Annotated in this window: 95 protein-coding genes and 7 pseudogenes (2 of these 102 only partly in view); 28 read left to right on the forward strand and 74 right to left on the reverse strand. The window is 66.7% G+C overall.

Annotated elements, in window-relative coordinates; all coding sequences use genetic code 11:
- From PL79_RS27755 to rfbB, 15 genes are all read right to left on the reverse strand, one after another.
- On the reverse strand, nucleotides 1-345 hold the start of the coding sequence (locus PL79_RS27755) for a UDP-glucose 4-epimerase family protein (RefSeq protein WP_044846312.1). Its footprint begins 621 nt before the window's first position; 345 of the gene's 966 nt are visible here — the first part of the coding sequence; the start codon lies at nucleotides 343-345; its stop codon lies off the left edge, out of view.
- Entirely contained in the window at nucleotides 342-1,187 is an 846-nt protein-coding gene (locus tag PL79_RS27760; RefSeq protein WP_044846280.1) for a glycosyltransferase family 2 protein, read from the reverse strand. The genes PL79_RS27755 and PL79_RS27760 overlap by 4 nt, the downstream gene beginning before the upstream one ends.
- 978 nt (nucleotides 1,188-2,165) lie before the next feature.
- A complete protein-coding gene (locus PL79_RS27765) occupies nucleotides 2,166-3,131 on the reverse strand; it encodes a methyltransferase domain-containing protein (protein WP_082088591.1) in 966 nt (321 codons plus the stop codon).
- Between the two features lie 39 nt (nucleotides 3,132-3,170).
- Nucleotides 3,171-4,262, reverse strand: a complete 1,092-nt coding sequence (locus tag PL79_RS27770) for a hypothetical protein (protein WP_135801157.1) — start codon at nucleotides 4,260-4,262, stop codon at nucleotides 3,171-3,173.
- Nucleotides 4,263-4,279: 17 nt separating this feature from the next.
- Entirely contained in the window at nucleotides 4,280-7,885 is a 3,606-nt protein-coding gene (locus PL79_RS27775) for a rhamnosyltransferase WsaF family glycosyltransferase (RefSeq protein ID WP_082088592.1), read from the reverse strand.
- A gap of 314 nt (nucleotides 7,886-8,199) precedes the next feature.
- Nucleotides 8,200-8,463 carry a hypothetical protein gene (locus PL79_RS27780; RefSeq protein WP_135801158.1) on the reverse strand — a complete coding sequence of 88 codons (264 nt, stop codon included), beginning with the start codon at nucleotides 8,461-8,463 and terminating at the stop codon, nucleotides 8,200-8,202.
- 439 nt (nucleotides 8,464-8,902) lie between these two features.
- Nucleotides 8,903-10,669, reverse strand: coding sequence for a glycosyltransferase family 2 protein (locus tag PL79_RS27785; RefSeq protein ID WP_193759884.1), 1,767 nt, complete (start codon nucleotides 10,667-10,669; stop codon nucleotides 8,903-8,905).
- Nucleotides 10,670-10,772: 103 nt separating this feature from the next.
- Nucleotides 10,773-14,288, reverse strand: coding sequence for a glycosyltransferase (locus tag PL79_RS27790; RefSeq protein WP_193759885.1), 3,516 nt, complete (start codon nucleotides 14,286-14,288; stop codon nucleotides 10,773-10,775).
- Nucleotides 14,289-14,346: 58 nt separating this feature from the next.
- Complete coding sequence (locus PL79_RS27795; RefSeq protein ID WP_044846282.1) at nucleotides 14,347-15,099, reverse strand: ABC transporter ATP-binding protein; 753 nt, start codon at nucleotides 15,097-15,099, stop codon at nucleotides 14,347-14,349.
- Nucleotides 15,100-15,108: 9 nt separating this feature from the next.
- Nucleotides 15,109-15,891 carry an ABC transporter permease gene (locus PL79_RS27800; protein WP_044846283.1) on the reverse strand — a complete coding sequence of 261 codons (783 nt, stop codon included), beginning with the start codon at nucleotides 15,889-15,891 and terminating at the stop codon, nucleotides 15,109-15,111.
- A gap of 60 nt (nucleotides 15,892-15,951) precedes the next feature.
- On the reverse strand, nucleotides 15,952-16,851 hold the full coding sequence (locus tag PL79_RS27805; RefSeq protein ID WP_044846284.1) for a glycosyltransferase family 2 protein: 900 nt from the start codon (nucleotides 16,849-16,851) through the stop codon (nucleotides 15,952-15,954).
- Entirely contained in the window at nucleotides 16,852-17,751 is a 900-nt protein-coding gene (gene rfbD / locus PL79_RS27810) for a dTDP-4-dehydrorhamnose reductase (protein ID WP_044846285.1), read from the reverse strand.
- A complete protein-coding gene (gene rfbC / locus PL79_RS27815) occupies nucleotides 17,744-18,295 on the reverse strand; it encodes a dTDP-4-dehydrorhamnose 3,5-epimerase (RefSeq protein WP_044846286.1) in 552 nt (183 codons plus the stop codon). The genes rfbD and rfbC overlap by 8 nt, the downstream gene beginning before the upstream one ends.
- Entirely contained in the window at nucleotides 18,280-19,173 is an 894-nt protein-coding gene (rfbA, locus tag PL79_RS27820; protein WP_044846287.1) for a glucose-1-phosphate thymidylyltransferase RfbA, read from the reverse strand. Before rfbA ends, rfbC begins: the two co-directional genes overlap by 16 nt.
- 11 nt (nucleotides 19,174-19,184) lie before the next feature.
- Nucleotides 19,185-20,246: a dTDP-glucose 4,6-dehydratase gene (gene rfbB, locus PL79_RS27825; RefSeq protein WP_044846288.1), complete on the reverse strand. Its 1,062-nt coding sequence runs from the start codon at nucleotides 20,244-20,246 to the stop codon at nucleotides 19,185-19,187.
- Between the two features lie 334 nt (nucleotides 20,247-20,580).
- On the opposite strand from rfbB, the gene PL79_RS27830 reads away from it, so the two are divergent.
- Nucleotides 20,581-21,420 (forward strand): symmetrical bis(5'-nucleosyl)-tetraphosphatase, encoded by an 840-nt coding sequence (locus PL79_RS27830; RefSeq protein ID WP_044846289.1) that lies wholly within the window; start codon nucleotides 20,581-20,583, stop codon nucleotides 21,418-21,420.
- Nucleotides 21,421-21,453: 33 nt separating this feature from the next.
- Here the strand turns inward: PL79_RS27830 and PL79_RS27835 are convergent, their stop codons facing one another.
- The 8 genes and pseudogenes from PL79_RS27835 to PL79_RS27870 form a co-directional block, all read right to left on the reverse strand.
- Nucleotides 21,454-22,311: a lysophospholipid acyltransferase family protein gene (locus tag PL79_RS27835; RefSeq protein WP_044846290.1), complete on the reverse strand. Its 858-nt coding sequence runs from the start codon at nucleotides 22,309-22,311 to the stop codon at nucleotides 21,454-21,456.
- Between the two features lie 19 nt (nucleotides 22,312-22,330).
- Nucleotides 22,331-23,617: a dihydroorotase gene (locus tag PL79_RS27840; protein WP_044846291.1), complete on the reverse strand. Its 1,287-nt coding sequence runs from the start codon at nucleotides 23,615-23,617 to the stop codon at nucleotides 22,331-22,333.
- A gap of 52 nt (nucleotides 23,618-23,669) precedes the next feature.
- The gene (locus PL79_RS27845) at nucleotides 23,670-24,701 is read right to left on the reverse strand and encodes an aspartate carbamoyltransferase catalytic subunit (protein WP_044846292.1); all 1,032 of its coding nucleotides are present in this window, start codon (nucleotides 24,699-24,701) and stop codon (nucleotides 23,670-23,672) included.
- A gap of 74 nt (nucleotides 24,702-24,775) precedes the next feature.
- On the reverse strand, nucleotides 24,776-25,291 hold the full coding sequence (gene pyrR / locus PL79_RS27850) for a bifunctional pyr operon transcriptional regulator/uracil phosphoribosyltransferase PyrR (RefSeq protein WP_044846293.1): 516 nt from the start codon (nucleotides 25,289-25,291) through the stop codon (nucleotides 24,776-24,778).
- Nucleotides 25,278-25,727 carry a Holliday junction resolvase RuvX gene (gene ruvX / locus PL79_RS27855; RefSeq protein ID WP_044846294.1) on the reverse strand — a complete coding sequence of 150 codons (450 nt, stop codon included), beginning with the start codon at nucleotides 25,725-25,727 and terminating at the stop codon, nucleotides 25,278-25,280. The genes pyrR and ruvX overlap by 14 nt, the downstream gene beginning before the upstream one ends.
- Complete coding sequence (locus PL79_RS27860; RefSeq protein WP_044846295.1) at nucleotides 25,724-26,302, reverse strand: YqgE/AlgH family protein; 579 nt, start codon at nucleotides 26,300-26,302, stop codon at nucleotides 25,724-25,726. The genes ruvX and PL79_RS27860 overlap by 4 nt, the downstream gene beginning before the upstream one ends.
- 182 nt (nucleotides 26,303-26,484) lie before the next feature.
- A pseudogene (locus PL79_RS27865) lies at nucleotides 26,485-27,773 on the reverse strand (hypothetical protein).
- Nucleotides 27,774-27,876: 103 nt separating this feature from the next.
- A complete protein-coding gene (locus tag PL79_RS27870) occupies nucleotides 27,877-28,047 on the reverse strand; it encodes a rubredoxin (RefSeq protein WP_004186709.1) in 171 nt (56 codons plus the stop codon).
- A 254-nt stretch (nucleotides 28,048-28,301) separates the two neighbouring features.
- Between PL79_RS27870 and PL79_RS27875 the strand changes: the two genes are divergently transcribed.
- Nucleotides 28,302-29,168, forward strand: coding sequence for a hydroxymethylpyrimidine/phosphomethylpyrimidine kinase (locus PL79_RS27875; protein WP_044846297.1), 867 nt, complete (start codon nucleotides 28,302-28,304; stop codon nucleotides 29,166-29,168).
- A 170-nt stretch (nucleotides 29,169-29,338) separates the two neighbouring features.
- Here PL79_RS27875 and groL read toward each other — a convergent pair whose 3' ends face one another.
- The 11 genes from groL to PL79_RS27935 all read right to left on the reverse strand — a co-directional run bounded on the left by groL (nucleotide 29,339) and on the right by PL79_RS27935 (nucleotide 40,237).
- Nucleotides 29,339-30,979, reverse strand: a complete 1,641-nt coding sequence (groL, locus tag PL79_RS27880) for a chaperonin GroEL (protein ID WP_044846298.1) — start codon at nucleotides 30,977-30,979, stop codon at nucleotides 29,339-29,341.
- Between the two features lie 46 nt (nucleotides 30,980-31,025).
- The gene (gene groES / locus PL79_RS27885) at nucleotides 31,026-31,319 is read right to left on the reverse strand and encodes a co-chaperone GroES (protein WP_014897904.1); all 294 of its coding nucleotides are present in this window, start codon (nucleotides 31,317-31,319) and stop codon (nucleotides 31,026-31,028) included.
- A 372-nt stretch (nucleotides 31,320-31,691) separates the two neighbouring features.
- Complete coding sequence (locus PL79_RS27890; protein ID WP_044846299.1) at nucleotides 31,692-32,201, reverse strand: SRPBCC family protein; 510 nt, start codon at nucleotides 32,199-32,201, stop codon at nucleotides 31,692-31,694.
- 33 nt (nucleotides 32,202-32,234) lie between these two features.
- Nucleotides 32,235-32,867: a membrane protein gene (locus PL79_RS27895; RefSeq protein WP_044846300.1), complete on the reverse strand. Its 633-nt coding sequence runs from the start codon at nucleotides 32,865-32,867 to the stop codon at nucleotides 32,235-32,237.
- Nucleotides 32,864-33,277 carry a quinol oxidase gene (locus PL79_RS27900; RefSeq protein WP_044846315.1) on the reverse strand — a complete coding sequence of 138 codons (414 nt, stop codon included), beginning with the start codon at nucleotides 33,275-33,277 and terminating at the stop codon, nucleotides 32,864-32,866. Before PL79_RS27900 ends, PL79_RS27895 begins: the two co-directional genes overlap by 4 nt.
- A 28-nt stretch (nucleotides 33,278-33,305) precedes the next feature.
- Nucleotides 33,306-34,091, reverse strand: coding sequence for an anti-sigma factor family protein (locus tag PL79_RS27905; RefSeq protein WP_409333444.1), 786 nt, complete (start codon nucleotides 34,089-34,091; stop codon nucleotides 33,306-33,308).
- Complete coding sequence (locus PL79_RS27910) at nucleotides 34,091-34,606, reverse strand: sigma-70 family RNA polymerase sigma factor (RefSeq protein ID WP_044846302.1); 516 nt, start codon at nucleotides 34,604-34,606, stop codon at nucleotides 34,091-34,093. Before PL79_RS27910 ends, PL79_RS27905 begins: the two co-directional genes overlap by 1 nt.
- 46 nt (nucleotides 34,607-34,652) lie before the next feature.
- Nucleotides 34,653-35,012 (reverse strand): COG4315 family predicted lipoprotein, encoded by a 360-nt coding sequence (locus tag PL79_RS27915; RefSeq protein WP_044846303.1) that lies wholly within the window; start codon nucleotides 35,010-35,012, stop codon nucleotides 34,653-34,655.
- A gap of 277 nt (nucleotides 35,013-35,289) precedes the next feature.
- Entirely contained in the window at nucleotides 35,290-37,668 is a 2,379-nt protein-coding gene (locus PL79_RS27920; RefSeq protein ID WP_135801160.1) for a beta strand repeat-containing protein, read from the reverse strand.
- 477 nt (nucleotides 37,669-38,145) lie between these two features.
- Nucleotides 38,146-39,390: an NAD(P)/FAD-dependent oxidoreductase gene (locus PL79_RS27930; protein ID WP_044844135.1), complete on the reverse strand. Its 1,245-nt coding sequence runs from the start codon at nucleotides 39,388-39,390 to the stop codon at nucleotides 38,146-38,148.
- A 67-nt stretch (nucleotides 39,391-39,457) separates the two neighbouring features.
- Nucleotides 39,458-40,237, reverse strand: a complete 780-nt coding sequence (locus tag PL79_RS27935; protein WP_044844134.1) for an ABC transporter substrate-binding protein — start codon at nucleotides 40,235-40,237, stop codon at nucleotides 39,458-39,460.
- Between the two features lie 379 nt (nucleotides 40,238-40,616).
- Here PL79_RS27935 and PL79_RS27940 point away from each other — a divergent pair, with 379 nt between their 5' ends.
- The 5 genes from PL79_RS27940 to PL79_RS27960 all read left to right on the forward strand — a co-directional run bounded on the left by PL79_RS27940 (nucleotide 40,617) and on the right by PL79_RS27960 (nucleotide 46,060).
- Nucleotides 40,617-41,579, forward strand: a complete 963-nt coding sequence (locus PL79_RS27940; protein WP_044844133.1) for an ornithine cyclodeaminase family protein — start codon at nucleotides 40,617-40,619, stop codon at nucleotides 41,577-41,579.
- Nucleotides 41,576-42,370, forward strand: coding sequence for a helix-turn-helix transcriptional regulator (locus tag PL79_RS27945; protein WP_044844132.1), 795 nt, complete (start codon nucleotides 41,576-41,578; stop codon nucleotides 42,368-42,370). The genes PL79_RS27940 and PL79_RS27945 overlap by 4 nt, the downstream gene beginning before the upstream one ends.
- A gap of 316 nt (nucleotides 42,371-42,686) precedes the next feature.
- Nucleotides 42,687-43,421, forward strand: a complete 735-nt coding sequence (locus tag PL79_RS27950; protein WP_044844131.1) for a DsbA family oxidoreductase — start codon at nucleotides 42,687-42,689, stop codon at nucleotides 43,419-43,421.
- A gap of 127 nt (nucleotides 43,422-43,548) precedes the next feature.
- The gene (locus tag PL79_RS27955) at nucleotides 43,549-44,988 is read left to right on the forward strand and encodes a DHA2 family efflux MFS transporter permease subunit (RefSeq protein ID WP_044844130.1); all 1,440 of its coding nucleotides are present in this window, start codon (nucleotides 43,549-43,551) and stop codon (nucleotides 44,986-44,988) included.
- A gap of 283 nt (nucleotides 44,989-45,271) precedes the next feature.
- A complete protein-coding gene (locus tag PL79_RS27960) occupies nucleotides 45,272-46,060 on the forward strand; it encodes a sulfite exporter TauE/SafE family protein (protein ID WP_044844146.1) in 789 nt (262 codons plus the stop codon).
- A gap of 377 nt (nucleotides 46,061-46,437) precedes the next feature.
- Here the strand turns inward: PL79_RS27960 and PL79_RS27965 are convergent, their stop codons facing one another.
- The 3 genes from PL79_RS27965 to PL79_RS27980 all read right to left on the reverse strand — a co-directional run bounded on the left by PL79_RS27965 (nucleotide 46,438) and on the right by PL79_RS27980 (nucleotide 51,581).
- Entirely contained in the window at nucleotides 46,438-48,273 is a 1,836-nt protein-coding gene (locus PL79_RS27965) for a S10 family peptidase (RefSeq protein WP_044844129.1), read from the reverse strand.
- Between the two features lie 611 nt (nucleotides 48,274-48,884).
- A complete protein-coding gene (locus PL79_RS27975; protein WP_044844128.1) occupies nucleotides 48,885-50,975 on the reverse strand; it encodes a D-(-)-3-hydroxybutyrate oligomer hydrolase in 2,091 nt (696 codons plus the stop codon).
- A 240-nt stretch (nucleotides 50,976-51,215) separates the two neighbouring features.
- Complete coding sequence (locus PL79_RS27980; protein WP_044844127.1) at nucleotides 51,216-51,581, reverse strand: BON domain-containing protein; 366 nt, start codon at nucleotides 51,579-51,581, stop codon at nucleotides 51,216-51,218.
- 452 nt (nucleotides 51,582-52,033) lie between these two features.
- On the opposite strand from PL79_RS27980, the gene PL79_RS27985 reads away from it, so the two are divergent.
- The 3 genes from PL79_RS27985 (at nucleotide 52,034) to PL79_RS27995 (ending at nucleotide 55,248) form a co-directional block, all read left to right on the forward strand.
- On the forward strand, nucleotides 52,034-53,485 hold the full coding sequence (locus tag PL79_RS27985) for a TAXI family TRAP transporter solute-binding subunit (RefSeq protein ID WP_044844126.1): 1,452 nt from the start codon (nucleotides 52,034-52,036) through the stop codon (nucleotides 53,483-53,485).
- Between the two features lie 107 nt (nucleotides 53,486-53,592).
- On the forward strand, nucleotides 53,593-54,231 hold the full coding sequence (locus tag PL79_RS27990) for a 2-hydroxychromene-2-carboxylate isomerase (protein ID WP_044844125.1): 639 nt from the start codon (nucleotides 53,593-53,595) through the stop codon (nucleotides 54,229-54,231).
- Nucleotides 54,232-54,300: 69 nt separating this feature from the next.
- Nucleotides 54,301-55,248, forward strand: a complete 948-nt coding sequence (locus PL79_RS27995) for a LysR family transcriptional regulator (RefSeq protein WP_044844124.1) — start codon at nucleotides 54,301-54,303, stop codon at nucleotides 55,246-55,248.
- Between the two features lie 54 nt (nucleotides 55,249-55,302).
- Here PL79_RS27995 and PL79_RS28000 read toward each other — a convergent pair whose 3' ends face one another.
- From PL79_RS28000 to xdhA, 4 genes are all read right to left on the reverse strand, one after another.
- Nucleotides 55,303-55,704, reverse strand: coding sequence for a polyketide cyclase (locus tag PL79_RS28000; RefSeq protein ID WP_044844123.1), 402 nt, complete (start codon nucleotides 55,702-55,704; stop codon nucleotides 55,303-55,305).
- A gap of 97 nt (nucleotides 55,705-55,801) precedes the next feature.
- Nucleotides 55,802-56,419 (reverse strand): xanthine dehydrogenase accessory protein XdhC, encoded by a 618-nt coding sequence (xdhC, locus tag PL79_RS28005; RefSeq protein ID WP_044844122.1) that lies wholly within the window; start codon nucleotides 56,417-56,419, stop codon nucleotides 55,802-55,804.
- A gap of 1 nt (nucleotide 56,420) precedes the next feature.
- Nucleotides 56,421-58,784: a xanthine dehydrogenase molybdopterin binding subunit gene (gene xdhB, locus PL79_RS28010; protein WP_044844121.1), complete on the reverse strand. Its 2,364-nt coding sequence runs from the start codon at nucleotides 58,782-58,784 to the stop codon at nucleotides 56,421-56,423.
- Nucleotides 58,785-58,802: 18 nt separating this feature from the next.
- Nucleotides 58,803-60,347 carry a xanthine dehydrogenase small subunit gene (gene xdhA, locus PL79_RS28015; RefSeq protein ID WP_044844120.1) on the reverse strand — a complete coding sequence of 515 codons (1,545 nt, stop codon included), beginning with the start codon at nucleotides 60,345-60,347 and terminating at the stop codon, nucleotides 58,803-58,805.
- Between the two features lie 348 nt (nucleotides 60,348-60,695).
- Between xdhA and PL79_RS28020 the strand changes: the two genes are divergently transcribed.
- On the forward strand, nucleotides 60,696-61,910 hold the full coding sequence (locus PL79_RS28020) for an MFS transporter (protein WP_044844119.1): 1,215 nt from the start codon (nucleotides 60,696-60,698) through the stop codon (nucleotides 61,908-61,910).
- A gap of 27 nt (nucleotides 61,911-61,937) precedes the next feature.
- Here the strand turns inward: PL79_RS28020 and PL79_RS28025 are convergent, their stop codons facing one another.
- From PL79_RS28025 to PL79_RS28035, 3 genes are all read right to left on the reverse strand, one after another.
- Nucleotides 61,938-62,477 carry an RES family NAD+ phosphorylase gene (locus tag PL79_RS28025; RefSeq protein WP_235879346.1) on the reverse strand — a complete coding sequence of 180 codons (540 nt, stop codon included), beginning with the start codon at nucleotides 62,475-62,477 and terminating at the stop codon, nucleotides 61,938-61,940.
- 63 nt (nucleotides 62,478-62,540) lie between these two features.
- Entirely contained in the window at nucleotides 62,541-63,206 is a 666-nt protein-coding gene (locus PL79_RS28030) for a hypothetical protein (protein ID WP_044844145.1), read from the reverse strand.
- A 107-nt stretch (nucleotides 63,207-63,313) separates the two neighbouring features.
- Entirely contained in the window at nucleotides 63,314-64,204 is an 891-nt protein-coding gene (locus tag PL79_RS28035; protein WP_044844117.1) for a DMT family transporter, read from the reverse strand.
- A 133-nt stretch (nucleotides 64,205-64,337) separates the two neighbouring features.
- Between PL79_RS28035 and PL79_RS28040 the strand changes: the two genes are divergently transcribed.
- Nucleotides 64,338-65,273, forward strand: a complete 936-nt coding sequence (locus PL79_RS28040) for an AraC family transcriptional regulator (protein WP_044844116.1) — start codon at nucleotides 64,338-64,340, stop codon at nucleotides 65,271-65,273.
- Nucleotides 65,274-65,341: 68 nt separating this feature from the next.
- On the opposite strand, the gene PL79_RS28045 is transcribed toward PL79_RS28040, so the two are convergent.
- Nucleotides 65,342-66,553, reverse strand: a complete 1,212-nt coding sequence (locus tag PL79_RS28045; RefSeq protein ID WP_044844115.1) for a pyridoxal-phosphate-dependent aminotransferase family protein — start codon at nucleotides 66,551-66,553, stop codon at nucleotides 65,342-65,344.
- Between the two features lie 234 nt (nucleotides 66,554-66,787).
- Here PL79_RS28045 and PL79_RS28050 point away from each other — a divergent pair, with 234 nt between their 5' ends.
- From PL79_RS28050 to PL79_RS28075, 6 genes are all read left to right on the forward strand, one after another.
- On the forward strand, nucleotides 66,788-67,027 hold the full coding sequence (locus tag PL79_RS28050; RefSeq protein ID WP_135801161.1) for a hypothetical protein: 240 nt from the start codon (nucleotides 66,788-66,790) through the stop codon (nucleotides 67,025-67,027).
- 279 nt (nucleotides 67,028-67,306) lie between these two features.
- A complete protein-coding gene (locus PL79_RS28055; protein WP_044844114.1) occupies nucleotides 67,307-68,293 on the forward strand; it encodes a LysR family transcriptional regulator in 987 nt (328 codons plus the stop codon).
- A gap of 30 nt (nucleotides 68,294-68,323) precedes the next feature.
- Nucleotides 68,324-69,322 (forward strand): 2-hydroxyacid dehydrogenase, encoded by a 999-nt coding sequence (locus tag PL79_RS28060; RefSeq protein WP_044844113.1) that lies wholly within the window; start codon nucleotides 68,324-68,326, stop codon nucleotides 69,320-69,322.
- Nucleotides 69,323-69,486: 164 nt separating this feature from the next.
- Nucleotides 69,487-70,248, forward strand: a complete 762-nt coding sequence (gene bluB / locus PL79_RS28065; RefSeq protein WP_044844112.1) for a 5,6-dimethylbenzimidazole synthase — start codon at nucleotides 69,487-69,489, stop codon at nucleotides 70,246-70,248.
- A 346-nt stretch (nucleotides 70,249-70,594) separates the two neighbouring features.
- Nucleotides 70,595-71,764 carry an MFS transporter gene (locus tag PL79_RS28070; RefSeq protein WP_044844111.1) on the forward strand — a complete coding sequence of 390 codons (1,170 nt, stop codon included), beginning with the start codon at nucleotides 70,595-70,597 and terminating at the stop codon, nucleotides 71,762-71,764.
- 138 nt (nucleotides 71,765-71,902) lie between these two features.
- On the forward strand, nucleotides 71,903-73,063 hold the full coding sequence (locus PL79_RS28075; RefSeq protein ID WP_044844110.1) for an MFS transporter: 1,161 nt from the start codon (nucleotides 71,903-71,905) through the stop codon (nucleotides 73,061-73,063).
- Between the two features lie 257 nt (nucleotides 73,064-73,320).
- Here the strand turns inward: PL79_RS28075 and fahA are convergent, their stop codons facing one another.
- From fahA to PL79_RS28100, 5 genes and pseudogenes are all read right to left on the reverse strand, one after another.
- Complete coding sequence (fahA, locus tag PL79_RS28080) at nucleotides 73,321-74,625, reverse strand: fumarylacetoacetase (RefSeq protein ID WP_044844109.1); 1,305 nt, start codon at nucleotides 74,623-74,625, stop codon at nucleotides 73,321-73,323.
- A complete protein-coding gene (gene hmgA / locus PL79_RS28085) occupies nucleotides 74,622-75,956 on the reverse strand; it encodes a homogentisate 1,2-dioxygenase (RefSeq protein WP_044844108.1) in 1,335 nt (444 codons plus the stop codon). Before hmgA ends, fahA begins: the two co-directional genes overlap by 4 nt.
- Nucleotides 75,957-75,976: 20 nt before the next feature.
- Nucleotides 75,977-77,342 (reverse strand): annotated as a pseudogene (locus PL79_RS28090) (MFS transporter).
- The gene (locus PL79_RS28095) at nucleotides 77,339-77,569 is read right to left on the reverse strand and encodes a DUF2783 domain-containing protein (protein WP_044844106.1); all 231 of its coding nucleotides are present in this window, start codon (nucleotides 77,567-77,569) and stop codon (nucleotides 77,339-77,341) included. Before PL79_RS28095 ends, PL79_RS28090 begins: the two are co-directional and overlap by 4 nt.
- Nucleotides 77,570-77,598: 29 nt before the next feature.
- Nucleotides 77,599-79,287 (reverse strand): FAD-dependent oxidoreductase, encoded by a 1,689-nt coding sequence (locus tag PL79_RS28100; RefSeq protein ID WP_044844105.1) that lies wholly within the window; start codon nucleotides 79,285-79,287, stop codon nucleotides 77,599-77,601.
- 380 nt (nucleotides 79,288-79,667) lie between these two features.
- Between PL79_RS28100 and PL79_RS28110 the strand changes: the two genes are divergently transcribed.
- Nucleotides 79,668-80,471: an EAL domain-containing protein gene (locus tag PL79_RS28110; RefSeq protein ID WP_044844104.1), complete on the forward strand. Its 804-nt coding sequence runs from the start codon at nucleotides 79,668-79,670 to the stop codon at nucleotides 80,469-80,471.
- A 161-nt stretch (nucleotides 80,472-80,632) separates the two neighbouring features.
- Here the strand turns inward: PL79_RS28110 and PL79_RS28115 are convergent, their stop codons facing one another.
- Nucleotides 80,633-81,424 (reverse strand): IclR family transcriptional regulator, encoded by a 792-nt coding sequence (locus PL79_RS28115; RefSeq protein ID WP_044844103.1) that lies wholly within the window; start codon nucleotides 81,422-81,424, stop codon nucleotides 80,633-80,635.
- A gap of 123 nt (nucleotides 81,425-81,547) precedes the next feature.
- Here PL79_RS28115 and PL79_RS28120 point away from each other — a divergent pair, with 123 nt between their 5' ends.
- Nucleotides 81,548-82,735, forward strand: coding sequence for an acyl-CoA dehydrogenase (locus PL79_RS28120; RefSeq protein ID WP_044844102.1), 1,188 nt, complete (start codon nucleotides 81,548-81,550; stop codon nucleotides 82,733-82,735).
- A 138-nt stretch (nucleotides 82,736-82,873) separates the two neighbouring features.
- Here the strand turns inward: PL79_RS28120 and PL79_RS28125 are convergent, their stop codons facing one another.
- Entirely contained in the window at nucleotides 82,874-83,512 is a 639-nt protein-coding gene (locus PL79_RS28125) for a peroxiredoxin (RefSeq protein WP_034182833.1), read from the reverse strand.
- A 318-nt stretch (nucleotides 83,513-83,830) separates the two neighbouring features.
- Here PL79_RS28125 and PL79_RS28130 point away from each other — a divergent pair, with 318 nt between their 5' ends.
- The 3 genes from PL79_RS28130 (at nucleotide 83,831) to PL79_RS28140 (ending at nucleotide 85,134) form a co-directional block, all read left to right on the forward strand.
- Entirely contained in the window at nucleotides 83,831-84,133 is a 303-nt protein-coding gene (locus tag PL79_RS28130) for a DUF883 family protein (protein WP_044844101.1), read from the forward strand.
- Nucleotides 84,134-84,257: 124 nt separating this feature from the next.
- A complete protein-coding gene (locus PL79_RS28135; protein WP_044844100.1) occupies nucleotides 84,258-84,647 on the forward strand; it encodes a phage holin family protein in 390 nt (129 codons plus the stop codon).
- Nucleotides 84,648-84,690: 43 nt separating this feature from the next.
- Nucleotides 84,691-85,134, forward strand: coding sequence for a DUF3318 domain-containing protein (locus PL79_RS28140; RefSeq protein ID WP_044844099.1), 444 nt, complete (start codon nucleotides 84,691-84,693; stop codon nucleotides 85,132-85,134).
- A 78-nt stretch (nucleotides 85,135-85,212) separates the two neighbouring features.
- On the opposite strand, the gene PL79_RS28145 is transcribed toward PL79_RS28140, so the two are convergent.
- The 10 genes and pseudogenes from PL79_RS28145 to gltP all read right to left on the reverse strand — a co-directional run bounded on the left by PL79_RS28145 (nucleotide 85,213) and on the right by gltP (nucleotide 91,956).
- Complete coding sequence (locus tag PL79_RS28145; protein ID WP_044844098.1) at nucleotides 85,213-85,665, reverse strand: type IV pilin protein; 453 nt, start codon at nucleotides 85,663-85,665, stop codon at nucleotides 85,213-85,215.
- The gene (locus tag PL79_RS28150; RefSeq protein ID WP_082088464.1) at nucleotides 85,662-86,210 is read right to left on the reverse strand and encodes a pilus assembly protein; all 549 of its coding nucleotides are present in this window, start codon (nucleotides 86,208-86,210) and stop codon (nucleotides 85,662-85,664) included. The genes PL79_RS28145 and PL79_RS28150 overlap by 4 nt, the downstream gene beginning before the upstream one ends.
- 106 nt (nucleotides 86,211-86,316) lie before the next feature.
- Nucleotides 86,317-87,156: a PilW family protein gene (locus tag PL79_RS28155; protein ID WP_044844143.1), complete on the reverse strand. Its 840-nt coding sequence runs from the start codon at nucleotides 87,154-87,156 to the stop codon at nucleotides 86,317-86,319.
- Complete coding sequence (locus PL79_RS28160; RefSeq protein WP_044844097.1) at nucleotides 87,140-87,562, reverse strand: type IV pilus modification PilV family protein; 423 nt, start codon at nucleotides 87,560-87,562, stop codon at nucleotides 87,140-87,142. Before PL79_RS28160 ends, PL79_RS28155 begins: the two co-directional genes overlap by 17 nt.
- On the reverse strand, nucleotides 87,559-88,116 hold the full coding sequence (locus PL79_RS28165; protein ID WP_044844096.1) for a GspH/FimT family pseudopilin: 558 nt from the start codon (nucleotides 88,114-88,116) through the stop codon (nucleotides 87,559-87,561). The genes PL79_RS28160 and PL79_RS28165 overlap by 4 nt, the downstream gene beginning before the upstream one ends.
- A 153-nt stretch (nucleotides 88,117-88,269) precedes the next feature.
- A complete protein-coding gene (gene nrdR / locus PL79_RS28170) occupies nucleotides 88,270-88,749 on the reverse strand; it encodes a transcriptional regulator NrdR (RefSeq protein WP_006760615.1) in 480 nt (159 codons plus the stop codon).
- 6 nt (nucleotides 88,750-88,755) lie between these two features.
- A pseudogene (glyA, locus tag PL79_RS28175) lies at nucleotides 88,756-89,004 on the reverse strand (serine hydroxymethyltransferase); the annotation flags it as partial.
- A gap of 2 nt (nucleotides 89,005-89,006) precedes the next feature.
- Nucleotides 89,007-89,120: pseudogene (locus PL79_RS28180) on the reverse strand (electron transfer flavoprotein subunit beta/FixA family protein); the annotation flags it as partial.
- Between the two features lie 176 nt (nucleotides 89,121-89,296).
- Nucleotides 89,297-90,574 carry an aminotransferase class V-fold PLP-dependent enzyme gene (locus PL79_RS28185; RefSeq protein ID WP_044846944.1) on the reverse strand — a complete coding sequence of 426 codons (1,278 nt, stop codon included), beginning with the start codon at nucleotides 90,572-90,574 and terminating at the stop codon, nucleotides 89,297-89,299.
- A 53-nt stretch (nucleotides 90,575-90,627) separates the two neighbouring features.
- Nucleotides 90,628-91,956: a glutamate/aspartate:proton symporter GltP gene (gltP, locus tag PL79_RS28190; RefSeq protein WP_044846945.1), complete on the reverse strand. Its 1,329-nt coding sequence runs from the start codon at nucleotides 91,954-91,956 to the stop codon at nucleotides 90,628-90,630.
- Nucleotides 91,957-92,130: 174 nt separating this feature from the next.
- Between gltP and PL79_RS28195 the strand changes: the two genes are divergently transcribed.
- Nucleotides 92,131-93,048, forward strand: coding sequence for a LysR family transcriptional regulator (locus tag PL79_RS28195; protein ID WP_044846946.1), 918 nt, complete (start codon nucleotides 92,131-92,133; stop codon nucleotides 93,046-93,048).
- Between the two features lie 66 nt (nucleotides 93,049-93,114).
- Here the strand turns inward: PL79_RS28195 and PL79_RS28200 are convergent, their stop codons facing one another.
- Nucleotides 93,115-93,987, reverse strand: coding sequence for a LysR family transcriptional regulator (locus PL79_RS28200; protein WP_044846947.1), 873 nt, complete (start codon nucleotides 93,985-93,987; stop codon nucleotides 93,115-93,117).
- A 120-nt stretch (nucleotides 93,988-94,107) separates the two neighbouring features.
- Between PL79_RS28200 and PL79_RS36945 the strand changes: the two genes are divergently transcribed.
- From PL79_RS36945 to PL79_RS28220, 4 genes are all read left to right on the forward strand, one after another.
- Nucleotides 94,108-94,233, forward strand: a complete 126-nt coding sequence (locus PL79_RS36945; protein WP_268906938.1) for a hypothetical protein — start codon at nucleotides 94,108-94,110, stop codon at nucleotides 94,231-94,233.
- Nucleotides 94,230-94,919, forward strand: a complete 690-nt coding sequence (locus PL79_RS28205) for a glutathione S-transferase family protein (RefSeq protein WP_044846948.1) — start codon at nucleotides 94,230-94,232, stop codon at nucleotides 94,917-94,919. Before PL79_RS36945 ends, PL79_RS28205 begins: the two co-directional genes overlap by 4 nt.
- 204 nt (nucleotides 94,920-95,123) lie before the next feature.
- The gene (locus tag PL79_RS28215) at nucleotides 95,124-96,431 is read left to right on the forward strand and encodes a dicarboxylate/amino acid:cation symporter (protein WP_044846949.1); all 1,308 of its coding nucleotides are present in this window, start codon (nucleotides 95,124-95,126) and stop codon (nucleotides 96,429-96,431) included.
- 13 nt (nucleotides 96,432-96,444) lie between these two features.
- Nucleotides 96,445-97,386 carry an amino acid ABC transporter substrate-binding protein gene (locus PL79_RS28220; RefSeq protein WP_044846950.1) on the forward strand — a complete coding sequence of 314 codons (942 nt, stop codon included), beginning with the start codon at nucleotides 96,445-96,447 and terminating at the stop codon, nucleotides 97,384-97,386.
- Nucleotides 97,387-97,642: 256 nt separating this feature from the next.
- Here the strand turns inward: PL79_RS28220 and uvrA are convergent, their stop codons facing one another.
- The 11 genes and pseudogenes from uvrA to bcsB all read right to left on the reverse strand — a co-directional run.
- Nucleotides 97,643-103,537 (reverse strand): excinuclease ABC subunit UvrA, encoded by a 5,895-nt coding sequence (uvrA, locus tag PL79_RS28225; RefSeq protein ID WP_044846951.1) that lies wholly within the window; start codon nucleotides 103,535-103,537, stop codon nucleotides 97,643-97,645.
- 290 nt (nucleotides 103,538-103,827) lie between these two features.
- Complete coding sequence (locus PL79_RS28230; RefSeq protein ID WP_044846952.1) at nucleotides 103,828-105,294, reverse strand: amino acid racemase; 1,467 nt, start codon at nucleotides 105,292-105,294, stop codon at nucleotides 103,828-103,830.
- A complete protein-coding gene (locus PL79_RS28235; protein ID WP_044846992.1) occupies nucleotides 105,291-106,565 on the reverse strand; it encodes a dicarboxylate/amino acid:cation symporter in 1,275 nt (424 codons plus the stop codon). The genes PL79_RS28230 and PL79_RS28235 overlap by 4 nt, the downstream gene beginning before the upstream one ends.
- 183 nt (nucleotides 106,566-106,748) lie before the next feature.
- Complete coding sequence (locus PL79_RS28240) at nucleotides 106,749-107,663, reverse strand: LysR substrate-binding domain-containing protein (protein ID WP_044846953.1); 915 nt, start codon at nucleotides 107,661-107,663, stop codon at nucleotides 106,749-106,751.
- Between the two features lie 106 nt (nucleotides 107,664-107,769).
- On the reverse strand, nucleotides 107,770-108,078 hold the full coding sequence (locus tag PL79_RS28245) for an H-NS histone family protein (protein WP_044846954.1): 309 nt from the start codon (nucleotides 108,076-108,078) through the stop codon (nucleotides 107,770-107,772).
- 166 nt (nucleotides 108,079-108,244) lie between these two features.
- Nucleotides 108,245-109,050: pseudogene (locus tag PL79_RS37275) on the reverse strand (phosphomannomutase/phosphoglucomutase); the annotation flags it as partial.
- Nucleotides 109,051-109,119: 69 nt separating this feature from the next.
- Nucleotides 109,120-109,338 carry a hypothetical protein gene (locus tag PL79_RS37280; protein ID WP_442861575.1) on the reverse strand — a complete coding sequence of 73 codons (219 nt, stop codon included), beginning with the start codon at nucleotides 109,336-109,338 and terminating at the stop codon, nucleotides 109,120-109,122.
- Nucleotides 109,339-109,346: 8 nt separating this feature from the next.
- Nucleotides 109,347-109,607, reverse strand: a pseudogene (locus tag PL79_RS37285) (phosphomannomutase/phosphoglucomutase); the annotation flags it as partial.
- Nucleotides 109,608-109,800: 193 nt separating this feature from the next.
- The gene (locus PL79_RS28255) at nucleotides 109,801-110,034 is read right to left on the reverse strand and encodes a flagellar transcriptional regulator FlhD (RefSeq protein ID WP_044846956.1); all 234 of its coding nucleotides are present in this window, start codon (nucleotides 110,032-110,034) and stop codon (nucleotides 109,801-109,803) included.
- A gap of 199 nt (nucleotides 110,035-110,233) precedes the next feature.
- Nucleotides 110,234-114,696: pseudogene (locus PL79_RS28260) on the reverse strand (cellulose synthase subunit BcsC-related outer membrane protein).
- 1 nt (nucleotide 114,697) lies between these two features.
- On the reverse strand, nucleotides 114,698-115,343 hold the final stretch of the coding sequence (gene bcsB / locus PL79_RS28265; RefSeq protein ID WP_044846958.1) for a cellulose biosynthesis cyclic di-GMP-binding regulatory protein BcsB. Its footprint extends 1,862 nt past the window's final position; only the last 646 of its 2,508 coding nucleotides appear in the window; its start codon lies off the right edge, out of view; the stop codon is at nucleotides 114,698-114,700.

A 115,343-nucleotide genomic window follows, 5' to 3' on the forward strand; every position in this document is an offset into this window, starting at 1 on the left:
CGCGTAAACGATGCGGCGCACGCCATGCTGGCGCGCGGCTTTGGCGAGACGCAAGGTACCGGCGACGTTGGTCGCGTCGAATGCGGCGTCGGGGTCTGGCGACTCGTCGCGCATCACGTGCACGCGTGCCGCGAGATGGATGACGCAGTCGGCGCCAAGATCCGTTGGCCATCCCTCGTCGAGGCCATCGAAATCGGCTGCGTCGTGCACCCATTCACGCACGCCTTCGATAGTTGCGCCCGGACGCCTCACCAGGGCGGTCACGGTATGTCCGGCCTCCAGCGCGCGGTGGCAGACCGCACGGCCGACGAAGCCGTTCGCACCGGTCACGACGAGATGACTCACCACAGCCTCCAGCCGAAACGGTTGTAGAACTTGAACGCGGATGCCGCGAACATGCGGATGTGCGCGAAGCCCTTGCGGGACGCGCCACCGCCGTGATGGATCACGCGGACCGACGGCACATACGCGACGCGCGCGACATCGTGCGTGCGCAGGCTGAGATCGTAGTCCTCGAAGTAGAGGAAATAGCGCGGGTCGAAACCGCCCAGTTTTTTCAGCACTTCGGTGCGGAACAGCATGAAGCAGCCGCTGACGATGGGTGGATCCCAGACGATGTCGTGATCGTTGATCACGTCGCGCATTTCGTAGTGGGAGAGGCGCGAACTGAATGGGACACGCAGTCGCGTTGGCAGAAACCCTCTGACGAACAAATCGAGCACTGTTGGATAGCGGCGACACAGAAACTGAACCGCACGGTCGTTGTCGCCGACATACGGCGCCAGCAAACCAAGATGCGGATGGCCATCGATGAAATGCAGCGCGCGCATCAGCGCATCGCGATCGAGATCGATATCAGGATTCAGGACGAGATGATAGCGACTGCTTGCCGCCGCAATTGCAATGTTATGCCCTCTCCCGTACCCGACGTTGCCATGTCCCGCAAGCATCGTGCAGGATACGCCAGCCTCCGCAAGCATCGCCGTTGCAGCCGAATCGCCACCGAAACCGCCGTTGTCGATCAAATACAAGTGTGCCGCCATGCCAGGCCTGGACAAGCGCACCATAGCGATCGCGTTGCTCAAACTCCGCAGCGTATCGCGCAGCTTTTCCAGATCAGGGTGATACACGACCACCGACACGGAAAGTTCTACATGCTTGCCAGAAAATGAATCAGTAACAGTCATCACAGCCAGTCGCCGCTCCACCCGAGGGCGACCTGCCAACGGGAAAGCCACTAGTGTGCTCAAAACCGTTCATTTGAGCAATCCCCCACATCAACCGCACGCGTTGAACGGTCGCGCCCAGTCTCGATCGTCACAAAAAATGAGATGCGAATAATCCATTAGCAGAACCAAAACACAATCACCCTTCACATTATTTGTATTGCCAACGATTTATAAACGACCAGATCTGACGCTCGGCACCGCCTTCATCGCCATACGCGATCGGCAACCAGCCGAGTCGCATTGGAAATGCGTGCTCGGACAGAGGCGACACACGTACCACTGGAAGTTGCTCGCTAGAACAGCTAGGGCGTTACACCGGGCGGAGTCGTGTATTCGAGCAACCCAATGGATCTGAACAAGGTCCGGGCCTGGTAAGGAAATTTCCGATCGTCGACATGAGATGCAATCGAACGCCGTCGCATCTCCGGGAATCGACCATCTGCCCCATGACTCGCTCGATCGAACCGCGACGATTCAAGAACTCACTCGATCGCACAACGAGGTCAATACATCAAGTGGAACGCGTTGAGCGAGAATATACAGAAGAGAAATGTCGGATCGATAAAGCCCTCGATGCGTCCAATCGACTACCAAAGACATTTCAATCAGTTTTCAGCATCAACGCGAGGCTGGGCAGCTCGAGATGAATGTGCGGACGTCGATGCTTGAGTCAATCCCGCTCCAACGACATCACCACCCCGCTGCGCCACCTTACAAGTCGATTAATTCGAGCATCGAAAAATCAATAACCTTCGCCTCTGGTTCGCAAATATTGCGTAACACTTGCGGATACGGAACCTCCTGCGAGAGACCTCGCAAGCGTACATCCGAAACCCTATCCGATCAGCGAGACACAAGACGATCAATGCCCGACTTCGGCTCCAGCAGGTCGCGGGTAGCCGCACACATTAGATGACGCGACACGCTTCCCAGAAATCATAATTTTTTGATCGCGCAATAGAATTCAATACAATCCGGAGCACAATCGAGAGTCGGCTGAGACCATATCTCCGAAAATTGCTGCACATTTCTCGAAACCCAATCAATTACCTTCATGAATGAATCATAGGTCCACACATGATAGTGAATCGGAAAAGCCTCCAGCCATCTAGCGAACCAATAATCCGCATATTCATTAGGATCGACCGGCATCGCCAACCTATAAAATTCCTTGAAATGCTCCCGATCGCTCTGTCGGCTCGGGCATTCGAAATCTTCAATCAAATGGCTCAATGTGGTCAGAGAGCGTTCACGATCGAATGTCCGCGTCATGTCGGGAATGACAAGTGACATCCATCCTCCTGATTTCAGCTTACGCATGCCTCGAACAATCGCACCGATCGGATCCGACGTATGTTCAATGACGTGACACGCGACAATGAAGTCGAGGCTCTCATCCGGAACGACACTCAAATTTTCGAAACTCGCGACCAGATCGGGCACAATCAGGTCACTTGGCACCTGGCCATCATAAAAATGATCGACAAGTTGATCCGCTGAAAATATATCGGCATATTGCACTTCGCAATCCAGCGGTACAGGCATTGGACTGGTCCCGGCCCCGATCTCGACCCCTCTCCCCGTGAGTTTCGAAACACATATTTCTCTCAAAGTAGCCGTACTGATTCGAGGTGGATTCCGCCAGTCGGCCTCACCCCATTGTCGGGCCACTCGCCTGCCCGGCTTGAATGCCTCGAGTATCGAGCCATCTACCTCTCGGACGTCAGTCGGCCACTCAAAGCCATTTTCCGCAAGCCACTGCGCATCCATGATCCAGTGACGGACACCACGATTGCAATAAAACACCCGGTCCCCGAAGCGGCTACTCTGCGCACGAAGCAGAATCCCCGGGCGCCTTGTGATCCGAAAGGCCGATTTCTGATGATCAGTCATCTCGAGCATGCCGTCTCCGCAATCAAGTCTACTATGATTCCCGCACTTTCAGCGCTTTAATTGCCGTCGAAACTCACGACGTCGCTTCAGTCGCGCCGGCAACTGAAACGTTACGGTCCAATATATGAGCTTTATCATGTTTCGAGCAATCAACTTCAAATTCGGCCATCGTGTCCCAAGTACCCGAATCGGCGCCGTCATTCGCCAGCAAGTCGACGATTGCATTGCGCGGAGTTGGGCCATTGCCACGTCCAAATCGCGCTCGGCCTTTACCGTTCTCTGTACCAATTCCTCGAGTCCGAGGTGCAATTCCGCGTCTTCATTTTGCGTCAAGCATTGGGACCTTAAAGATGCGGCAGTCAAGGTAGCGGAATTCAGAACATTCGATAGATTATGTTCTACAACAGCCAGCTCTCTCTCAAGAGACTGACAACGCTCCGTTAGCGATGCTACCTCTCGTTCCGACGCCGCCCTCATTACCTCGATGCGAGCGCTTGCATCCACCTCCTTTGTCAACACTACGTTTAACTGCTTGACGAGCATTTCCTGACGGCGCGAACGGTCGACAAGATTCAGTTGTCGAGCAAGGTCGATATGATCGACATGCATATCGGATGTTCGCTCAAAAAGGAACGCACCGACGCCCAAATAACCGGCATCATACGTCAAGACAGGATAATAGCTCTCCTTCGCCAACTCTTGCACCAATTTCAGCGGAGCCGCAATTTCAGCGTCCGAACCGAATATTGGCGCAAACAAAAACCGATTCGCCCGACGCAAAATTCCGACGGCATCACTGGAAAGCACACCTGATGCGAGCAGGTTTGCCTCGAGCCAAATTACAAGCTCAGGTTGCGAATTTTCGCAAACAGTCGCAGAACAAAACGGCCTCACGTCAAGACGCACATTTTGCAAGTACTCGTCCCCCCCGACGACACCGCTCGCCTCGACACCGCGATCCCAGAGTGCCTCGATCAGAAGACCGGCCCATCGACCGACAACAAGCACCCTGCTTGGAGTAAAACTCCGCACAACGTTCTCAGCCGCCCGCTCGAAAAACACGAAAGCCTCTGCGTTCCGCTCCGCGAGAGCTGGTCTGAAGTCGTGTAACGTTACATCGCTAGAAGTCATTTCAATCATTACCGATCAAGAGCACGTTATATAAATTCAGCTTGCGCAAGCAAGTCGCACACCTTGGCGCAAGTCCGTCCCCAATCACTGTATTGCTCTTTCACCAGCGTAGCCCCTTGTAGTGCAGTTGTTACGCGGTAATCCTCATCATCGATAGCCTTACGCAGCGATGCGACAATATCGCCTCTTACCACCTCGAATAAACTACAATTTTCCCCATCACGCAAAAGCCAAGAAGTATAGTTATTTCGATTAGTCACGACATGTGCCCCACATGCCATCAGTTCGAATGGCAAATACGACGGGTGACGTGTTGACATGGCTACCAGTCCAATATCGACCGCGCGGTAGAGCACTCCAGTTTCCTCGTACGACAGGAGCCCAAGATGCCGAATGGTTCCTACCAATCCGTACTGCGCGGGATCCCACTCCGCACCCGCTGTGACGATATCGACTTTATCGCCATATTCGTGTTTGATATCACGCAATGCGGCAATAAGTACCTCAAAGCAATTGCGCGGATGTCCCGGTCGGGCATAACAAAAGATGGTGACTGGATCCGTCGGCAGACGCTCGGGACGTCGAGCATGGAAAACTCGCGGATCTGTCGCGGGAACAAAATGATTGGCATGACCGCCGAACTCGCGATAGGAATTTGCAAGCGAAACCGTGTTGCAAATCGCGCGGAAGCCAAATCGATATGTTGCCTCCACCATCGCGCTCAACGTGCCTGCAGGATAAAACAATGGCTCCCAATCCTGCAGAAAATAAAACTTCCGGCGCGCGGCTGCGAGTCGGAGTACCGGAAGCGCCGTAATCCAAAGCGTAGCGATCGCCGCGTCTACGCTCTCGAGCGGCGGCACTTCGTCGAGGCTGCGTGTGATGTGGATCTTAGCCTTGTCTGCTAACGCGGGGAATGCACGTCCAATGCACGCGGCATATTTTTCAGGACGATCGCCGCCAACGACCACAAAATTTTGCTCGATACCACGCTCGCGCAACGCAAAATCTGCCACCCGGAAAATCGTGTGCAAGCCGCCATAGAACGGATTATCGAAATCCGGAACGAACCAGGCCATGCTTCGCAACGGCCCGGCCTCCGACGCGGCGACGCCGTCAATTGATCGACGCACGTCTTCCCGATCAAAGGTAAACGACTCGGCAAACATGCGTGCCTCAGCCGCATAGTCGTGAAACGCTGCAACAGCCTTGTTGGTCGGAAACTGAATCTCGCCCGACGCGCTCATTTCAAGGGCCGAATGAAAGTACGGATCACCGTTCGGATATTTAGCCACAACGCTTCCGAACCTGCTCTCAGCAGAATAAAGGCGCTCAAATACCCCCGGCTTCTGTGTCGAAAATTCGGCAAACGGATTCAACAGCAAGCGGCCATAACCACCGAGCGTCGCTCGCAGGCAAAACGCGAGATCCGGTTGAGTACCCGGCTCGGCACTGCTGAAAGGTCCGATAGAATTCCACAGTGCTTTTCTAAACGCGAGGCACGTCGCAGGCGCCGCGAGTGCGTTCCGGTACCACGTAGCACTTCCGAACATGCCGAAATACGCGCGTGGTTGCCCACGCAAAAATGGGCGAGCGATTCCGCGCTCAAAAATACGGCCGAAATCAATCAATCTCCCGACTTGATCAATCGATTTCCCGCCGACAAGCGCAATTGCCGGATTCTGTAGCGGGCCTATCAACTCTTCGAAAACCGAATCGGAGCGCGGCACCGCATCGGCATCCACGATTACAATGACTTCTCCCGTTGCGCGAGCGATGGCCTCGTCCAGTTCACGCCCCCGCGCATCGATCATCACCGGAATAACCTGGAACGCACTCCTTGCTCCAAGATGCTTTATCTCGGTTGAAATTTCGCCTTCCGACAAAACAATCAGCGTGACTGAAGGCTGCCATTGACTACTCCAGTTGATATGGATATCGCTTCCATCCAGATCGGGCGTCGCCCCCGGCCACCCGGCCTCGGGAAGATATTTCGCGAGCGTCTGAAGTTGCCCTTTTGCCGCGTAAGGCTTCACCGCCAGCCCACCCGATGCAACCGATGTGGGCGCTTGGCGCCAGTGATAGAGAATTCGCGGGATATGCTTGACCTTACCCTCGCGGCCAATCACGCGCAGAAAGATGTCCCAATCTTGGGCCCCGTCAGTATCGGGATCCCACCCGCCAATCTCTCGCAGCCGATCGATGCGCATCGCCGTGATGTGGGTGAGATAATTCGCGTTAAGCATGATATCCGGTGACCACTGCGGCTTGAAGAGCGGCATCAAGTGTTGCTGTCCCGTGACATCGACTTGATCCTTGTCCGAATACAGCAACGTGACCATAGGATCATCATTTAAGGCACGCGCCAATTCAAAAAGAGCGTTGTGTGCCAATGTGTCATCGTGATCGAGCAGAACCGCCCAATCTCCGCTCGCGAGATCGAGCGCGGCGTTTGAGTTACGGGCGATGCCACCGTTCGAATCAAGCACTTTGACCTTGATGCGCGGGTCTTGTGTCGCATGCTTCTGAATGCATTCCAGCAAATCGACACTACCGGGATCACCGAACGCAAAGCACAGCTCCCAGTTTTCGTAGCTCTGCGATCTGACAGATCTGATAAGCTCATCCATCCAGTCCACTTGTGTCCTGTAGACTGGCACAAGAATGCTGAACTTCGGAGTGCAGGACAGTGAGCCACTCATCCGTCTCTGTAAAATCAGCTCGCTTGGCGTGACAGTTCTATGCTCTCGCCAAGTCGCGAAATCCATTTGATTCGTAGACGCGGGGGCGTGTTGCAACGGCACCAAATCCAGCGCCTTCACCAACTGATCGATCTCCGCGATACGTGCCGCGACCTGCTTCGTTAGATCGATAGTATGCACGCCATTCAAACCCCTGATTTCGCCAGCAACACGCGACTGAAGTTCCTGTAGCTCGCTTTGACGCTGCTTCTTCAAAGCATCGCGCTCTTCACCGAGACGGCCGATCCGCTGCTCCCGTTCGACCAACGCCATTTTCAGTCGAATATATTGCGCAAACAATTGAAGCACCGCGGCTTCCGGAGGCACCTCAGCGCGCTTGAGCACCATTGCGTGCGGAGCCAGGAAGCTCGCATCAAATAGGAAATCCGGTGCAAAACCTCGTTCTGCGAATCGATTCAACCAATATATGGTCGGCCTCACATTGATGTGAGTCGGCTCGGTGAGGTCGGTCGGCGACGAAGAAAACAATATCGTTGATGTCGCCTCGGAAATACGGTCAATTGCTTCCAGCGCCGCTTCCTCGGGAAGATGCTCGAGCACCTCGATGCATGTCACCAGATCGTAAGTACCGGGAAACGGTTCGGTTATCGAGCCCACCTGGCAGTTGGCCGATATGTCGCTTCGAACCTTTGAAATCGCGAAGCTCGAGATATCGCGACCAAATGCTTCGACCCCTCTATCCCAAAGCGATTCGACGAGAAAACCGTGTGCACATCCCGCATCGAACACGGTCCTTGGCTGCAGGCCGCGAATCAGTTCATCCGCGACTCTTCCAAAAAAATTGAGCCAATGAGCACTTCTCTCGTATGGCACCGTACCGCAGTGACTTGAATAATACTCCGCGCCGTAGAGTGCTTCGCTCATATCCATCGGTTAATGCCCCTCGCTTCGTCAGGAACGAATTTTTAGCCGTTGACCATGGCACACTGCTGTCAGTGCCATGGTCGTTTCAATCGATCAGACAGCTCAGTCATATTAAGCCACTTCAAAATACCGCCCAAACCACCTGGTGAACTATGGATTTGCCTCGCCGGGGAGCCTCTCCAGTGCGCGTGGTTCAAAACAGTAGCCACCGGAGGCAATGCCGTTGCTTCGATCGCACTGTGCCTCGTGTCAAGCACTTCGATTGAGTTTGGATTGCCAGGCTGATCGCGGCCTGCCCTACGGACACGCCACGCGCACCATCACGACAACGATTGCGCGCCGAATGAAATGTCCGTGGGCTCGCCACTGAAGCTCACCAGCGTCATGCCAGCGCTGCACGACAGCCACGCACGCCACATCGCCAGCGGCCATTTAACAATCCTTGTCATCTCGGGCGGCTGGTGGACACCCCATCCATCAAGCCAGTCTACGAAAAAACCAACCGTTGGTCTATCGAACGCCGCTGGCACGCCGAGCAGTGTGGCGCGCTGGACTGCATTGGGGGTTTGTCGCGAAAACGTCATATGAAGTTCCGCGGACTACTGGTCGAGCCACATCTCGAAACAGCAGTGGACTCTCACAGCGTTCGGGTAGTCTGTGGCGGATGCGCGCGTCCGATAGATGACGCAGCCGCTCGGCACCGCGTCATACGTACGCTGCTTGATCTCGCTTCTTTGCGCCGCGTTCACGACATGGCAGGTCAACCGCCGTGTAACCTTCCCGTGTTCTCATGGACGCTCGGCGTGACACGAATGGTTCGAATATCTGCTCGCGATGGCTGTGGGCGGTACATGCGACTATGCGAGCTGCATGCTGATCATCAGACTCCCGCATACAGGATCGTTCGTACCACTTATCACAATCGCGGGAGCTCGTTAGCAGCAGCAATCATCAACTTCGCGAGTGCAAGGCAATGGGGAGTCTGCAACGGACCCCGAAACGACCCGACTGACCGAACTCGAATCACGAAAAGACTGTGACACGCGGCGGATACGCATAGTCGAACTCCGCAGCGCTGCCCGTCAGGCTCAGATTGGGGCTATAGCACGATTCACGCACTGCTTCCCCGACGACCAGGTCGTCGACGAATTGCCACTGCCTGCGCGACGTGTCGCGAAACGCGGCCCGCGGCACGATCAGGTTTCGCATGCCGGTTTCGATCATTCGCATCGACAGGTCGACATTCCATGCACGCGCCGAATCGAACCGCAATCCGCCGGCGGCACGCACGCGATCAACCCTCGCGACGACGCATGCAGCAGGAATCGACGATACGGCATGAGTCAGCACCTGCCAGCCAAAATAGCCGAAGTCTCCGACTCCATCACCGGGCAGCGCCGGAACAGCTCGGCCGTGCGAGGTCATCACCTGTCCGGCAGCCCGCACGGCGCCCGTCGCGTCGAACAGCACCGGCCCCGTCAGGCCGACACCGGGCTGCATCGCGTGGCCAACCAGCCAGAGCAGCCAGTTCCGCTCGATCGGCATCGCGCGCGCATCGATGATGCAGACGATATCGTGCCCCTCCAGCAGTCGCTCCATGTCGCAGATTTCACGCACATCGGCAACTGAAACCGTCCGCGCCAGTTCGTCAGTCAGCGACAACGCAGCGTTTCGCCGCACCAGCGTCACATGAACGTTCGTATAAGCGGTTTTCGACACCAAATCTGACAGATACGTGGCCATATCCGCGTCCCGGCTGTCGCCCGGCAGGACCACGACATGGACCCATGGCGCCGGCTCGGGGAGCGCATGGTCGATGCGAATGAACGGGAAATCGCGGGACGGCGGCACGATTGTCGCGTCCACTCCGGTCGCGGCAAGATGGTCGGTAACTGCCCGGACGTACGCATCAACCGCGTATGGCTTTTCCGCGATGCTGACCGCCGTGCTCCCCTCGATTGTCCGCCAGTGGTACAGCACGTGTGGAATATGCACGATGTGCGAAGGAGCGACGACGCGAGCACATCGCAACACGAGGTCGTGATCCTGGCTTCCCTCGAGTCCACGGCGAAATCCCCCGACCGCTCGAACGATATTCGTGTCGAACACGCCGAAGTGCGAAAAGAAATTCTGCTGGACAATCAACTCAGGATCCCAATCCGCCTTGAAATAGGGCGTACTGCGCCGCCCTGCTTCCGAAATCTTGTCCTCGTCGCTATAGAACAGTTTCGCTTCAGGATATGCGTTGATGTAGCGCGCGACGACGGCAAGTGCGTGGCTCGGCAATACGTCGTCGTGGTCCAGCAACGCGATGAATTCGCCCGTCGCGAGTTCCAGCGCGCTATTGCTCGCCTCGCAAATATGCCCGTTGCGCGCCCTGTATGCGACTCGGATGCGCGAATCGCGTGCGGCGTAACGCTGGAGAATGTCGCGGACATGCGGCTCCGGAGACGCATCGTCCGCAAGGCAAAGCTCCCAGCGAGGATAGATTTGCTCAAGTACCGACTCGATCATCTCGGCGAGCAACGACGCCGGCGTGTTGTACACCGGCACCACGATCGAAATCAGCGGGGACGCAGGCAGCCTTCTTACCTCTGCCTCGAGTGTCGCGCGCTCTCGGGCTCCGCACGTGTCGTAGCTGGCGATCCACTTTTGATATCGCGCATCCCGTCGCAACACACGCACGATCTTACGCACCGCGCCCTTGACCCCCTGCCGGCGCACGGCTGCCATGACCGTGGCCGCACGCCTGCTGATCGAAAGGCGCACGGATGCCATCCGGGCAAGCATTGCATTTCCCGCAGCACGCCTGCTCACCATGCCTCCAGACCGCACTCGCAATGCCCGACGCCCGACCACCGCTTTCCGGCGTAGCGACAGCACTCCGTCGCCATCATCGCGCCGGTGCCTGCGGGATGGACTGATGCTGTGAAACGGCCTGTTCGATCAGGCGACCAAGTTCGCTCGCCTGATCGTCGAATTGCCGGATCCGGTCGGCGTACGGATTCCGATATCCGTCGAGACGCGAAGGATCGGCCAGCAGGCGACCGATGGCCTTTTCAAGTGCCGGCCCCGTGTCGTCGAGCGGAATCACATCGCCGTTCTCGCCCGGAACGATATCCTCGCTCAAGCCGCCGGCGTCCGTCGCAATCACCCAGACGTTACGTATCAACGCCTCTCGCACGGACAGGCCGAAGCTCTCCATACATTGCGTCGGACAGAGCAATACATCGATTTCATTGAAGAACGTGTCGATGCTTTCCTGCGTGTATGCCGGCACGATCTCCAGCTCCCCGGGAATCGACCAGTCGACCGGATCGATCGAGCGACGGCCGAGATTCAGCACATTGTCGACAACGCGAAGCCGGTAATTCGTATAGGGCAACTGCTTGAATGCAGCCTTGATCAGATGCGAGCCCTTGATCGGCGTCTCTCCCCCGACATATCCGAACCTCACCGCCCGCTCACCGGATGAGCGAGGGATAGCGCGCGGCGCGGGCGCCATGATGCCATTCTTGTTGAGTGCGATCCTGGCCGGATCGAATCCGTTCTCGATAAACAACTGCCTGAAGTACTCGCTCGGCACGAGCAACAACGCCGCCCCTTCCAGGACATCGCGCAACCGCATCTGGCGATACCCGTTCAGCGCCGGGTTGTCGACGCACGTCGCGCAGACGTTGATGTCTATCTTGCGCTGGTTGCAGAATCGATTTTCGCCCGTGATCATGAACTGCCGACCGCAGATCCACCATGCATCATGCAATGTCACGACATACGGAATGTCCTCGTCCTGACACACTTCGGCGATCTGGGCGCCGATGCCCTGGATGCTGTGCAGATGCACGGCATCGGGCCGTATCGCGCGCACGGCTTCCCTGAACGGTGCCAAGGAATGCGGATTCTCGAATCCGAACGACGGATCGCTCTCGCCCGGCAGCCCCATCGCAAATACGCCGCCCGCCGTCGCATCGTAGCGCTTCAGCTTGTAGGCCGGCACGTCGCTGGTGGGCAGTGACGAAAACATGAAATACTCGAGTGCACCGCTTCGATTCAGACGCCGCGCCATTTCCTCCGCCACGACCGTCGCACCGCCGAAGCGCCGCGGTTCGAAATAGATGTTGACGCCAAGTACTCGCAGCTTGCGCTGTGGCGACCGATAACCGGCCAGTAAAGGCAGCACTTGATGTCGCGCGATCGGCTCGGGAGCATAATCGTCGTGCACGTGCTGGAACGCTCGTTCGGCCATCCGCTCGCGCACCGCCCGATCGTCGATCAATGCGAGCAATGCTCGCTCCCAGGCAGCCGAATCCGCCGCCAGGAAACCCGTGTCGCCGTCCACGATTGCCGTACGGAACGCTGCGCTGGGCGAGCAGACGGACGGCAGCTTGATACTTGCCGCCTCGAGATACTTGATGTTCGATTTGGCGTCGTTGAAAACGTTGTCTTCGAGCGGCGCGATGCTGATGTCCGACTCTGCCAGCCGTTTGAGATACGTTACGTAGTTCGACAGCGGCAACCGTTCGACTTGGGCCATGACGTCGCTGAAATCGTCCGGCAAGTTGAGTTCGCCGAGGATACGCAGGCGGACGTTCGGCCTGGCTGCCAGCACACGCTTGATCGCGGCGGCAGCCTCGCGAAAATCGGCGTCGTGCGTTTTGGTCCCGGAACCGTACGCGATCCGCGCCAGCCCATCATCCTTTTTCGGTGTGTTCGCGATGGCGGTCGCAACGCGAATCGTCTCTTCGTCGAGCGCGTTTTCGATCACGTACACCTTGGGCACCCCGGCTTCCCGCATTGCGTCCGCAAGACCCGACGTCGACGCGATACCGTAATCACACGCGAGCATCGCCGCGCGATAGAGCGGCACTCCCGCCAGCACGCCCTTGCGGGTTTCCGCATCGACCTTGTCGAGATTCGAGTTATGCAGATACTTCTCCGCATCGAAAATCAGGTCGTCGACTTCCCAGAACGTCGTCAACCCGAGCGCCTTCGCCTCCGCAATCAGTTCGAGCGGCCCCGGAAAACCCGGGACGCGGTAGAAAATCGCAATCGAATGCGTCTGCAGCAGACTCTTCGCATTGTCGATATCGCTCCAGCTGACGACCGAGCAATCAAAGCCCAGCGCCTCGATCATCCTCTGTTTTTGCGTCACGCGATATTTAAGGCATTGAGGAATGCTCATCTCCGCGATGAGCAGCACCCGCAACGCCAGATTGCCTTGCGCAGGTCGAGCAGGCGGCAGATCGAACAGCGGTGTCGAATGCATGCCGGGTACGGCGGCCAACAACGCGCGCAGGCCATGCTCCTTTCGCGCACCGACGATTTTTTGCAGTGTCGCGGCGACGCCCCGCGTCCGGACGGACGTACCCACGATTGCCGACAGGTTCTTCACCTTCGACACCACTCTACGGGGGCCGCGCATGGATCCGACGGCAGCCCGCATCGGTCCCGTGATGCGCCAGGACGTCGAGCCGCGCAATGCGTTGACCTCTGTTCGAGCCTGCCGCAACTGCTCGTTCGCAAGATACGCGCTGCGCGCTTCGGATTTCAGTCGACGTGTCAGCACGTCGAGCCGCGTACGCTGCTTGTCGACCGTCGCCTGCAATATGCCGATTGCGTCGGCGCCGCGAACCGGAACACCCTGGTCCGCGCCGACGCGCACCATGCCTGCACGTTCATTCTGGCCGAATCGCTGCATGACCGCATCGCCCAGATGCGCGTAGAGGCCGGCAATATACTCGGCACGCGCTCCTGATTCGAACAACGGGCGCAGCCGGTCAGGATAACGTTCGCCGACAGCGACGACGCCGAGCCCCGATCCATGTGCGAATTCGAACGACGGATAGCGCGTGCGCAACACGGTCCAGAGATCGCGCGTGCCATTGCCAGCGTCCCGCTGCGTGCCATGGAGCAGCACGATCCCGTCCGGCGCGAGCTTGGGCAACCATGCATCGAAAATCCGACGGACGTCGCCGTCCTCGGGCGCAGGATCGATATGAAGCAGTCCTATCGTCTCATCGGCAACGCTCGCGCACGCGTCATCCAGTGTCGAGCACGCAAGTGCCGAAAACGTCGCGTAATGCCGCGCATGATGCGCGTGCAGAGCCTGGCGCTCGGACGCCGCACGCGCAGCCGGCAACGCGCCGTCACGCAGTTCACAAAACGCGCTGCAGCGAGCGGACAATCCGAGATCGCGAATGGCCTGGCACCAAACCGAATAGCCGAAGCCATCGCGCATCCCCCACTCGACGACGACAGCTGGCCGTACCGCGTCAATCAGCCAGAAGCCGAACGGCGCATGCACCCGCCATGCCGATGCAATCGTGAGCTCCGGCCACCAGAGCGAAACCGGCGAAATGGGCAGATCACTGCAGCCATCCGCATCGAGTCGAGTATTTCCCAGATTCATTGCATCCATCTCAAGCAGAACGCGGTGCGCGGCAACTATCTTGCCCTCACCACAACAATCAGACGCCGACTTGCGCCTCGTATGCTGACACGACTTCTTCCACCGCTCCGAATGCCCGCACCCGACCACGCTCCATCCAGAGTGCCTTATTGCAGACGCGGCGGATTTCATGATTCGAATGCATCGCCAGCACGACGATTTCGGCCCGGCTATGCAAATCCGCGAGCCGCTGCTCAGCCTTATGCATGAAGGCCGCATCGCCGACACCCATCACTTCGTCGAGCAGCAGGATCTCGGCATCGACCGCCGTCGAGACGGCAAACGCGAGACGCACACGCATACCGCTCGAATACGTCCGAATCGGCAGGTCCAGATAGTCGCCAAGCTCGCAGAAGTCGGCAATCTCCCGTTGCTTCTCACGAATCTCCGCGTCGCTCATTCCCAGCAGCAGACCGCGCAGCCGGATGTTCTGGAGTCCCGTAGAGTTCTCATCCATCCCGAGGCTGATGTCGAGCAGGGGAACCACCTTGCCGCTGCGGGCTACCGTGCCCGCCGTCGGAGGATAGATGCCGGCCATCGTTCTCAGTAGCGTCGATTTGCCGGCACCGTTGTGGCCGATCAGGCCGATCCGGTCACCGCTCTCGAGGCGCAAATCGATGTTGTCGAGCGCACGCACGACAATCACGCCGTCGTTGTCTTCCGCGATCGTGTTGCGGCGCCCCATGCGCAGAACCTGACGTTTCAGCGAGCGTCCCTGCACATCGTAGATGGGCAGATCCAGCGTCGCCCCTTTCAGTTCGATAAAAGCCATTTGGCGACCTCACACCCAATACGGAATACGTTTCAGAAACCGACCGGTCAGCGTCAGCGCAATGGGCCATCCGATCAGCGCCATTCCAATCGTCACGCCCCACGTCAACGGCGGAGAAATCTGGCCGATCAGCGGATCGCGGACGATGTCCAAAAGGTAGGACAGCGGATTCCATTCGACGATGAACGAATACCGGTTCAGGGATGACGGGCGGTAGATGATCGGAGTCACATAGAAGGCGACCTGAATCAACGCGCCGATGATCTGCGGCAAATCGCGGAAGCGCGCGGACAGCAGACCCGCAATCATCGCGATCCAGATGGCATTCAGCATGTAGACGATCAGCCCCGGGATCACGAACGGCAGCGCCTCCCAGTTCTTCACGCCGAAGATGACCAGCAGCAGCAGCACGATCACGAAGTTGTGCGCGAGCACGATCAGGTTGCGCCACGCGACCTGCAGGATATAGATCAGCTTCGGCGTAGCGGCCTGCCGGATGTAGGTGCCGCTGTTGATATACGCGACGCTGCCCTCCAGAATCGTCTGCGAAAATACGCCCCACATCACGAGGCTGCTCGCAAGAAACGGCAGGTAGTCGCTCATCTTCTGTCCGAACAGCGTGCCATACACGACGCCGATCGAACCGATGACCACACCCATGCTGATCGTGAGCCAGAACGGCCCGACGCGTGACCGCGCATAACGCTGACGGACCTCCAGCCAACCCAACAATGTCCAGAGCCGCCAGGACACGACGCTCTGCTTGAGGTCACCGAATGCGAGATTAAACATGCGAGATTTTTGAATCTGTCAGAATAGGTTTGAAATAGCGGGACAGCCCGTGCGATACGGTTATCGGGCACCAGTCCGGCCGATTGCGCCATGCCAGAGCCCGAGCAGGGACATCCGCAGATGGTCGAGTCGCGGCGTCATGAAGATGGCATAGATCGCGAGCCTGACCGGCAACTTGACGAACTCGGTCGATTTCCACGTCAACGGAACATACCGGCGCTTGAACAGCGCAATCGCGTTACGGAACATGTAATAGTGGCGCAATGCGTTGTGCCCCGGGTACTTTCGTCCGAATACGCGAACGGGTTCACCCCCCAGTTCGTGGGAAAGCCGGAAGGCGGGAACGCCCAGCACCGCATACCCCTTCGCTCGCGCCCTGATGCACCACTCCAAGTCGACGAAGTCGATGAACAGTCCCTCGTCCATCGGACCGACTTCCCGCCAAGCAGCCAGATTCAGGCACGAACCGGAACTGATCAGGAAGTCCACGTCCACAGGACGGGTTCCCGTCGGCGGTACCCGCTTGAGCTTGAAATAGCCGAATCGAACGAATGGCACGACGCCTCCGAGGCGACGGTCGTCGTAGGCCGGACCGGCCAGCGCGACACGCGTGCCGCTAGACAGCTCGCGTGCGAGCACCTCCGGCAATCCGCGCAAGAGTTCACTCTCCGGTTCGCTATCCTGGTCGAACAGCATCGCGAATTCGCACCCCAGTTCGATCAAGCGCTCGACCCCTTGGTTGAACGCCTCGCCAACCCCCCGATTCTCACCGTTCGCGATATAGATCGCGCTCGGGTCGAGCCCTAACGACGCGGCAGACACGGCGCGCTCGGTGTTGTCGACCACCACGCACGGTCCGAATTCGCACAGGCGATTCGCGCGGACCACGCAGTCCGCATCCGGTCGATAAAAAACGACAACGTAGCCAGTCGTTCCGCGCGGTGCGGAAGCGTTAGTCATTCAGGCATCCAGGCAAAGCTTGAGCGCATCGCCCCATGCAGGCATGCGCAGTCCGAACGTCTGCATGAGCTTTTCGCCCGACATGCGGGAATTCGCGGGCCGCTTCGCCGGTACCGGGTATTCGCTCGCCGGAATCGGTACCGTTCGCGGCGCCTTGTCACCCAGCGACAAACGGAAAATCTCTTCCGCGAAGCCGTGCCAGGACGTTTCACCGCCTGCGGCGAAGTGGTAGATACCGGAGCGCTCACGCCACCATTCGGGCGAATCAGCCGCCAGCCCCTGCGCAACGACGTGTGCCGTGACGGTAGCGATTGAGTTCGACCACGTGGGTGCGCCGATTTGATCCGCGACGATTTTCAATTCCGGACGCTCACTGCCGAGCTTCAGCATCGTCAGCAGAAAGTTCTTGCCGCGCCGCCCGTAAACCCAGCTCGTCCGCAAGATCAAATGCGCACACCCGGTCGCAGCGATCGCCTGTTCGCCCTCGAGCTTGGTCAGACCATAGACGTTCTGCGGGTTGGTCGCATCCGTTTCGACATAGGCACCCTCTTTGGTGCCGTCGAACACGTAGTCGGTCGAATAATGAACCAGCGCCGCGCCGATGCGGGCTGCTTCCTCCGCAAACGCGCGCGGCACATCGGCGTTCAGCCGACGTGCGGCATCGACGTCCGTCTCCGCCTTGTCGACCGCCGTATACGCGGCCGGATTCACGATGATCGACGGCTTCAGCTCGCGAACGATGCCGCGGACCCGATCAAGATCGGACAGATCGAGCATCGAACGGTCACATGCCACGACGCGCCCCAGGCCTTGCAGCGAGCGCAGCAGTTCGAACCCGACCTGCCCGTTCACACCCGTCACGAGAATCGTCGGTTCAGGTTTCACACCCACCTCACGCATAGACTTCGGCTTCGCTCAAACGCTTGCCGGCCGCATCCTTCGCGGCCAGCAGCGGTTCGAAATCGATCGGCCACTCGATCCCGATTTCGGGATCGTTCCAGACGATGCTCCGCTCGTGCTCGGGGAACCAGTAGTCGGTCGTCTTGTAGAGGAACTGCGCGGCCTCCGACAGCACGACGAACCCGTGCGCAAAGCCGGGCGGCACCCACAGTTGTCTATGATTGTCGTTCGACAGCACCACACCGACCCACTTGCCGAAGTTCGGCGACTGCTTGCGAATATCGACCGCGACGTCGAACACCTCGCCCTCGACGACGCGCACGAGCTTCCCCTGCGCGTGCTGGATCTGGTAGTGCAGCCCGCGCAGCACGCCCTTCGACGAGCGCGAATGGTTGTCCTGCACGAATTCGATGCCGGGTTCGACCTGCTCGGCGAATTCCTTCCCGTTGAAACTTTCGTAGAAGAACCCGCGCGCGTCGCCGAACACCTTCGGCTCGATGATCTTGACTTCGGGCAGCGCCGTCGCCGTTACTTGGATGGCCATGCGACTTGATCCGTGAGAATGTTCTTGAGGTACTGCCCGTACGCGTTTTTCGAGAGCGGCTGTGCCAGCTTCAGCACTTGCTCCGCATCGATCCAGTTGCGGCGGTAGGCAATCTCTTCCGGGCACGCGACCACGAGACCCTGCCGCTTCTGCAGCGTCGCGATGAAGCTGGCCGCCTCGATCAGCGAATCATGCGTGCCGGTATCGAGCCACGCATAGCCACGCCCCATGATCTCGACATTGAGCGCACCGTCCTTCAGATACCGCGAATTGACATCGGTGATTTCCAGCTCGCCGCGCGGCGATGGCTTGATGTCGGCCGCGATGTCGCACACCCGGTTGTCGTAGAAATACAGGCCGGTCACCGCGTAGTTCGAACGCGGCTGCGCCGGTTTCTCTTCGATCGACAGCGCGCGGAACGACTTGTCGAACTCGACGACGCCATAACGCTCCGGATCGTGCACGTGATACGCGAACACCGTCGCGCCGGCTTCCTGCGCGTGCGCACGCTCGAGCTGCTTCGCGAGATCGTGGCCGTAGAAGATGTTGTCGCCGAGGATCAGCGCCGACGGATCGTTGCCGACGAATTCCTTGCCGATGATGAACGCCTGCGCGAGGCCGTCTGGCGACGGCTGCACCGCGTACTGGATGTTCATGCCCCACTGGCTGCCGTCGCCGAGCATCGACTCGAAGCGCGGCGTGTCCTGCGGCGTTGAGATGATCAGCACGTCGCGAATGCCTGCGACCATCAGCGTCGACAGCGGGTAGTAGATCATCGGCTTGTCGTACACCGGCAGCAGCTGCTTCGATACGACGTGGGTGATCGGATACAGCCGCGTGCCCGAACCGCCCGCCAGGATGATGCCTTTACGTGCCATCGTGTTTCTCCTCAGCTGCGCTTCGCATAGTTGGTTTCGACCCACTTGCGGTACTCGCCCGACGCGACTTCGTCGGCCCACACCTGGTTGTCGAGATACCAGTCGACAGTCTTTGCCAAGCCCGTTTCGAACGTTTCCGCGGGCTTCCAGCCAAGTTCACGCTCGAGCTTGCGCGCATCGATCGCATAGCGGCGATCGTGGCCCGGGCGATCCGTCACGTAGGTGATCTGGTCGCGATACGAACCGGCCGCCTTCGGGCGCGCCTTGTCGAGCAGATCGCACAGCGTATGCACGACCTCGAGGTTCTTCTTCTCGTTCCAGCCGCCGACGTTGTACGTCTCGCCCGGCACGCCGCGCGCGAGCACTTCACGGATCGCGCTGCAGTGGTCGCCGACATACAGCCAGTCGCGCACGTTCTGGCCGTCGCCGTACACGGGCAGTGGCTTGCCGGCGAGCGCATTCGCGATCATCAGCGGGATCAGCTTCTCGGGGAACTGGTACGGGCCGTAGTTGTTCGAACAGTTCGTCGTCAGCGTCGGCAGGCCGTACGTATGATGGTACGCGCGCACCAGATGGTCCGAGCCCGCCTTCGTTGCCGAATAGGGGCTGTTCGGCGCATAGGGCGTCGTCTCGGAAAACTGCGGATCGGTCGCCGACAGCGACCCGAACACCTCGTCGGTCGACACGTGCAGAAACCGGAATGCCGCCTTGTCGGCGTCGTTCAGGCCGTTCCAGTATTGGCGGGTCGCCTCCAGCAGCGTGAACGTGCCGACAACGTTGGTCTGCACGAAATCGGCCGGGCCGTGGATCGAGCGGTCGACGTGGCTTTCGGCTGCGAAGTGCAGGACCGCGCGCGGCTTGTGCTCGGCGAACAGTGCGTCGAGCGCGGTACGATCGCAGATGTCGACGCGTGCGAACACATGGTTCGGATTTCCGTCCAGCGACTGCAGCGTACGGAGGTTGCCTGCATAAGTCAGCTTGTCGACATTGAGCACTGCCTCGTCGGAATCGCGCAGCCAGTCGAGTACAAAGTTGGCACCGATAAACCCTGCGCCGCCCGTAACCAGAATCATGAGGTTCCCTCTCGTAGGGCGCGGCCCGCACTATCGGGCGCTGGCCGCGTCAAATTTGTCAGTATTGTGTTCGGTACATCAGACCGGGAATTTTAACCGTTCAACATGTCCGCCAAAGTCATGAAATGCTAATTTTGTTCGGGAAAACGACAATTATAGGGAGCCGCGCGGCGCAAAAGCCATGCTGCTAACAACTTGATACAGCGCTCCGCACCCTTGCCGGCAACGGAATTTCCCACCAAATCAAGCGCATTTCCGCGAACATCGACCCAAAAATCACGCTGAATTCCGATTACTTTTCTTTTTTCCGGGAAACCCGCAGGATCCGCCCCTCATGACCCGCACCCCCATCGCCATCGGCGACATCCAAGGCTGTCATTCAGCTTTCCAGTCGCTGTCCGAAAAGCTTTCAGCCCCCGCCGACACCCCGCTATGGATCGCCGGCGACATCGTCAACCGCGGCCCCGACTCCCTTGCCGCGCTGCGCGCGCTGGTCGACCTCGGCCCGCGCGCGACCGTCGTGCTCGGCAACCACGACCTCCATCTGCTCGCGGTGTCAGCCGGCATCCGCACCGAACGCCCGGGCGACACGATCGGCGAAATCCTCGACGCCCCCGACGCCGACGCGCTGCTGGACTGGGTCCGCCACCGCCCGTTCGCGCACTTCGAAAACGACATGCTGCTCGTGCACGCGGGCGTACTGCCGCAATGGGACACATCGCTCGCGCTCGAACTCGCGGACGAACTCCAGCGCGCACTGCGCGCCCCCGACTGGCGTGACACGCTTCAAGGCCTGTACGGCAACGAACCGAATCAATGGAGTCCGAACCTGAAAAAACGCGACCGGATGCGCGTCGCGTTCAATGCGTTCACGCGCTTGCGGTTCTGCACGCCCGATGGCGCGATGGAGTTCAAGACGAACGGCGGCCCCGACAGCGCGCCACCGGGCTACCTGCCGTGGTTCGACGTACCGGCGCGCCGCACCGAAAACGTAACGGTCGTGTTCGGGCACTGGGCCGCGCTCGGCCTGATGCTGCGTGACAACGTCGTCGCGCTCGATTCGGGGTGCGTATGGGGAAATCAGCTGTCGGCCGTGCGACTGACGGCCGACCCGGCACAGCGTACGGTCACGCAGGTGCAGTGCGACGCGTGCCGCACGCCGGGCGGCGAATGACCCGCACGCGCGGCGTGCGGGCGGAATGAAACATCACCCCTCCCGCCCCGGCACCGGCTCCTCGGCCGCCGCCTCACCCGCCGCACCGCCACCGAGCTCGGTCGCCGGATACGCATGCTTCTGCAGCTCCGCGAGCGACTCGGCCGACGGCTTGCCGACCTTCTCCTGCAACGTCGCCAGCGCGGCGGCGATCGCATCGCGGGCCGCCGCCGACGTCGTGCGCCGATCACCGCCCGGCGCGATCGGCTCGCACACGTAGAGATGCGCGACGAGCGGGCCGCCGCGCAACACCATGTCGAGCGACGTCCCGAGCGACAGTTCGCCCGTATAGGCCGGCGCGACCGACTGCCGCCGCTGCGCGTCCTCGTACATCAGGCAGACCGGCTGCACCGCGCAGCCGGCCGACACCGCGGCCTGGAACAGGTTCGCATGGAACGGCAGCAGCCCCTGCCCGTCCGACGTGGTGCCTTCCGGAAACACGCACATCAGCCCGCCGCCGCGCAGGCGCTCGGCCATCTCGTGCATGATCCGCATCGCCTCGGTACGCTTCTCGCGCTGCAGGAACACGGTATCGAGCTTCTCGGCGAGCCAGCCGACGACCGGCCACTGCCGCACCTCGGCCTTCGACACGAACGGCGTCGGCCGCCATGCGTTGATCGCGTAGATGTCGAGCCACGACACGTGATTGCCGACCACGAGCGCGCTCGCGTCGAGCCGCGCGCCGTCGTTGTGGACGACGAGGCGCATCCCGCAGATCCGCAGCATCTTGAGCGACCAGCGGCGCGTCATTTCGGCGCGGCGCGCGGGCGTGACATGCGAAAAGCGCAGCGCGACGATCGCCATGCCGCGCAGCAGGTGAAAGACGAGACGCAGCTTGCGAAGAGCGGTCATGGCGAAGATCCGGCTGGGTTCAGTGACGCTCGAACGCGACCTGCCCCGCCACGAGCGTCGCACGCACGCAGGCCGGCAGTTCGTAGCCGAGGAACGGCGAGTTGTGGCCCTGGCTCTTCAGCACGCGCGGCTCGACGCGCCAGTGCGCGCGCGGGTCGAACACGCACAGGTCGGCCGCGCCGCCTTCGGCCAGGCGGCCCGCCGGCAACTGCAGCACGTCGGCCGGCGCCGCCGTGATGCGGCGCAGCGCCTGCGCGAGCGGCGTGTTCGTTTCATCGGCCCACTTCACCGTGAGCGACAGCAGCAGTTCGAGCCCCGTCGCGCCCGGCGTCGCTTCGGCGAACGGCAGCAGCTTCTCGTCGTCGTCGACCGGCGTGTGATCGGAGCAGATCGCATCGATCGTGCCGTCGGCGAGCGCCGCGCGGATCGCTTCGCGATCGCGCTCGCCGCGCAGTGGCGGGTCCAGCCGGAACTGCGAATCGAAGTAGCCGATGTCGACGTCGATCAGGTGCAGGTGGTTCACGCCGACGTCGCACGTCACGGGCAGCCCCTCGGCCTTCGCTTCACGCACGAGCGCAAGGCCGGCCGCGGACGACAGGCGCGCAAGGTGCACGCGTGCGCCCGTCACGCGCATCAGTTCGAAGATCGTGTGCAGCGCGATCGTCTCGGCCGCGACCGGCACGCCGGACAGCCCGAGCCGCGACGCGAGCGCGCCGCTCGCGGCGACGCCGCCGCGGCCGATGAACGCGTCGAGCGGACGCAGCCACGTCGTGTAGCCGTAGGTGCTCGCGTATTGCAGCGCGCGCAGCAGCACCTGCGTGTCGCGCACCGGCACGTTCGCATGCGTGAAGCCGACGCAGCCCGATTCGGTCAGCGCGACCATCTCGGTGATCACTTCGCCCTTGAGGCCGACGGTGAGCGCGCCGAGCGGATGGACGTTCGCCTGGTGCAGGTTGCGGGCACGGAACTTGAGCATCTCGACGAGGCCCGGCTCGTCGAGCACGGGGTCGGTGTCCGGCGGGCACACGAGGGTCGTCACGCCGCCCGCGACGGCCGCGGCCATCTCGGACGCGAGCGTCGCCTTGTGCTCGTAGCCGGGCTCGCGCAGCCGCGCGCACAGGTCGACGAGACCGGGGGCGACGATCAGGCCCGACGCGTCGATCGTCTTGTCCGCGTCGAAACCGGCCGGCGCCGTACCTGCTGCCGCGAGCGCGGCGATCTTGCCGTCCGCGACGAATACGTCGGCCTGCCGCTCGGTGCCGGCGACCGGGTCGATCAGCGTGCCGCCTTTGATATGAATCTTCATGCGCTGTCTGTAAATGCGTTGATTGCGTGAATAAGGATGCGCGAAAGCGGGCTCAGTCGCTGTTGCCGGCGACGATGCCCATCACCGCCATCCGCACGGCGATGCCGAACGTGACCTGGTTGAGGATCACCGACTGCGGGCCGTCGGCGACCTGCGAGTCGATCTCGACGCCGCGGTTCATCGGGCCCGGGTGCATCACGATCGCGTCGGGTGCGGCGAGCGCGAGGCGCTCGGGCGTCAGGCCCCACGTCTTGAAGTATTCCTGCGCGGACGGCAGCAGCGCGCCGCTCATCCGCTCGTTCTGCAGGCGCAACATGATGATCACGTCGACGCCCTTCAGGCCTTCGTCGAGGTTGTGGAACACCTTCACGCCCATCTGCTCGAGGCCGCCCGGCAGCAGCGTGCGCGGGCCGATCGCGCGCACTTCCGGCACGCCGAGCGTGGTGAGCGCGTGGATGTCCGAGCGCGCGACGCGCGAATGCAGGATGTCGCCGACGATCGCCACGCGCAGCTTCGTGAAGTCGCGCTTGTAGTGACGGATCGTGTACATGTCGAGCAGGCCCTGCGTCGGGTGCGCATGACGGCCGTCGCCCGCGTTGATCACGTGCACGTGCGGCGCGCAGTGCTCGGCGATCAGGTACGGCGCGCCGCTCGACGCATGGCGCACGACGAACAGGTCGGCATGCATCGCCGACAGGTTGTTGATCGTGTCGAGCAGCGACTCGCCCTTGCTCGTCGACGACGCGTTGATGTTCAGGTTCAGCACGTCGGCCGACAGGCGCGTCGCGGCGATCTCGAAGGTCGTGCGCGTGCGCGTCGAGTTCTCGAAGAACAGGTTGAACACCGACTTGCCGCGCAGGAGCGGCACCTTCTTCACCTCGCGGTCCGTCACGCTGACGAACTGCTCGGCCGTGTCGAGGATGTGGTTGACGATCGAGCGCGGCAGGCCCTCGATCGACAGCAGGTGTTTCAACTCGCCGTTTTTCGTGAGCTGCGGGTTGCCCTTCAGGAAACCGTAGCGGAACCGCTCGGGGCTCGCGGCCGCGGCGGGATTGCCGGTGCGGCCAGTGGTGTCGGTGGTCATGGTGTGCGTGATTCCAACTATGCAAACGGGCCGCGGTACGAACCGGCGGCCCGGGATACGGTTGCGCGGTTCGCTCAGGCGCCGTGGGCCTCGATGCGCAGCGTGAGCTGCGCGGCTTCGTCGCGCGCGAGCACGAGCGTCGCATCGGCCGGCACGTCGACGGTGCCGCCCGCGAAACGCGCGGCGACCGGCAGTTCGCGGCCGCCGCGATCGGCGAGCACCGCAATCTCGACCGCGGCCGGACGGCCGTAGTCGAACAGTTCGTTGAGCGCGGCGCGCACGGTGCGGCCGGTGTACAGCACGTCGTCGACGAGCACGATGCGCGCGCCGTCGACCTCGAACGGCAGCGACGTGGGGCTTGCCTGGCTGTGCAGCCCCTTCTTCGCGTAGTCGTCGCGGTGCAGCGCGACGTTCACGACGCCGAACCCCGGCGCGCCGAGATCGCGCGCGAGGCGCTCGGCGAGCCAGGCGCCGCCGCTGTGAATGCCGGCGAGCCGCGGGCCGCCCGGCTCGGCGAAGGCCGTGCCGTACGCGTTGCGGATCTGGTCGAGCAGGACGCGGTAGAGCGCGTCGGCATCAATGGTGCTCATAGTCGGACAATTGATCGAGATACTGTTGAAGGATCACGCGCGCGGCCTCGGCATCGAGCATCTCGGCGCGTGCGCGCCCGCGCACGTTGCGCTCGCGCAGCCCGGCCTCGGCCTCGACCGACGAATAGCGTTCGTCGACCCACGTGACGGGCAGCCCGAAGCGGCCGTTCAGCTGGTTGCCGAAACGCTTCGCCTGCTGCGTCATGTCGTGCGGCGTGCCGTCCGGATGCATCGGCAGGCCGACGACGAGCGCGTCCGGCCGCCATTCGGCCAGCAGTTCGCCGACCGCCTTGAAGCGGTGCTCGCGATTCAGGTTGGGAATCACGACGAGGGCGCGGGCCGAGCGCGTCAGCGCATTGCCGATCGCGACGCCGATCCGCTTCTCGCCGTAATCGAACGCCAGGAGCGTCGCATCGCGCGCGCTCGCGCCGCTCATGCGTGCCCTGCTTCGCCGGACAGCATCGACGAGCTGACGCCGAGCAGGCCAAGTGCGGCTTCGAAACGCTCCTCGGCCGGCGTGTCGAACACGATGCGCGGATCGGCGGCGACCGTCAGCCAGCCGTTGCGGGAAATTTCTTCCTCGAGCTGCCCGGCGCCCCAGCCGGCGTGGCCGAGCGTCAGCAGGAAGCGCTTCGGGCCGGTGCCCGTCGCGACCGCCTCGAGCACGTCCTTCGACGTCGTCATCTCGAGCCCGCCCTCGACCGACATGGACGAGTTGTAGTTCGCGCCCTCGACCGGCTCGTGCAGCACGAAGCCGCGCTCGGTCTGGACCGGGCCGCCGAAGTACACGGGAATGTGCAGCAGCGGCTCGATGTCGAGCTTCAGGTCGATGCGGCTGAACAGCGATTCGAGGTCGATGTCGGTGGGCCGATTGATGACGAGGCCGAGCGCACCGCGCTCGCTGTGATCGCAAAGATAGACCACCGTTCCCGAAAACGTCGGATCCGCCATGTTCGGCATGGCGATCAGGAACTGGTTGGTGAGATTGATGCGATCGGAAGGCTTTGACATGGTTTGAATTTTAGCAAAGACGCCGCGGCCTGACCGGGCCGCGATCAACAAGCAACGCCGCACGACGCTGGCAACGACGCGCGCGGATCACATGGCACTCTAACACGCGCGCGGGCGCTGTCGGCAGCGTGTTGCCGGCCCGCGTGGCAAGGGCTGCCGCCGCGGTCGCGCCCCGTTGCGCATCAGGTCCGGGCGAGCGCCGCGCCGAGCGCCTCGGACGCCGCGGTCAGGTCCGGCGGCGCCACCCCTGCGGCGATCTTCAGCAGCGCGCCGCGCAGCAGGTCGGATGCCCGGCCGTGCGCGTCGAGCCCGCCGTCGGCGAGCGGCAGGCCGTGTGCGGCACGGCGCCACGCGAGCCCGAGCGTGTCGGCCAGCAGCGCCGCGTGACCGAGCCCGAGCGCGCATGCGGCCGTACCGACCCGGTAGGCGGCCGCGGATGCGCGCCATGCGGCCCCCGCATCGGCCGCACCCGCATCGACGGCCAGATCGGCCATCGACGCGTCGGCCGTCTGCAGGAAATCCTCATACGCGTGCGCATTGACGGTCACGACGCCGAGCATGCGGGTGGGCGCCGCCGCGACCGCCTCATGCTCGGCCTGCGCGGCGCCGGCTTCCCACAGCGCCTCGGACGCGGGCGTGCCGGCGACGTGCCAGTCGACGGTCAGTCCATAGTCGTGCAGCACGTCGACGAGCGCGACGTCTTCCGCGGCCGCGCCGAACAGCGCGAAATCGCGCCACAGCAACGCAACCGTCTCGCGCACGAGCGCCGGCGGCGCGCTGCGCCTGCCCTGCGCGTGCTCGCCGAGCAGCAGGTTGGTCCGTGCGAGGAAACGCTTCAGCTCGGGCGCGGCGCACGCGCGCAGCGCGCGCACGCACGCGGCGGCGAGCCGCCAGAAGTCGTACGGCGCGTCGTCGGCCAGCGCGGTCAGGGTCGTGTCGAGCTCGTCGAGCGCCGCGTCCGGCGTGCCGTGCGGCGCCCGCAGCACGCCGAGCAGCGCCTGCTCGTAACGGGCCCGCGCGCGGCTCGCGAATGCGTCGGGCAACGCGCGCAGCGTCGCCGGCGGCGTCGCGCGCCCGACGAGTGCCAGCGCGTCGAGCGGCACGCTCGCGTGCAGGTCGGCCGAGCTTTGCGCACGCAGCGCACGGAAATGGTCGAACAGGACGGGCGAGCAGGCCAGCTCGCGAAGATTGGGCGCCCGACCGCCGCGCTGAAATCGCGCAACGCGAGCGCCGGCGGCGCAAGCCGGTTCGGCGGCGACGAGCGGCACCGCGGCGGCGAGTTGCCCGAATCGGCGGCCGGCAGCCAGCCGGCTCTCCGCAGCACGGCGGCAGCGGCCGACAGCGGCGCGGCCGGTCGTCGCGACGCTCGAATGCGTCGGCGCGCCGCGAGCCACGCGTCGCCGCGCGCACGCCCCGCCGCGCGGGTTGGGTAATGCGTCAGGGTGGGAACGTTCGCCGGATCGGCCGTCATGGACACGCGCGCCTGTCATCGTCAAGTCGCTCGCGCCGGCCTCGGCGCGCAAGCACCGGGCAACCGCGAGGCCGCAGCCGGGTGTCCGTTGGCCGAGGTCCGGTCAGATCTGGACCATCTCGAAGTCTTCCTTGCGAGCGCCGCATTCGGGGCACGTCCAGTTGATCGGGACGTCTTCCCAGCGCGTGCCCGGGGCGATGCCCTCTTCGGGCAGCCCGGCTTCTTCGTCATAAATCCAGCCACAAATCAGGCACATCCAGCTCTTGTATTCCATCTTAAGCCGCGTCGGGAAAAGTCGGTAAATTCGGGAGCCATGATGGTACCGTGTCGGGGCCGGACTGCCTAGCAATCGCGCTGGAGTACGGCGACTACGTTGCGCTGCGCTAAAAAATCCGTCGTGCGGGCCGGATTCCGCCGCATAATGGCTGGAAAGTGCGGCCTGCCGGGCAACACAGGGCCCAAACGCCCACTTCGCCTCGCCGTCCGCAGTTCCGTCGCTTCCCCGTTTTTTTCTTGCCCCATTTTTACATGTCCAGCAACGCCCCTCCGATCGTCCTCACCTTCGGCCTGTCCGATCCCACCGGCGGCTCCGGCCTCCAAGCCGATCTGATGACCCTGGCGAGCATGGGCTGCCACGGCGTGTCCGTCCTGACGGGCTATACCGTGCGCGACTCGGCCGCCTGCGACGAAGTGACCGGTCTCGATCCCGATGTCGTCGCCGCCCAGGCGCGCATGCTGCTCGAGGACATGCCGGTCGCCGCGTTCAAGATCGGCGCGGCGACGCGCGCGGAAGTCGTGAGCGCGATCGCCGAAGTGGTCGCCGACTACGACGGCGTGCCGCTCGTGCTCGCGCCGGACTTCACGCTCGACGACGAGCACGTGCTCGCCGCCGACGACCTGCGCGAATCGATCGCCGACCTGCTCGCGCCGCAGACGACGCTGCTGGTCGCCGACCACGCGACGCTGATCGCGCTCGCGCAGCCGGACGGCGATGCCGAGGCGCCGAATCTCGACGCGGCCGTGTCGCACCTGCTGTCGCAGGGCTGCGAGTACATCCTGTCGTCGGAGACGGGCTCGCACCGGCTCGTCAACACGCTGTACGGCGAGGAAGGCCAGCTTCGCGAAGACATGTGGGATCGCTCGCCGCACCGGTTGATGGGCATCACCGATACGCTCGGCGCGGCGATCGCGGCACTGCTCGCGAATGGCCAGGAGCCGCCCGAGGCTGTGCGCGAGGCGCAGGAATACCTGTACCAGGCCGTGCGCGACGCGTTCCGGCCCGGCATGGGCGCGTACCTGCCCGACCGGTTCTTCTGGGCCCGCAGCAACGATGAGGAAGGCGGGCGCCCGGTGACGGAAAGCAGCAAAACCTCACCGCGGATCGCCCGGCATTGAACCCGCACGGCGGCCCTGCGCCGCCGTTGCACGCGGCTCACCCTCGCGCCGGGGCGGCATGTCCGCCCCTTTTTACGCGCACATAAAAAAAGACCCGCATCGCTGCGGGTCTTTTTCTTTGGCTGGAGCGCGCATCGCTGCGCGCCCCGGACACCATCGACCGAAGTCGATTACATGTCCATGCCCATGCCGCCCATGCCGCCCGGCATGCCACCCGGCATCGGTGCGTCTTCCTTCGGCAGTTCTGCGACAGCTGCGTCCGTCGTCAGCAGCAGGCCAGCAACCGAAGCTGCGTTCTGCAGTGCGGTGCGCGTGACCTTGGTCGGGTCGACGACGCCGGCTTCAACCATGTCGACGTACTCGCCCGTTGCTGCGTTGTAGCCGTAGTTGCCCGTGCCTGCAGCCACTGCCGCCACCACGACGCTCGCTTCTTCGCCGCCGTTCGTGACGATCTGGCGCAGCGGCTCTTCCATTGCGCGCAGCACGATCTTGATGCCGGCGTTCTGGTCGGCGTTCGCGCCGGTCAGGCCTGCGATCGCGGTGCGAGCGCGGATCAGCGCAACGCCGCCGCCTGCCACGATGCCTTCTTCCACAGCTGCGCGCGTTGCGTGCAGTGCGTCTTCGACACGTGCCTTCTTTTCCTTCATTTCGACTTCGGTCGCAGCACCGACCTTGATCACTGCCACGCCGCCGGCCAGCTTGGCCACGCGCTCTTGCAGCTTTTCACGGTCGTAGTCCGACGTCGCTTCTTCGATTTGCGTGCGAACTTGCTTGACGCGCGCTTCGATGTTCACGGCTTCGCCTGCGCCGTCGATGATCGTCGTGTTTTCCTTGCCCACTTCGATGCGCTTCGCCTGGCCCAGTTCTGCCAGCGTTGCCTTCTCGAGCGTCAGGCCGGTTTCTTCCGCGACGACTTGACCGCCGGTCAGGATCGCGATGTCTTCCAGCATCGCCTTGCGACGATCGCCGAAGCCCGGCGCCTTGACCGCAACGGTCTTCAGGATGCCGCGGATGTTGTTGACGACCAGCGTTGCGAGCGCTTCGCCTTCGACGTCTTCTGCGATGATCAGCAGCGGACGGCCAGCCTTCGCGACTTGCTCGAGTACCGGCAGCAGATCACGGATGTTCGACACCTTCTTGTCGTGCAGCAGCACGAACGGGTTGTCGAGGACGGCGACTTGCTTGTCCGGGTTGTTGATGAAGTACGGCGACAGGTAGCCGCGGTCGAACTGCATGCCTTCGACGACGTCGAGTTCGTCAGCCAGCGACTTGCCGTCTTCGACGGTGATCACGCCTTCCTTGCCGACCTTGTCCATCGCTTCAGCGATGCGATCGCCGATCGACGTGTCGCTGTTCGCCGAGATCGAGCCGACCTGTGCGATTTCCTTGTTCGTCGTGCACGGCTTGCTGATCTTCTTCAGCTCTTCGACAGCCGCTGCGACTGCCTTGTCGATGCCGCGCTTCAGGTCCATCGGGTTCATGCCCGATGCGACGTACTTCATGCCTTCGCGAACGATCGATTGCGCGAGGACGGTTGCCGTCGTCGTGCCGTCGCCTGCGTTGTCGCTGGTCTTGGAAGCCACTTCCTTGACCATTTGCGCGCCCATGTTCTGGAGCTTGTCCTTCAGCTCGATTTCCTTCGCGACCGACACACCGTCCTTGGTGACCGTCGGGCCGCCGAAGCTGCGCTCGAGCACGACGTTGCGGCCCTTCGGACCCAGCGTGACCTTGACTGCGTTGGCGAGAATGTTCACGCCTTCGACCATCTTCGAACGGGCGGAATCGCCGAATACGACGTCTTTAGCTGCCATCTTCTAACTCCTTGAATTCTTGGGAATATGTACCGTCGGTGGACGCTTACTGCGCGTTGACCACGGCCATGATGTCTTCTTCGCGCATGACCAGCAGTTCCTGGCCGTCGACCTTGACGGTCTGACCAGCGTACTTGCCGAACAGCACGCGATCGCCGACCTTCACGTCGAGCGCGATCGCCGCGCCCTTGTCGTCGCGCTTGCCCGGGCCGACCGCGAGGATCTCGCCTTGATCCGGCTTCTCAGCAGCAGCTTCGGGGATCACGATGCCCGAGGCGGTCTTGGTTTCCTGATCCAGGCGCTTGACGATCACGCGATCGTGCAAAGGACGAAGGTTCATATTCACTCCTCTCTTGACTGAGATTGAAGAACGCTTAGGGAATCTGCCCGGCGGGTCGCCCGGCAGAGAATTGTTAGCACTCTCGTGCAGCGAGTGCTAATTATATGGACGGGTTTTGACAAATTCAAGAAGGGGAGCCGGAGGTTTTTTCGTGCGGGGCGGACCGGCGAGAAAACGGGGATAAATCAAAAAAGATCATTCAAAACAAACACATACACGTCAACCTCGCACACCGGGCGCGGACGGGATACGGGATATCCCGACCATCGCCCCAATTTGACACGGGGCAGGCACCGAGTTCCCGCGGTCGTCCGGTATCGCATGAAAAGGGCCGCTCGGACGCCAACGAGGCCGGGACAGAACGCGAGATCGTCACATGTCCGGACAGCCGGCGACCGGCTGGAACGTCCGGCCGTCGGTCTCGACCGTCGCGCCCAGCCGGCGCGCGAGCCCTTTTGCGCCTTCGCGCATCACGACGTCGTGATTCCAGGCGAACAGCGGGCGCGCGACCGGCTCCAGCCAGTTCATCCAGCGCTCGCGCGTGCGGATGTGCCAGTCGTAGCGCACGACGGTGCGCGTGCCGTCGCCGGCGAACGACCAGCGGCCGTCGCCTTCGATCGCGCCGCTCGCGCGACCTTCGAGTACATGCAGCCGCTCGACGCGCAGCACGCGCATGTCGAAGGTCAGCCGGTACGGCAACGCGCCTTTCCACGTGTAGCGCTGCAGCGCGCCGACGCCGCGCGCATCGCCGGGTTCGATCTCGACGGTCCGCACGGCGCTCTTCCACCAGTCGGGCCAGCGATCGACCTGGTAGATCGCGTCCCAGACCGCCGCGAGCGGCGCGTCCACGCGCCACGTCGTCGAAAACCGGTATTCCGCCATGCTGCCTCCGGCAGGAGTCGTCGGGATCAGGGATCAGGGTGCGAAAAAGCGGGCGGGAAACGCGACGTCGATCTCGACGTCGTCGAGCGTGACCGTCTCGAGCGGCGCGCCGTCGTCGTCCGCGAAGCTGACCACCTTCAGCGGAAAGCCGTCCTCGGTGTCCAGCCACAGACGATAGCGATGCACGCCGTCGACCACGTGCGCGGGTGCGCCCGTCACCGACACGCGCAGCGTGGTGCGGCCGCCGACGGTTTCCTGGCCCTCCGTCACCGTCGCACCGCCCTGCTGCAGCGCATGCACGTTGCGCAGCAGCACGCCGACGTCCGACCGGTCGACGCGATGGCCGCTGCGATTGCGCAGGAGCGGATTGGACGGCGACAGCGTCAACGCGGGCAGCGCATGCTCGCCGAACGGGCGCAGCCGGACCTTGCCGTCGCCGGGATCGTACGCGAGCACCGCGCCGTGATGCGGCGACACGAAGTCCATCCGGACGAAACCGGGTTTCAGGTACGCATAGTGGAATTCGGCGTGCTCGCCGCTTCGCGCCGACGAGCGGATCGTCGCGCGATACGAGTGGACCTGGTCGAAATGCGTCTGCGCGACGGTCACGGGGTCGGCTGTCATGCTCGCTCCTATCAGGCTCGCGGCCAGCAACGCGGCGATCATGGCGCCGCCTCGACGTCGAGCACGCCTTCCATTCCGCGCTCGCGATGACTGCGCAAGAACAGCAGCCGATGCGTGCAATAGTAGGCGAAGCGGCCGGGCGCCGTCGGCGTGAAGCGCAACGTGCGCGGCGTTGTGCCAAGTTCGGTGCGCACCGCGATGCCGGCCTGCGGCGCGTCGATCGCGAAACTGTGCGGCACGACGCCCGGTTCGGCCGATACGGTCAGCTCCACCGGCACGTGCGCGCGGACGATCACGTGGTTCGGGCGAAAGAAATAGCTGCCGCCGACGATCGCCACCCGCTGCACGCCGTCGGCGTCGACCGGCACGCGCACCGGGGCCTCGCCATCCGCCCGCGCGAGCCCGGCGCATGCCGCGAGCGCCACCGTCACCATCGCCACCTTCGCGTTCATCATTGGCTCCCTGCCGATGCCGCGTGCATCATCCCTTCCACGCGTCGGTCGGCCCGCCGAGCGCGCCGCATGCCTCGATCGCGAGTTCGCGCAGGCGTCGTTCGTCGGCGCGCCCGGAGAGCGCAAAACCCATGCCGCGATCCGACCAGAAATACGTATGGCGGCCGTCGGCCGACATCGCCTGGGGCGCGAAACGCCGCGCGTCGTAGGCCGTCATGTAGAGCGTCACGCGCTTGCCGTCCGCGCGCTGGTACATGAGTTGCGCCGCCGGCCCCGCGTCGCCCGGCAGCAGCCGGCCGCCCAGCAATGCATAGCCGTATTCGTCGAGCGACGGCGCGCGCACGGGCCGCCCGAGATGCGCGGACAGCCACGCGGCAAGGCGCGCCGGATCGCGTGCGTCGACCTCGACCGGATGCTCCCGCTCGGCCGCGTACACGGCGTAAGCGACGTCCGCGCGTGCGGCGAATGCCGGCTCGGCGCCGAACGTCGTCCAGCCCGCGTGCAGCGCGATGCCGATCACCAGCCCGGCCGCCAGCCCCGCGAACGCATAGGCAAGGCCACGCCAGCGCGGCGCGCGCCGCTGCACGAACAGCGCGGGTGCAGCAGCCGGCAGCGGGAACAGCGCGTGCAACGCATCGCGCTGCGCGCCGTAATGCGCGAACCGGTCGGCCTCCCGCGGATCGGACCGCAGCCGCTCGAGCACCTCGCGGCGCTCCTGCCCGGACAGCTCGCCGTCGAGCAGCGCCGACAGCAGCTGGGCCGACACGGCATCGTCCCGATCGTTCGAAGGTTTGCGCGGATCGTCGTCGTCCATCATGTCTTCCCGATCACCCGTAACGCGGCCGCGCCGTGCGCCGGCGGCTCGCCGGACAACAGCGCACGCATCTGTTCACGCGCCCGTGACAGCCGCGACATCACCGTCCCCACCGGCACGCCGAGCACCTGTGCGGCGTCGCGGTAACTCAGCTCCTCGAGCGCGACCAGCAGCAGCACCTCGCGCTGCTCGACCGGCAACCGGTACAGCGCACGCTGCACGTCGCGCAGCAGCAGGCCGCCGATCTCGTCGTTCGGCGCGGCCATCGTCTGCCACGGCGCGGTCGCATCGTCGACCGCGATCTCGCGCCGCGCGCGCAACTGGTCGATGAAGCGGTGGCGCAACAGCGTCAGCAGCCACGCGCGCAGGTTGCCGCCGTCACGCGGCGGCCGGTTCAGCGCGCGCTCCAGCGTGTCCTGCACGAGATCGTCCGCCCAGGCCCGATCGCCCGTCAGCGCGCGCGCATACCGGGTGAGATGCGGCAGCCACACCAGCAGGTCCGATTCGTAGCTCATCCGGATGCCTTGCGCGTCGCCGCGCCGTCAGCCCGTCAGTCCGTTCTCAGGGGCGCGCAACGTGCCACATGCCGCCGACGCCGTCGCCGCCCGCGTCACCGGCCTTGTGGTCCATCTTCCAGCGGTACAGCGGACGGCCGCGGTACGCCCATTGCTTCTTGCCGTCGTCGCGCGTGACGAGGCTCAGTGCGCCCGACGCCTTGTCGTATCCGTCGGCGAGCGCCGGCGGCCAGTTGGCCGCGCAGGTGCCGGTGCACGTGCTCTTGCCCGGCGCGTCGTGATCGAACACGTACAGCGTCATGTGATCTTCGTCGACCAGTTTCCCGTCGCCGGCCTGCGGCGGCTCGGCGGCCGCGGGCCGCGCGATCGCGGCCGTCAGCGCGATGGCGAACAGCATCGTCTTCATTCCCGTTCTCCTTGGCATGGCATCGCGGCATGGCGGCGCCGGACGGGACGTCGACTACGTCATGACCATTATCCCGCTGTCCGGCTGCGCCGCGACTCGGTAAGTAAACGGACGAATCCGGCCGGTTATTCCATTCCGCCCCGCAATTCAGTGCCATTCCTCCCATGAGACAGACCGGGAACCCCAAAGAAAACGCGGCATGACATTGCTGTCATGCCGCGTTGTGCGACCCGTTGCGCGCGGCAGGCGATGAACCGTCGCCGCGCGCGCCGGCCGGTTACCTCGGCAATGCGCCCGTCACCGCCTGCAGCAGCGTCGACACCGGTGCGAGCGGGTTGTTCGCCGAGTTGTTGCCCGAGTGCGGCGTGACCGACAGGCTCGGCGTGGAACCCAGCGCCGTGCCCAGCGTCGTGCCGGCCGCATTGACGACCGTCACCGTCGCGTTGCCGCCCGTCGACAGCAGCGAACCGGCTGCCCCCGCCGTGCTGCCCGCCGCGCTCGCGCCCGAGCCGAGCAGGCTGCCGCCCGCTGCAGCCGTCGAACCGGCCGCGCCCGACAACGCGCCGGCCGCCTGCCCGAGGGCCGCCGGACCGTTCGCCAGGGCCCCCGTCACCGAACCGAGCGCACCGGTCAGCGCGGCGGCCGGGTTGCTGCCGCCGGTCAGGCCGCTGACGAGGTTCGTGATCGGCGCGATCGGGCTGCTGCCGCCTGCGCCCGACAGCGTGCCGACGACCTGGTTCACGACGCCCTGCACCGGCGCCAGCGGGTTCGTGCCGCCGAGGCTGCCGAGTGCGCCCGTCACCGAACTGACCGCGTTGCTCAGTGCGCCGGCCGGGTTGCTGCCGCCGAGCGTACCGACGACCTGGTTCACGACGCCCTGTACCGGCGCCAGCGGGTTCGTGCCGCCGAGGTTGCCGAGTGCGCCCGTGACCGAGCTGACCGCGTTGCTCAGTGCGCCGGCCGGGTTGCTGCCGCCGAGCGTACCGACCACCTGGTTCACGACGCCCTGTACCGGCGCCAGCGGGTTCGTGCCGCCGAGGTTGCCGAGTGCGCCCGTGACCGAGTTGACCGCGTTGCCCAGTGCGCCGGCCGGGTTGCCGCCCGTCGGCAGCGCGTTTTGCAGGCCGCTGACGAGGTTCGTGATCGGCGCGATCGGGCTGCCGCCGCCGGTGCCCGATAGCGTGCCGACGACCTGGTTCACGACGCCTTGTACCGGAGCCAGCGGGTTCGTGCCGCCAAGGCTGCCGAGCGCGCCCGTCACCGAGTTCACAGCGTCCGTCAGTGCGCTGGCCGGGTTGCCGTTGCCGAGCGTGCCGGCGAGTTGCGTGACGGCGCCTTGCACCGGTGCCAGCGGGCTCGACGCGCCACCGATGTTGCCGAGCGTACCCGTGATCGTATTGACCGCGTTGCTCAGCGCACCAGCCGGATTGCCGCTGCCCAGCGTGCCCGTGACCTGGTCGACGACGTTCTGGATCGGCGCCAGCGGGTTCGTGCCGCCAACGTTGCCGAGTGCACCCGTCACCGTGCCGAGGGCGCCGGTCAGTGCGCCGGCCGGGTTGCCGCCTCCGACGTTGCCGAGCGCACCCGTCACCGTGCCGAGAGTGCCGGTCAGTGCGCCGGCCGGGTTGCCGCCGCCGACGTTGCCGAGTGCACCCGTCACCGTGCCGAGAGCGCCGGTCAGTGCGCCGGCCGGGTTGCCGCCGCCAAGCGCACCCGTTACTTGATTCACCACGCCCTGAACCGGCGCCAGCGGATTCGCGCCGCCGCCGACGTTGCCCAGTGCGCCCGTCACCGTACCGATTCCGTTACTCAGCGTACCCGTCGCCGTATTGAGCGCGCCGGTCAGTGCAGCAGCGGGGTTGCCGCCACCGAGCGCTCCCGTCACTTGATTGACGACACCTTGAACCGGCGCCACCGGGTTCGACCCGCCACCGACGTTACCCAACGCACCCGTGACCGTACCGAGGGCGCCGGTCAGCGCGCCGGCCGGGTTGCCGCCACCGAGCGCCCCCGTCACTTGATTGATGACACCTTGAACCGGTGCCAGCGGGTTCGCCCCGCCACCGACGTTACCCAACGCACCCGTGACCGTACCGAGGGCGCCGGTCAGCGCGCCGGCCGGATTGCCACCACCGAGCGCCCCCGTCACTTGATTGACGACACCTTGAACCGGCGCCAGCGGATTCGCACCGCCGCCGACGTTACCCAGCCCGCCCGTCACCGTGCCGACCGCATTGCTCAACGTCCCCGTCGCCGTATTCAGCGCGCCGCTCAACGCACCGGCCGGGTTGCCGCCACCGAGCGCTCCCGTCACCTGGTTCACCACGCCTTGTACCGGCGCGAGGGGCGTCACCGCGCCGCCACCGCCGCCGAGCGCGCCCTGCAGCGCGTTCACCGCGCCCGACAACGCCTGCGCCGGGTTGCCCAGCGACGTCTGAATCGCGCCGGCCCCACCCGTCGCAACGGTGACCGAACCCAGCGGCGACGTGCCGGTCGCGGCCAACCCGATCGATACGCTGTTGGTCGGCGGATTCACGACGACTTGCGGAATCGGCAGCGCATCGAGCGGCCCGGCGACAGCCGAACCGGAAACCAGTACCCCGAACACCGTCGTGACCGACAGCGCCACACCCGTCAATTTAAAGTTTTGTCTCATCCTTACCCCATCTCGTTGGCACTACGTTGATAAAGCATGGGGATGGATTGCACGAAGTGTGCCATCCAGATAAAACGGATTGATTCGTTGGCCTATTGCAAGCCAATAACGGTTTTATATGGATTTCCGGGTAAATAAACGGGTCGCGCAGCCGCAATCATCTGACGATAAATGTGTCGGGCGCTCGGATGTAACGTAACGTTTGCGAGGCCGGAAGTAACGTGTTCCGGTACATCCCGGGTCACATCGGAACGTCCGTTGCGAAACGTCGCCGGATGGCCGGACGGACAGCCTGCTTCGCATTTCATCTTCATGAAAATGCATTAATAAATCGCGTGTTTTCTGTTTTTCTTATTCGCGATTTCTTTCCGGTCAATTGCGCAGATCATTTCCGGCTGCAAGACTTCACACAATACGGACAGCCGAATGAAAAACTGTGACGGCCGCACACGCGGCGGCCGTCGTATCGCAACGGGTTCAGCCGAAGCGCGCGGGCCGGTACGGATGGGGATCGATGAAGGTCGGCGCGCCCGTCATCATCTCGGCGAGCAGACGCCCGGTCGCGGGGCCGAGCGTGAGCCCGTGGTGACAGTGGCCGAACGCGAACCACAGATGACGATGGCGCGGCGCAGGCCCGATCACGGGCCGCATGTCGGGCGTGCACGGCCGCATCCCGAGCCACGGCCCCGGATCGAGCCGCTCGCCGATGCCGAACGCGTCGCGCGCCAGCGGCTCGGCACGCGCGAGCTGCACGCCGGTCGGCGGCGCGCCGCGCAACGCGATCTCGACGCCGGTCGTGAGCCGCAGGCGGCCGCCTTCCATCGGCGCGACGACGAAACCCTCCTCGGTATCGCACACGGGCACGTTCAGCGGCGCGCGGGTCGGCCGGTAATGCATGTGATAGCCGCGCTTCGCGCGCAGCGGAATCCGGTAGCCGAGCGGCGCGAACACGTGATCGGACCACGGCCCGAGCGCAACCACGGCCGAACGGGCCGCAATCGGCCCATGCTCGGTATCGACCTGCCAGCCGTCGCGCACCTGCGCGAGCGTCGTCGCGTCGCCTCGCACGAACGTGCCGCCGTCGCGCTCGAACAGCCGCGCGTACGCCTTCGTGAGGCCGCCGGGGCTCGACACCGTCTTCGGGTCCTGCCAGTGGAATGCGCCGCAGAACGCGTCGCCGATGCCGGGCTCGCGTTCGCGCAACGCGCGCGCGTCGAGCACACTCATCCGCAACCCGTGCGCGTCGGCCACCCGCTGCTGCACGCGCGTTTCCGCGTCGAACAGCGCGGGCGAACGGAACGCCTCGATCCACCCGCCGTCATGCACGAGCGGCTGCGCGTCGGTGCGCGCGATCAGCGCGTCGTGCTCGACGACGCTCGCCGCGACGAGCGGCAGCATGTCGCGTGCGGCAGCCGCGAGCCGCTGCGGCGACGATTCGCGCCAGAAACGCGCAAGCCAGCCCGCATACGCGGGCAATGCTTTGTAGTCCCAATAGAGATCGACCGAGCGGTTGCGTGCGTAGCGCAGCAGCGTGCCGAGCCGGCGCGGGAACGCGTACGGCACGACCGACGAGCGCTCGATCAGCCCCGCATTGCCGTGGCTCGTTTCCTCGCCGGGCGCGCGCCGGTCGACGAGCGCGACACGCAGCCCGCGATCCTGCAGATGCAGCGCCGACGACACGCCGACGATGCCGGCCCCCAGAACGATGACGTCGAAATCCATGCTTCCCCGTACTGCGTCGAGATTCGGTGCGACGCGCGCCGGCACCGCGGCCGGCGCGCGGCCTGGCTTACTTCGCGACGATGTCGCGCTTGAAATACTTCTGCGACAGCGCGCTCAGCGTGCCGTCCTTCTTCAGCGCGTCGAGCGCGCCGACGATCTTCGCCTGCAGCGCCTTGTCGCCCTTGCGCAACCCGAAGCCGGTGCCTTCGCCGAGCGTCGCGGGATCCTTCAGCGGCTCGCCGACGATCTGGTAGTCGCGGCCGGCCGGCTTGTCGAGGAAACCGTCCTGCGCGGTCTGCGCTTCCTGCACGGCCGCGTCGAGACGACCGGCGACGAGATCGGCATAGATCTGGTCCTGGTCCTGATACGACACGACGTCCACGCCCGCATTGGCCCAGTGCGCCTTCAGGAAATCCTCCTGCGACGAGCCCTGCAGCACGCCGACGTGCTTGCCGCGCAGGCTCGCGGTATCGGGCCGCAGCGGCGAGCCGCGGTGCGCGACCATCACGATCGGCACCACGTAGATCGCCGGCGTGAAATCGATGCTCTGCTTGCGCTTCGCGGTGATGTTCATCGCCGAATTGATCGCGTCGAACTTGCGCGCCTGCAGCGCCGGGATCAGCCCGTCGAACGCATTCTCGACCCACACGCACTTCATGTTCAGCTTCGCGCAGACGGCATTGCCGACGTCGACGTCGAAACCCTGCAGTTGGCCGGCCGGCGTCTTGCTCTCGAACGGCGGATAGGCGGCTTCGATCCCGAAGCGCAGCGTGGTCTGTTCCGCGTGGGCGGTGACGGCCGCGCACGCAAGCGCCGCGACGGCGCAGAGGGAAAGCTTCCAGTTCATGACGATGTCCTTCGATTCCGGATTGAGGCGATGAAGACCGTTCGCGCGACGCCGTCGCCGGGCGCCGGATCGGCATGCGATGCATGCCGGCCGCCGGGCGGCAACATGCCGGTCCGCATGTGAAATATAGACTCCTAGTCTACTATAGACTATAGGGGATACGATAATCGTGGCCTCGGTGCTGCCCATCGAGAACCCGTCGATTACGCAAAATGCCGTTGATTCATCGAGGTTTTTTCGACTGACGGCGGCTCGGGCCTGTCCTGAAAAGAAAAACTCACCCGACTTCTTTTGTCTATATTAGACTTTTAATCCATCACGAACATCGCCGGACGCCCGCTTTCGAGACTGTCCTGTCCGGCCCGACCGGAGAAGTTCCATGACGCAACCCGCCCCGACCCTGCCGCTGACCGTCGACGAAGCCGCGGTGCGCGCGGCGCTGCCGTCGCTCGACGTGCTCGGCACGCTGCGCCGCATGTTCGCGTCGCTCGCCTCGGCCCGCGCGGTGCAGCCGCCGCAAACCCTCACGCTGTTCCCCGAGCAGGCCGGCGATTTCATCACGTATCTCGGCGCGCTCGCCGACGAGCAAGTGTTCGGCGCGAAGCTGTCGCCATACGTCGTGACGGGCGGCAAACCGATCGTCACGGCGTGGACCGCGCTGATGTCGATGCGCACCGGGCAGCCGCTGATGTGGTGCGACGCGGGGCTGCTGACGGTCGAGCGCACGGCCGGCACGACGGCGCTCGCGGTCGACTGCCTCGCGCCGCGCGACGCGCGCCGGCTCGCCGTGATCGGCGCGGGCGCGGTGGGCCTCGCACATCTGCGCCATACGGCGGCATTGCGCGACTGGGCATCGATCAGCGTCCATTCGCCCGCGCTCGCCGGCGACCCGGCGCTGCAGGCGACGCTCGCGCGGATCGATCCGCGCGCCCGTGCGGCCGCCAGCGTCGAGGCGTGCGTGCGCGACGCGGACGTCGTGATGCTGTGCACGTCGTCGGGCACGCCGGTGCTCGCCGACGGCATGCTCACGCGCCCTGCGCTCGTCACGTCGATCAGCACCAACGTCGCGCGCGCGCACGAGATCCCGCCGGCATGGTTGCCCGACATGGACGTGTACTGCGACTACCGGCACACGACGCCCGCGAGCGCGGGCGAGATGCAGATCGCGGCGGCCGGGCACGGCTGGACGCCGGAGCGGATCGTCGGCGACCTGCCCGCGCTCGTCGCGGGCACCTGCGCGGCGCCGTCGCGCACGCGTCACGCGTTCTTCCGCTCGATCGGCCTCGGGCTCGAGGACATCGCGATCGCACACGCGCTGTACATGCATCTGACGCGCGCATGAGCGGCACGCGCACGCGGGGCCGATACAATGGCGCAACCGCCGCGGCGGCAGCGCGGGGGCGCACGGGCGAGCCGGTGGACGGCACGCCGGCGCGCCGTACCGACGCACCGCCCGGCTCCCGCTCACCCGAGATGGCGATTCCGATGCGCAAGAAGCAATCCCCCGTCAAAGACCTGCTGCTCACCCGCTACGCACCGATCGCCGACGGCATCGCGGCGCTGTTCTTCCCGTACGCGGAAGTCGTGATCCACGACCTGCACGACCAGACCGTGCTGTACCTCGCGAACAACCTGTCGAAGCGCGAGGTCGGCGACGATTCGGCGCTCGAGGAAATCGATCATTCGGCGCGCGAGCGCGTGATCGGCCCGTACGAGAAACTGAACTGGGACGGCCGGCGCATGCGTTGCGTGAGCAACGTGCTGTTCGACGACGAAGGCCGGCCGGCCGGGATGATGTGCATCAACTTCAACATCGCGGTGTTCGACGACGTCCGCGCGACGCTCGACGTGTTCATCAAGGGCGCGGGCATCGTCGCGCAACCGGACGAGCTGTTCCGCGACGACTGGCAGGAGCGCATCAACACGTTCCTGCACGGCTGGCTGCGCGAGCGGCAGGTCGGCCTGAACGGCCTCACGCGCGAGCACCGGCGCGAGCTCGTCGAGGCGCTTTATGCGGAAGGCGCGTTCCGCGGCAAGAGCGCCGCGAACTACGTCGCGAACGTGCTCGGGATGGGGCGCGCGACCGTCTACAAGCACCTGAAGCATCTGAAGGAAACGCAGGGCGACGTGTGAGCGGCGGGTGCTGCGGGCGTGGTTGCCTGGTCGCCAAGCTTGCGGCCTTCACTGCTCCCCGCTCGCCGTTCGCCGTTCGCCGTTCGCCGTTCGCCGTTCGCCGTTCGCCGTTCGCCGTTCGCCGCTCACCGTTCACCGTTCACCGTTCACCGTTCACCATCACTGACATCGGCCCCGCTACCGGTTCGCGCGGTCCGTGACTATGCTTCGTGATACGTCAGGGCCGGCCCGGTCCACCCGGGCCAGCCCACATCGAAGCGTCGAAGCACAAAATGCTATAGTCCCGGTTACATTTATTTGCCGCCCCGGACCACCCATGACGACCACCCCCGCCCCGACTGCCCGCCCGATCCTGACCGTCGAAATCTGGTCCGACCTGATCTGCCCGTGGTGCTGGATCGGCAAGCGCCGCTTCGACGAGGCGCTCGCCGCATTCGCGCACGCGGAGCACGTCGACGTCGCGTTGCGTGCGTACCGGCTGATGCCGGGCCAGCCGGTCGAACCGGTGGAGGCGATGCTCGCGGGCAAGTACCGGATGTCGCCCGCGCAGGTCGACCAGATGTTGCGCCAGGTGACCGACGCGGCAGCGAGCGTCGGGCTGAGCTACGACCTGCCCGGCACGTTCGTCGGCGACACGCTCGACGGCCATCGGCTCGTGAAGCTTGCGGAAGCCACCGGCCGCGCCCATGTGCTGACCGAGCGCCTGTACCGCGCCTATTTCTGCGAGCACGGCTCGCTGTTCGACCATGCGGCGCTGATCGACTTCGCGGTCGAAGCGGGGCTCGAGCGCTCGGCCGTCGAAGCCGTGCTGCGCAGCGATGCATACCGTGACGAAGTCGAGGCCGACATCGCGCGCGCCGCGCAGATCGGCGGACGCGGCGTGCCGCTGTTCGTGTTCGGCGGCCGCTACGCGGTATCGGGCGCGCAGCCGGCCGACGTGTTCGCGCAGGCGCTCGAGCAGGCATGGCGCGACGGCGCCATCGTCGAATTCGCCGGCGACGACGCCGCCGCATGCGGCCCCGACGGCTGCGAACTCCCGCCGCTCGGATAACGTCCGGCGCGGCGCGACACGCGCCGCCGCTACGCGTCGCTCCTGCCACAAACCGGCAGGAAGCGCACGCGAACGACGTCTACAATTCAGCCTTTCAAATAACGATCTGAGAGAAGGCTGCCAGCCCATGACCCACGGGATCCACGGCGAGAAGCGCTGGTACGCGCTGATCGTCCTCTGCCTCGGCGTGCTGATGATCGTGCTCGACAGCACGATCGTAAACGTTGCACTGCCGTCGATCAGCACCGACCTCCATTTCACCGAGACGGCCCTCGTGTGGGTCGTCAACGCCTACCTGCTGACGTTCGGCGGCTGCCTGCTGCTCGGCGGCCGGCTCGGCGACCTGTACGGCCAGCGGCGCATGTTCCTCGCGGGCCTCGTCGTGTTCACGCTCGCGTCGCTCGCCTGCGGCCTCGCGCAATCGCAGACGATGCTGATCGCCGCGCGCGCGGTGCAGGGCTTCGGCGGCGCGATCGTGTCGGCCGTGTCGCTGTCGCTGATCATGAACCTGTTCACCGAGCCAGGCGAACGGGCACGCGCGATGGGCGTCTACGGTTTCGTCTGCGCGGGCGGTGGCAGCATCGGCGTACTGCTCGGCGGGCTCTTGACGAGCACGCTGTCGTGGCACTGGATCTTCCTGGTCAACCTGCCGATCGGCATCGCCGTCTACGCGATGTGCGTCGCGCTGCTGCCGCGCCTGCGCGCGCCGGCCGGCGCCGCGCGGCTCGACGTCGCGGGCGCGATCACCGTGACCGCGTCGCTGATGCTCGCGGTCTACGGGATCGTCGGCGGCAACGAGGCCGGCTGGCTGTCTACGCAAACCGTCGTGCTGATCGGCGCGGCCGTCGTGCTGCTCGCGCTGTTCGTCGCGATCGAGGCGCGCGTCGCGCATCCGCTGATGCCGCTCACGCTGTTCGCCGCGCGCAACGTCGCGCTCGCGAACGTGATCGGCGTGCTGTGGGCGGCCGCGATGTTCGCGTGGTTCTTCCTGTCCGCGCTCTACATGCAGCGCGTGCTCGGCTACGGACCGCTGCAGGTCGGGCTCGCGTTCCTGCCGGCGAACCTGATCATGGCCGCGTTCTCGCTCGGGCTGTCGGCGCGGATCGTGATGCGTTTCGGCATCCGCGGCCCGATCGCCGCCGGCCTGCTGATCGCGGCGTGCGGCCTCGCGCTGTTCGCGCGCGCGCCGGCCGACGGCAGCTTCGTCTGGCACGTGCTGCCGGGCATGACGCTGCTCGGCATCGGCGCGGGCGTCGCGTTCAATCCGGTGCTGCTCGCCGCGATGAGCGACGTCGACCCGGCCGATTCCGGGCTCGCGTCGGGCATCGTCAACACCGCGTTCATGATGGGCGGCGCGCTCGGCCTCGCCGTGCTCGCGAGCCTCGCGGCCGCGCGCACCGATGCGCTCGCGGCGGCACACGCCGCGCCGCTCGACGCGCTGAACGGCGGCTACCACGCCGCGTTCGCGGTCGGCGCCGCATTTGCGGCCGCGGCCGGGCTGCTCGGCCTCGCGCTGCGCATCCGCCGCCAGGACGCCGTTGCGGGCGCCGGCCCCGCAATGCATTGACGGCCGTCCGGCCTGAATCGGGGCGAGTTCCGCCCCGCCGCACCCGATGGCCCGCCATCGGCGTCGCAACCCGGCAACGGCGGCACGTCGCCCCGCCCCGCCCGGCCCCGCGCCTGTTCAAACGTGCGTTTGACCCGCCGCGAACGGCCCGTCCGGCCGGCCTCCCTGGCCGATTTTTAACGTAGTCGTACACCGAAGCGCCACTTTTGCGACAATGGCAGACTTTGATGCGCGCGCCGCGGCCGCGCGCCGCCGCCGAACGCCGCATAACCGCCTGCTTCCGATGTCGCTTCCCCATATCGATCTGCTGTACTCCCTGTCCGGCCTGTTCGTCGGCGTTCTCGTCGGCCTGACGGGCGTCGGCGGCGGTTCGCTGATGACGCCGATCCTCGTGCTGCTGTTCGGCGTCCACCCCGCGACAGCGGTCGGCACCGATCTGCTGTACGCGGCCGCGACCAAGGCCACCGGCACCCTCGTCCACGGACTGAAGGGGTCGATCGACTGGCGCATCACCGGCCGGCTCGCGGCCGGCAGCGTCCCGGCCGCGGCCGTCACGCTGTGGCTGCTGCACACGCACGGGATGAACTCGCCCGGCACCGCGCGAATGATCCAGCTGGTGCTCGGCATCGCGCTGCTGCTCACGTCGCTCGCACTGATCTTCCGGCCGCAGCTGACCGCGCTCGCCGCGCGCAACCCGCTCCCGCCGAATCCCGCGCGCACGTTCTGGTCGACCGTGCTGACGGGCGCCGTGCTCGGCGCGCTCGTGTCGATGACGTCGGTCGGCGCCGGCGCGATCGGCGTCACCGTGCTGTTGCTGCTGTACCCGCTGCTCGCGACCGCGCGCATCGTCGGCTCCGACATCGCGCACGCGGTGCCGCTCACGCTCGTCGCCGGCATGGGCCACTGGCTGCTCGGCTCCGTCGACTGGTCGATGCTGCTGTCGCTGCTGCTCGGCTCGCTGCCCGGCATCGTGCTCGGCAGCCTGCTGTCGGCGCGCGCGCCCGAGCGGCTGCTGCGCAACCTGCTCGCCTCGACGCTCGTCGCGGTCGGCGTGCGGCTCGTGCTCGCGTAAGCGGCGCAACTGCCGCCCGCCACGGCAGACACCGCCGTCTTCCCGCCCCTGACGAAAGAGATCGGCACGATTTGTCGGTGGAGAATTTCCCTCGATACAGGGACGTGCATCCCCTTTCGAGGATCAAGCCGCTGGGAATCTCACGCGGATCCGACAACGCCCCGTCGGTCGACGACTCACGGGCACCGTTGAAGATCACAGCATCGCGAGCCACATGCGCGATGTGATGCATGACCGGCCAGCACGCGACGCCGGCACCCCCGCCGCAAAAAAAAACGGCCCGACCGGCCTGCGCCGATCGGGCTGTCGTCCATCCGGGGCCTCGCGAACTCGGGCCGCCCGGCGCACGGCCGGGCAGCGCAAGTCGCTCGCGCTCCTTACTGCCCCTGCTGCTTCAACTGTTGCTGCTTCATCTGCTGCGTGCGCGCCTGCAGTTTCAGCACGCGCTGCAGCGCGGTACGGTTCGCGAGGATCCCGTCGTAGAAGTTGCCGAGGTCGCCCTTCAGCGCGGTCCGCGACGCGTCGTTCAGGTAGATCATGTGGCCCGACGGATAGTTCCTGATCGTCAGGTTCTGCGCCTTGAGCGTCGGATCGAGCGGCATCTGCGCGAGCGTCAGCTCGGTCTGGTGGAACGGCGTGACCGCATCGAAATAGCCGTTCGCCGACAGCACCTTCAGGTCCGGGTTCACGCTCATCGTCGCCGCGAGGTCGCCGGCCGTGTACAGCGTATTGCCGCCGCCCCTGTTCGCGCCGGTCGGGTCGGTGTGGCTGAAGTCCCAGTTGTTGAAGACCTGGTCGTTCAGGTCCACGAACGACGACGTCGACGTGTACTTGAGGTCGGTGTTGATGTAGCTGTTCCACAGCACCGTGTACGCGCCGCCGACGTTCGTGATCGACGGATCGTTGCTGCCCGAGTTCGGCAGGATGTACGGCGCGATGCCCTTGCCCGTGAAGTTCGCGCGACCGTCGTACTGGCCGATCTGCGTGCCCGGCACGAGCGTCAGGAAGAACGTGTACGGCGGGTTGTCGTCCGACGACGGCACGTTGCCGAGCGCGGCCGGGTTGCCGAACGTCTGGATCAGCGACGTCGGATCCGTGCCGATGTACGAACCCATCTGCTGCGCGGTCTGCAGGTTCAGGTTCAGCCGCACGTTCACGAAGCCGCCGTCCTGCGGGTTCGGCTTCTGCGCGAGCGGCGCGAGCGTGTTGTCCGCGTAGTTGCGGGCCTGCACCATGTATGCGTCGAGATCGGTCGGCGTCGGGTTGAGCGTCGTCTTCTTCCAGTAGAACGCGTCGGCCGCGAGCGTCGGGAAGGTACCCGGCGCGGACAGCGCATTCGCATAGTCGAGGATCGACGACTGCAGCGTGATCCCGTTCAGGTCGATGCCGTCCTCATGCAGCACCCACGACACGACCGCGCTGCGCGCGGTGCCGTACGACTCGCCGTACAGGAATTTCGGCGAGTTCCAGCGCGAGTACTTGGTCAGGTAGCGCTGGATGAAGCGGTCGATCGAGCGCGCGTCCTGGTCGGTGCCCCAGAAATCCTTGTTCTTCGCCGGGGCGATCGCCGCCGAGTAGCCGGTGCCGACCGGGTTGATGAACACGAGGTCGGTGCGGTCGAGCAGGCTGTCCGGGTTGTCGAGCAGCTTGTACGGGGCCGGCGGCGTGAAGTTCGGGAACGACGACTGCAGGCGCTTCGGCCCGTACGAGCCGAGCAGCAGGTAGACCGACGACGAGCCGGGGCCGCCGTTGTAGAAGAACGTTACCGGACGCGGCTTCGACGGGTCCGGATTGTCCTGCGTGTACGCGACGTAGAACATCTTCGCGTTCGGCGCCGACGTGATCGGGTCGATCGTGGTCAGGTGCCCGGTGGTGGCCGTGTACTGGACGGTCTTGCCGCCGATCGTGACCTGGCGGTGCACGACCGCGGCCCCTTCGGTCGAATCCGTGACCGCGTCGTTCGGCCCGGTGCCGTACACGTCGTTGTCGACGTACGGCTGGTCGGCCGGGACGGCGGCCGTTGCATTGGTGCTGGCCGACGTGCTGCCGTTCGACGTCGTCGCGGCTGCCGTGGTAGCGGCGGTCGGGCCCGACCCGTCGTCGCCGCCGCATCCCGTGACGAGCAGCGCCGCGGCCGCGGCTGCGGCGAGCGGCACGCTCAGCGTCGTTCCAAATAGCGCGAAACCGTCTTTCAAGGACTTCAGTGTCGTCATTATTGCCTCTCGAACAGAACGATAAATACCGCCGGTCGCAAAGGATCATTTACGCCGGCGCTCCGCACCGGGAGCGCATTCGTTTTGCGATGCACCCCGAGTTTTTTACCGCATCGGCGAATACCGACCGGCATGATTTACCCCACCCATATTCCGCGATCGCACAATGGAATCAATTCCATTGCAAACGACGATTCAATAATGCCCGGCACTGCGAATTCGCCCTCGCCATCCGCACGCGCGAGAAACCGCAAGCAAAAGCAGCCCCTGCAAAGGCTGCCAGACAAGGCGCCTTCGCTTCGAACAGACGAACGATTCCCTCGGCGAAATGCCGGTCAATCGCGAAAGGGCGACCAACCGCAACTCGAGCCGATTTAATAAAATCGAAAGGATCGATTAACTATACGGAAAGGAATATTGTCTTTACGGGAATTTATTAAATTAAGTTAAAATATCGGCGCATAATAGATTCCGGATTTTCCGCCGTAAAGCAATAATTTGTTACAGCGCATGCCGTTCGAACCAAGTGCAATGAGGGAGCGATTCCAGCGGCTGAAAATAAAAAAGCCGGACGAGCGTCCGGCTTCCGTATCGCGGTGGGGCGGGTGCCGTCAGAGCGGCACATCGATCGCGCCCGCGCCGGCCGTGATCGCGTTCGCGCCGGGGGACGCCGAGATCGGCGGCAGGTTCGCGCTCGTCAGCGCCGGCGCGGCGCCCGGCGTGCCGCCGCGCGGCAGCGTGCGGACCACCTGTGACGGCGGCAGCGCGGCACCGTTCTTCAGGTGCCGCCACATCAGGTTCAGCGCCTGCAGGTTGTAGTAGTGGACCGGCACGAAGCGCGTGTCGAAGCCCGCGACGGGCAGGAACGCATCGAAGTGCTGCCCGTTCGTCACCTCGTAGAACACGAGCTGGCTGCGGCCACCTTCACTGATGCCGTTCTGCGCGACGTACGCGCGCGACGCGTGATTCACGGGCACGAGCGCGTCGCTGCGGCCCTGCACGATGATCGCCGGCTTGCCCTGCAGGTTCGCGTTCACGCGCACCGCATCGACATTCGCCGGCATGTCGAGCATCCCGTTGGTCCACAGCTGGCGCAGGCACAGCGCGCCCGCGAAACTCGCGTCGGGCGTCGCGAGCCGGTGGTCGACACCCGCGCCGGTGTTGAACACGAGATTGACGCCTGCCGTCGGCGGCACGCCGTTGCCGAGGCCGAACACGGCCGGCATCGGCGACGCGGCGGGCGGCGCCACCGCGCCCGTCGCCGCATTGGTGGTCGCGAAGCTGAAATTGCACAGGTTGTCGGTCACGCGCGAGCGCGTGTACGCGTTCGCATAGGTGACCGCGATCGCCGGAATCGCCTGCGAATCCCACATCGGTGCCTGCAGCAGGTCGGAATCCGCGAGATAGCCGGCCGCGTGCAGTTGCGCGAGCGCGTCGGCGGCCTGGCTCTGCGTATCGGCCCCCGACACGAACCCGGCGGCGGCGAGCGTCGCGCAGCGCTGCGTGCGGATCGACTGCGTGGTGGCGGCCGGCAGCGCGCTCAGGTACGGCGCGCCCGTGAGCGACGACGACGCGGCCGCACACGGCTCCAGGAGGTTCGCGAGCGTCGCGTAGTCGGCCAGCGGCCGGCCGAGCGACGGCACCGGCTGGCCGCCCTCGCGCACGACCGCGTTCGGCGCCATCCGCACGTTGACTTGCGGCTCGCCGACCACGACCGCGGTAATCCAGCGGCGCGTGTCCTGCTCGGCCGCCGCGAGCGCCGCGCCGCCGCCGTTGCTGACGGACGCGGCGATCGTCGTGATGTCGCCCGGGCGGTAGCGCACGCCGTGATGCGAGCCGTCGACGAGCGGTCCGAACTGTTCGTTGAGCGCCCAGTACGCGAATTCAACCGCCTGCAGCGTCGCGTGCCCCCAGTCCTGCTCGGGATTCTGTTGCGAATGCGCGTGCTTGAACGCGTAGCGGTTCGGGAAGCGGCTGTTGAACGCGGCCAGGTCGCTGCTCGTCACATTGGCGGTAAAGAGACTCGCATTGCCGGCGAGCACCGCGTCGGCGAGCGTGCCGTCGATCAGCGTGATCGTGTCGGTGCCGAGCTCGTGCGCGCCGTTGCCGCCGCCCTTGTCGTTGTACGCGACCGCGCAGCCGCGCTTGAGGCCCCACTCGCCGGCCGCCGAGATCGCGCCGTACACGCCGCGCGAACCGGACGACGTCGCGGTGACGATGCACGGCTGCGCGGGATCGAAGCTCGCGGGCACCTGCACGAGCAACGTCACGTTCTTGCGGCCGCTGCCGTCGTCGGAATACGCGAGATATTCGGTGCCGGGAATCTTGCCTTCGCCGAGCGTGTCGTTGCCGTCGAGGTCGACGTTCGGTCCCCAGAAGCGGCCGTAGCCGCCGTTGGCGCTCATGTCGACGAGCGCGCGGTAGTTCGACCAGATCGCGAGCCGGCGCAGCTCGGCGCTCGTCGGCCGCGACGGATTCGCGAACGCCGGCGCGGTGGCGGCGGCGAGGCCCGTCTTGCCGAGACCGGCCGTCAGCAGGTCGTCGCCCGTACCGTCGTAGGCGGTGGTGCGCACGCTGCCGGACACGAACCCGGGCAGCCGGTTGCGTTCGGACGACTCGTCGCCGTTGCAGGCGCCGAGCAACGTGACCGCGACCAGCGCCGCGCCCCAAAGAATCCGACTGCCCCACCCGTGCGTTGTCATTGCCGCCCTCTCGATATCGTTATCGGTGCGCCGCTGCGTCGTGCGCGGCTCGCGGCCTGTCGGGAAAACGCCGGGCCGCCCAAGGTTTTCCGCCCCGAAGGAAGTTTCCTTGGGGGACGCCCGCTCGGAGGCCTGGCGCGAAGCGGCGGGCCCGGGGGCATTCGAAAGTGCAAACGGGCCCCGGCACGCCGGGGCCCGCGTGAAAGCGGGCGCGCGGCGCTGGCGCGCCGCCGCCCGGCATCATTGCTGCTGAACCGTCAGCTTGTTCGTGACCGACGTCACGCCCTTCACGCCCTTCGCCGCCTCTTCCGCCTTGTCGATCTGTGCCTGGTCGGGCACCGTGCCCTCCAGCGAGATCGCGCCGCCCTTCGAGCGCACGACGATGTTCGCCACGTCGATGCCGCCTGCCTTCGTAATGGCCTTGCGCACCGCATAGCCGAGCTGGCGGTTGGCCTTCTTCGCGGTCTTGGCCGCCGCCTTCGGCGAACTCGCTGCCGCGGCCGGCGCTTCGGTGGCCGCCGCATCGCTCGACTGCGCGTACACGCTGCCCGTCAGACAGGCCGCCACGGCCGCAACACCCAACGCTCTCAACACGATCGACTTCATGCTATCTCCTTGTAACTCCGGAACGGCCGTGCACAGTACGGCCGGATACCCCCAAAGGCAGCCGGCCCGCGCGCGAACGGGCGGGACGGCCGATGATTTCCACGGCGATGCGAGAGAGGCGACACGGGCCGGCGGCCGGCGCGCGCGAATGCGGGCCGGCCGGGCCGGACAGCCGCCGGCCGGGCGCGCCCGGTCTCATAACGTGCCGGGTCGTGCGCGAATCGGGCGCGGCTGCGTCGCACAATGTAATCCAGCGCCAGCCGAAGCGCAAAGCTTTTGACGCGTGGCCACCCGCCATCCGCCCGCGCGCGCCCGTGTCCGCCGCCGCGCGACGGCGCCGGACTCGCGCACGCCGGGCGAAACCGGGTACCATCGCCGCCAGAACGCGCATCGCGTGCCTTGTCCGCGACGGCCGTCATCGCTGCGTCACGCCCGTTTCATCCGCCGACTCCATGAAGCCAGCCCGCCCCCGCCCGCCCCGCCGCATCCTCGCCCGCTTCGTCGCGGTGTCGTGGCGCGACCTCGCGCTGTCGATCGGCCCCACCGTGCTGCTCGCGGCCGCGGCGGTCTGGCTCGCGGTCAAGCTGATCCAGCCGGCGCCGCCGTCCACGCTCGTGATTTCGTCCGGCCCGCCCGGCAGCACCTACTGGAACGCCGCGCAGAAATACAAGGCGATCCTCGCGAAGAACGGCGTCACGCTCGACGTCCAGTCGTCCGAAGGATCCGCGCAGAACCTCGCGCGGCTGTCGAATCCGGACGCGCCGGTCGACGTCGGCTTCGTGCAGAGCGGCATCGGCCCGAAGGAGCGTGACGAACACCTGGTCTCGCTCGGCAGCATCGGCTACGTGCCGCTCGCGATCATGTACCGCGGGCCGGTGGTCGCGCGCCTGTCCGACTTCAAGGGCAAGCGGCTCGCGCTCGGCGCGGAAGGCAGCGGCGCGCGCGAATTGAGCCTGGCGCTGCTGAAGATGAACGGCATCGTGCCGGGCGGCTCGACCGAGCTGCTGCCGACCGCCGGCGAGGACGCCGCGGCCGCGCTGCTCGACGGCAAGATCGACGCCGCGTTCCTGTCCGGCGACTCGACGCAGATCCCGGTGATGGCGAAGCTGTTCCGCGCGCCCGGCGTGCACGTGTACTCGTTCACGCAAGCCGAGGCCTACGCGCGGCGCTTTCCGTACCTGACCGCGATCACGCTGCCGATGGGCGTCTACGATCTCGGCCTCAACCTGCCGCCCGCCGACATCCACACGGTCGCGCCGACGATCGAGCTGGTCGCGCGCGATACGCTGCACCCCGCGCTGTCCGACCTGCTGATCGAGGCCGCGCGCGAAGTGCACGGCCACGCGACGATCCTGCAGCACGCGGGCGAATTCCCGTCGGCCGTCACGCGCGGCTTCCCGCTGTCCGACGACGCGGGGCGCTATTACAAGTCGGGCAAGTCGTTCCTGTACCGGCGGCTGCCGTTCTGGGTCGCGAGTCTCGTCGACCGGCTGCTCGTCGTCGTGGTGCCGCTGATCGTCGTGCTGATCCCCGGGCTGCGGCTGGTGCCGTCGCTGTACGGCTGGCGCGTGCGTTCGCGCATCTACCGCTGGTACGGCGCGCTGATCGCGCTCGAGCGCCGCGCGCTCGGCGAGCATACGGCCGAAGAGCGCGTCCAGCTGCTCGACGAACTCGACGACATCGAGGAAGCCGTGAACCGGATGAAGATGCCGCTCGCGTACGCGGGGCAGTTCTACGTGCTGCGCGAGCACATCGGCTTCGTGCGCGAGCGGCTCACCGCGCACGATCACGACGTCGCATCGGGCACGCCGGGCACACCCGGCGCCGGCGGCCGTGCAGCGGCGCGCGGCGGCGCGGCGGCGCCGGCCGGCGAGCCCCCCCGGGCGACTCCCGGTTCCGCATGAGCGGCCGATCCGCGATCATTGCTGCATCCGCGCGGTTGCATCCGCGCGCCGCCACGTAACATGAAGGCCGCCGCCAGGCGCGCACGCCCCACCCTCTGGAGATCGCCATGACAACCGGCCTCGACACTGCCCAGCCTGCCTGGTTCTTCGACTTCGTGTCGCCGTTCTCCTACCTGCTGCTCGAACAGCACGACAAGTGGCCCGACGTGCCGTTCGACCCCGTCGCCGTGTCGCTGCCCGACCTGCAGCGCCACTGGGGGCAGCGCCCGAGCGCCGACGTGCCGGCCAAGCGCGTGTTCACGTACCGCCACGCGCTGTTTCGCGCCGAACAGCTCGGCATCCGCTTCAAGATGCCGCCCGCGCATCCGTTCGACTCCGACAAGGTGCTGCGCCTCGCGATCGCGCTGCGCGCCGACATCGCGACCGTGCTGGAAATGTTCCGCTTCATCTGGCACGACGGCAACGATCCGTCGACGCCGGACGGGTTCGCGGCGCTGTGCGAGCGCGTCGGCGTCGGGCATGGCGACGAGCTGATCGAATTCGAAGAGACGAGCGCGCAGTTGCGCCGCAACACCGACGACGCGATCGCGCTCGGCGTGTTCGGCGTACCGACCTTCTGGATGAACCAGCAGCTGTTCTGGGGCGAGGACGCGCTGCCGATGGTGCTGTACTGCGCGCGCACGCCGAACTGGCTCGAGTCGCGCGAGGTCAAGCGGATCAGCGTGCTGCCGAAGGGGCGCACGTGATGGCCGGTATCACGCACGGCAACGTGCGGCTGCGGTAAGGTTACGCTTCTCCCGAATCACCGCTCGCCGATGGAAGACGACGATCGTACCGCCTCGCTCGATATCTGGCTCGTGCGCGTATTGCGCACGCTGCTGCTCGAGCGCAGCGTCACGCAGGCCGCGCTGCGGCTGAACCAGACCCAGCCCGCGATCAGCACCGCGCTGCGCAAGCTGCGCGAGACGCTGAACGACCCGATTCTCGTGCGCGGCAAATCCGGGATGGTGCCGACCGAGTACGGCGCGTCGCTGCTCGGTGCCGCGTCGCGCGCGCTGCGCGAGGTCGACTTCATCGCGACGCCGCACGGGGACTTCGATCCATCGTCCGCGCGGCGCACGTTCCGCGTCGCCGCCCCCGACTACCTGAACGATTTCTTCATGCCGACGCTGATCGAGCGCTTTCGCGACGCGGCGCCGCATGCGCATCTGGAAATCGACTCATTGAATCCCGCGCTCGATCACGCGGAGGCGCTCGAATCGGGCGCGCTCGATCTCGTGATCGGGAACTGGCCGAAGCCCGACCCTCGGTTCGCGCGCCAGGACCTGTTCTCCGACACGATCGTGTGCCTGATGCGCGACGCGCATCCGCTCGCCCGCGAACCGCTCACGCGCGAAGCATACGCGTCGGCCGCGCACGTCGCGCCGACGCCGTACACCGGCGACAAGCGCAACGCGATCGAGATCGGCCTCGCCCGCGCCCGCCTCACGCGACGGATCGTGACGACGCTGCCGTACTTCGGCATCGTGCCGCAGGTGCTGCTGCAGTCGGACCTGATCTTCACGACGACGCGCCGCTTCGCGACGCACTACGCGCAGCTGCTGCCGCTCGTCGTCGTCGCGCCGCCCGTGCCGTTCCCGCGCATCAAGAGCTACCTGCTCACGCACCCGCACCCCGATCGCCCGACCGACATCGCGTGGCTGTGTGCGCTGATGCAAAGCGTGTCCGACGAGCTGACGGCCGCACGCGGCCGCAAGCGCTGAAGCGGCGCTGAACCCGCGCGGAATCGCCCGCGCACGATCACGCGGCGCGGCCGCTCAGGCCGTGCAGAAGGTTTCCTGCAGATGGGTCCAGCGCACGACGCCTGCCGCGTCGCGCGCGAACACGGCGGTCGCGCGACGCGCGGGCAGCTCGCCCGACGCCGCCTGCTGCGCTTCGAGATAGGTGAGCACCGCATGCGACGCGTCTGCCGCGAGCACGCGGATGTCCGACAGTGTGATGCGCAGCCCCGGCTTCGCGCCGCCGAGCTTCGCGAACAGCGCACGTGTGTCATCGCGGTCGAACGCGCGACCGTCGGTCATGATCATCGTGAATTCGGCGGAGAAAGGCGCGAGCAGCGCATCGAGCGCCGCGGGGGAAGTATCGGCGCCGGACAGCCAGCGCTCGATGACGACGAGGCTCGCATCGAGCGCATCGAGATAGACCTGATGATCGGACATGGTGCCTGCACGAAAGGACGCGCGGCCCGCTGCCGCGCGATCCGTGCAGTGTAGGCAAAAACGCGCGGACGTGGGTCGGGCGTGCCGCCCCTCATCGTTACCGCGCGCAGCGCGCGTCGTCGCGCAAGCGCCCCGCCGCGGCTGCCTTCGCGTCGGCCACCGGCATGCCCGAGCGGGCCTGCAGCAGTTCCGCGCAGACAGCCACCGCGATCGCGCCGGGCGCCTTGTCGACGATGCCCGCGACGCCGATCGGACACACCATCTCGGTGAGCCGCGCCGAATCGACGCCGCGCGCGGCGAGCCGGCGCTCGAACTTCACGCGCTTGGTACGCGAACCGATCATCCCGAAGTACGCGAAGTCGCGCCGCCGCATGATCTGCGCGGCGAGCGAGAAGTCGAGCGCGTGGTTGTGCGTCATCACGAGGAAGTACGTGCCGGGCGGCGCCGCGTCGACGACGGCCTCGGGTATGTCGGTCGGCTCCGGCTGCACGTTCGGCGGACATTCGTCCGGGAACAGCTCGTCGCGCGTATCGACCCACTGCACGACACACGGCAATGCACCGAGCAGCGTGACGAGCGCATGGCCGACGTGCCCCGCGCCGAACAGCACGACGTGCATCGGCGCGGGCGTACCGGTCGCGCGGTTGCGCTGGCCGGTACCCTGCGCGAATGCCGGGGGCGTCGCGGTGCGAAACGAACGTGCAGGCCCGTTCATCTCAACCTGCCTGACCGGCGCGCGCAGCACGCACCGCAGTAATCGCGCGCAGGATCGACTCGCCGGTGGCCGGCGCGTCGAGCGGCGGATTCACCCGGTAGTCGCCGACCGCGGCAATCGCGTCGCGCACCGCGAAGAACACCGAGAACGGCAGCAGCAGCGGCGGCTCGCCGACGGCCTTCGAACGATGGATGCTGTCCTCCACGTTGCGGTTCTGGAACAGCCGCACGTTGAATTCGGGCGGCGTGTCGTTGACGGTCGGGATCTTGTACGTGGACGGCGCATGCGTCATCAGCTTGCCGCCCTTGTTCCACCACAGCTCCTCGGTCGTGAGCCAGCCCATCCCCTGGATGAACGCGCCTTCGACCTGGCCGATGTCGAGCGCAGGGTTCAGCGATGCGCCCACGTCGTGCAGCGCGTCGACGCGCAGCGTGCGCATTTCGCCCGTCAGCGTGTCGATCACGACCTCCGACACGGCCGCGCCGTACGAGTAGTAGTAGAACGGCCGGCCCTGCAGCTTCGACTGATCCCAGTACAGCTTCGGCGTCGCGTAGAAGCCGTCGGACCACAGCTGCACGCGCGCGAGATACGCCTTCGCGATCACCTCGCCGAACGGCACGCTCGCGCCGCCGATCCACACGAAGTCGTTGCCGAACTTCACGTCGGCCGCATCGACCTTGCCGTCGCCGAACTGCTTCGCCGCGAACGCCGCGAGGCGCTCGCGCAGCTGGCGCGCCGCATCCTGCGCGGCCTTGCCGTTCAGGTCGGAGCCCGTCGACGCAGCCGTCGCGGACGTGTTCGCGACCTTGCTCGTGTCGGTCGCCGTCACGCGGATCCGGCCGAAGCGGATGCCGAGCTCGTGCGCGACGACCTGCGCGACCTTCGTGTTGAGCCCCTGCCCCATCTCCGTGCCGCCGTGGTTCACGAGCACCGAGCCGTCGGTGTAGATGTGCACCAGCGCGCCGGCCTGGTTGAAGTGCGTGACGTTGAACGCGATGCCGAACTTCACCGGCGTGAGCGCGATGCCCTTCTTCAGCACCGTGTTGCGTGCGTTGAATTCGCGCACGCCCGCGCGCCGCGCGCGGTAGTCGCTCGTCGACTCGAGTTCGCCGAGCAGTTCGTGCAGCACGTTGTCCTCGACCGTCTGCCCGTAAGGCGTCACGTTGCGCTCGGTCTTGCCGTACAGGTTCGCGTAGCGCACGTCGAGCGGATCGCGGCCGAGCGCGCGCGCGACGTCGTCGAGGATGTACTCGATCGCGAACGCGCCCTGCGGGCCGCCGAAGCCGCGGAACGCGGTATTCGACTGCGTGTTGGTCTTGCCGCAGTAGCCGGCGATGTCGACGTCGCCGAGCCAGTACGCGTTGTCGAAGTGGCACACCGCGCGCGTCATCACCGGGCCCGACAGGTCCGCCGAGAAGCCGCAGCGCGACGTCATGTCGAGCGCGACGCCGTCGAGGCGGCCGTCGTCGTCGTAGCCGACGTCGAAGCGGTAATGGAAGTCGTGCCGCTTGCCGGTGATCATCATGTCGTCGTCGCGGTCCGGACGCAGCTTCACCGGGCACAGCAGCTTCCACGCGGCGAGCGCCGCGCAGCATGCGAACAGGCCCGACTGCGATTCCTTGCCGCCGAACCCGCCGCCCATCCGGCGGCATTCGACCAGCACGTTGTGCGACGCGACGCCGAGCACGTGCGCGACGAGGTGCTGCATCTCGCTCGGGTGCTGCGTCGAGCAGTACACGTGCATCCCGTCGTCGTCCTTCGGCACCGCGTACGCGATCTGCCCTTCCAGGTAGAACTGCTCCTGGCCGCCGAGCAGCATCTCGCCCGACTCGCGATGCGGCGCGGCCGCGAGCCGCGCGGCCGCGTCGCCGCGCGCGAGTTTCAGCGGCGGGATCACATAGGTTTCGGCCTGGCGCGCTTCCTGCGCGGTCAGGATCGCGGGCAGCTCCTCGTAGTCGACCTGCGCGCGGCGCGCGGCGAGCCGCGCGGTTTCGTGCGACGTCGCGACGACGATGAACATCGGCTGGCCGACGAACTGCACGATGCCTTTGGCGAGTACCGGATCGTCGTGGATGATCGGGCCGCAATCGTTGACGCCGGGGATGTCGTCGGCCGTGAACACGGCGACCACGCCGGGCGTCGCGCGCACCGCGTCGAAGTTCATCGACACGATCTTCGCGTGCGGCTTCGCGGACAACCCGAGCGCCGCGTGCAGCGTGCCCGCGACGAGCGGGATGTCGTCGGTGTAGGTCGCGCGCCCGCTCACGTGCAGGTGCGCGGATTCGTGCGCGCGCGAGACGTGCACCTGCGCGGCGTCGGCCTGCGGGTCGAGGGTGTTCAGGAACGGTTCTGCTTGCTGGTTCATGTTCGGTGTTCTCCCTCGTCAGACGCGCGCCGCGTCGTTGGCAACTTCGGCGGCCACTTCACGCACGTTCAGCGCCTGCGGCGGCAGCGGGTCGTGCGGGCGCGTCTCCAGCCAGAATCGGTACATCAGGTTCTTCGCGGTATCGAGGCGATACGCGCTCGTCGCACGCATGTCGGTGAGCGGCTGGTAGTCGCGCTCGAGCGCCTGCATCGCGGCCTGCGCGCTGGCTTCGTGCCACTGCGCGCCGTCGAGCAGGCTCTCCGTATGCGTCGCGCGCTTCGGCGTCGCGGCCATCCCGCCGAACGCGATGCGCGGCTCGCGGATCAGCTCGCCATCCGCGATGAACGCGAACGCCGCGCACACCGCCGAAATGTCGGAGTCGAAGCGCTTCGACAGCTTGTAGGTGCGGAACTGCAGCTTCGCGCGCGCGCCGGTGCGGGTCGGCACCTTCAGGCCGACGACGAATTCGTGCGGCGCCATGTCCTTTTGCTGATAGCCGGTGTAAAGCGCCTCGAGCGGCAGCTCGCGCACCGTGTCGCCGCCGCGCAGCACGACCCGCGCGCCGAGCGCGATCAGGCCCGGCATCGAGTCGCCGATCGGCGAGCCGTTCGCGACGTTGCCGCCGATCGTCCCCGCGTTGCGGATCGGCAGCGACGCGAAGCGCTTCCACATTTCGGTCAGTTCCGGATACGTGCCGGCGAGTGCCGCATAGCCGTCCTCGACCGTCACGCCCGCGCCGATCTCGATCCAGTCGTCGCCGTGCACGACGGTCCGCAGTTCGGCGATCTGGCCGACGTAGATCAGGTCGTCGAGGCGACGCATCTGCTTGGTGACCCACAGGCCGATGTCGGTGCTGCCGGCGAGCAGCCGTGCATCCGGGCGCTCGACCTTCAGCGCGGCCAGCGCGTCGAGCGTGCGCGGCGCGGCGAAGCGCGCGCCGTCGAGCGTCGTGTAGTCGAACGTGTCGTCACGCTTGAGCGACGCGAGCGTGCGGGCCAGCGCGGCCGTATCGACCGGTGCCGTCGGCGCCGGCGCACCGAACATCTGCACGGCCGCGTCGACGATCGGGCGATAGCCGGTGCAGCGGCACAGGTTGCCGGTGAGTGCATCGGCGATCTCGGTGCGCGTCGGCACGTCCTTCGCCTTCGCGCACGTGCCGGCGCAGCCTTCATGGCCGTGCTTCTCGTACAGCGCCCACATCGACATCACGAAACCGGGCGTGCAGAACCCGCATTGCGAGCCGTGGCAATCGACCATCGCCTGCTGCACCGGATGCAGCGAACCGTCCGGCTGGCGCAGGTCTTCCACCGTCAACAGCGCCTTGCCGTCGAGCGTGGGCAGGAACTGGATGCAGGCATTGACGGCCTTGAACGCGACCGTACCCGTGTCGGTCAGCTCGCCGACGACGACCGTGCACGCGCCGCAGTCGCCTTCCGCGCAGCCTTCCTTGGTGCCGGTGCAGTGCGCATCCTCGCGCAGGTACTGCAGCACGGTGCGGGTGACGTCCGCGCCGCTGACTTCGCGGACCGCGTGACGATGGTAGAAGCGGATCGGCTCACTCATGTCTCTATCGTTCTTCCGGTGGGGGCAAGGCGGCCTGCGCGGGGCGCTCGACCGACGTTTCTCTGACAGTTTGCACGCTATCACCGTCAAATTCCGCAACCCATAGCCCATCACGCATGGGGCCCATATAACTGCCGCGATATGCGCGCCGCGGCCGCCCGGCAGGCGTCGGGCGCCTTGCCCGGCCTGGGTTCCGGCCTGCCCGCAGCGGTCCGTCAGCCATTCTTCGACGATGAAAATGGGTCGCGATTAACTAAATGGTACCTGCGTGAAAACCGGTTCCATGGGAAAATCCCGATTCCGTTTTTCGCCGCTTTCCGCTCCGTTTCGTCCATTCGATCCGACCCCATGTCAACCGATTCCGCCACACCGCCGCGCAGCGGGTTTGCCGTCACGCTGCAAATCGTGTCCGTCGTCTGTTTCACGTTCATCTGCTATCTGACCATCGGCCTGCCGCTCGCGGTGCTGCCGGGCTTCGTCCATGACGACCTCGGTTTTTCCGCGATCGTCGCGGGCGGCGCGATCAGCGTCCAGTATTTCGCGACGCTCGCGTCGCGCCCGCTCGCCGGGCGCTTCGCCGATACGCTCGGGCCGAAGCAGACGGTGCTGCGCGGGCTGATCGGCTGCGGCGTGTCGGGCGTGCTGCTGCTCGTCGCGCTGCTGCTGGCCCACTGGCCGGTCGCGAGCCTCGTGCTGCTGGTCGCGAGCCGGCTCGTGCTCGGCGTCGGCGAGAGCCTGTGCGGCACCGGTGCGATCCTGTGGGGCATCGGGCGGGTCGGCGTTGCGCACAACGCGAAGGTGATCTCGTGGAACGGCATCGCGACCTACGGTGCGCTCGCGCTCGGCGCGCCGGTCGGCGTCGCGATCGCGCACACGCTGAATCCGGCGCTGATCGGCGTGATCGTGATCGCGCTCGCCGCGATCGGCTTCTATCTCGCGCGCCTGATCGCTTCCGTGCCGCTCGTGCACGGCGAACGGATGTCGTATGCGAGCGTGTTTACGCGCGTGCTGCCGCACGGCCTCGGCCTCGCGCTCGGCTCGGCCGGCTTCGGCTCGATCGCGACCTTCGTCACGCTGTACTACGCGGCGCGCCACTGGCCGAACGCCGCGCTGTCGCTGACCGTGTTCGGCACGCTGTTCATCGGCGCGCGGCTGCTGTTCGCGAACACGATCAAGACTCACGGCGGCTTCCGCGTCGCGATCGTGTCGTTCGCGTTCGAATGCTCGGGCCTCTTGCTGCTGTGGCTCGCGCCCGTGCCGCACGTCGCGCTCGTCGGCGCCGCGCTGACCGGCTTCGGCTTCGCGCTGATCTTCCCGGCGCTCGGCGTCGAGGCCGTCGCGCTCGTCCCGCCGGCGAGCCGCGGCGCGGCGCTGTCCGCGTATTCGGTGTTTCTCGACCTGTCGCTCGGCATCACGGGCCCGCTCGCCGGCTATGTGGCCGGTGCGTTCGGTTATCCGCAGGTGTTCCTGTTCGCGGCGGTGGCCGCGGCGGCCGGCGTCGCGCTGTCGATGGTGCTGTACCAGCGGCAGGCGCGGCTCGCGGGGAGCGGCGCGGCGGCGTGAGTCGTGCTGCCGCGCGCGCAACACCGTTCAACGCAGCAACACGTTGAAGTCGCGCAATACGCGGACGGCTTGAGGATGACCCCGGAACGGAACGGCGTCCCGGAGCGAGAGCTTGGGTTCGGCACGATCGAAGAGCACGAGGGCTTCCGACGTGTTCAGATGGCGCGACATGTACAGAAAGCCGTCGACCCGCCGCTGATGCCGGTGGACGGCCAGCGACCACTGCTGCGGAACGTCGTACGGCACGATCGTCGACAACGCACCGTCGCCGCCAAGGTTCTTCAGCGGCAAGCCATGCAGGACGGCCACGGCCAACGGCGCACCGTCGAATGAAAGCACGTACCGATCGAGCTCGGTCGTGACGAGCGGGAAACCGCCCAGCACCAGATCGGCGACTTCGTCGTGCAGCACCGTCTCCGCGAATGCGCAATGCAGATCGAAACCGAAATAGCTGGTGCCGAACCGCCGCCGCGGCCGCGGATCGTCGAAGCGGTTGCCGCCGGACTTGCCGAAGTACGGCTCGCCGGTTGCGAATCGCGAGATCCGGACCAGCGCCGCAGGCGCCACCTCGCGGATCGTGAGCGTCGCGCTCGCGAAATGCTTCCGCGGCACCGTCAACACCCGCGCCTCCTAGCGTCCCGCAAACGCTGCGGCCGCACGCTCGACCTCGTCAAGCTTCCCGCGCGACAGCGCGACCAGCGGCGTGACGTTGCCGAGTGACGCCTTGGGTGTCGTGAAGAACTGCCATTTGCTCCATCCCGGCAAGGCTCCGAGACGCTGAGTCACCTTCCCGAGCGTCTTGCGATCGATGTCGCCCGCCAGATAGAACGCCGGGTAGTACTGCGCGGCGCCGACGTCGACCGTGAAGATGCGCCCCGACGCCACCGCCTTGCTGAGCGCCTGCCGCGTCATGCCGAGCCCTGTCCAGATCTGCGCGGCCGGCAACAGCGTGCCGTCGGCAACCAGCGCGTGTCGTTCGGCCTGCGCATGCCGCTCCAGATCGGCGACGGCGACACCGGCGCGCGTAGCCGCTTCCCCCTTCTTTCGTCGGGACGGCTTCCTGTCGCGCGTCGCGGCGGCCGCGATACCGAACGTGATCGTGCCGGCCAGATCGATGACCTGCGCGATGCCTACCTTGAACAGGTGCCCAAGTTGCTCGTCCGACAGCCTGAGCAGCGCACGGGCGCGATCCGGCCCGAGCATGGTTGCCGCGCCGACGGCGCTGCGCAGCGCCTCCTCGGTCTCGATATCGAGAATCGCGGCGGAACCTTCGAGCGCGTGAGCGTGCGTGACCATCATCACCTCCTGATGCAACCGGAGGATCAAGCCTAGCCCCGATTCGAAATCAAGTCAACCAAGTCAACTTTTCGGCGCGATATCCGGACAGTGCCATACGACGTCGGTCAAGCCGTGCGCAGGAACAACCGGCGCGTCAGGTCGAACGCAACGAGATTGCCGGCCAGCACGAGCAGCAGCCCGATCACCGCGAGCGGCGACCACTGGTAGCCCTCGAAGACCGTCGACACGGCCAGCGCGACGATCGGGAACAGCACCGTGCAGTACGCCGCGCGCTCCGGCCCGATCCGCCCGACGAGCGTCAGGTACGCGGTGAACCCGATCACCGAGCCCGGCACGGCCAGATAGACGAGCGCGCCGAGATAACGCGGGCTCGGGTCGATCATGAACGGCAGCCCGGCCACCGCACTGCCGACCGTCAGGATCGCCGCGCCGATCAGCATCGCCCAGCCGTTGGTCGCGAGCGGATGCAGCCCCATCGATTGCATCCGGCTCGACAGCAGGTTGCCGGCCGAGAAGCACATCGTGCCCGCGAACGCGATCGCGAGGCCCGTCCAGGTCGCGTGATCGTCGAGGTGGCCGGCCATCTGCTGCCAGAACAGGCAGGCGATGCCGGTCAGCCCGAGCAGCGCGCCGGCAATCGCGGACGGCCGCAGCGGGCGGCCCATGAACAGCCGGCCGTTGATCGAATTCAACAGCGGCGCGGTCGAGAAGATCACCGCGACGAGGCCGCTCGGCACGACCTGCTCCGAGTAGTAGAAGCACAGGAAATTCAGGCAGAACAACGCGAAGCCCTGCGCGACGAGGTAGCGCCACGCCTCGCGCGGCGGACGCACCGGCCGGCGCATCACGCGCAGCAGCGCGAACAGCACGGCGGCCGCGAGCCAGAAGCGCCACGCGATCGACACGGGCGGCGGCACGGCGCCGAGCTGCCATTTGATGGCGATCCAGGTGGTGCCCCAGATCAGCACGGTGACGAAATAAAGCGACAGGTTCATGGCGGCAACGAAGCGAAACGAGTGAAACGGACTCAGACTGTGCCGCCGCCCCGCCCGCGCGGATTGTCCGGAATTGCGGTCTTTTTCGGGCGGCCGCACGGCGCGCCGCGCGCGCGCTTATACTCGTCGCACCATGAGTCCGCCCCTGTACGCCCCGCCCGCCGATCACGCCGCCGCCCTTGCCGGCGGTGCGATGCCGTTCGGCCTGCAGTCGGTGTGCCGCACGCTCGCCGAGGCGAACGCGACGCTCGAGCGCTTCACGTGGCTCGGCGATCATCTCGCGATCGCCGAATGGACGCGCATCACCGACGAAAGCGAGACGATCTACGAACAGCCGGGCCACCACACGCTGTCGTGCTATCTCGACGGCGGCTACCGGACGGAGCGCGAACGCGTGCCGCGCTACGGCGCGCCGAGCCTGCTGTGCACGCTGCCGGGGGACCATGAATCGCGCTGGTGGGTGCGCGGCGAGATGCACTTCATCCACCTGTACTTCCTGCCCGAGCACTTCACGCAGCGCGCGATCCGCGAACTCGATCGCGAGCCGCGCGAGCTGAAGCTCGCCGACCGCACCTATTTCGAGGATGCGCGCGTCGCGGCGCAGTTCCGTTCGCTTGCGCTGGAGCGCTGGGACGATGCCGACGGGCGGCTGCGCGTGAACGAAGCCGCGCACGACGTATTGAGCCTGCTGCTGCGCGGCCAGAGCACGACGCGCACCGACGTGCCGTTCCGCGGCGGACTCGCGCCGGCCGTGCGCCGCCGCGTGCGCGACTACATCGACAGCTACCTGTCGCAGCCGCTGACGCTCGGCGAACTGGCAGAGGTCGCCGCGCTGTCCGAATACCACTTCTCGCGGATGTTCCGGCTGTCGTTCGGCCGCGCGCCGCACGCATGGGTGGCCGAGCAGCGGCTCGCGCGGGCGCGCCTGCTGCTGCGCACGACGGCGCTGCCGCTCGCGCAGGTCGCGGCCGAATGCGGCTACGCGAACGCCGGCCACTTCAGCCATCGCTTTCGCGACGCGCACGGCACGACGCCGAACGCGTATCGGCGCGCGATGCAGGGCGGCTGAGCCCCGCGCGCACCTTCAACGTGCCGGCTGGCGCAGCGCGCACCCGGCACGCATCACTGTCTCCCTGCTTACGCGCCTCGCTGCGACAATTCCTGCTCGAGCGCGGCCACGCCGGCCGGCAGGTCCACCGGCACCTTCAGGTCGATCATCGTGCGGCCGAACGCGTGCAGCGTGCGGAACAGGTTGTGTTCGCGACACTGTTCGCCCATCTGCCCGATCCGCACGATCGGCAGCCCGAACGAGCCCGAGATCTCGACCTGGTACTGCTTCGAGATATGGCCGCACACCATCCCGGGCGTCAGCCCTTCGGGCGTCTCGATCCCGACCACCGAGTTGAGCCGGCAGTCCTTTGGCGCATAGAGCGCGAGCCCCATCGCCTCGACGCCCGCCTGCAACGCGAGCGAGCAGCGCAGGTGGCGCGCGAAGCGGCTTTCGAGCGTCTCCGCGCAGACGAGCCGCAGCGCCTCGTGCAGCGCGAGCACGCCCGACACCGGCGCCGTGTAGTGGTAGCCCGCGTTGTGCCAGAAGTTCTCCGCGAGCGCCATGTCGAGGCACCAGTGCGCGTTCGGTTCCGGCCGCTGCTTCATCCGGTCCCACGCGGCGTCCGAGAACGCGATCAGCGATACGCCGGGAATCGACGACAGCCCCTTCTGGCCGCCCGTGATCACCGCATCGATGCCCCACGCGTCCATCTCGAGCGGCATCGTCGACAGCGTGCACACCGCGTCGACGACGACCAGCGCGCCGGCCGCCTTCGCGAGCGCCGCGATGTCGCGCAGCTCGCGGTTCCACACGGTGTTCGACGTCTCGCCCTGCACGATCGTGACGATCTCGGGCCGCTCGCGCGCGATCGCGTCCGCGATCTCGTCGAGGCTCGCGACCGAGCGGTCGGCCACTTCGAGCGTGGCGACGGCGGCGCCGACGCGCGTGGCCATCTCGGCCATCCGCGCGCTGAAGAAGCCGTTGCGGATCGACAGCACGCGCGTGCCGCGCCACGCGAGGTTCGAGATCGCCATTTCCATCGCGGCGGAACCGGGGCCGGCGACGCCGAGCACCCACTTCGTGCGGGTCTGGAACACGTAGCGCGCCATCTCCTTCACCTGCTCGATGATCTTCGCCATCGTCGCGCCGAGGTGGTTGATCACGATCGTGTTCGCCTTCGCGACGGCGGCCGGGATCGGGACCGGGCCGGCCCCCATCATCAGCAGCGGTTCTTCGGGCAGGATCGCGTCGAGCGGCACGACGACGGGACAGGGAATCGGCGAGTAATCGATGGACATGGCTGGTAAAAGAGGAACGGAGAAAACGCTCGGACGTCGTTCGCCGCACGGCACGGCGAACTGATCGATCATTCCGCGTTCCGCGCCCGTGCGCAAGAGGCACGCGCGCCCGGACAGCGTGACGCTGGCCCGGTCGACGGACCGGGCCAGCCTGCCGCGCCCGCGTCGCACGACCGGGTTTCGTATTGCCGCGGCATTGCCGGCCGCATGCGAAACGGTTCCAACGGACGGTCGATGCCCGCGATTTTCTCCGGCAATATTGAGACGCGCATCCTGACGCCCGGGTTCAGCATGCCGCATGCATCTACCGGAATACCGGTCACCACGATGAAAATCGCGCGACTGGCATCGGCACACGAAAACCAGACCGGCACAAAAACATCCACTATCGCAGCATCTATTGGTGAGCGATTTCACCCATTACCGCACGACGTCACATTCCGACCGCATCAACATATTGATTTATATGAGTAATATTAAAATACAAGGCGGACCTTCCGAATACACGCCGGACTAACCCAGGCGCGTGCCAGCGCCGCCGATCCGTTAAATCGATACCCGCGATTTCGATTTTACGCAAGCCGCCCCCTTTCTCAGGTTGACGATATCGCTTCCGTAATGAACAATCGTCTGCAGAATCGAAAACCGATTTTTCGAGACGAACGAGACCCGGGGGTTGCGCGACGGTTTTCCAGGTCGTTTGACGAAAAATCCCAACCAAAATCAATCAACCGGGCCAGAAATTCGCGAGCCATGAACCAGATTCAGACCATGCGTGTGTTCGTCTGCGTCGCCGAGCAGCAGAGCTTCCGGCGCGCGGCGCACCATCTAGGCGTGTCCAACGCGCTCGTCACGCGCTCGATCGCGATGCTCGAGTCTCACCTGAACACGCGGTTGATCCACCGCACCACGCGCAACCTGTCGCTGACCGAGGCCGGCCTGCGCTACCTCGACGGCTGCCGTGCGCTGCTCGAGGAATTCGACCACCTCGAGGCATCCGTCGCGCACGCCGTGCGCGAGCCGGCCGGCACGCTGCGCGTCGTCGCATCGGGCCTGCTGTCGCCGCTCGCGCTGACGCCGCTCGTCAGCAGTTTCCGGCACCGCTACCCCGAATTGCGCGTGCAGCTCACCGTCGCCGAGGGGCCGCTCGACGTGCTCGATTCGGGCTACGACGTCGGCATCGTGACCGGCAACCGGCTCGACGGCAACCCGACGCTGATCGGCCACGCGCTCACGCCGAACCCGTTCGTCGCCTGCGCGGCGCCCGCCTATCTCGAACGGCGCGGCGAGCCGCGCGCCCCCGACGACCTGCCGGGCCACGACTGGGTCGCGCTCGCGCCGCACCAGCATGCGCCCGCGTGGCGGCTGGTCGGCCACGACGGCGTCACGCATTCGGTCACGGTGCGCCCGACCTGCACGGTCAACCAGCTGGCGCTCGTGCACGCTGCAACCGTCGCCGGGTCCGGCATCGCGGTACTGCCCGAGCCGAGCGTCGCCGACGCACTCGCCACCGGCACGCTGGTGCGGCTGTTGCCCGCTTACCGGATCGACGACCCGGACGCGCAGCTGTCGCTCGTCTACCCGAACCGCCAGTACGTGCCGGCCCGCACGCGCAGCTTCGTCGAGCATGCGCTCGAGCATTTCGGCGCGCAGACGGCCCGCGAGCGGACCGGCTACGGCTTCCTGCACACGCCCGATCGCGCCGAGATCGTCGCGGGCCGGCAGACGGGCCTGCAGTAAACTGCACGCGACAGCCATCGGAGGTGCAGCGTGCGCGTGATCCTGTTCAGCAGCCGGCAGTACGACGACGAATCATTCACCGCCGCCAATCGGTCATTCGGTTATCGGCTGCACTTCCAGCCGTCGCACCTCGACGCGGAAACCGCGATCCTCGCGCACGGTTATGAGGTCGTCTGCCCGTTCGTCAACGACACCGTCGACGCGGCCGTGCTCGAACGGCTCGCCGACGGCGGCACGCGCCTGATCGCGCTGCGCTCGGCCGGCTTCAACCATGTCGACCTGACGGCCGCCGAGCGGCTCGGCATCGCGGTCGTGCGGGTGCCCGCGTATTCGCCGCATGCGGTCGCCGAACACGCGGTCGCGCTGATCCTCGCGCTCAACCGCCGGCTGCCGCGCGCGGTCGCACGCACGCGCGAAGGCGACTTCTCGCTGAACGGCCTGCTCGGCTTCGACCTGCACGGCAAGACCGTCGGCGTGATCGGCACCGGCCTGATCGGCCGCGTGTTCGCGAAGATCATGATGGGCTTCGGGATGCATGTGCTCGCACATTCGATGCCGCCGTACGACGACGAACTGATCGCGTACGGCGCGCGCTATGTCGAGCTCGACGAACTGCTGCACCATGCCGACATCATCAGCCTGCACTGCCCGTTGCTACCGTCGACGCACCATCTGATCAACGCGCAGACGCTCGCGCGGATGAAGCACGGCGCGATGCTGATCAATACCGGCCGCGGCGGCCTGGTCGACGCGCCGGCGCTGATCGACGCGCTCAAGAGCGGCCAGCTCGGCCATCTCGGGCTCGACGTGTACGAGGAGGAAAGCGGCCTCTTCTTCGAGGATCACTCCGACCTGCCGCTGCAGGACGACGTGCTCGCGCGCCTGCTGACGTTCCCGAACGTGATCGTCACGTCGCACCAGGCGTTCTTCACGCGCGAGGCGCTCGCCGAGATCGCGCACACGACGCTGCTGAACATCGAGGCGTGGCACGCCGGCACGCCGACCAACGTCGTCACGACGGGGCGCTGAGGCGCGTCGTTCCGCACGGCGGTGGCGGAGCGTTGGCGGAGCGTTGGCGCGGCGCCTGAGCGCACGCGATCCATCAACGATTCGTCAATTTATTTCGACTGATGTAACGCCGCACGCGCGGCGTCTGCTATCGTTGCGCCGACCTCCCCCTGCTTCTGCCGCTCATGCGTTTCGACGACTCCGCCATTGCCGCGGTCTACCGCGCCATCTTCGAACGGCGCGACATGCGCCACTTCACGCCGGCGCCCGTCGATCCGGCCACGCTCGCGCGGCTGCTGCGCGCCGCGCACCACGCGCCGAGCGTCGGCTTCATGCAGCCGTGGCGCTTCATCCGCATCACCGATCCCGCGCTGCGCACCGCGATCCATGCGCTGGTCGAGGCCGAGCGCCGCGCAACCGCCGACGCGCTCGGCGAGCGGCAGGACGAATTCATGCGGCTGAAGGTCGAAGGCGTGCGCGAATGCGGCGAACTGCTGGTCGTCGCGCTGACCGACGACCGCGAGCGCCACGTGTTCGGCCGCCGCACGCTGCCGGAGATGGACCTCGCGTCGGCCGCCTGCGCGATCCAGAACATGTGGCTCGCCGCGCGCGCCGAAGGGCTCGGGATGGGCTGGGTGTCGCTGTTCGATGTCGACGCGCTGCGCACGTTGCTCGGCATGCCGGCCGGCGCGAAGCCGATCGCCGTGCTGTGCGTCGGGCACGTCGACGCGTTTTATGCGAAGCCGATGCTCGAGGAAGAGCGGTGGGCCGCGCGGATGCCGATCGAGGCGTGCCTGTTCGAAAATGGCTGGGATGTGCCGGCGGCCGGGGTCGCCGAGGGCAAGGCAACCTCCGGCGCGACCGGCGGATCGTCGCCGTCGCCCGAGGTTGCCGCACCGGACGTCCGCTTCGGCTCGACACCCGCCGGCGCCCTGTCCGACCGCTGACGGGATGCACGAGGGGCGGAACGGCCGCTTCGCCGGTCTTGCTCCGACCCGATATTATGGCTCGCTCTCGCTCTCGCTCTCGCTCTCGCTCTCGCCTTCGCCCTTGCCTTGCCACCGAGCGCTGAGCACTGAGCACTGAGCACCGAGCACCGAGCACTGAGCACCGCCAAATCCCACACTTTGGGCGCACCTTGGCCGTCACCCGTCGCACGCCGGCAACAACCATTTTGACCCCGAGCATAGGGGTTTTCACTGAAGTAGAATCGCGGCTGATATCTCCTCGCCTCGCCCCTTCCGCGCATGCCGCGCCGATCTCGGGCCGCGGCCTTTTCCGTAGCCCACCGCGATGCCATTACCTCTTTTCGCCCTTGCCGTCGCCGCATTTGGAATCGGTACCACCGAGTTCGTGATCATGGGGCTGCTGCCCAACGTCGCCCGCGACCTCGGCGTGTCGATCCCGGCCGCCGGGATGCTCGTGTCGGGCTACGCGCTCGGCGTGACGGTCGGCGCGCCGATCCTCGCGATCGTCACCGCGAAGATGCCGCGCAAGCGCGCGCTGATGGGCCTGATCGGGCTGTTCATCGCGGGCAACCTGTTCTGCGCGATCGCGCCCGGCTATGCGGTGCTGATGGCCGCGCGGGTCGTCACCGCGTTCTGCCACGGCGCGTTCTTCGGGATCGGCTCGGTGGTCGCGAGCAACCTCGTCGCGCCGAACCGCCGCGCGCAGGCGATCGCGCTGATGTTCACCGGCCTCACGCTCGCGAACGTGCTCGGCGTGCCGCTCGGCACCGCGCTCGGCCAGGCGTACGGCTGGCGCGCGACGTTCTGGGCCGTCACCGGCATCGGCATCGCCGCGGCCGCCGCGCTCGCGGTGTGCCTGCCGAAGCACCTCGCGATGCCCGACACCAGCATCACGCGCGAATTCAGCGTGCTGAAGCACCCGCAGGTGCTGATGGTGCTCGGCATCAGCGTGCTCGCGTCGGCGAGCCTGTTCAGCGTGTTCACGTACATCACGCCGATCCTCGAGGACGTGACGGGCTTCTCGCCGCGCCAGGTCACCTACGTGCTGCTGCTGTTCGGTCTCGGCCTGACCGTCGGCGGCACGCTCGGCGGCAAGCTCGCCGACTGGCGCCGGATGCCGTCGCTGATCGCGACGCTCGCGCTGATCGGCAGCGTCCTCGCGCTGTTCGCGGGCACGATGCACCTGCCGTTCGCGGCACTCGCGACGATCTTCGTCTGGGGCATCCTCGCGTTCGCGATCGTGCCGCCGCTGCAGATCCTGATCGTCGATCGCGCGAGCGACGCGCCGAACCTCGCGTCGACGCTGAACCAGGGCGCGTTCAACCTCGGCAACGCGACGGGCGCGTGGCTCGGCGGGATGGCGATCGGATCCGGCGTGTCGCTCGTGAACCTGCCGTGGGTCGGTGCAGCGATGGCGGTCGCTGCACTCGCGCTCACGCTGTGGTCGGCGTCGCTCGAACGCCGCCCGGTGAGCGGGCCGACCGGATACGTATGACGCGCGCGCGGCGGCGACGCGCGGCGGCACGGCGCGCGTCCGCGCCCGCGCGCCGCCGCGATCGTTGCGCACGCAACCCCATTCGATCCTGACGGCCTTCATGGACCTTTCAGGGGCCACGGTGTAGCATCGCGGCCGATGAAAGCCATTCTCAATCGTGATTTCCTCGCACTGATCCTCAGCGTCGCGGTGGTCGGTCTCGGCACCGGCGCCACGATGCCGCTCACCGCGCTCGCCTTGACCGAAGCCGGACACGGCACCAACGTCGTCGGCATGCTGACGGCCGCGCAGGCCCTGGGCGGCCTCGCGATCGTCCCGTTCGTCACCGCGCTCGCACGGCGCATCGGCGCGCGCCGCGCGATCGTCGTGTCGGTCGTGCTGCTCGCCGCGGCCACCGCGCTGATGCAGTTCACGTCGAACCTGATCGTGTGGGGCGCGCTGCGCGTGCTGTGCGGCGCGGCGCTGATGCTGCTGTTCACGATCGGCGAGGCATGGGTCAACCAGCTCGCCGACGACTCGACACGCGGCCGCGTGGTCGCGATCTACGCGACCAATTTCACGCTGTTCCAGATGGCGGGCCCGGTGCTCGTCAGCCAGATCGCCGGCGCGACGCGCATCCGCTTCGCGCTGTGCGGCGCGCTGTTCCTGCTCGCGCTGCCGGCGCTCGCGACGATCCGGCGCGCGCCGCTCGCCGGCGACGACGCACATCACGCAGCGCACGACAGCTGGTTCGCCGTGCTGCCGCGCATGCCCGCGCTGATCATCGGCACGGGCTTCTTCGCGCTGTTCGATACGCTCGCGCTGTCGCTGCTGCCGCTCTATGCGATGGATCACGGCGTCGCGAGCGCGACCGCCGTGCTGCTCGCGTCGATCATGCTGTTCGGCGACACCGCGATGCAGTTCCCGATCGGCTGGCTCGCGGACAAGCTCGGCCGCGAACGCGTGCACCTCGGCGCCGGCTGGATCGTGCTCGCAGGCCTGCCGCTGCTGCCGTTCGTGATCGCGAACCCGTGGCTGTGCTGGCCGCTGCTGTTCGTGCTGGGCGCGGCGGCCGGCAGCATCTACACGCTGTCGCTCGTCGCGTGCGGCGAACGCTTTCGCGGCGCGGCGCTCGTCACCGCGAGCTCGCTCGTGTCGGCGTCGTGGAGCGCCGCAAGCTTCGGCGGTCCGCTGGTCGCCGGCGCATTGATGGAGCAACTCGGCAGCAACGCGCTGATCGGCGTGCTGGTCGTCTGCGTCGCCTCGTTCGTCGCGGCAGCGCTGTGGGAACGACGCGCCGCGTTGCAGCGCGCGGTCTGACGCTGACGCTGACGCTGACGCTGACGTTGGCGTTGGCGTTGGCGTTGGCGTTGGCGTTGATGCCGATGCCGATGCCGACACCGACGCGCACGCTGGCGCAGACTCAAACACCCTGACGCTGAAACGCGTGCGCAGCATCACCCACCCGCACGCATCGGCGCACACGCGCGCCACTCTCCGACAAAACGAAAACGGCCCACTTAATGCAGGCCGCCCTGTCCTTCCGGACTACGCGCTACATGTCGCGCCGCGATCCGTCACGCGCCCCGCGCGGGAAGGATCTTGCCGGCACAGGTGCCGAAGCCGACGCGATAACCATCGCCCTGGCACCACCCGGCGAGCGTGAGCTCGTCGCCGTCCTCGATGAACGCGCGGCTGCCGCCGCCGTTCAGCGCGAGCGGCTCCTTGCCGTTCCACGTCAGTTCGAGCAGGCTGCCGAACGAATCCTTCGTCGGCCCGCTGATCGTGCCCGAACCCATCAGGTCGCCCACGCGCGTGTTGCAGCCCGCGACCGTGTGATGCGCGAGCTGCTGCGCCATCGTCCAGTACATGTGCCTGAAGTTGGTGCGGCAGATCGACGTCGCTTCGGCCGCACCTTCGGCGCGCAGCGTCACTTCGAGCGCGATGTCGAATGCATGCTTGCCCGCGTGCCGCAGATACGCGAGCGGCTGCGGCGACTGTTCGGGCTGCGCGACGCGAAACGGTTCGAGCGCGTCGAGCGTGACGATCCAGGGCGAGATCGTCGTCGCGAAGCCCTTCGAGTTGAACGGGCCGAGCGGCACGTATTCCCACTGCTGGATGTCGCGCGCGCTCCAGTCGTTCAGCAGCACCATCCCGAAGATGTGCGCTTCGGCATCCTCGCACGCGATCGGCTCGCCGAGCGCATTGCCGCGGCCGACGATGAAGCCCGTCTCCAGTTCGATGTCGAGCTTGCGGCACGCGCCGAACACCGGACGCTCCTGGTCGGGCAGCTTCAGCTGCCCGTTCGGGCGCCGCACCGGCGTGCCGCTCACGACCACTGACGACGCACGGCCGTTGTAGCCGATCGGCATCTCCGACCAGTTCGGCAGCAGCGCATTCTTCGGATCGCGAAACATCGAGCCGACGTTGGTCGCATGCTCCTTCGACGAATAGAAATCGGTGTAGCCGGGAATGTCGACCGGCAGGTGCAGCGTCGCGTCGCGCTGCGCGACGAGCGCTTGCGCGCGCAACGCGGCGTCATCGCGCAGTCGCGCGTCGTCGCGTGAAAACAGTGTCGACAGCTGCACGCGCACGCTGCGCCATGCGTCGCGACCGAGCGCGATGAACGCATTGAGCGTCGGCGCGGCGAACACGTCGGCGCCGGCCGGCAGCGTCACGAGGCCCGCACGCGCGAGCGCGGCGAGGTCGACGATCTGGTCGCCGAGCGCGACGCCCGCGCGGCGCGCCGGTTGCTTCGCATCGCTGAAGATCCCGAACGGCAGGTTCTGGATCGGGAAATCGCAGGCGGGATCGTTCGCCGTCTCGACCCAGCTCTTGCGAGCCGGGTCGAGCGTCGCGCGCCAGTCTTGGGTATCGCTCATCGTTGCTCCGGATTGAAGTGTTTCCTGATGCCTTGCCAGCATTCGAAGTAGTCGGCCTGCAGCTGCGCCGTGTCGAGCGCATAGCGCGTCGGCCGGATCAGCGTGCGGGTTTCGAACATGAACGCCATCGTCGCGTCGACCTTGTGCGGCTTCGTCGTGTCGCTCGCCGACGCCTTCTCGAACGTGTCCGCGTCCGGCCCGTGGCCCGACATGCAGTTGTGCAGGCTCGCGCCGCCCGGCACGAAGCCTTCGGCCTTCGCGTCGTACGCGCCGTGCACGAGCCCCATGAACTCGCTCGCGACGTTGCGGTGGAACCAGGGCGGGCGGAACGTATCCTCGGCCGCGAGCCAGCGCGGCGGGAAGATCACGAAGTCGATCGTGTCGACGCCCGGCGTGTCGCTGGGCGACTGCAGCACGAGGAAGATCGACGGATCGGGATGGTCGAAGCTGATCGAGCCGATCGTGTTGAACAGGCGCAGGTCGTATTTGTACGGCGCGTAGTTGCCGTGCCACGCGACGACGTCGAACGGCGAATGGCCGATGTCCGCGCGCCACAGGCGCCCGTTCAGCTTCGCGACCAGCTCGAATGCGCCCTCGCGATCCTCGTACGCGGCCTGCGGCGTGAGGAAATCGCGCGGGTTCGCGAGCCCGTTCGAACCGATGGGGCCGAGGTCAGGCAGGCGCAGCAGCGCGCCGAAGTTCTCGCAGATGTAGCCGCGCGCATCGCCGTCCGGCAGCGCGACGGAAAAACGCACGCCGCGCGGAATCACCGCGATCTCGAACGGCTCGACGTCGAGCCGGCCGAATTCGGTCGCGATGAAGAGCCGCCCCTGCTGCGGCACGATCAGCAGCTCGCCGTCGGCGCTGTAGAAAAAGCGGTCCTGCATCGAGCGGTTCGCCGCGTACAGGTGGATCGCACAGCCGTTCATCGCGGCCGCCGAACCGTTGCCGGCCATCGTCACGAGCCCTTCGACGAAATCGGTCGGCTCGACCGGCATCGGCAGCGGATCCCAGCGCAGCTGGTTCGGCGGCGTCGGCGGCACGTCGGCCGAATCGCCGAATTCCGATACGAGCCGCTGCGGGCCCGTGAACGGCTCGAACGGCCGGTGCACGGCCGCCGGCCGGATCCGGTACAGCCACGAGCGGCGGTTGTGGCTGCGCGGTGCGGTAAACGCGGTGCCCGACAGCTGCTCCGCATACAGCCCGTACGGCGCGCGCTGCGGCGAGTTGCGGCCGTGCGGCAGCGCGCCGGGCAGCGCCTCGGTCGCGAATTCGTTCGCGAATCCGCTCAGGTAGCCGGCGGTCGCCGGTTTCGACAGGTCAAGCGTCATCGTTTCCTTTCTCCATCAATTCATGAATTCATGGCAGTGTTCGGCGCCTGCGCCCCGCTGCGCCGCGTGACGCCGGCCAGGCCCAGCACGAACAGCGCCGAGCACAGCACGGGCACCGCGGCCGCATGGAACAGCGCGCCGTTGGTCCAGTTGAGCGCAATCAGTTGTCCGCCGACGAGCGGCCCGAGCACCGAGCCGATCCGGCCGATACCGAGGCTCCAGCCGATGCCGGTCGAGCGCAGCGACGTCGGGTAATACTGGCCCGCGAGCGCGTTCACGGCCGGGCTGCCCGCCGACCACGCAGAACCCGCCGGCGAACACGACGAGCAGCAGCCACGGCAGCGCATGCGCGACCGAGCCGATCAGCCCCACCGACACGGCCGCGCATGCGAAGCACGCGAACAGCACGCGCACGAAACCGTAGCGTTCGATGAACCAGCCGAGCGACAGCGTGCCGATCACGCCGCCCGTCTGCAGCACCGTGCCGACGATCACCGCCGTGCCCGGCGAATAGCCCGCGTCGCGCATCACCGTCGGCAGCCAGTTCGACAGGAAGTACAGGTCGATCAGGTTCATGAAGCTGATCGACCACAGCAGCAGCGTGACCGGCAGGCGACCATGACGGAACAGCTCGGCGACCGGCGCGCCGCTCGCCGCGCGCTCGCGCACGACGAGGCGCGTGGTCGCATCGATGCCGGCCTGCGGCGCGAAGCGCGCGAGCCAGTCGCGTGCCTGCGCGTCGCGCCCTTTCAGCACCAGGAACTGCAGCGACTCGGGCAACCGCGCGAACATCGCGAGCGTCAGCACCAGCGGCACCGCGCCGCCGACGAAGAACACCGAGCGCCAGCCGAGCGCCGGAATCAGCGCGGCGCTGATGAAGCCGCCGAGCGCGGCGCCGAGCGTGAAGCCGCACGACACGATCATCATCCGCTTCACGCGATGGGCGGCCGGGCTGAACTCGCCGACCAGCGCCATCGCGTTCGGCATGATGCAGCCGAGGCCGAGGCCCGTGACGAAGCGCAGCGCCATCAGCACCGGGATCGAACCCGCGAACGGCGTCGCGAGCATCGTCACCGCAAAGAACAGCGTCGAGCCGATCAGCACCGGGCGCCGCCCGATCCGGTCGGCCAGCACCGACAACCCGAGCGCGCCGAGCAGCATCCCGAACAGGCTCGCGCTGAACACGGGCCCGAGCGCCTGCTTCGGCACGCCCCATTCGGCGATCACGCTCGGCGCGACATACCCCATCGCCTGCGCATCGAAGCCGTCGATCACGAGACACAGCCCGCACAACACGAGCAGCATCCAGTGAAAGCCCGGGCGATGCGTCTCGTCGATCACGCGCTCGACTTCGAGCACGCGCGCGTCGGCCGGCGCCGCGCTCATTGCGCCGCCTCGGCGGCCGGATGCACGGGCGGCGTCACGCCCTGGCGCGCGAGCGCCATCGCTTCGCGCAGCACGTCGGCGTCGCCGATCTGGTTCGCGAGCAGCAGGATCAGCTTCGCGTTGACGAGCTGGCTGTCGGCGTCCGACAGGTCGCGATGCATGTCGATCAGCGCTTCGTAGAACGCGTCCGGATCGGCCAGGCGCGGGCGGGTGTCGAGTCGGGGCATGACGGGTGTCTCCGGTATCGTTGTCGTGGTCAATGCGCGGCTGCGCGTGCGCAGGTCGCGCGCGCCAGTGCGTCGGCGATCGCCTGGCGCTCGAGCGTGCGCATCCGTGCGCAGACGTGCTGGTCGGGACGCAGCAGGTAGAACGTGCCGGGCTTCGCGTCGTAGCGTTGCGCGATGAAACCGTCGGCGTCCTCCACGACGTCGACGCCGGCCACCGGTTGCGCATGCCCGGCCGGCACGACCAGCACCGGCCGCACCGGCAGCGCGAGGCCGTCGAGCGCCTGCGCGAGCGCGGCGGCGTCGCCCGGCAGCCCGAACAGCATGCCCGCGAAACCGTCGCCCAGATGCCGCAGCAGCCAGCCGGACGCACCCTGCGCGCGCACCGGCGCATCGGCCGCCGCCGCGCCCGGCCGCATCGCGCACGCGAACGCGTCGCCGTTGCGGTCCGGCGTGTTCAGCGGCGAATCGGTCAGCACGGCAGGCACCGACAGGCGGCCGCTGTTCACGAGCTTGCGCGCGAATTCGCAGTCGCGCGCAAGCTTCAGCGTCGCGTCGCGGAACACGCGCGACACCGCGCTCTTCGGCGTGATGAAGTCGGTCGAGCGCGTCGAATTGCGGATGTTCTCGTCGGCCGCGAACTCGCGCTCGCTCGCGTAGGTGTCGAGCAGGCGGTCGTGCGCGCGGCCGTCGAGCACGAGCTTCAGCTTCCACGCGAGGTTGTCCGCGTCCTGCACGCCGCTGTTCGCGCCGCGCGCACCGAACGGCGACACGCCGTGCGCGGAATCGCCCGCGAACAGCACGCGGCCATGACGGAACGTGTCCATCCGCTGGCAGCGGAACGTATAGACGCTCACCCATTCGAGCTCGAACTCGACGTCCGGCCCGAGCAGCGCGCGCACGCGCGGGATCACGCGTTCCGGCTGCTTCTCGGCGACCGGATCGGCGTCCCAGCCGAGCTGGAAGTCGATGCGCCACACGTTGTCGGGCTGGCGGTGCAGCAGCACCGACTGGTTGCGGTGGAACGGCGGATCGAACCAGAACCAGCGTTCGGTCGGGAATTCCGCCTTCATCTTCACGTCGGCGATCAGGAAGCGGTCCTTGAACGTGCGGCCGCGGCTCTCGAGACCCATCGCCGCGCGCATCGGGCTGCGCGAGCCGTCGGCCGCGATCACGTATTGCGCGCGCAGCGTCTCGATCCCTTCCGGCGTCTCGACGGTGAGCGTCGCGTGTTCCGCCGACTGCGCGACACCCGTCACCTTGTGCTTCCAGCGAATGTCGAGGTTGGGCAGCGCGAACGCGCGCTCGGCCAGATAGCCTTCGACGTAGTACTGCTGCAGGTTGATGAACGCGGGACGCGCATGGCCTTCCTCCGGCAGCAGGTCGAACGCATACAGCTGTTCGTCCTGCAGGAACACCTTGCCCACATGCCAGCTCACGCCCTTGTCGACGAAGCGCTCGCCGCAGCCGAGCCGGTCGAAGATCTCGAGCGTGCGCTTCGCGAAGCAGATCGCGCGCGAGCCCGTCGACAGCGTGTCGTCGTCGTCGAGCAGCACGACCGGCACGCCCTGCTGCGCCAGGTCGATCGCGGCCGACAGGCCCACCGGGCCCGCGCCGACGACGATCACCGGGTGGAGGGTCGCGTCATCGCCGGCGGCGCGCGTCGCGCGCGGCCGGTAGTCGAACTTCAGCGTCTGGTAATCGATGCTCATGGTCGCCATCCGCTCCTCAACCCTGCCGTGCGCATGCCGGCGCGCGCAGCGTCGTTCCGCTCATGCCCGTTGCCCGCCGCCGCCGCGGCCCGCCCTGTTCCGTCCACTTCCTGTCAACCGCCACGTCTCGCTCCTTGCTTCCTGTTGATCCGATTCGGGAAACGGCACCGCTGCGGGCGCCCGAACGCCGCTTTTCTTGATCGGCGACATATTCTTGGATTTACGAATAGTAAAACCAATTACGAATAGTGAAATCAACGTAAACCCTAGCCGCCGGTTCCGGAACGGGATAACCATATGAGCGAAACGCCAAGCCGAGCCGGGCTCGCGCTGCTAATATCGAGAAATGAGGCGGCCCTTTCGGCCGCCATTTTTTCCTTCCCACGTCGATGATTCCGCCCAACATTCCCGAGCTGGTCGTCCGTGCCGGGCAACTGCCGTATCTGCGGGAACACCTTGCGCTCGCCGAGGGCGGCACCGCGTGCGCCAATCTGCCGGAGCGCACGCTCGCGAGCGCCTATGAACCGATCTACGACGTGACGATGCCCGGCGCGCCGCAATCGACGTCGTTCGCGGACGCGATCGAGCGCTACGGCGACGAACTCGGCTTCCAGGCCGTCACGCTGGTCACGGGCACGCCGCACGATCCGGTCGATTCGGCCGTCGACGACCAGACGCTCGTCGCGATCGACCGGCTGTCGCGCGCGCTGCACGCGATCAACTTCTTCGGCGCGCAACGTCACGGGCTGCTGTTCCTGCGTGTGCACGAACGGCTGCTCAAGAGCGTGAAGTACGACCACGGCAAGCATTTCTCGTCGGTGCTGCAGCGTTTCGGGCTGCCGACCGAGCGGATCGTGATCGAGCTGCCGGCCGTCGCGGTCGCGCACAAGACCTTCCTCGGCTACCTGACGCGCAGCTACCAGCATCACGGCTTCAAGGTCGCCGACAAGCTGCCCGACCCGGGCCGGATCCTCGCGGTCGAATCGGAGATGGCGCGGCCCGACTACATCAAGATGGATGCGGGCATCGCGCTGCGCGACGGGATGGTGAAGGCGCTGGTCGCGTATGCGCAGCGCGTGCGGATTCCGCTGATTTTCGACGGCGTCGTCGACGAGACGCAGTGCGAGCTGCTGCGCCAGCACGACGTGCGGTTCATGCAGGGGCCGGTGTTCGCGAAGGTCGTCACGGCCTGATTGGCGGTGTGGCTGCCGGCGCGCGGGAGCAGCCGGCGCGCGGGGAGCGCCGCGCAGAAGCGTGGATTCGATTCAGCGAGCGGGTAGCGGCGGGGATCGGGATGTCGGCACGCCCGCTCGCGTGCCCGGGCGCTCCGGCGACACGCCGCGCAGGGCCTGTTTCAGACCGTCTGCCCGAGCCGCTGCGCGAGCGCCTTCAGCTTCGGCCCGACCTGCGTGCGAAACACGTCCTCGTCCATCGACGACGCAGGCCCGCTGCAACTCAGGATCAGCCAGCGCCCCTCGCGCGGCTCGCGAAAAGGCACGGCCGCCGCGTTCACGTCCATGTGCCACGCGCGGAACGAATAACAGCATCCGCCCGCGGAGAATTCGGCCACCGCGTCCTGTGCGGCCGCGACGAGTGCATCCGCGTCGGCCGCGCCGCCCGCCGCCCGGTGCAGATCCGCGTAGAGCGCGCGGCGCACGTCCTCCGGCTGCACGGCCAGGTACGCGCGCCCCATCGAGCTCGTCAGCATCGACAGCCGCGAGCCGGGCGCCAGCCCGAGCGTCAGCGCCGTTTCGCTGCGGATCGTCTCCAGATAGATCATGTCGAGCCCGTCCCGGCAGCCGAGCGACACGGCCGCGCCGATCTCGCGCGCGAGCGCCTGCATGTGCGGCCGCGCGAGATCGAGCGTCCCCGAGCCGGACAGCAACGCGTAGCCGAGCGACAGCACGCCGGCGTCGAGCGCATACTTTCCGAGCGTCTCGTCGTAGCGCAGGTAGCCGAGCACGGTCAGCGTGTAGGCGAGCCGGTTCACCGTCGCCTTCGGCAGCCCGGTGCGCTCCGCGAAGTCGCGATTGCCGAGCATCGTCTCGCCGGGCCGGAATGCGCGCAGCAGGTCGAGCCCGCGCGCGAGCGCAACGACGAACTTGCGTTCGTCGATCGTGGTTTCGTCGATGGTTGAAAGCGTCATCTGATGCTACACTGGGTTCGTTTTGCAAAACATTGTTCCGCACAGCGGAACTTGAGTCAAGCGAACTTTAGACATCGGGCCAGGCGGCGAAGCGCCAACCCGGGGCCGACAGGAGATGAAACGATGGCTGCTGCAACTTTTCATTGGGACGATCCGCTGCTGCTCGACCAGCAACTGACCGAAGAAGAGCGGATGGTGCGCGATGCCGCGCACGCGTACGCGCGGGACAAGCTCGCGCCGCGCGTGACCGAAGCGTTCCGCCATGAGCGCACCGACGCCGAGATCTTCCGCGAGATGGGCGAGATCGGCCTGCTCGGCCCGACGATTCCTGAAGAATACGGCGGCCCCGGTCTCAATTACGTGAGCTACGGGCTGATCGCGCGCGAAGTCGAGCGCGTCGACTCCGGCTACCGCTCGATGATGTCCGTGCAGTCGTCGCTCGTGATGGTGCCGATCCACGAATTCGGCTCGGACGCGCAGAAGCAGAAATACCTGCCGAAGCTCGCGAGCGGCGAATGGATCGGCTGCTTCGGGCTGACCGAGCCGAACCACGGCTCCGACCCGGGCAGCATGGTCACGCGCGCGAAGAAGGTGCCCGGCGGCTATTCGCTGTCCGGCGCGAAGATGTGGATCACCAACTCGCCGATCGCCGACGTGTTCGTCGTGTGGGCGAAACTGGAAGAAAACGGCAAGGACGCGATCCGCGGCTTCATTCTCGAGAAGGGCTGGAAGGGCCTGTCGGCGCCGGCGATCCACGGCAAGGTCGGGCTGCGTGCATCGATCACCGGCGAGATCGTCCTCGACGAGGTGTTCGTGCCCGAAGAGAACCTGATGCCCGACGTGAGCGGCCTGCGCGGCCCGTTCACGTGCCTGAACTCGGCGCGCTACGGGATTGCCTGGGGCGCGCTCGGCGCAGCCGAGTCCTGCTGGCACACCGCGCGCCAGTATGTGCTCGACCGCAAGCAGTTCGGCCGCCCGCTCGCCGCGAACCAGCTGATCCAGAAGAAGCTCGCCGACATGCAGACCGAAATCACGCTTGGCCTGCAAGGCGTGCTGCGTCTCGGCCGGATGAAGGACGAAGGCACGGCGGCCGTCGAGATCACGTCGATCATGAAGCGCAACTCGTGCGGCAAGGCACTCGACATCGCGCGGCTCGCGCGCGACATGCTCGGCGGCAACGGCATCTCGGACGAATTCGGCGTCGCACGCCACCTCGTGAACCTCGAAGTGGTGAATACGTACGAAGGCACGCACGACATCCATGCGCTGATCCTCGGCCGCGCCCAGACGGGCATCCAGGCGTTCTTCTGATCATTCGCAGGCACGGCGCGGCGCCCTTCGCGTCGCATCGTCGCCGCTGAAACGACACGGCCCGCCCGGCATCGCTGCCGGGCGGGCCGTTTTCATCGACGCGCGTTCGTCACGCGCCGCCGATGCGGCAGCCGCTCCTTACTTGTTCGGCTGCGGCGTGAGGCGCAGGTACGGGCGCACGGCGTTGAAGCCCTTCGGGAAGCGTTTCTTCAGCTCTTCCGGATCCTGCAGCGACGGCACGATCACGACGTCGTCGCCGTCCTTCCAGTTGCCGGGCGTCGCGACCTTGTAATTGTCGGTCAGCTGCAGCGAGTCGATCACGCGCAACACTTCGTCGAAGTTACGGCCGGTGCTGGCCGGATAGGTGATGGTGAGCCGCACCTTCTTGTTCGGGTCGATCACGAACAGCGAGCGCACCGTCAGCGTTTCGTTCGCGTTCGGGTGGATCATGTCGTACAGCTGCGAAACCTTGCGGTCCGCGTCGGCGATGATCGGGAAACCGACCACGGTCGACTGCGTTTCGTTGATGTCGTTGATCCAGCCCTTGTGCGATTCGACGCCGTCGACCGACAGCGCGATCACCTTCACGTTGCGTTTCTCGAATTCGCCCTTCAGCTTCGAGGTCAGCCCGAGTTCAGTCGTGCACACCGGCGTGTAATCGGCCGGGTGCGAGAACAGGACACCCCAGCTGTCGCCCAGCCACTCGTGAAACTTGATAGGGCCCAGGCTCGATTCCTGCTCGAAATCCGGTGCGATGTCGCCAAGACGCAGACTCATGATGTTCCCTCCTCGAACGATGCTGGTTGAAACCGCGCGCTGGATGGCGCGGGACAGTCCATCAGCTTACGGGAAGCAATGAGACATGCGAACGATTATTACGTTTGATATTCATACTTTTTTGTCATTTTTGCCGGGTGGCGGCGCGGCACGAATGGCGCCAGGGAAACTTTTCGTATCGTCTGAAGCTCTGTTGACGATTACGAGTCGTTTACCATGCAGTCTTGCACTGCCGCCGTTTATTTGTCCCGGCTCGCCAGCGGGCAGGCGTTTCGCTAGGATGTGAACCTGCAGCATGACAGCATGAAGGGAGTTGCAATGTCGGAAATCAACAAGGAGAAACTGATGTCGGATATCAAAACCGTTCTCGCGGACGCCGAGGATCTGCTCAAGCAAGCGGCGAGCAGCACGGGCGACCGTGCGGCCGAACTGCGCGAAAAAGCCCTGTCGCGCCTGAAGCAGGCCAAGGAAAAGGCAACCGACGTCCAGGTCGTGGTGGTCGAAAAAGGCAAGAAGGCCGCGCGCGCGACCGACGACTACGTGCACGAGCATCCGTGGACGTCGATCGGCGTCGCTGCCGGCGTCGGTGTGCTGATCGGCCTGCTGATCAACCGTAAGTAACGCGCTCGGCGCCGTTCCGCCCCATGCGCCGCCCGGTGCGGCACATGGGCGCCGAAGCCGGCCGGCGGTTCGCCGCCGGCCAGCTTTGACCTAGACGCTCACTGCGCGCGCAAGCGCCTTATTCATGACGACAGACACCCACTCGCAGCCGTCCGGCCAGGGACCGTTGCGCCGCTTCGTCGGCTCCGCGATCGGCCTGCTGCAGACGCGCCTCGAACTGGTCGGCATCGAACTCGCCGAGGAGAAGGAACGCCTGATGGGCGTGCTGTTCCTCGGGCTCGCGGCGATGATGCTCGCGACGATGGCGCTCATCAGCCTGACCGTGCTCGTCACGATCGCGTTCTGGGACACCTACCGGTGGCAATCGCTCGCGGTCATCACCGCGCTGTACGCGATCGCCGGTATCGCATGTGCGCTGAAGGCGCGCACGGGCCTGCGCGAGGCGCCGACCGTGTTCGAAGCAACGCTCGCCGAGCTCGAGAAAGACCGCGAGGCTTTCCGCGGCAAGCCGTGAACGCAGTCGCGCTCACCCCTCTCACCTACTTCGCCGACGCGCCATGAGCCAGAACGTCACGGGCCACTCGCCCCGCCCCCATTCGTCGCGATCGAAGTGGAGCGCGTCGCAGCATCGCGCGCTCCGCAAGGAATTGCTGATCCTGCGATCCGAGGTCGAGCGGCTCGAGCTTGCCGAAGCCGCCGCCGAAATGCGCCACGCCGTCACGCGCTTCAGCTGGCTCAAGGTGTTCATCCCCGGCCTGTCGAGCGGCAAGTTGAGCCAGTCCGCCAAGAACCTGAACGCGAACCTCGGCCAGCTCGTCAACCAGTATCCGATGCTGAGTTCGCTCGCGTCGCTCGTGCTGGCGAAACCCGTTCGATCGCTGCTGCGCGCGAGCGCGGGCCCCGCGCTGAAGTGGGGCACCGTCGGCTTCGCCGCGTGGGAGTTCTACCGGATCTGGAAACAGTCGCGCGATGAACGCGCAATGGCCGCGAACGACGACTGATACGCAACGACGGGCGTGCACGGCCATCTGGCGGCGCGCGTTTTCCGTGCGTGAACGTGTGAACGTGTGATCGGGCGATCAGCGCACGCCCCAGCATGTCCGCTCCAGTGTCTCGGACGCTGCGTCGCTCGATCCCGTATTGCCTTTCGTGCCGTCCGAACGCAGCGTGAATGCGCCGCATGCATCGGCACGCATCGGGCCTGCCTCGAGCGGGTTCGCAACGAGTTCGTAGACGACCTGCGCATCGTCGCCGACCGATCGCTTCAACCCCACGCGGTAAATCGCCTGCCCGTCCGGCGGTGCCTGTGCGTATGCGTCCGGCAACGTCTGCGGCGCCGGGCCATCGAGCGTTTCGAGATATTGAGCGGCGCGATACAGCGCGGCAACCGCGGACGCGCGATGCATGCGCGCGACATGTTCGCGATACGACGGGACGCCCCACGCGGCCAGCACGGCGACGATCCCAAGCACGATCATCAGTTCGAGCAACGTGAACGCCGCCGACCGGCGCAGCAATCCATGCGCTTTCATCGATGCACCGCCGCGACGCGACGCCAGCGCTGCGCCACGATGCGTCCGTCGCGCAGCGCGACCTGGCCCTGCAGCCAGACCACGCTCGACGCATGGCCGCCGACACCACGCGCGGTGACGAGGTAAGCGCGACTCCCTTGCGGACCGACGCCTCGCCAGGCTTCGATCAGGCAACGCGGTGGCTGGGCCGCCATCGGCCAGGATACGAACGGCGCGAATGCATCGTCGATGCCCAGCGCGGGCGTACGCCGCCATGCATCCGGCTCGCCGGGTGATAGCGGTTCGTCCATGTACGGCGCCCCGCCGCGAAGCAATCGCGCGGTACAGGCGGCCAGTGCTGCGTCGGCCGCGTGAAATGCAATCAACCGGTCCGACAATGCACGCGTGCGGCGCGATTCCGTCAGCGCGGATTCGAACCATGTACCGGTCAGCGCGGCGACCGCCGCGCCGACCGCGATCACGGCAGGCAGTGCAAGGCCCGCGTCGCGACGCCAGCCGCGGCTGGCGGATGGCAAGCGTGCGCGCGTTGCTCTTCCGCTCAGCATGAGGCCCTCACCGTGTGCTGCGAGTCGAAGAAAGCAACGACGCGCCCCCTTGCGCTGCCGGCCGCGATTCGCATCGCAAGCTCGCCGACGAATCCGGTTGCATGGTTCATCGCGCTACCTCGTGGTCCTGCGCCGCATCGCGGACGGGATCCGCGAATGCGACCGCGGCATTGCGCAACGCGACGATTCGATGCAGCACCAGATGCGCGCGATCATCCCGCGAAACGGCCGTGCGACCGTCGCAATCGACATGACGCGCGGGCCCGTCAATCGGTTCGCCACGCGCCCGCACGCATACATGCACGGCGACGACATCGCGCCAGTCGCCGGCGCCCATCGCTTCCGCGTCGACAAACCGCGCGCCTGCGCGACGCAGGTAGCGGACCCGCAGCTGATCGATGCCGGACACGACGGGTTGCGGCGTACCCGGGCGCCCGCTTCCCTCGCAGTACAACTCCGGCTCGCCCGTCGACGGGCTGACATGCGCGTCGAAACGGTTTTCCACGAGCGGCCGCTCACCGGGAGCGCCGACACCCTGCCCGAGACAATCCGACACCTGTGCACCGACCGTCGGCCACGTCGACACGGCATCGCCGACATACCGAACCAGCACCGCATCCGACGCTGCGCGCACAGCTTCGCAGCGCACCTGCGCGCCATCGCCTCGCACGCGCCCCGCGGAACAACCGAACACCGGCGGCAGCGATGACGCCCCTTCGACATCGAGCGGACGAAACCCGGCCATCTGGATCTGCTGGCCGATCAGCATCAGCGCGGTCGCGGCCGCATCGCGCATCCGGAACCCGTCTTCCGCGCGCCGCTGCGCGATGCGCTGGGCGTGGTACAGCGCACCGGCCGCGGCAAGCACGAGCAGGCCGACGGTCATCGCGATCAGCACTTCGAGCAGCGTATGCGCGCGGCTGCGGCGATCAGCGTTCGTCCGCATCGGCATGGGCCTCCCGAAACGGTATCCGCACGCACGACGCCGGCTTGACCGTAGCGCCCGCACCTTCACATCGCGTGGAAGTCGCCGCGTAGGCGTTGGTGTCGCGCCAGCCGACCACCACGTAGCGGACACCGGCCGGCCCATCGTCGAGCGTCATCGTGCCGCCGGGCAGCGATGCAGCCGCGAGCGCCGCGATGCCGTCGTCGGCGCCCGTCGCCGCGCGCCGGCGCTCGATGCGAGCGTCGGCCAGCCACAGCGCGCGTTCACGCCAGATCGTCGCCCGCTGCGTGCGCGTCATCGCGAGCTGACTGCCGGCCACGGCCAGCATCACGGTTGCGAGCAACGCGATGGCCAGCACCGCTTCGAGCAGCGACGTGCCGCGCATCGACTTGCGTGCGCACGTCATGCCGCGTCGCAACGACCGGCGACGACGCGTGCCCGACCGCCGGCCGCGATCCGGATGCAGCGCGACACGCGTGCGTCATCGCCGGGCAGTGCACGCTGCGGACGTAATTCGAAACGCCGGATCCCGCCGATCACCTGGCCTGCCGACGGCGCAAATGCCAGATCGTGCGCCGCGCCCGCGATAGCGACGTCGGCATCGCGCGGATAGCGCCGCAGCACGCGCGGCTGCCCGTCGAACTGCCCGCTGACGATCCAGCCGCACGACCATTCCGCCGGATCGCACCGCTCGCCGGGCCGCACGCAGTCGCCATCGCGCCCGGCCCTGCACAGCGTGACACGCACGCCGAGACGCGTCGCCTCGGTGCGCGCGAACGACAGCGCACCAAGCAGCGCGAGCGCGCGGGCCTCCACGCGTTCGCGCATGCGCCACTGATCGAATGCGGGTGCGGCGTAAAGTCCGATCGCGGCTGCCAGCGCGATCGCGACCATCAACTCGACGAGCGTGAAGCCGCCGCATCGCATGCGTTTTTCAACACCCTGCCGGTGCAGTCCCATCGCGATCGCCCTCCGTCAACGTGATGCGTCGACTGTAGCGACGCGAGCGAACGCGCGCCATTAGCCGAACGGCCGACTGGCGACATGCGATCGCAGCCGACACAATCGGCGCGAACTGAACCCACGGAGAAGACGATGAACGGACGCAGCGCGTCAGCGCTTACGCGGAGGCTTGGAGGGGGACGCGCGACGGAACTCTTCGATCACGTCGGCAAATTCGGAAACGTCCTCGAACCGGCGGTAAACCGATGCGAAACGGACATAGGCGATCGTATCGAGACCGCGCAGCTCGTTCATCACGAGTTCGCCGAGCTTCTCGCTACGCACTTCACGCTCGCCGGTTGCGAGCAGCTGATATTCGATGCGGGCGACCGCCGCGTCGATCGCGTCAGCCGCAACCGGCCGCTTGCGCAGCGCGAGTTGCATGCTGGCGACGATCTTGCGACGGTCGAATTCCGTGCGGCTGCCGTCCTTCTTCACGACGGCCGGCAGGTTCAGCTCGACCCGTTCGTACGTCGTGAAGCGCTTGTCGCAAGCCGAGCAACGACGGCGCCGACGAATCGCGGCGCCATCTTCGGACACGCGCGAGTCGACGACCTGCGTGTCCTCATGCCGGCAGAACGGGCAGCGCATGCCGGATCAGCGATAGACCGGGAAACGCTTGGTCAGCTCGGCCACTTGCGCGCGCACGCGCTCGATCGTCGCTGCATCTTCCGGGTTCTCGAGCACGTCGGCGATCAGGTTGCCGACCTGCTCGGCTTCCGCCGTGCCGAAGCCGCGCGTCGTCATCGCCGGCGAACCCAGGCGGATGCCGCTCGTCACGAACGGCTTTTCCGGATCGTTCGGGATCGCGTTCTTGTTCACCGTGATGTGCGCAGCACCGAGTGCCCGAACGGGTTCATCGACATCTTCACGTTCGCGATGTCGACGCCCGTGTTGTCCGACTTCACGCGGACCTTCACGTTGTAATCGACCACTCTTTTCACTGCTACGACGATCTTCACGCGCTGCTCCTCCATCGAGTCGTTGGCATCATCCGGTTTCGCAGGCCATTACACGCGCAAACCCGGCCGGCGACAACTATCCATTGACTCTGACGGTCATAGCCCGAACCTATTGCGCCGCGCGTTTCCCGGCGCCGAATGCGACACGGCCCGGATGATCCGGGCCGTGTCGTCGATCAGCGGTTCGCTGCCAGCGTGGCGGTAATCGCCAGGAATCGCGCGATATCGTCGGGCGCATGGCAATGGAGCGGCGATATCCGCACAGCGCCGCCGAGCCCGAACGATTTCAGCATCCGCCCCGAATACAGGCTCGACGCAACGCGTTCATAGACGATCACGCCATGCTTTTCGTATTCCCGCACCGCCTGCGTCGGCTCGAGGTTCGCGAAACCGATCCCGACGATCAGGTCGCGCTCCGTCAGGTCGTCGTGATCCCAGTAGACCTCGACACCGTCGATCGACCGCAGCCCGCGACGACCCTCACACCCGTCGAGCAACGCGGCCAGCAGCGCGCGCTCATGCAGTTCGATCCGGTGCATGCCCTCGACGAACAGCGTGCGCCGATCGTCCGAATCGCGGAAATACCGGCCGATCCAGCTCACGTAATCGACGATCGACGTCACGACCGCGAATTGCGCGGGCGCCGGGCTGCCCAGTTCCCATACGCCGTGCTCCTTCGCGGCAAGCCGGTGATGCGGCAACGCGGACGCGCGCGGCGACAGCCACGAGATGCCCGACCCGCGGCAACCGAAGAACTTGTACGGCGCGAAGTTGATGCCGTCGACCGGCATGCGCTGCACGTCGATGATGCCGTGCGGCGCATGCTGGACCGCATCGACGACGATGAACAGGTCCGGCTTCTTCTCCCGCGCACGCGCGACGATCGTCTCGATGTCGAATTTCGCGCCGGAGATGTTCGACGCGAACATCACGCTGAGCAGCGCGGTATCGGCATCGACCAGCGACACGATCGCATCGACGTCCACGCCGCCGGTCTTCGGATTGCTCGGCGCGATGCGCAGCGTCTTGCCGGTACGTTCCGCGTAATACGTCATCGCATCGTACGACGACGGATGCTCGAGCACGGTCGTCACCGCATTGGTGCCCGGCACGTTCTCCATGATCGCGCGCACCATGTCGAACATCGCGCCCGACGCCGTCAGCGACGCATACACGGTGCCGTCGCGCGCGTTCAGGATCGTGCGAACGTCGTCCTCGCCGCGCGACTGGAGCGCCTGGAGATCGAGCGCACGCTCGTGGATGCGCTCCGGGCAGTCGGGCAGCGCGTCGATTCGAGCGTAGGCGTCGACCGCGGCCTTCAGCCGGAACGATCCGCCCGCGTTGTCGAAGAACAGCCGCGCGCGGCCGTCGATATCGCGATCGACATGATGAAAGCGCGCCTTGACCTGCTGCATCAACGCGTCGGGAAAAAGTGCTCCGCGGGGACTGCTCATCTTCAATGCTCCTGTTTGCTTCCGAATGTTGTGCGATGCCTGCATGGCGGCGTTCAGCCGCGCAGCGATTCGAGGTATGCGCGGCCCTTGTCCGCGTCGTACTGGCCTTCCCATTTCGCGATGACGAGCGGCGCGAGCGCGTTGCCGACGAGGTTCAGCGCGGTGCGCCCCATGTCCATGATCCGGTCCACGCCGGCGATGAACGCCAGCCCTTCGAGCGGCAGTCCCGCGCTCGCGAGCGTGGCGAGCATGATCACGAACATGAAGCCGGGCACGCCCGCGGCGCCCTTCGACGTGACGACCATGGTCAGCGTCAGCAGGATCTGCTGCTGCCAGCCGAGATGCACGCCATACAGCTGCGCGACGAACAGCGTGCCGATGCCGAGATAGATCGACGCGCCGTCGAGGTTGAACGTGTAGCCGGTCGGCACCACGAAGGTCGTGATGCTCTTCGGCACTCCGTAGTCCTCCATCTTCTTCATCAGCTGCGGCAGCACGGTCGCCGAACTGCAGCTCGAGAACGCGATGATCAGCTCGTCCTTGATCACGCGCAGCAGCGTGACGATGCGGAACCCGAACAACCGCGCGGTCAGGCCGAGCACGACGATCGCGAACAGCAGGATCGCGAAGTAAGTCACGGCGACCAGCTTCAGCAGCGGCAGCAGCGACCCGAAACCGAAGCTCGCGACCGTCACCGCGATCAACGCGCACACGCCGACGGGCGCATAGCGCATCACCATATTCGTCACCTTGAACATCGCATCGGCCACGCCCTTGAGCATCGCGAGCACCGGCTTGCGGTGTTCTTCCGGCACGGTCTGCAGGCCGAGCCCGAACAGCAGCGAGAAGAAAATCACCGGCAGCAGGTCGCCCTTCGCCATCGACGCGACGATGTTGTCCGGGATGATGCCGAGCACCAGCGCCATCAGCCCGTGATGCGCCTGCTGCACCTGTTGCGTGGTTTGCTGGTAGCGGGAAATGTCCGTGTGCCCGAGCTGCGACATGTCGGTTCCGACGCCCGGCTGCAGCACGTTGCCGATCACGAGCCCGAGCACGATCGCGATCGTCGTGACCACCTCGAAATAGAGCAGCGTCTTCAGGCCGATGCGACCGAGCGACTTGCCGTCGCCGACGCCCGCGATGCCGATCACCATGCTCGTGAACACGATCGGCACGACGATCATCCGCACGAGCTTGATGAAGATGTCGCCGGCCGGCTGCAGCAACCCGGACACGGCCGTGTCGCGCAATTGCGGAAACCGGTTCAACACGAGCCCGGTCGCGATGCCGACGACGAGCCCGATGACGATCTGCCACGCGAGGCCGAAGCGCGGCTTGCGCGCTGCGTCCGGGACGGGCGGGGATTCAATGACGGTGTCCATGCTGTCTCCAAATAAGGGGGTCGGTTGAACGCTGGATACGATGCGGCGCGGTACCTGACGAACGCGCTCGCCGGACAACGCAACGGGAGAACCTTAAGCAGCCGAAATAGGTAAAAAAAGCGATTTTTTGATATGCGAAAATATCGCTTTTCCTCATCTATCGAGTGCCAGGCGATGCTCACGTTCAAGCAGATGGAAGCGCTGTACTGGATCGTGCAACTCGGCTCCTTCGACGCGGCCGCGACACGCCTCAACACGACGCAATCGGCCGTGTCGAAGCGGATACAGGAACTCGAACGCACGTTCGACCTGACGGTGTTCGACCGCGCGCATCGCAGCGCCCGGCTCACCGACATGGGCGCCGAACTGTTCGATCACGCGAAGGCATTGCTCGAGCAGCGCGACCGCGTCGTCGAGCGGATGAGTTCGAAGGAAGCGCTGGTGCGGCATGTCCGGATCGGCGTGACCGAACTGACCGCGCTGACCTGGCTGCCGCGCCTGGTCACGGCGATCCAGGCCGCCTATCCGCGCGTGCACGTGGAGGCGGAGGTGGACCTGACCGCAGTACTGCGCGATCGTCTCGCGGCCGATACGATCGACCTGATCGTCGTCCCGCAAATTCATGCAGCGGAATCGTTCGCGGCGACGGTGGTCGGCGAAGTCGACAATGCGTGGATGTGCGCGGCCGGGTTCATGCCGAAGCGCAAGACGGCGATTTCATTGACGGACGTCGCGCAGTATCCGCTGATCCTGCAAGGGACCCTGTCGGGCACGGGGCATCTGTACACGCGCTTTCTGCAGGAACACGGCGTCGCGATGCAGCGCGTGCTGTCGAGCAACAGCCTGATCGCGCAGATCGGCCTGACGCTGTCGGGGCTCGGCGTCAGCTATCTGCCGAAGGCATGCGTCGCGCACCTGGTTGCGTGCGAGGCGCTGGAGATCGTGCGCACGCGGCCGGCCCTGCCGCCGGTGCGCTACGTCGCGCTGCATCGTGCGGAACGCGCCCATTCGCTGACCGCCGAGATCGTCCGGCTGGCGGCGCAGGCGTGCGATTTCGGCACGAGCCTGCTGGACCCCGGTGCACATGATTAGGGTTCCGAACGACATGGCAAACCCATGGCGCGATGCGCCCGCATCGCCGCGCACCGAAGCACACGGTCAGATCTTCAGCGTCGTCGACAGATATTTGAATACGGTCGAGACCCGCAGCAGATGTCGCGATTCCCGGTGGGCCAGCACCCACAGCTCGGTCTGGCAGTCGGGCAGGACATCGGTCAATTGCACGAGATCGGAGCGGCCGCGTGTCAGAAACGTCGGCAGGATGCCGACGCCCATGCCCAGGGCGACCAGCTCCATCACGGTCAGGATGCTGTCGACCTTGTAGTGCGGCACCACTTTCCTGAAATGACGTTTGCGCCAGATGACCGACGGGTGGCCCGGCAGCGCGTCGTCCGGCGCGATCCAGCGTGCCTTGCCCGCCGTGACGTCTTCATAACGGCGTACTGCGGCGTCGTGCGTCGACGCGAAAAGCGCCACGTCGATCGACCCGACATGCTTGCCCACCAGATATTCCGGTGGCTGCCGGGTCGCACGCACCGCGATATCGGCATCGCGGCGCCCCAGGTCGGCGATCTCGTTGCCGGTGTTCAGCTCGTACGCAAGCCGCGGGTGGACGGCTTCCAGCTGCTTCAGCGCCGGCCCGACCAGCCCGTGCAGAATCGTGTCGGTGGTGGTGATGCGCACGGTGCCCGCCACTTGCTCGGGCACTTGTTGCGCGATCGAGCGGGCCGATTCGACCTGCACTTCCACTTGCTCCGCGTGTTCGGCCAGCGCCAGCGCGATTTCCTTCGCGCGATAGCCTGAGCGGGTCCGTTCGAACAACTGCTGCTGCAGGCCGCGCTCGATCCGCCTGAGGTTGCGAAACACGGTCGACGCATCCACGTCCAGTCGCTCGCCCGCCTGAACCAGCGTGCCCGAGCGGGACAGCGCCAGTATCGTTTCGAGGTCTGCTGCGCTGAGCTTGTATGGCATCCGGTTATCCCCCGTGCATTGCATTTTTGCAATCCGTCATTGTAATCATGCGTATTGCTCAAGCACTTCCGCAATGTCAAATTCGGTGCCGCCTTGCCAACTTTCCCAACGGGTGCCGATATGAACCAATCGATTTCGACGAGTGACAATGCCGCCTATGGCGCGTTGTGGCTCCGCGTGGCGTTGGGCCGGCGCAGCCAGCGCTTCGCGCCTGACGTGGCCTGCCACGGCGAGGCGACGACATGAGCACGCCCCAATACCACCTCGTCAGCCACGTGCTGTGCCCCTACGTCCAGCGCGCAGTCATCGTGCTGACCGAAAAAGGCGTGCCGTTCGAACGGACGGACGTCGATCTGGGCAACAAGCCGGACTGGTTTCGCAGGATTTCCCCGCTCGGCAAGACCCCCGTGCTGGTCGTCGATGGCGCGCCCATCTTCGAATCGGCCGTGATCTGCGACTACCTCGACGAGACGCTCGCGCCGCGGCTGCATCCCGATGCGCCGCTCGAGCGGGCGCGGCACCGCGCCTGGGTCGAGTTCGCTTCGGCACTGCTGAACGCCGTGTGGGGGTTCTACACGGCTGCGGACGAAACGGCGCTGGCCGCAGCAACCCGTGACATCCGCGCACGATTCGAGCAGCTCGAAGACACGCTCGGCACCGGCCCGTATTTTGGCGGCGCGCACTTCAGCATCGTGGACGCGGCATTCGGGCCGGTGTTCCGCTACTTCGACGTGTTCGAGCAGATCGACGACTTCGGGTTCTTCGCGGGCTTGCCCAAGGTCACTGCATGGCGGCAACGGCTCGCCGAACGGCCGTCCGTGCGCGCAGCGGTCCGGGCCGACTATCCGCAACGGCTGATGGAGTTCCTGCTCAAGCGCGGCTCGATGCTGTCGACGCGTATCCGCGATCACGTATTGCGCATTCAGGATTGAACCGAACCGCTTTTGCGTGCCGGCGCCCCGCATCGGGTTGCGCCGGCACCGGGCTCAGGGTGCCACCGGCACGATCTTTGCCGGGCAATCGGTCGCGACACAGCGCTAGCGCAAACCCGCCCCCGGTTGCACTGTTCATCGCCGTTCGGGTCCTGTATTGTCCTTCCATCCCCGGTTGCGGAACCGGTGCATGGGAGGCGCACGATGCAGAAAAAAAATGCTGCAGCCGTCTGGATCCTGATCGCGATGGTGGCAGGCATCCTGATCGGCTACATGATCTTCACGAGCTTTCCCGACAAAAAGGCCACCACCGAAATCGCCGGATACATCTCGCTCGTGTCCGACGTGTTCCTGCGGCTGATCAAGATGGTGATCGGCCCGCTGGTGTTCTCGACGCTCGTCGTCGGCATCGCGCACATGGGCGACGCGGCATCGGTCGGGCGCGTGTTCGCGAAATCGATCGGCTGGTTCGTCACCGCGTCGCTAATCTCGCTGCTGCTCGGGCTGTTCATGGCGAACCTGCTGCGGCCCGGCGAGAACCTCGGCCTGCCGCTGCCGGACATCGGCGCATCGGCGAACCTCGCGACCTCCAAGTTCACGCTCAAGGATTTCGTCGGCCACATGGTGCCGAGGTCGTTCGCCGAGGCGATGAGCAACAACGAAATCCTGCAGATCGTCGTGTTCTCGATGTTCTTCGGCGTCGCGCTCGCCGCGCTCGGCGAGCGCGGCAAGATCCTCGTCGCCGCGATCGACCAGCTGTCGCACGTGATGCTCAAGATCACCGGCTACGTGATGAAGCTCGCGCCGCTCGCGGTGATGGCCGCGATGGCCGCGACCGTCGCGGTCAACGGGCTGTCGGTGCTGCTGAAGTTCGCGGTGTTCATGGGCGACTTCTACGTGAGCCTGTTCCTGCTCTGGGCCTTGCTCGTCTGTGCCGGGCTGCTGTTCCTCGGGCCGCGCGTATTCAAGTTGCTGGTGCTGATCAAGGAAGCATTCATGCTGTCGTTCGCGACGGCCAGCTCCGAAGCCGCGTATCCGAAGATCCTCGACGCGCTCGACCGGTTCGGCGTGCGACGCAGGATTTCGAGCTTCGTGATGCCGATGGGCTATTCGTTCAACCTCGACGGTTCGATGATGTACTGCACGTTCGCGTCGCTGTTCATCGCGCAGGCGTACAACATCCACCTGTCGATCGGCACGCAGATCACGATGCTGCTGGTCCTGATGCTCACGTCGAAGGGAATGGCCGGCGTGCCGCGCGCATCGCTCGTCGTGATCGCCGCCACGCTGCACCAGTTCGGGCTTCCGGAGGCCGGCCTGCTGCTGATTCTCGGCGTCGACACGTTCCTCGACATGGGGCGCTCGGCCACCAATGCGGTCGGCAATTCGATCGCGAGCGCGGTGGTCGCGAAGTGGGAAAACCAGCTCATGTCGGAAGCGGAAGCCGAAGCCAATCTGGCACGCATCGAAGCGGAACAGGAAGCGACGATTGCGCATCCGACGGACGTCTGACGGAGGCCCGGCGATGAAGATGCAGCGATTCTGGCGTGCGCTCGCGCTCGCGGGCCTGCTTGCCGCGGGCGCGACCGCGCGCGCGGAAGATGCGCCGTCCACGCCGCCGCGCGTCGAGCCGTTCGCGCCGGCCCGACTGACCGGCACGCTCGCGAAGGTGCGCAGCAGCGGCACGATCGCGCTCGGCTATCGCGACGCGTCGATCCCGTTCTCGTATCTGAACGCGCGCAACCAGCCGATCGGCTATTCGATCGAGCTCTGCAAGGCGCTCGTGTCGTCGATCGAGGATGCGGTCAACCGGAACCTGACGATCCGCTGGGTGCCGGTCACGTCCGAGAACCGCATCGACGCGGTGGTCAACGGTACGGTCGACCTGGAATGCGGCTCCACGACGAGCAACCTGGAGCGCCAGAAGCGCGTGGCGTTCTCGCCGATCATCTTCGTGGCCGGCACGAAGGTGATGGTGAAACGCGGCTCGCCGATCCGCTCGTTCCGCGATCTCGCGGGCAAGAAAGTCGCGGTGACGGCCGGCACGACCAACGAGAAGGCGCTGCGCGACCTGGACGCGCGGTTCAGGCTCGGCATCCAGCTGCAGGTGGTGCCGGATCACGCGCAGGGCTTCGCGCTCGTCGCGAGCGGCGGCGCCGATGCGTTCGCGACCGACGACGTGCTGCTGTACGGCCTGATCGCCGTGAATGCGGGCAAGGGCGGCCAGTACGACGTGGTCGGCGACTTCCTGTCCTACGACCCGTACGGCATCATGTTCCGCAAGGACGATCCGCAGCTCGCGCAGGTCGTGAAGAGCACGTTCGAGGAACTGGCCGTCGACGGCGAGATCACGCGCCAGTACAAGCGCTGGTTCCTGCGCCCGCTTCCGTCGGGCATGAGCCTCAACCTGCCGATGAGCCCGCAGCTGGAGACCATCATCGAGACGATCGGCGTCAAGGGCGAATGAGATAGCGCCGCCGTCTTCCGCTCGACCGGGACGAGCCGTTCCTGTCGCGCGTGATGCGGCGGCGTCACCGGCGTCCCCGGCGTCACCTACGTTGCACGGCAGCCGCGACGCATCCGGCCACGCTATCCCGGGCAGCCATGTATTCATGCCGGGTGCCCGATCGACGGGATGTCGCAGCGGCCGATCGCACGGACGAATGCAAAAGCGGCCCCGGTGCCTGCCCAGACACCGGGGCCGCTCACCGGCAGCACCGCGTTCAACCGACCCGCACTTCTCCCGGCTGCTCCGCTTCGCCGTCTTGCGCCGCCGTTCGCGCCAGCACCGGCTTCAGCGCGTGCCCGGTATGGCTCGCCTTCACCTGCGCGAGCCCTTCCGGCGGCGCCGCCGCGACGATCGTGCCGCCGCCCACGCCGCCTTCCGGACCGAGATCGATGATCCAGTCGGCTTCCGCGATCACGTCGAGGTCGTGTTCGATCACGACGACGCTATGCCCGCCGTCGACCAGCCGGTGCAGCACGCGGATCAGCTTCGCGACGTCGGCCATGTGCAGGCCGACCGTCGGCTCGTCGAGCACGTACAGCGTGTGCGGCGCCTTCTGGCCGCGCCGCGTGATGTCGTCGCGCACCTTCGTGAGCTCGGTCACGAGCTTGATCCGCTGCGCCTCGCCGCCGGACAGCGTCGGCGACGGCTGGCCGAGCGTCAGGTAGCCGAGGCCGACGTCCTTCATCAGCTGCAGCGGATGCGCGATGTTCGAAATCGGTGCGAAAAATTCCACCGCTTCGTCGATCTCCATCGTCAGCACGTCGCCGATGTTCCGGCCGCGCCACGTGACCGCGAGCGTCTCCGGATTGAAGCGCTGCCCGTGGCACACGTCGCACGGCACCTTCACGTCGGGCAGGAAGCTCATCCCGATCGTGCGCACGCCTTGCCCTTCACAGGCCGGACACCGCCCGTCGCCGGTGTTGAACGAGAAGCGCGACGCCGTGTAGCCGCGCGCACGCGCCTCCAGCGTATCGGCGAACAGCTTGCGGATCGTGTCCCACACGCCGATGTAGGTGGCCGGGCACGAGCGCGGCGTCTTGCCGATCGGCGTCTGGTCGACTTCGAGCACGCGGTCGATCTGCTCCCAGCCGCTCAGCGACGCGCAGCCCTGCCACGCATGCGTGACGTTCAGCGACGGCCGCGGCGCGCTGCGTGCGAGCACGCTCGAGCGGCGGTTCGTGGCCGGCGCATCCTGCTGCGCAGCCTTGCGCGCGCGCCGCGTGGCCGGCGACGACAGCACCGAGCGGCCAACCGCGTCGAGCAGGTTCGTCATCAGCACGTCGCGCGCGAGCGTCGACTTGCCCGAGCCGCTGACGCCCGTCACCGCGACGAGCCGCGCGAGCGGAATGCCGACGGTGACGTCACGCAGGTTGTGCAGCGTCGCGCCGTGCACGGTCAGCCAGCCCTCCGGCACCGCCGGTGCGCCCTTCTTGCCCGCGACGCTCACCGCACGGCGCGGCTGCAGCGGGTGCGTCATCGGCTGCGCGAGCAGGCGGCCCGTGACCGAATCGGGCTGCGCGGCCAGATCCGCGACCGCCCCTTCGGCGACCAGCGTGCCGCCGCGCTTGCCGGCGCCCGGGCCGACGTCGATGATGTGGTCGGCGCGGCGAATCGTGTCCTCGTCGTGCTCGACGACGACGAGCGTGTTGCCCTTGTCGCCGAGCTTGCGCAGCGCGTCCAGCAGGATCTGGTTGTCGCGCGGATGCAGGCCGATGGTCGGCTCGTCGAGCACGTAGCACACGCCCTGCAGGTTGCTGCCGAGCTGCGCGGCGAGCCGGATGCGCTGCGCTTCGCCACCCGACAGGCTCGGCGCCGCGCGATCGAGGCTCAGGTAGCCGAGCCCGACTTCCTCGAGGAACGCAAGGCGGCTGCCGATCTCGCTGACGATGTCGCGCGCGATCTGCGCGTCGCGGCCGGTCAGTTCCAGCGCGTCGATCCAGCGGCGCGTATCGGACACCGTCCACTGCGCGACCTCGACGATCGGATGCGCGTCGAACGTGACCGCGCGCGCCGACGGGTTCAGGCGCGTGCCGCCGCAATCCGGGCACGGCTCGTTGCCGACGCCTTCCGGTTCCTGCTCGTCCGACGGCAAGGTCTGTTCGCGGCCGCGATCGTCTCCGGCGAGCACCGTGTCGTCGTACGCCGCGCGCTGTTCACGCGTGAGCGTGACGCCGGTGCCGACGCAGGTCGTGCACCAGCCGTGCTTGCTGTTGTACGAGAACATCCGCGGATCGAGCTCCGGGTAGCTCGTGCCGCACACCGGGCACGCACGCTTGACCGACAGCACCTTGACCTCGCCGACGCGCGCGGTCGAATGGTCGTTCTGCATCGCGTGGTGCAGCCCGTCGAGCGGCGCGAGCAGGTGCATCACGCCCTTGCCGAGCTCGAGCGTCTCGTCGAGCAGGCGCCGCAGCTCGGCCTCGTGGTCCGGCGACACGACGATGTCGGCCACCGGCAGCTCGATCGTATGCTCGCGGAAGCGGTCGAGCTTCGGCCACGGATCGACCGTGACGAACTCGCCGTCCACGCGCAGATGCGTGCTGCCGCGCGCCTTCGCCCACTTCGCGAGATCGGTATACACGCCCTTGCGGTTGACGACGAGCGGCGCGAGCAAACCGACGTGCTCGCCGCGATGGTCGCGCAGCAGCTGCGCGGCGATCGATTCGACGGTTTGCGACGTGACGGGCGTGCCGTCGTGGATGCAGTGCTGCAGGCCGAGCTTCACGTACAGCAGCCGCAGGAAGTGCCAGACTTCGGACGTGGTCGCGACCGTGCTCTTGCGGCCGCCGCGCGACAGCCGCTGCTCGATCGCGACCGTCGGCGGAATGCCATATACGGCGTCCACTTCCGGCCGCCCGGCCGGCTGCACGATCGAGCGCGCATACGCGTTCAGCGATTCGAGGTAGCGGCGCTGGCCTTCGTGGAACAGGATGTCGAACGCGAGCGTCGACTTGCCGGAACCCGACACGCCGGTGATCACGTTGAACTTGCCGTGCGGGATGTCGACGTCGAGCGCCTTCAGGTTGTGCTCGCGCGCGTTGACGATCCGCACGACGTCCTCGCCCTCGATCGCGCGCCGCTCGCGGGCGGCGTTCAGCACGGCCTGCAGCGGCACGCCTTCGTCGGCGAGCGCGGCTTCGCCGTCCATCGCGCGGTCGTACTGCAGCAGCGCGACGCCGGTGTGCGATTGCGCGCACGCCTTCACGTCGTCGGGCGTGCCCGCGCACAGCACGAGGCCGCCGCCGTCGCCGCCTTCCGGGCCGAGATCGATCAGCCAGTCGGCCGCGCGGATCACGTCGAGGTTGTGCTCGATCACGATCAGCGAATGGCCGGCCGCGAGCAGCTTGCCGAATGCCTGCATCAGTTTCGCGATATCGTCGAAGTGCAGCCCGGTGGTCGGTTCGTCGAACATGAACAGCTTCGCGCGCGCGATGCGCGCCTCTTCGCTGGCGACCCGGCGCCCGCCTGCCGCGGCCGCCGATTCGGCGAGGAAGCCGGCCAGCTTCAGCCGCTGCGCTTCGCCGCCCGACAGCGTCGGCACCGGCTGGCCGAGCTTCACGTATTCGAGGCCGACGTCGACGATCGGCTGCAGCACGCGCAGCACCTCGGCGTCGGTCGCGAAGAACGCGGCCGCCTCGCTGACGGTCAGGTCGAGCACGTCGGCGATGTTCAGCGCGCGGCCGTCGCGCTCGATGCGCACTTCGAGAATCTCGGCGCGGTAGCGGCTGCCGTCGCAATCCGGGCAACGCAGGTAGACGTCGCTCAGGAACTGCATCTCGATGTGCTCGAAACCCGAGCCGCCGCAGGTCGGGCAACGGCCGTCGCCCGAGTTGAAGCTGAACGTGCCGGCGCCGTAGCCGCGCTGCAGCGCGAGCGGCGCCTTCGCGAACAGCTTGCGGATCTCGTCGAACGCGCCGACGTAGCTGGCCGGGTTCGAGCGCGTGGTCTTGCCGATCGGCGACTGGTCGACGAACACGACGTCACCGACCTGGTCGGCCCCCGTGAGCGTGCGGAACGCGCCCGGCGACTCGGTCGCCTTGCCGTGGTGGCGCGCCATCGCCGGATAGAGCACGTCCTGCAGCAGCGTCGACTTGCCGGAGCCCGACACGCCCGTCACGCACACGAGCCGCTGCAGCGGAATCTCGACCGTCACGTTACGCAGGTTGTGCTCGGTCGCGCCTTCGAGCACGATGCGCGGCGTGTTCGCGTCGACCGGGCGGCGCGCCCAGTTCGACGCATGCGCGACGTGCTTGCGGCCGCCGAGATATTCGCCCGTCAGCGTGCGCGCGGCACGGATGTCGGCCGGCGTGCCGTCGTAGACGATCGTGCCGCCGCGCTCGCCGGGACCCGGGCCCATGTCGATCAGCCGGTCGGCCGCGAGCATCACCGACGGATCGTGCTCGACGACGACCAGCGTATTGCCCGCGTCGCGCAGCCGCTGCATCGCCTCGACGATTCGCGTGAGGTCGCGCGGATGCAGCCCGATGCTCGGCTCGTCGAGCACGAACAGCGTTTTCGTGAGCGAGGTGCCGAGCGCGGTGGTCAGGTTGATCCGCTGCACCTCGCCGCCCGACAGCGTGCGGCTCTGCCGGTCGAGCGTCAGGTAGCCGAGCCCCACGTCGCACAGGTATTTCAGGCGCGTGCGCACCTCGGCGAGCAGCAGTTTCAGCGCATCGTCGAGCAGCGCACTCGGCAGCGTGATCTCGTCGAAGAAGCGGCGGATGCGCTCGATCGGCAGCAGCATCAGGTCGTGCACCGTCAGGCCCGGCAGCGCTTCGAGCTGCGCGCGCGTCCAGTCGACGCCGCGCGGCATGAAACGATCGGCGGGCGCGAGCACCGCATCGGCGTTCGCCTTCGAGCCGAGCCGCCACTGCAGCGATTCCGTCTTCAGGCGCGCGCCGCCGCAGACCTCGCACGGCGTGTAGCTGCGGTACTTCGACAGCAGCACGCGGATATGCATCTTGTACGCTTTCGATTCGAGATAGCCGAAGAAGCGTTTCACGCCGTACCACTGGCTCTGCCATTTGCCGTTCCAGTCCGGCGAGCCGTTGATCACCCAGTCGCGCTCGGCGTCGGTCAGGTCGGACCACGGCGTGTCGCGGCGGATGTCGGCCTTCGCCGCGTAGCGCATCAGGTCGTCCTGGCACTCCTTCCAGGCGGGCGTCTGCATCGGCTTGATCGCGCCGCCGCGCAGCGTCTTGCGCGCGTCGGGGATCACCAGGCCGAGATCGACGCCGATCACGCGGCCGAAGCCGCGGCAGGTCTCGCACGCGCCGTAGGCCGAGTTGAACGAGAACAGCGCCGCCTGCGGCTCCGCGTAGCGCAGGTCGCTGTCGGGATCGTGCAGCCCGGTGGAGAAACGCCACACCTGCGGCTCGGCCAGCGCGTTTTCCGCTTCCGGCGCGAGCACGTAGACGTTCACGCGGCCGCCGCCGCGCTTCAGCGACGCCTCGATCGCCTCGACCACGCGCACCTTGTCGGCCTGCTGCACGCGGAAGCGGTCGGCCACCACGTCGAGCAGCTTGCGCGGGCCGGTCGGCGACGCGACTTCGCGCTGCGCCTGCACGCGCGTGTAGCCGCTCGCGGACAGCCACTGCGCGATTTCCTCGTCGGACACGCTTTCCGGCAGCTCGACCGGGAACGTGACGACGACGCGCGGATCGTCGGCGCGCGTGCGCTCGACGAGTTCCGCGTAGATCGTCTCCGGCGTGTCATGCCGCACCTGCCGCGCGGTCTGGCGGTCGAACAGCTCGGCCGCGCGCGCGTACAGCAGCTTCAGGTGATCGTTGAGCTCGGTCATCGTGCCGACCGTCGAACGCGAGCTGCGGACCGGGTTGGTCTGGTCGATCGCGATCGCGGGCGGCACGCCGTCGACGCGCTCGACCTGCGGACGGTCCATCCGGTCGAGGAACTGCCGCGCGTACGCGCTGAAGGTTTCGACGTAGCGCCGCTGGCCTTCCGCGTACAGCGTGTCGAACACGAGGCTCGACTTGCCGGAGCCCGACGGGCCGGTGACGACCGTCATTTCGCCGGTGCGCAGGTCGAGATCGAGGTTCTTGAGGTTGTGCTGACGTGCTCCGCGAATGCGGATCAGATTGCTGGATGACAATTTGCCTGCCCGTCTGAATGAGTTAGCCGGATTTCACGGTGCCGGAACGCTGCGGCGGATGCCCGCAGGCGCGGCGCACGTGCCGCACGGGTCATGCCCGCGCCGCTCGAGTTCGACGGATACTATACTGTATATTCATACAGTTTTCCAAGAGCGGCGCGAATGCGGGAAACCGCGCCGGATCACGCCGGCTTTTCCGGACGGCGGCTCGATCGTCGACAGCGCGCGCCGAAGGACGCGCGCTTCCGGAGCGTCTGCCGCTCGCGCTCGCGCCCCGCACCGGCACCGGCTCAGCCGCCACCCGCCATCGCATACGCAATGCACGTGCGGGCGAGCACGTCGGTCGGATCGACGAGCGTCGCCCGACGCCCGTCCCGCGCGACATATTCGCCGCCCGGCAGCAGGATCGGCAGCTCGGTGCAACCGAGCACGATCACCCGCACGCCCTCGGCGATCAGCGCGTCGACGGCGGCGCCGATATCGTCCTTGCACTGTCCGGTCGTGAAACCGGCCTTGACGCCCTGCTTCCCGTAGATTGCTTCCATCACGCGCACCTGCAATGCGGGCGTCGGTGCAACCTGTCGCAATCCTTGCGATTCCAGCGCCTTCTGGTAGACCCCGCTTTCGATCGTGCCGGAGGTCGCGAGCACGCCGACGTCGCGCAGCCCCGGATACGTATCGCGCAGATGCGCGACCGTGACGGTCAGCATGTTGACGACCGGAATGCCGAGGTACGGCTGGATCCGCTCGACGAACGCATGCGCGGTGTTGCACGGAATCGCGATGACGTCGGCATCGCCGTCCTCGAGTTTCTTGCAGGTCGCGTACAACGCGATCGTCGGGTCCGTGCCGGTGCCCGTCAGGTTCTCGGTCCGGTCGGGAATCTGCGGATTCTGCTCGACCAGCAGCTTGATGTGTTCCTGATCGCGCGACGCCGGCGTGTTGCGCACGATCTTGTCGAGGAAATCGACCGTCGCGGCCGGCCCGACGCCGCCGACCACGCCGACCTTGAACGGCGCCGCGCGCGAACCGGCGTGCCCGGTCACCGCGTACTGCGCATACGCGAGGTTCGAATCCACGAGCGGCACGCGCAGCGGGCCGATGGCGTCCGCGACCAGTGCGATCTCGGTCAGGCCGGGGACGATCACCTGCACGCCCTGATCGATCAGGTCCGCGCATGCGCGGCGCAGCAGGTCGACCGGCCGGCCGCGCAGATTGCCGCGCTTGATGCCGTCGGCGCCGTAGACGGCTTCCGTCACGAGATCGATCCCGTCGTGCGTCCGCGGATGAACGACGTCGAACTGCGGCGACGGGAAATACGTGTCGAAGAGTCGCTTGTCCCGCACGTAGTCGGAAGCCAGCACGCCGATGCGCGTCGCGTCCGGGTATTTGCGCCGCACGTGGTAGCGAACGGCTTCGACGATATCGACGATCGGCAGGCGCGTATTCGCCTTCAATTCGTCGATGAACGTGTGACTCAGGAAACACGGCAGCACGACCGTCGTCACGCCGCGCTTCTCGAACTGCCGGATCATGTCGAACACGTACAGCTTGCGCTCGATGGTCGCCGCACTGCCGGACCCCGAGCCCTTGAACGGGTATTGCTCGAAGATCATTTCGGCGTGTTCCTCGTCGGACGACGCCGGCGTCGCCTTCACCATCTTGAAGAACACGTCGGCACTGCCCAGCGGCCCCAGGCCGCCGATCACGCCGAATTTCCTCCGCGCATTCACGCCATCCGTATCCGTGCGCATCATGCGTTCAGCTCCGGCTGCTCGAATACGGCGTCCTGCGACTGCGCGGCGCGCCGGCTCTCCCACTTCGCGATCACCGCCGTCGCCACGCTGTTGCCGATCACGTTGGTCATCGTGCGGCCCATGTCGAGGATCTGGTCGATCGCGAGCACCATCGCGACGCCGGCCACCGGCAGATGGAACATCGGCGCGACCGCCGCGACCACGACCACCGAGCCGCGCGGCACGCTCGCCATGCCCTTGCTGCTCAGCATCAGCACCAGCAGCATGAACACCTGCTCCGACAGCGGCATGTGCACGCCGAACGCCTGCGCGATGAAGATGGCCGCGAACGCCTGATACATCATCGATCCGTCGAGGTTGAACGCGTAGCCGAGCGGCAGCGTGAAGCCCACCACCTTCTTGTCGACGCCGAAGCGCTCGAGCTGCTCGGTCAGGCGCGGATAGGCGGCCTCGCTGCTGGCGGTCGAGAACGCGATCAGCGCGGGCTCGCGCACGGCCTTCAGCAGGCTCCCGACGCGCCGCCCGAGAAACACGTAGCCGACGCCGATCAGGATCGCCCAAAGGACCAGCAAGCCGAGATAGAACGCGCCGATCAGCTTCCCGTACGTATAGATCACGTCGAGCCCGCGCAGCGTGACCGACGATGCGATCGCACCGAACACGCCGAGCGGCGCCGCGCGCATCACGTAGTTCGTCAGGCGCAGCATCACCGGCACCATCCCGTCGATCGACTGGATCACGACGCTAACGCGCGGGTCGCGCTTCAACGCACTCAGCGCGACGCCGAGAAAGATCGAGAACACCAGGATCTGCAGGATGTCGTTGCGCGCCATCGCGTCGAGCAGGCTGGTCGGGAACGCATGCGTGATCACGTCCCGGGCGTTCAGCGCGGCGGTGTTCAGTCCGGTGTTGACCTCACCCGCGCTCGCCACGAGGTTCAGGCCGGCGCCCGGCTGCAGCGCATTGGCCATCACGAGGCCGAGACTCAACGAAATCAGCGACGCGCAGACGAACCAGCCGAGCGAGCGCAGGCCGATGCGGCCGACGTCCTCGCCGCTGTCCATGCCGGCCAGGCCGGACACGAGCGTCACGAACACCAGCGGCGCGATGATCATCTTGATCAGGCGCAGGAAGATGTCGGTGACGATCGAGAAGTAGCCGGCGATCGTCTTGAGGGTGGCCGGGTCCGCGATGTTGGCGTGGCACGCATAACCGGCGACGACACCGAGGATCATGCCGACTGCGATGCTTAAGGTGAGGCGATTTTTCATGTCCATTCGTCCTTGGGTGGCACCCGGCCGCCGGAAGGCGGCGAGCGCTGCGAAGAAGGCCGCGCGACGCCGGTCGCGCGTCGCATGTGCCGTTGGAACGAATGGTAGGGACGGTCGAAAAAGCCGTGATGCCGGTGCGACATGGCGGTATGCGAGCGCCGCATAACGCGGGAAAACCCTGATTCAGCCGAGCCGGGCAGGCGCCGCGCGCAGATGCTGCCAGAGGGTGTCGAGGAATTCGCTGCGATTGGACACGTCGCGATACACGCGCAGCTCGACGTCCAGGTTCCACGCTGCCGGGCCGGCCGGCACGAGGTCGCCGGCCGCCAGTTCGGCGGCGATCGCGCTGCGGGGCAGCCACGCGACGCCCTCGCCTTCCATCACGAGCTTCTTGAGCACTTCGGCCATGTCGGACTCGTAGTGCAGCTGCAAGGCCGGCGCATCCGGTGCGCGGCCGAGCAGCAGCGCGAGACAGCGGCCGAAGTAGCTGGTTTCCGTGTAGGTAATCAGCGGCAGCGGATTCTGCTTCGTTCCGGGCAGGCGAAACGCGGGCGCCGATCGACGGTTCGGCCGGCACGCCGGCATCAGCGTGTCGAGGCCCACCGTCAGGTGCGCGTACTTCGCGGGGTCGAGATGGAGCGGCAGCTCCGGATGGTGATACGCGAACATCAGCTCGCAGTTGCCGTTGACGAGCATCAGGATCGAGTCGTGGACGTTCGTCGGAATGACACGCGCGCGCACTTCACCGAAATGCGTCGCGAGCGCCTTGAGCCAGGCCGGCAGGAAACTCAGCGCGATCGTGTGGCCCGCGGCGATCTGCAGGCTCTTGCCGGCGATCCGCTGCTCGGTGCGGATGATCGCGCGGGTATCGTACAGGCGGCTGATGACGTCCTCGGCCGTTTCGCGGAACAGGCGCCCTGCCGGCGTCAGCACCGGCGGAAAGCTGCTGCGGTCGATCAGCTCGGCGCCGATCCACTGCTCGAGCGACTGGATGCGGCGGCTGAAGCCCGATTGCGTGACGTTGCGAAATTCAGCCGCGCGGGAAAAGCTCTGGTATTGCGCGAGCGCGAGGAAATCCTCGATCCATTTGATTTCCATGGTGGCCTTGGAGGTCGCGGGTGAGCCGGCCCGCGCGTCGCCAGGGTCGTGGCGAAGCGCGGGCCGACGGACGCCTCCATTTTATGGGCAGCGCGCAATGTCGCGTTCAACCCTCCTGACGCTCGATCAGGAAGCGCTCGCGGCGCTTCCCCTTGATCCATGCCGGCTCGCGTCCCCGGCCGGACCACGTCGCCCCGGTGTTCGGATCGCGGTACTTCGGCGCGACGGCAGGCGTTTTTCGCGCCGCCCTCGCGGCACTGCCCTGACGGCCGAATATCTGTCTCGGGGTCAACCCATATTCGGCGACACGGGTACGGACCTCCTGCAGCACGGTCTCGAGTTCGGCCTGTCGCGCTTCCTCGGCACGTTTCATCAGTTCATTGGCTTGCGCCTTCAATTCGCGATAGCCTGACATCCCTTTCCTCCCAATTGCTCCGGCGCCATGAAAAGCCGAACGGGGCGCAAGCCCCGAACGGTTCGTTGTGTTGTCAACGGGTGGTATCACGCGCGTGCGCCCGACGCGGCACGAGGCCTGTCTCCCTATGCATCGGATGCGTCGGCAGCACGCGTGCGCACGTCGTTCAGAACGGCAGCTCGACGTCCGGCTTGGCGGCCGTCAGCACGCGGCGGAAGTCCGCCTGGATGCGCTCGAGCCCTTCCTTGGTCTCCGCTTCGAACCGCAGCACGACCACCGGCGTCGTGTTCGACGAACGCGCGAGGCCGAAGCCGTCCGGGTACTCGACGCGCAGCCCGTCGATCGTCACGACTTCGTCGGCGCCGTCGAACTTCGCTTCCTGCTGCAGCTTCTCGATCAGGCGGAAGTTCTCGCCCTCCTCGAGCTTGAGCTGCAGTTCCGGCGTGCTCATCGCGTCCGGCAGCGCATTGAGCAGCGCGCTCGGATCGGCCGTCTTCGCGAGGATCTCGAGCAGGCGCGCGCCCGTGTAGAGACCGTCGTCGAAGCCGTACCAGCGGTCCTTGAAGAACACGTGGCCGCTCATCTCGCCCGCGAGCGGCGCGCCCGTCTCGCGCAGCTTCGCCTTCACGAGCGAATGGCCCGTCTTCCACATCAGCGGCTCGCCGCCCTTCGCCTTCACCCACTGCGCGAGATGGCGCGTGCACTTCACGTCGTAGATGATCTGCGCGCCCGGGTTGCGCGACAGCACTTCCTCCGCGAACAGCATCAGCTGGCGGTCCGGGAAGATGATCTGGCCCGTCCTTCGTGACGACGCCCAGGCGGTCGCCGTCGCCAGTCGCGCGAAGCCGAGTTGGCGTCGGTGTCTTCAGCGCCTGGATCACGTCCTGCAGGTTTTCCGGGTGCGCGGATCGGGGTGGTGATTCGAAGACAGTGCACGGATCTGTCGGTGAGCGGCTCGACGAGTTCGCAGCGAGCGCTTGAACAGGCGCGTCGCGAGGGCAGACCGCGACGCTTATATGCCGAGCAGTCGCGAAGACGAGCTCAGCGGCGCCGCGAGCTTGATGTCGCCAACGATGCGCGCGATGTACTGATCGCGACGTCGAACTGCTCGAACGCGCCGCTGCCCGTTTTCGAAGCGTCGTCGACGATGCGGCGGTAGCAGCGCTGGATCTGCTCGCCGTAGATCCGCCGCGCCGCGCAGCACCATCCTTGAAGCCGTTGTAGTCGGGCGGTTTTGGAGGCTGCCGGACGACGATGCACGAATCGACGCGGCGCTCGCCGTCCTTCAGCGCGAGCGGCACGCTCGCCGCGAAATAGCCGAACGGGCGTGGGCCACCATGCCGACGTCGACGACGTCGACGCCCCGCCGCACGCAGGCCATCGGCGAGTGGCCCCGACGAGCTCGGGCCCGACAGGCGGCCGTCGCGCGCGACGACGAACCGCGTCGCCCCCTGGGCGCGCACTTCGCTGCCGAAGGCCCGGCCGATCGCGCGCGCCGTGTCGGCGTCGAGCGTCTTGCCGACCCACACCCGCGAATGTCATATGCCTTGAAGATGGATTGGGAGATCATCGATTCTCTCTGGGTTGCGTGCATGAAGCAGTCGGACCGTTGCGTGATCGCGCACTGCGTTCGGATTCAGGATGCCGTCGCGGCGCGCGTACGTCCCTGCGTCCTGACGACGGCGCCGTCCCGATGTCATGACGAACCGTCGCGCGACGAACTCACGCACAGCCTGGCGCGAACTCGTCGCGAAACTCGCAAAACAGCTTGCCGCGCGTGGCGAGGTGGTCGATCTGGGCCAGTGTCAGCGATGCGATGCGCGATGCCGTCATTTCCGAGACGCCGAGTTGTCGTGTGGCCTCGCTCCGGTTGACGAGGAGCAGCCACTTCGCAAGCATGAGATACGATCGATTGAATTCCGCGATCGCATCGGAAATGTCGTGTTGTTCGGCCATGGTCGGTCTTGAAGGGCCAGCGCGTGCGCTTTGCCGGTCGATTCGCTTCGACCCGGTGGTTCGGCACTCGCCGGATTTTCGATGACACACTGTACGTCGCGAACGCAGCGCCGGACCGACAAAGCTCTGAACGGATCCGCCAGCGCGCGCAGGCGCGCGTCGATTCGCGCGGCATCGCCACGGCGCCATGCGGATCCGTTCAATCGGCGTCGGCGAGATACGGCGACGTGAACGCGCGCGGCGGGAACGCCGGCAGGCCGCCTTGCGGCGTAAAGCTGTAACGGAGATAGACGGCCGCCGTCCACTCGCGGTATTGATACGCATTGCCGAACGAAGCCGCTCCACCAACGGCCAGCTGCGGCGCGACCTGGTATTCGCCGCGCGCGGCGAGCGAATACGCGATGCCCGTCTTGCTGCGGGCGGGATACACAGCCCCCGCGTCCAGCCCCACCGCCTGGCTGGCGGCGGCATTCGCGGCCGCTTGCGCCTGCATGCCGGAATCGAGCGGGAAATACGGCACCGCGTTCTGCCGGTAATGCTGCACGCCGAACGAACCGCTCAAATCGTACGCAAACGCGCCCGTTCGTCCCGCGTACTCGACCGGTATATTCAGGATCACGTATTGCTGCGGACTGAAATAGCCGCCCTGGCCGTACGTGAAATACGACTGGTTCTTGCTGAAGTGCATCCATGTCGCATTGACGCCCACGGTGAGCGTCCGGTCGGCGTCGCGCAGCAGGCGCGTATAGGCGCCGCCGCTGCCCTTGCCGGCGAAGTTGCGTTCGACGTGATGGCCGTCGTAGTAGTCGAACGCGCCCGCGACGTACGCGCCGCTGGTGCCGTCGTCCCAGCTCAGCGCGCCGCGCGCGCCGCTGCGCGTCACGCCGCCCCACTTGAGGCCGGCACTCGCATCGCGCGCGCCCGCGAACGAAAGCAGGCTGTCGGTCACCGCGCGACGCGTGACGGCCAGCGAGTAGGCCGCCCGATCGGTGATCGCACCGTTGAAGCGCACGCCGCCGACCACATCCTGGTACGGAAACCCGACCGGCGTCGCGCCGATATCGGCCTTCAATTGCTTGCCTTCGTAACCCAGGGAGAGACCGACGCCGCTCGCCGTTTCGGAACCCGGCGAGCCGCCGCCGGCCGACCTCGAGAGCCCCGCGCCGAACCGGGCGAGAGTCGGCACGTCGGTCGCCGAGTTGCCGCCGTCGAGCATGACCGGCGTGGCGGTCACGACGACGTGACCGTTGCCTGCCTTGATACGCCCTTCCAGCGGCGCCTCGATGTCGGTGAGGCCGGACAGCCCCGCCTCGCCCGTCCGGTTTCGGAACACGAGGCCGCCCGATGCCGTGCTGGCCTGCTCGCTGTTCACCTGGGCCAGTTCCGACGCGACGTCGAGCATCTGAGCGTTGGCGCCCGCGCCCGCATCCCGCTGCGGCGCACGGGCCACGGCCTCGCTGCCCGCATAGCCGGCCGGCGGCTGCGGGATATAGCGAGGCGGCGCATCGGCCTGCCCGTAGGCCGATGAAAGAACGGCGCGCGCGCCCGCGGCGACCTTCGTCCCGCCGCGGGCCGGCCGCCCGGCCTGGCACCCGACGCGGCCGCCGGCGAACCGGTCGCCGCCGCGGCCCGCGACGCGGGCGACATCGGCCACGGCGTGGCGACGTAGCCAGCACAGTCGTCGTTCGGATCGGACTGCGCCACGCATCCCGCGGACGCCCCCGCCGGCGGTACGTCCGCGGCAGGCTCCCGATAGGGCTGATAGCGCCGCGCGGTCGCGGGGCCGCCCGACTCGCCCGCGCCGGCAGCCGCCTGGCCATAGCCGCCGGGATCGCCGGGATCGGCAGTGACCGCCTGCGGCGACATGGCGGGCGGCACCATGCGCGCGGCCGGCACGGCGGACGGGGTGACGTAGGTCGCGGGCGGCGCGGGAGGCATCGTATAGGGCACGGTCGGAGCGGACGAAGACGGGGTGGACCAGGAAGGCACGCCCGGCAGCGGCGATACCGCGGCCCCGAAGCCGGTCGACGGATGAACGACATCGACGGCGGTCTTGCCTTCGAACGGATTGGTACCGGGCAGCGGGTTCGCGCCGATGCGCCGCATCGCGTCTTCCCAGCCGCGCGGCACGTTCGACGGCGCCGGCTTGCTGCCCGGCGGCGGCGTATTGGCGGCCAGCAGCGAACGCTGCAGATACTGCGCGGCGAGCGAAAGATTCCCCTGCGCGCGATACAGGCGGCCGGTCGCGGCAAGCAAGCCCGGGTCATCGGGCGCGATGCGCAGCGCCGTGGCCGCGAACGCTTCACCGTCGCGCCATGCCTTCGCGCTGCTCGCCGCGTAGATCGCCGCGACCAGCAAGCCCGTATCGTCGGGCCGGCGGGCCAGCGCGACCCGATAGCATTTCAGCGCGTTCGGCGCGTCGCCCGCCGACGTGTACAGCCGCGCGAGCGCGGCCTGGAGTTCGGGACTGTCGGGCATCGCGGCCAGCCACGGCGCGATGACGGCGTAGCCGCCGGCGAGGTCGCCGGCCTGGCGTACCGCATCGGCCTGCCGCACGACGATCTCGAGGTTCAGGCGTTCGAAGTCGCCGCGCTGCGCGGGCGACAGCGGCAGCGCGGCGAGCCGGCGCATCGCGTCGCCCAGCAGCGCATCGTTGCGCACGGTCAGCAGCGTCCGCGCGTACTGCAGCAGCAAATCGGCGTTGTCCGGCTCGCGCGCCAGCGCACGCTGCACGATCCACAGCGCACGCGACGTGTCGCCGGCCGCCGCATAGCCCGCCGACAACTGCGCCGCGAGTCCCGGCACCGACTGGCCGATCCCCTCGGCGTCGTGCAGCACGCCGAGCGCCTGCGCGCGGCGGCCTTCGCGCACCAGCCGTGTCGCGAGTGCCACCTGCTGGCCCACCCAGAGGCGGTGCTGCAACGTCGTCATCGCCGCCGTGCGTTGCGCGGGCGCGATGCGCTCCAGCCGCTGCAGCCCGAGGCTCCAGTCTTGCGTCTGCTCGGCCAGCAGCGCGCCGGCATAGAGTGCGTCGGTCATGTCGGGCCGTTCGGCCAGCAATCCGTCCATCATGCTGCGCGCCGACGCGATCGCGCCTTGCCGCACGTACACGCGCGCCAGATCCAGCCGCAGCCACGGATCGTCCGGATTGCCGGCAAGCGCGTCCTCGAACAGGCTGCGCGCCGTGCCCAGATCGCCGCGCGCTTCGGCTTGCCGCGCCTGCGCGGCCTCGGCCGTACGACGCAACCGGTCGAGGCCGCCGGCCTTCGCCTGCTGCTCGGCGCTCAGTTGCGTCGCGAACTGCAACGCTTCGTCGCCGCGCCCCTGCGCGGCCAGCGCGCCGACCAGGCCGCGTATCGCGTCCGGGTTGTCGGACTGACGCCGCAGCGCCATCCGGTACGCCTGCTCGGCGCCGCGCGCATCGCGATTCTCCAGCAGCGCGTCGCCGAGCATCACCTGCGCGGTCACGTTCGACGGATCGGCAAGAATCGCGCGTTCGAACAGCGCCTTCGCTCGCGCGAACTCGCCGTTGCTTTGCGCGCCGAGCGCCTCGCTCGTGTACGACCAGTACGTCGCACTGCCGAGCGCCGAGCGCCAGCGCGCCGCGTTCCCGCCTCGCGACGCGCGCTCCAGATCGCTGCGTGCCTGCGCGAAGTGCTCCTGCTTCAGTTCGACGATGCCGCGGCCGCCCAGCGCGTCGCTGTCGTTCGGCGACGTGGCGAGCACGGCATTGAAGCGGGCGCGCGCCGTGTCCAGATCGCCGCGCTCGAGTGCCGCAAAACCATCCTCGATCGCGTGGCCGCGCGCTTCGTTCGATGCGCTGCGTTGATCGCCCTCGCGCGCGGTTTGATCCTGTCGCACCATGCTGTCGTAGCGCGCCTTGACCGGCGGATCGTCGGGCACCACCTTCAGATAGGCGAGGTAGCGCGCCTGATCCGACGGCCTGGCCGCGAGCCAGAGCAGCGCCTGGCGCCAGCTCTCGCGCGCCGCCTTCCCGACTTTCGCATCGGCGGACAACGACTCGAGCCGCGCGATGCCGTCGCGGCGCGTCGCGTCGCGATAGGTCAGGTGCTGCGCATACGCGAGTGCGTAGCGCGGATCGTCGGGGTTGTCACGCGCGAGACGCTCCAGGCCGCGGCGGGCTTCGGCCCATCCGCTCGGCGTCGCCGCGAGCGCCTGGAAGTACTCGAGCTGCAGCGCGGGCGACGACGGCGCGCCCTGCAGCGCGCGCTGATACTGTTGCGCGGCCAGCGCGCTCTGCCCCGTCTGCGCGAGGCGGCGCGCGTCGCTGATCTCGCCGTCGCGCACGCTCGTCTCGCCCAGACGCTGGCCTAGCTCGTCGGTCCGCGCGAAGCCGGGCGCGATCCGGCGCAATTGTTCCAGGTAGCGGCGCGCACCGTCGACGTCCTTGCGGTCGGCGAGCACCATGCCCATGCCGAACAGCGCGTCGGGCTGATTCGGATCGACGCCCAGCACCTTCTTCCAGGCCTGCGCCGCGAGGTCGCCCCGGCCATGCGCCTGCCAGTATCGCCCCTGATCGACGAGCACCTTCAGCGGGTCGCTGCCGGCCGCCGCCGCGTGCGGCAGTGTCAGCGCGAGCAGCAGACTCGCGATACCGCCCGCGCGGGCGGCGCCGAGCCCGCGTAACCGTCGGTTTCGCATGTCACTCCTTCAGCCGGCGCGCCGCACGCGCACGCAGCAGACGATAGAAGAGCGCCGCCGCGACGAACGCGGCCAGCACGCTGAACAGCGCAAGCAGCAGCGGACGCCCCGACAGAAACCAGCGCAGGTACGTGACCGGCGGCAGCGCACCGACGTGATACGACGTTTCGTTCGACGTCACCGTGACGGTGCGATCGCGAATCACGACCATCGCGCCCTGGACCGACGTGAGCATGTCGTCGTCGAGCAGTGCGCGGCCGAGCGCCTCGTCCGCCTGCCCGCTCGCGCTGATCAACGCGACAGCGCTGCGCGTCTTGCGCAACGGCGACTCGAAGCCGGCGATCAGCGCGCGCGTGCCGTCCGAGACGATCGACAGGCCGGCGCGCACGCGTTCGCGCTCGGCGTCAGGCGACGGCGCCGCCTCGGCGCCGCCGAACAGGCCACCGAACCGGCCGCCAAACAGGCCGCCGTCGCGATCCGTGCCGAACGGCATGCGCGCCGCCCAGCGCGTCAGCAGCGGCTGGGTGTCCGGCGCGCCGAGAATCAGCAGATCCTTGGACGCGAACGCGCCGACACCGGCGGCGTCCGTCACCGTCACACCGCTGACCGGATAGCCCGTGGACACGCCCATGCGTCCCATCGCGAGC

The sequence above is a fragment of the Burkholderia sp. USMB20 genome (genome assembly GCF_000949135.2).
Classification (GTDB): domain Bacteria; phylum Pseudomonadota; class Gammaproteobacteria; order Burkholderiales; family Burkholderiaceae; genus Burkholderia.

Bases quoted from the DNA above. Each gene is read 5' to 3' on its own strand.
- PL79_RS27760 (WP_044846280.1), bottom strand. From the start codon at position 1,187: ATGACTGTTACTGATTCATTTTCTGGCAAGCATGTAGAACTTTCCGTG.
- PL79_RS27765 (WP_082088591.1), bottom strand. From the start codon at position 3,131: ATGCTCGAGATGACTGATCATCAGAAATCGGCCTTTCGGATCACAAGG.
- PL79_RS27770 (WP_135801157.1), bottom strand. From the start codon at position 4,262: ATGATTGAAATGACTTCTAGCGATGTAACGTTACACGACTTCAGACCA.
- PL79_RS27775 (WP_082088592.1), bottom strand. From the start codon at position 7,885: ATGGATATGAGCGAAGCACTCTACGGCGCGGAGTATTATTCAAGTCAC.
- PL79_RS27780 (WP_135801158.1), bottom strand. From the start codon at position 8,463: ATGACGTTTTCGCGACAAACCCCCAATGCAGTCCAGCGCGCCACACTG.
- PL79_RS27785 (WP_193759884.1), bottom strand. From the start codon at position 10,669: ATGCTTGCCCGGATGGCATCCGTGCGCCTTTCGATCAGCAGGCGTGCG.
- PL79_RS27790 (WP_193759885.1), bottom strand. From the start codon at position 14,288: ATGAATCTGGGAAATACTCGACTCGATGCGGATGGCTGCAGTGATCTG.
- PL79_RS27795 (WP_044846282.1), bottom strand. From the start codon at position 15,099: ATGGCTTTTATCGAACTGAAAGGGGCGACGCTGGATCTGCCCATCTAC.
- PL79_RS27800 (WP_044846283.1), bottom strand. From the start codon at position 15,891: ATGTTTAATCTCGCATTCGGTGACCTCAAGCAGAGCGTCGTGTCCTGG.
- PL79_RS27805 (WP_044846284.1), bottom strand. From the start codon at position 16,851: ATGACTAACGCTTCCGCACCGCGCGGAACGACTGGCTACGTTGTCGTT.
- rfbD (WP_044846285.1), bottom strand. From the start codon at position 17,751: ATGCGTGAGGTGGGTGTGAAACCTGAACCGACGATTCTCGTGACGGGT.
- rfbC (WP_044846286.1), bottom strand. From the start codon at position 18,295: ATGGCCATCCAAGTAACGGCGACGGCGCTGCCCGAAGTCAAGATCATC.
- rfbA (WP_044846287.1), bottom strand. From the start codon at position 19,173: ATGGCACGTAAAGGCATCATCCTGGCGGGCGGTTCGGGCACGCGGCTG.
- rfbB (WP_044846288.1), bottom strand. From the start codon at position 20,246: ATGATTCTGGTTACGGGCGGCGCAGGGTTTATCGGTGCCAACTTTGTA.
- PL79_RS27830 (WP_044846289.1), top strand. From the start codon at position 20,581: ATGACCCGCACCCCCATCGCCATCGGCGACATCCAAGGCTGTCATTCA.
- PL79_RS27835 (WP_044846290.1), bottom strand. From the start codon at position 22,311: ATGACCGCTCTTCGCAAGCTGCGTCTCGTCTTTCACCTGCTGCGCGGC.
- PL79_RS27840 (WP_044846291.1), bottom strand. From the start codon at position 23,617: ATGAAGATTCATATCAAAGGCGGCACGCTGATCGACCCGGTCGCCGGC.
- PL79_RS27845 (WP_044846292.1), bottom strand. From the start codon at position 24,701: ATGACCACCGACACCACTGGCCGCACCGGCAATCCCGCCGCGGCCGCG.
- pyrR (WP_044846293.1), bottom strand. From the start codon at position 25,291: ATGAGCACCATTGATGCCGACGCGCTCTACCGCGTCCTGCTCGACCAG.
- ruvX (WP_044846294.1), bottom strand. From the start codon at position 25,727: ATGAGCGGCGCGAGCGCGCGCGATGCGACGCTCCTGGCGTTCGATTAC.
- PL79_RS27860 (WP_044846295.1), bottom strand. From the start codon at position 26,302: ATGTCAAAGCCTTCCGATCGCATCAATCTCACCAACCAGTTCCTGATC.
- PL79_RS27870 (WP_004186709.1), bottom strand. From the start codon at position 28,047: ATGGAATACAAGAGCTGGATGTGCCTGATTTGTGGCTGGATTTATGAC.
- PL79_RS27875 (WP_044846297.1), top strand. From the start codon at position 28,302: ATGTCCAGCAACGCCCCTCCGATCGTCCTCACCTTCGGCCTGTCCGAT.
- groL (WP_044846298.1), bottom strand. From the start codon at position 30,979: ATGGCAGCTAAAGACGTCGTATTCGGCGATTCCGCCCGTTCGAAGATG.
- groES (WP_014897904.1), bottom strand. From the start codon at position 31,319: ATGAACCTTCGTCCTTTGCACGATCGCGTGATCGTCAAGCGCCTGGAT.
- PL79_RS27890 (WP_044846299.1), bottom strand. From the start codon at position 32,201: ATGGCGGAATACCGGTTTTCGACGACGTGGCGCGTGGACGCGCCGCTC.
- PL79_RS27895 (WP_044846300.1), bottom strand. From the start codon at position 32,867: ATGATCGCCGCGTTGCTGGCCGCGAGCCTGATAGGAGCGAGCATGACA.
- PL79_RS27900 (WP_044846315.1), bottom strand. From the start codon at position 33,277: ATGAACGCGAAGGTGGCGATGGTGACGGTGGCGCTCGCGGCATGCGCC.
- PL79_RS27905 (WP_409333444.1), bottom strand. From the start codon at position 34,091: ATGGACGACGACGATCCGCGCAAACCTTCGAACGATCGGGACGATGCC.
- PL79_RS27910 (WP_044846302.1), bottom strand. From the start codon at position 34,606: ATGAGCTACGAATCGGACCTGCTGGTGTGGCTGCCGCATCTCACCCGG.
- PL79_RS27915 (WP_044846303.1), bottom strand. From the start codon at position 35,012: ATGAAGACGATGCTGTTCGCCATCGCGCTGACGGCCGCGATCGCGCGG.
- PL79_RS27920 (WP_135801160.1), bottom strand. From the start codon at position 37,668: ATGAGACAAAACTTTAAATTGACGGGTGTGGCGCTGTCGGTCACGACG.
- PL79_RS27930 (WP_044844135.1), bottom strand. From the start codon at position 39,390: ATGGATTTCGACGTCATCGTTCTGGGGGCCGGCATCGTCGGCGTGTCG.
- PL79_RS27935 (WP_044844134.1), bottom strand. From the start codon at position 40,237: ATGAACTGGAAGCTTTCCCTCTGCGCCGTCGCGGCGCTTGCGTGCGCG.
- PL79_RS27940 (WP_044844133.1), top strand. From the start codon at position 40,617: ATGACGCAACCCGCCCCGACCCTGCCGCTGACCGTCGACGAAGCCGCG.
- PL79_RS27945 (WP_044844132.1), top strand. From the start codon at position 41,576: ATGAGCGGCACGCGCACGCGGGGCCGATACAATGGCGCAACCGCCGCG.
- PL79_RS27950 (WP_044844131.1), top strand. From the start codon at position 42,687: ATGACGACCACCCCCGCCCCGACTGCCCGCCCGATCCTGACCGTCGAA.
- PL79_RS27955 (WP_044844130.1), top strand. From the start codon at position 43,549: ATGACCCACGGGATCCACGGCGAGAAGCGCTGGTACGCGCTGATCGTC.
- PL79_RS27960 (WP_044844146.1), top strand. From the start codon at position 45,272: ATGTCGCTTCCCCATATCGATCTGCTGTACTCCCTGTCCGGCCTGTTC.
- PL79_RS27965 (WP_044844129.1), bottom strand. From the start codon at position 48,273: ATGACGACACTGAAGTCCTTGAAAGACGGTTTCGCGCTATTTGGAACG.
- PL79_RS27975 (WP_044844128.1), bottom strand. From the start codon at position 50,975: ATGACAACGCACGGGTGGGGCAGTCGGATTCTTTGGGGCGCGGCGCTG.
- PL79_RS27980 (WP_044844127.1), bottom strand. From the start codon at position 51,581: ATGAAGTCGATCGTGTTGAGAGCGTTGGGTGTTGCGGCCGTGGCGGCC.
- PL79_RS27985 (WP_044844126.1), top strand. From the start codon at position 52,034: ATGAAGCCAGCCCGCCCCCGCCCGCCCCGCCGCATCCTCGCCCGCTTC.
- PL79_RS27990 (WP_044844125.1), top strand. From the start codon at position 53,593: ATGACAACCGGCCTCGACACTGCCCAGCCTGCCTGGTTCTTCGACTTC.
- PL79_RS27995 (WP_044844124.1), top strand. From the start codon at position 54,301: ATGGAAGACGACGATCGTACCGCCTCGCTCGATATCTGGCTCGTGCGC.
- PL79_RS28000 (WP_044844123.1), bottom strand. From the start codon at position 55,704: ATGTCCGATCATCAGGTCTATCTCGATGCGCTCGATGCGAGCCTCGTC.
- xdhC (WP_044844122.1), bottom strand. From the start codon at position 56,419: ATGAACGGGCCTGCACGTTCGTTTCGCACCGCGACGCCCCCGGCATTC.
- xdhB (WP_044844121.1), bottom strand. From the start codon at position 58,784: ATGAACCAGCAAGCAGAACCGTTCCTGAACACCCTCGACCCGCAGGCC.
- xdhA (WP_044844120.1), bottom strand. From the start codon at position 60,347: ATGAGTGAGCCGATCCGCTTCTACCATCGTCACGCGGTCCGCGAAGTC.
- PL79_RS28020 (WP_044844119.1), top strand. From the start codon at position 60,696: ATGTCAACCGATTCCGCCACACCGCCGCGCAGCGGGTTTGCCGTCACG.
- PL79_RS28030 (WP_044844145.1), bottom strand. From the start codon at position 63,206: ATGGTCACGCACGCTCACGCGCTCGAAGGTTCCGCCGCGATTCTCGAT.
- PL79_RS28035 (WP_044844117.1), bottom strand. From the start codon at position 64,204: ATGAACCTGTCGCTTTATTTCGTCACCGTGCTGATCTGGGGCACCACC.
- PL79_RS28040 (WP_044844116.1), top strand. From the start codon at position 64,338: ATGAGTCCGCCCCTGTACGCCCCGCCCGCCGATCACGCCGCCGCCCTT.
- PL79_RS28045 (WP_044844115.1), bottom strand. From the start codon at position 66,553: ATGTCCATCGATTACTCGCCGATTCCCTGTCCCGTCGTCGTGCCGCTC.
- PL79_RS28050 (WP_135801161.1), top strand. From the start codon at position 66,788: ATGCCCGCGATTTTCTCCGGCAATATTGAGACGCGCATCCTGACGCCC.
- PL79_RS28055 (WP_044844114.1), top strand. From the start codon at position 67,307: ATGAACCAGATTCAGACCATGCGTGTGTTCGTCTGCGTCGCCGAGCAG.
- bluB (WP_044844112.1), top strand. From the start codon at position 69,487: ATGCGTTTCGACGACTCCGCCATTGCCGCGGTCTACCGCGCCATCTTC.
- PL79_RS28070 (WP_044844111.1), top strand. From the start codon at position 70,595: ATGCCATTACCTCTTTTCGCCCTTGCCGTCGCCGCATTTGGAATCGGT.
- PL79_RS28075 (WP_044844110.1), top strand. From the start codon at position 71,903: ATGAAAGCCATTCTCAATCGTGATTTCCTCGCACTGATCCTCAGCGTC.
- fahA (WP_044844109.1), bottom strand. From the start codon at position 74,625: ATGAGCGATACCCAAGACTGGCGCGCGACGCTCGACCCGGCTCGCAAG.
- hmgA (WP_044844108.1), bottom strand. From the start codon at position 75,956: ATGACGCTTGACCTGTCGAAACCGGCGACCGCCGGCTACCTGAGCGGA.
- PL79_RS28095 (WP_044844106.1), bottom strand. From the start codon at position 77,569: ATGCCCCGACTCGACACCCGCCCGCGCCTGGCCGATCCGGACGCGTTC.
- PL79_RS28100 (WP_044844105.1), bottom strand. From the start codon at position 79,287: ATGGCGACCATGAGCATCGATTACCAGACGCTGAAGTTCGACTACCGG.
- PL79_RS28110 (WP_044844104.1), top strand. From the start codon at position 79,668: ATGATTCCGCCCAACATTCCCGAGCTGGTCGTCCGTGCCGGGCAACTG.
- PL79_RS28115 (WP_044844103.1), bottom strand. From the start codon at position 81,424: ATGACGCTTTCAACCATCGACGAAACCACGATCGACGAACGCAAGTTC.
- PL79_RS28120 (WP_044844102.1), top strand. From the start codon at position 81,548: ATGGCTGCTGCAACTTTTCATTGGGACGATCCGCTGCTGCTCGACCAG.
- PL79_RS28125 (WP_034182833.1), bottom strand. From the start codon at position 83,512: ATGAGTCTGCGTCTTGGCGACATCGCACCGGATTTCGAGCAGGAATCG.
- PL79_RS28130 (WP_044844101.1), top strand. From the start codon at position 83,831: ATGTCGGAAATCAACAAGGAGAAACTGATGTCGGATATCAAAACCGTT.
- PL79_RS28135 (WP_044844100.1), top strand. From the start codon at position 84,258: ATGACGACAGACACCCACTCGCAGCCGTCCGGCCAGGGACCGTTGCGC.
- PL79_RS28140 (WP_044844099.1), top strand. From the start codon at position 84,691: ATGAGCCAGAACGTCACGGGCCACTCGCCCCGCCCCCATTCGTCGCGA.
- PL79_RS28145 (WP_044844098.1), bottom strand. From the start codon at position 85,665: ATGAAAGCGCATGGATTGCTGCGCCGGTCGGCGGCGTTCACGTTGCTC.
- PL79_RS28150 (WP_082088464.1), bottom strand. From the start codon at position 86,210: ATGCTGAGCGGAAGAGCAACGCGCGCACGCTTGCCATCCGCCAGCCGC.
- PL79_RS28155 (WP_044844143.1), bottom strand. From the start codon at position 87,156: ATGCGGACGAACGCTGATCGCCGCAGCCGCGCGCATACGCTGCTCGAA.
- PL79_RS28160 (WP_044844097.1), bottom strand. From the start codon at position 87,562: ATGACGTGCGCACGCAAGTCGATGCGCGGCACGTCGCTGCTCGAAGCG.
- PL79_RS28165 (WP_044844096.1), bottom strand. From the start codon at position 88,116: ATGGGACTGCACCGGCAGGGTGTTGAAAAACGCATGCGATGCGGCGGC.
- nrdR (WP_006760615.1), bottom strand. From the start codon at position 88,749: ATGCGCTGCCCGTTCTGCCGGCATGAGGACACGCAGGTCGTCGACTCG.
- PL79_RS28185 (WP_044846944.1), bottom strand. From the start codon at position 90,574: ATGAGCAGTCCCCGCGGAGCACTTTTTCCCGACGCGTTGATGCAGCAG.
- gltP (WP_044846945.1), bottom strand. From the start codon at position 91,956: ATGGACACCGTCATTGAATCCCCGCCCGTCCCGGACGCAGCGCGCAAG.
- PL79_RS28195 (WP_044846946.1), top strand. From the start codon at position 92,131: ATGCTCACGTTCAAGCAGATGGAAGCGCTGTACTGGATCGTGCAACTC.
- PL79_RS28200 (WP_044846947.1), bottom strand. From the start codon at position 93,987: ATGCCATACAAGCTCAGCGCAGCAGACCTCGAAACGATACTGGCGCTG.
- PL79_RS36945 (WP_268906938.1), top strand. From the start codon at position 94,108: ATGAACCAATCGATTTCGACGAGTGACAATGCCGCCTATGGCGCGTTG.
- PL79_RS28205 (WP_044846948.1), top strand. From the start codon at position 94,230: ATGAGCACGCCCCAATACCACCTCGTCAGCCACGTGCTGTGCCCCTAC.
- PL79_RS28215 (WP_044846949.1), top strand. From the start codon at position 95,124: ATGCAGAAAAAAAATGCTGCAGCCGTCTGGATCCTGATCGCGATGGTG.
- PL79_RS28220 (WP_044846950.1), top strand. From the start codon at position 96,445: ATGAAGATGCAGCGATTCTGGCGTGCGCTCGCGCTCGCGGGCCTGCTT.
- PL79_RS28230 (WP_044846952.1), bottom strand. From the start codon at position 105,294: ATGATGCGCACGGATACGGATGGCGTGAATGCGCGGAGGAAATTCGGC.
- PL79_RS28235 (WP_044846992.1), bottom strand. From the start codon at position 106,565: ATGAAAAATCGCCTCACCTTAAGCATCGCAGTCGGCATGATCCTCGGT.
- PL79_RS28240 (WP_044846953.1), bottom strand. From the start codon at position 107,663: ATGGAAATCAAATGGATCGAGGATTTCCTCGCGCTCGCGCAATACCAG.
- PL79_RS28245 (WP_044846954.1), bottom strand. From the start codon at position 108,078: ATGTCAGGCTATCGCGAATTGAAGGCGCAAGCCAATGAACTGATGAAA.
- PL79_RS28255 (WP_044846956.1), bottom strand. From the start codon at position 110,034: ATGGCCGAACAACACGACATTTCCGATGCGATCGCGGAATTCAATCGA.